This window comes from Dankookia sp. P2, from assembly GCF_050632255.1.
Taxonomy (GTDB): domain Bacteria; phylum Pseudomonadota; class Alphaproteobacteria; order Acetobacterales; family Acetobacteraceae; genus Paracraurococcus.
Genome location: NZ_CP192581.1, coordinates 1,517,597 through 1,625,587, shown reverse-complemented (window position 1 = coordinate 1,625,587; position 107,991 = coordinate 1,517,597). Strand labels below are relative to the sequence as shown.

Annotated in this window: 103 protein-coding genes, 1 other RNA gene and 35 pseudogenes (2 of these 139 only partly in view); 86 read left to right on the top strand and 53 right to left on the bottom strand. The window is 71.6% G+C overall.

Annotated elements, in window-relative coordinates:
• From ACQ86J_RS09755 to ACQ86J_RS09730, 6 genes and pseudogenes are all read left to right on the top strand, one after another.
• A pseudogene (locus tag ACQ86J_RS09755) lies at window positions 1-166 on the top strand (hypothetical protein) (its annotated part extends 476 nt beyond the left edge of the window); the annotation flags it as partial.
• 95 nt (window positions 167-261) lie between these two features.
• Entirely contained in the window at window positions 262-948 is a 687-nt protein-coding gene (locus ACQ86J_RS09750; RefSeq protein ID WP_431270951.1) for a carbohydrate porin, read from the top strand.
• A 51-nt stretch (window positions 949-999) separates the two neighbouring features.
• Window positions 1,000-1,485 (top strand): aldo/keto reductase, encoded by a 486-nt coding sequence (locus ACQ86J_RS09745; protein ID WP_431270950.1) that lies wholly within the window; start codon window positions 1,000-1,002, stop codon window positions 1,483-1,485.
• Window positions 1,377-1,981, top strand: a pseudogene (locus ACQ86J_RS09740) (aldo/keto reductase); the annotation flags it as partial. The gene ACQ86J_RS09745 and the pseudogene ACQ86J_RS09740, both read left to right, overlap by 109 nt.
• Before the next feature lie 71 nt (window positions 1,982-2,052).
• Window positions 2,053-3,628 (top strand): annotated as a pseudogene (gene purH, locus ACQ86J_RS09735) (bifunctional phosphoribosylaminoimidazolecarboxamide formyltransferase/IMP cyclohydrolase).
• 166 nt (window positions 3,629-3,794) lie between these two features.
• Entirely contained in the window at window positions 3,795-4,403 is a 609-nt protein-coding gene (locus tag ACQ86J_RS09730; RefSeq protein ID WP_431270949.1) for a carbonic anhydrase, read from the top strand.
• Window positions 4,404-4,652: 249 nt separating this feature from the next.
• On the opposite strand, the pseudogene ACQ86J_RS09725 reads toward ACQ86J_RS09730, so the two are convergent.
• Window positions 4,653-4,943 (bottom strand): annotated as a pseudogene (locus ACQ86J_RS09725) (RidA family protein); the annotation flags it as partial.
• Between the two features lie 87 nt (window positions 4,944-5,030).
• Between ACQ86J_RS09725 and ACQ86J_RS09720 the strand changes: the two are divergent.
• The 5 genes from ACQ86J_RS09720 to ACQ86J_RS09700 all read left to right on the top strand — a co-directional run bounded on the left by ACQ86J_RS09720 (window position 5,031) and on the right by ACQ86J_RS09700 (window position 8,901).
• Window positions 5,031-5,459 carry a hypothetical protein gene (locus ACQ86J_RS09720; RefSeq protein ID WP_431270948.1) on the top strand — a complete coding sequence of 143 codons (429 nt, stop codon included), beginning with the start codon at window positions 5,031-5,033 and terminating at the stop codon, window positions 5,457-5,459.
• Window positions 5,446-7,335 (top strand): DNA recombination protein RmuC, encoded by a 1,890-nt coding sequence (rmuC, locus tag ACQ86J_RS09715; protein WP_431270947.1) that lies wholly within the window; start codon window positions 5,446-5,448, stop codon window positions 7,333-7,335. The genes ACQ86J_RS09720 and rmuC overlap by 14 nt, the downstream gene beginning before the upstream one ends.
• 112 nt (window positions 7,336-7,447) lie before the next feature.
• Window positions 7,448-7,738, top strand: a complete 291-nt coding sequence (locus ACQ86J_RS09710) for a DUF4336 domain-containing protein (protein WP_431270946.1) — start codon at window positions 7,448-7,450, stop codon at window positions 7,736-7,738.
• Window positions 7,695-8,315: a hypothetical protein gene (locus ACQ86J_RS09705; RefSeq protein ID WP_431270945.1), complete on the top strand. Its 621-nt coding sequence runs from the start codon at window positions 7,695-7,697 to the stop codon at window positions 8,313-8,315. Before ACQ86J_RS09710 ends, ACQ86J_RS09705 begins: the two co-directional genes overlap by 44 nt.
• Complete coding sequence (locus ACQ86J_RS09700) at window positions 8,206-8,901, top strand: glutathione S-transferase family protein (protein ID WP_431270944.1); 696 nt, start codon at window positions 8,206-8,208, stop codon at window positions 8,899-8,901. Before ACQ86J_RS09705 ends, ACQ86J_RS09700 begins: the two co-directional genes overlap by 110 nt.
• Here the strand turns inward: ACQ86J_RS09700 and ACQ86J_RS09695 are convergent.
• Window positions 8,888-9,286, bottom strand: a complete 399-nt coding sequence (locus ACQ86J_RS09695) for a cupin domain-containing protein (RefSeq protein WP_431270943.1) — start codon at window positions 9,284-9,286, stop codon at window positions 8,888-8,890. The two genes, ACQ86J_RS09700 and ACQ86J_RS09695, sit on opposite strands and share 14 nt — an antisense overlap.
• A gap of 114 nt (window positions 9,287-9,400) precedes the next feature.
• Here ACQ86J_RS09695 and ACQ86J_RS09690 point away from each other — a divergent pair, with 114 nt between their 5' ends.
• The 7 genes and pseudogenes from ACQ86J_RS09690 to ACQ86J_RS09660 all read left to right on the top strand — a co-directional run bounded on the left by ACQ86J_RS09690 (window position 9,401) and on the right by ACQ86J_RS09660 (window position 14,621).
• Window positions 9,401-9,919: a MurR/RpiR family transcriptional regulator gene (locus ACQ86J_RS09690; RefSeq protein WP_431270942.1), complete on the top strand. Its 519-nt coding sequence runs from the start codon at window positions 9,401-9,403 to the stop codon at window positions 9,917-9,919.
• A gap of 63 nt (window positions 9,920-9,982) precedes the next feature.
• Window positions 9,983-10,228 carry a hypothetical protein gene (locus tag ACQ86J_RS09685; protein ID WP_431270941.1) on the top strand — a complete coding sequence of 82 codons (246 nt, stop codon included), beginning with the start codon at window positions 9,983-9,985 and terminating at the stop codon, window positions 10,226-10,228.
• Between the two features lie 30 nt (window positions 10,229-10,258).
• Window positions 10,259-11,556, top strand: a pseudogene (locus ACQ86J_RS09680) (aspartate aminotransferase family protein).
• 13 nt (window positions 11,557-11,569) lie between these two features.
• Window positions 11,570-11,944: a CsbD family protein gene (locus ACQ86J_RS09675; protein WP_431270940.1), complete on the top strand. Its 375-nt coding sequence runs from the start codon at window positions 11,570-11,572 to the stop codon at window positions 11,942-11,944.
• 69 nt (window positions 11,945-12,013) lie between these two features.
• Entirely contained in the window at window positions 12,014-12,181 is a 168-nt protein-coding gene (locus ACQ86J_RS09670) for a hypothetical protein (protein WP_431270939.1), read from the top strand.
• Between the two features lie 457 nt (window positions 12,182-12,638).
• A complete protein-coding gene (locus tag ACQ86J_RS09665; RefSeq protein WP_431270938.1) occupies window positions 12,639-12,896 on the top strand; it encodes a hypothetical protein in 258 nt (85 codons plus the stop codon).
• Between the two features lie 972 nt (window positions 12,897-13,868).
• Entirely contained in the window at window positions 13,869-14,621 is a 753-nt protein-coding gene (locus tag ACQ86J_RS09660; RefSeq protein ID WP_431270937.1) for a polysaccharide pyruvyl transferase family protein, read from the top strand.
• A gap of 53 nt (window positions 14,622-14,674) precedes the next feature.
• Here the strand turns inward: ACQ86J_RS09660 and ACQ86J_RS09655 are convergent, their stop codons facing one another.
• The 4 genes and pseudogenes from ACQ86J_RS09655 to ACQ86J_RS09640 all read right to left on the bottom strand — a co-directional run bounded on the left by ACQ86J_RS09655 (window position 14,675) and on the right by ACQ86J_RS09640 (window position 18,515).
• Window positions 14,675-15,271, bottom strand: a complete 597-nt coding sequence (locus ACQ86J_RS09655; protein WP_431272816.1) for a hypothetical protein — start codon at window positions 15,269-15,271, stop codon at window positions 14,675-14,677.
• Window positions 15,272-15,335: 64 nt separating this feature from the next.
• Window positions 15,336-15,422: pseudogene (locus ACQ86J_RS09650) on the bottom strand (hypothetical protein); the annotation flags it as partial.
• 567 nt (window positions 15,423-15,989) lie between these two features.
• Window positions 15,990-17,852, bottom strand: a complete 1,863-nt coding sequence (locus tag ACQ86J_RS09645; protein WP_431270936.1) for a hypothetical protein — start codon at window positions 17,850-17,852, stop codon at window positions 15,990-15,992.
• Between the two features lie 342 nt (window positions 17,853-18,194).
• Complete coding sequence (locus ACQ86J_RS09640) at window positions 18,195-18,515, bottom strand: hypothetical protein (RefSeq protein WP_431272815.1); 321 nt, start codon at window positions 18,513-18,515, stop codon at window positions 18,195-18,197.
• On the opposite strand from ACQ86J_RS09640, the gene ACQ86J_RS09635 reads away from it, so the two are divergent.
• From ACQ86J_RS09635 to ACQ86J_RS09625, 3 genes are all read left to right on the top strand, one after another.
• A complete protein-coding gene (locus ACQ86J_RS09635) occupies window positions 18,498-19,193 on the top strand; it encodes a hypothetical protein (RefSeq protein ID WP_431272814.1) in 696 nt (231 codons plus the stop codon). The genes ACQ86J_RS09640 and ACQ86J_RS09635 overlap by 18 nt on opposite strands.
• Window positions 19,100-19,300: a DUF4214 domain-containing protein gene (locus ACQ86J_RS09630; protein ID WP_431272354.1), complete on the top strand. Its 201-nt coding sequence runs from the start codon at window positions 19,100-19,102 to the stop codon at window positions 19,298-19,300. The genes ACQ86J_RS09635 and ACQ86J_RS09630 overlap by 94 nt, the downstream gene beginning before the upstream one ends.
• Before the next feature lie 72 nt (window positions 19,301-19,372).
• Window positions 19,373-20,344, top strand: coding sequence for a class I SAM-dependent methyltransferase (locus ACQ86J_RS09625; protein ID WP_431270935.1), 972 nt, complete (start codon window positions 19,373-19,375; stop codon window positions 20,342-20,344).
• A gap of 104 nt (window positions 20,345-20,448) precedes the next feature.
• Here ACQ86J_RS09625 and ACQ86J_RS09620 read toward each other — a convergent pair whose 3' ends face one another.
• The 7 genes and pseudogenes from ACQ86J_RS09620 to ACQ86J_RS09590 all read right to left on the bottom strand — a co-directional run bounded on the left by ACQ86J_RS09620 (window position 20,449) and on the right by ACQ86J_RS09590 (window position 26,116).
• A complete protein-coding gene (locus ACQ86J_RS09620) occupies window positions 20,449-21,846 on the bottom strand; it encodes a hypothetical protein (protein WP_431270934.1) in 1,398 nt (465 codons plus the stop codon).
• 632 nt (window positions 21,847-22,478) lie between these two features.
• A pseudogene (gene recR, locus ACQ86J_RS09615) lies at window positions 22,479-23,082 on the bottom strand (recombination mediator RecR).
• 35 nt (window positions 23,083-23,117) lie between these two features.
• Window positions 23,118-23,447: a YbaB/EbfC family nucleoid-associated protein gene (locus ACQ86J_RS09610; protein ID WP_133289370.1), complete on the bottom strand. Its 330-nt coding sequence runs from the start codon at window positions 23,445-23,447 to the stop codon at window positions 23,118-23,120.
• Between the two features lie 9 nt (window positions 23,448-23,456).
• A pseudogene (locus ACQ86J_RS09605) lies at window positions 23,457-25,413 on the bottom strand (DNA polymerase III subunit gamma/tau).
• 70 nt (window positions 25,414-25,483) lie between these two features.
• An RNA gene (ffs, locus tag ACQ86J_RS09600) (signal recognition particle sRNA small type) lies at window positions 25,484-25,581 on the bottom strand.
• 67 nt (window positions 25,582-25,648) lie between these two features.
• Window positions 25,649-25,825 carry a hypothetical protein gene (locus ACQ86J_RS09595; RefSeq protein WP_431270933.1) on the bottom strand — a complete coding sequence of 59 codons (177 nt, stop codon included), beginning with the start codon at window positions 25,823-25,825 and terminating at the stop codon, window positions 25,649-25,651.
• Between the two features lie 96 nt (window positions 25,826-25,921).
• On the bottom strand, window positions 25,922-26,116 hold the full coding sequence (locus tag ACQ86J_RS09590; protein ID WP_431270932.1) for a DUF29 family protein: 195 nt from the start codon (window positions 26,114-26,116) through the stop codon (window positions 25,922-25,924).
• Window positions 26,117-26,213: 97 nt separating this feature from the next.
• On the opposite strand from ACQ86J_RS09590, the gene ACQ86J_RS09585 reads away from it, so the two are divergent.
• From ACQ86J_RS09585 to ACQ86J_RS09575, 3 genes are read left to right on the top strand one after another with little or no spacing between them, the layout of a single operon-like run.
• The gene (locus ACQ86J_RS09585) at window positions 26,214-26,363 is read left to right on the top strand and encodes a hypothetical protein (protein WP_431270931.1); all 150 of its coding nucleotides are present in this window, start codon (window positions 26,214-26,216) and stop codon (window positions 26,361-26,363) included.
• On the top strand, window positions 26,363-27,139 hold the full coding sequence (nudC, locus tag ACQ86J_RS09580; protein WP_431270930.1) for an NAD(+) diphosphatase: 777 nt from the start codon (window positions 26,363-26,365) through the stop codon (window positions 27,137-27,139). Before ACQ86J_RS09585 ends, nudC begins: the two co-directional genes overlap by 1 nt.
• Window positions 27,136-27,435, top strand: coding sequence for a phosphoribosylamine--glycine ligase (locus ACQ86J_RS09575; protein WP_431270929.1), 300 nt, complete (start codon window positions 27,136-27,138; stop codon window positions 27,433-27,435). Before nudC ends, ACQ86J_RS09575 begins: the two co-directional genes overlap by 4 nt.
• Window positions 27,436-27,453: 18 nt before the next feature.
• On the opposite strand, the pseudogene polA reads toward ACQ86J_RS09575, so the two are convergent.
• Window positions 27,454-30,317, bottom strand: a pseudogene (gene polA / locus ACQ86J_RS09570) (DNA polymerase I).
• Window positions 30,318-30,357: 40 nt separating this feature from the next.
• Window positions 30,358-30,594 carry a zinc-finger domain-containing protein gene (locus ACQ86J_RS09565; protein WP_431270928.1) on the bottom strand — a complete coding sequence of 79 codons (237 nt, stop codon included), beginning with the start codon at window positions 30,592-30,594 and terminating at the stop codon, window positions 30,358-30,360.
• Between the two features lie 125 nt (window positions 30,595-30,719).
• Between ACQ86J_RS09565 and ACQ86J_RS09560 the strand changes: the two genes are divergently transcribed.
• Window positions 30,720-30,890: a hypothetical protein gene (locus ACQ86J_RS09560; RefSeq protein WP_431272813.1), complete on the top strand. Its 171-nt coding sequence runs from the start codon at window positions 30,720-30,722 to the stop codon at window positions 30,888-30,890.
• Window positions 30,809-31,201 carry a TspO/MBR family protein gene (locus tag ACQ86J_RS09555; RefSeq protein WP_431270927.1) on the top strand — a complete coding sequence of 131 codons (393 nt, stop codon included), beginning with the start codon at window positions 30,809-30,811 and terminating at the stop codon, window positions 31,199-31,201. Before ACQ86J_RS09560 ends, ACQ86J_RS09555 begins: the two co-directional genes overlap by 82 nt.
• A gap of 40 nt (window positions 31,202-31,241) precedes the next feature.
• On the opposite strand, the pseudogene ACQ86J_RS09550 reads toward ACQ86J_RS09555, so the two are convergent.
• The 3 genes and pseudogenes from ACQ86J_RS09550 to fsa all read right to left on the bottom strand — a co-directional run bounded on the left by ACQ86J_RS09550 (window position 31,242) and on the right by fsa (window position 33,516).
• Window positions 31,242-32,172, bottom strand: a pseudogene (locus ACQ86J_RS09550) (tyrosine recombinase XerC).
• A gap of 13 nt (window positions 32,173-32,185) precedes the next feature.
• Window positions 32,186-32,863, bottom strand: a complete 678-nt coding sequence (locus tag ACQ86J_RS09545; RefSeq protein ID WP_431270926.1) for a DUF484 family protein — start codon at window positions 32,861-32,863, stop codon at window positions 32,186-32,188.
• Entirely contained in the window at window positions 32,860-33,516 is a 657-nt protein-coding gene (gene fsa / locus ACQ86J_RS09540) for a fructose-6-phosphate aldolase (protein ID WP_431270925.1), read from the bottom strand. The genes ACQ86J_RS09545 and fsa overlap by 4 nt, the downstream gene beginning before the upstream one ends.
• Window positions 33,517-33,599: 83 nt before the next feature.
• Between fsa and ACQ86J_RS09535 the strand changes: the two genes are divergently transcribed.
• From ACQ86J_RS09535 to ACQ86J_RS09520, 4 genes are read left to right on the top strand one after another with little or no spacing between them, the layout of a single operon-like run.
• The gene (locus ACQ86J_RS09535) at window positions 33,600-34,592 is read left to right on the top strand and encodes a DEAD/DEAH box helicase family protein (RefSeq protein ID WP_431270924.1); all 993 of its coding nucleotides are present in this window, start codon (window positions 33,600-33,602) and stop codon (window positions 34,590-34,592) included.
• Window positions 34,517-34,948 (top strand): hypothetical protein, encoded by a 432-nt coding sequence (locus ACQ86J_RS09530; RefSeq protein ID WP_431270923.1) that lies wholly within the window; start codon window positions 34,517-34,519, stop codon window positions 34,946-34,948. Before ACQ86J_RS09535 ends, ACQ86J_RS09530 begins: the two co-directional genes overlap by 76 nt.
• The gene (gene priA / locus ACQ86J_RS09525; RefSeq protein WP_431270922.1) at window positions 34,912-35,718 is read left to right on the top strand and encodes a replication restart helicase PriA; all 807 of its coding nucleotides are present in this window, start codon (window positions 34,912-34,914) and stop codon (window positions 35,716-35,718) included. Before ACQ86J_RS09530 ends, priA begins: the two co-directional genes overlap by 37 nt.
• Complete coding sequence (locus ACQ86J_RS09520) at window positions 35,646-35,831, top strand: hypothetical protein (RefSeq protein ID WP_431272353.1); 186 nt, start codon at window positions 35,646-35,648, stop codon at window positions 35,829-35,831. Before priA ends, ACQ86J_RS09520 begins: the two co-directional genes overlap by 73 nt.
• 182 nt (window positions 35,832-36,013) lie before the next feature.
• Here ACQ86J_RS09520 and ACQ86J_RS09515 read toward each other — a convergent pair.
• A pseudogene (locus ACQ86J_RS09515) lies at window positions 36,014-37,048 on the bottom strand (MFS transporter); the annotation flags it as partial.
• 212 nt (window positions 37,049-37,260) lie between these two features.
• Here ACQ86J_RS09515 and atpH point away from each other — a divergent pair.
• From atpH to ACQ86J_RS09480, 7 genes and pseudogenes are all read left to right on the top strand, one after another.
• The gene (gene atpH, locus ACQ86J_RS09510) at window positions 37,261-38,007 is read left to right on the top strand and encodes an ATP synthase F1 subunit delta (RefSeq protein ID WP_431270921.1); all 747 of its coding nucleotides are present in this window, start codon (window positions 37,261-37,263) and stop codon (window positions 38,005-38,007) included.
• Window positions 37,889-39,392 (top strand): annotated as a pseudogene (gene atpA, locus ACQ86J_RS09505) (F0F1 ATP synthase subunit alpha). Before atpH ends, atpA begins: the two are co-directional and overlap by 119 nt.
• A gap of 26 nt (window positions 39,393-39,418) precedes the next feature.
• A pseudogene (locus tag ACQ86J_RS09500) lies at window positions 39,419-40,302 on the top strand (F0F1 ATP synthase subunit gamma).
• 13 nt (window positions 40,303-40,315) lie between these two features.
• A pseudogene (atpD, locus tag ACQ86J_RS09495) lies at window positions 40,316-41,744 on the top strand (F0F1 ATP synthase subunit beta).
• A gap of 62 nt (window positions 41,745-41,806) precedes the next feature.
• A complete protein-coding gene (atpC, locus tag ACQ86J_RS09490; RefSeq protein WP_431270920.1) occupies window positions 41,807-42,220 on the top strand; it encodes an ATP synthase F1 subunit epsilon in 414 nt (137 codons plus the stop codon).
• 250 nt (window positions 42,221-42,470) lie between these two features.
• Window positions 42,471-43,274, top strand: a pseudogene (locus ACQ86J_RS09485) (ferritin family protein); the annotation flags it as partial.
• A gap of 90 nt (window positions 43,275-43,364) precedes the next feature.
• Window positions 43,365-44,444 carry an endo-1,4-beta-xylanase gene (locus ACQ86J_RS09480; RefSeq protein ID WP_431272352.1) on the top strand — a complete coding sequence of 360 codons (1,080 nt, stop codon included), beginning with the start codon at window positions 43,365-43,367 and terminating at the stop codon, window positions 44,442-44,444.
• Here ACQ86J_RS09480 and ACQ86J_RS09475 read toward each other — a convergent pair.
• From ACQ86J_RS09475 to ACQ86J_RS09450, 6 genes and pseudogenes are all read right to left on the bottom strand, one after another.
• Window positions 44,425-45,505: pseudogene (locus tag ACQ86J_RS09475) on the bottom strand (TRAP transporter substrate-binding protein). The gene ACQ86J_RS09480 and the pseudogene ACQ86J_RS09475 sit on opposite strands and share 20 nt — an antisense overlap.
• Window positions 45,506-45,579: 74 nt before the next feature.
• Window positions 45,580-47,025: an MDR family MFS transporter gene (locus ACQ86J_RS09470; RefSeq protein WP_431270919.1), complete on the bottom strand. Its 1,446-nt coding sequence runs from the start codon at window positions 47,023-47,025 to the stop codon at window positions 45,580-45,582.
• A gap of 161 nt (window positions 47,026-47,186) precedes the next feature.
• Window positions 47,187-47,534 (bottom strand): annotated as a pseudogene (locus ACQ86J_RS09465) (ABC transporter substrate-binding protein); the annotation flags it as partial.
• The gene (locus tag ACQ86J_RS09460) at window positions 47,429-47,704 is read right to left on the bottom strand and encodes a hypothetical protein (protein WP_431272351.1); all 276 of its coding nucleotides are present in this window, start codon (window positions 47,702-47,704) and stop codon (window positions 47,429-47,431) included. The gene ACQ86J_RS09460 and the pseudogene ACQ86J_RS09465, both read right to left, overlap by 106 nt.
• Window positions 47,650-47,808: a hypothetical protein gene (locus tag ACQ86J_RS09455; RefSeq protein ID WP_431272812.1), complete on the bottom strand. Its 159-nt coding sequence runs from the start codon at window positions 47,806-47,808 to the stop codon at window positions 47,650-47,652. The genes ACQ86J_RS09460 and ACQ86J_RS09455 overlap by 55 nt, the downstream gene beginning before the upstream one ends.
• The gene (locus tag ACQ86J_RS09450; RefSeq protein WP_431270918.1) at window positions 47,781-48,263 is read right to left on the bottom strand and encodes a hypothetical protein; all 483 of its coding nucleotides are present in this window, start codon (window positions 48,261-48,263) and stop codon (window positions 47,781-47,783) included. The genes ACQ86J_RS09455 and ACQ86J_RS09450 overlap by 28 nt, the downstream gene beginning before the upstream one ends.
• Window positions 48,264-48,410: 147 nt before the next feature.
• Here ACQ86J_RS09450 and ACQ86J_RS09445 point away from each other — a divergent pair, with 147 nt between their 5' ends.
• From ACQ86J_RS09445 to ACQ86J_RS09435, 3 genes and pseudogenes are all read left to right on the top strand, one after another.
• Entirely contained in the window at window positions 48,411-49,430 is a 1,020-nt protein-coding gene (locus tag ACQ86J_RS09445) for an NAD-dependent epimerase/dehydratase family protein (protein WP_431270917.1), read from the top strand.
• Window positions 49,370-50,134, top strand: a complete 765-nt coding sequence (locus ACQ86J_RS09440) for an aldose epimerase (protein WP_431270916.1) — start codon at window positions 49,370-49,372, stop codon at window positions 50,132-50,134. The genes ACQ86J_RS09445 and ACQ86J_RS09440 overlap by 61 nt, the downstream gene beginning before the upstream one ends.
• 90 nt (window positions 50,135-50,224) lie before the next feature.
• Window positions 50,225-50,872, top strand: a pseudogene (locus ACQ86J_RS09435) (DUF3140 domain-containing protein); the annotation flags it as partial.
• 107 nt (window positions 50,873-50,979) lie between these two features.
• Here the strand turns inward: ACQ86J_RS09435 and ACQ86J_RS09430 are convergent.
• Complete coding sequence (locus tag ACQ86J_RS09430) at window positions 50,980-51,288, bottom strand: hypothetical protein (RefSeq protein ID WP_431272811.1); 309 nt, start codon at window positions 51,286-51,288, stop codon at window positions 50,980-50,982.
• 970 nt (window positions 51,289-52,258) lie between these two features.
• Window positions 52,259-52,486, bottom strand: coding sequence for a hypothetical protein (locus ACQ86J_RS09425; protein WP_431270915.1), 228 nt, complete (start codon window positions 52,484-52,486; stop codon window positions 52,259-52,261).
• A 154-nt stretch (window positions 52,487-52,640) separates the two neighbouring features.
• Here ACQ86J_RS09425 and ACQ86J_RS09420 point away from each other — a divergent pair, with 154 nt between their 5' ends.
• From ACQ86J_RS09420 to ACQ86J_RS09345, 16 genes and pseudogenes are all read left to right on the top strand, one after another.
• On the top strand, window positions 52,641-53,150 hold the full coding sequence (locus ACQ86J_RS09420) for an acyl-CoA dehydrogenase family protein (RefSeq protein WP_431270914.1): 510 nt from the start codon (window positions 52,641-52,643) through the stop codon (window positions 53,148-53,150).
• Window positions 53,126-53,953: an acyl-CoA dehydrogenase family protein gene (locus tag ACQ86J_RS09415; RefSeq protein WP_431270913.1), complete on the top strand. Its 828-nt coding sequence runs from the start codon at window positions 53,126-53,128 to the stop codon at window positions 53,951-53,953. The genes ACQ86J_RS09420 and ACQ86J_RS09415 overlap by 25 nt, the downstream gene beginning before the upstream one ends.
• A gap of 147 nt (window positions 53,954-54,100) precedes the next feature.
• A complete protein-coding gene (locus ACQ86J_RS09410) occupies window positions 54,101-55,573 on the top strand; it encodes a phytoene desaturase family protein (RefSeq protein WP_431270912.1) in 1,473 nt (490 codons plus the stop codon).
• 212 nt (window positions 55,574-55,785) lie between these two features.
• A pseudogene (locus tag ACQ86J_RS09405) lies at window positions 55,786-55,962 on the top strand (FAD-dependent oxidoreductase); the annotation flags it as partial.
• A 400-nt stretch (window positions 55,963-56,362) separates the two neighbouring features.
• The gene (locus tag ACQ86J_RS09400) at window positions 56,363-57,037 is read left to right on the top strand and encodes a phytoene desaturase family protein (protein ID WP_431270911.1); all 675 of its coding nucleotides are present in this window, start codon (window positions 56,363-56,365) and stop codon (window positions 57,035-57,037) included.
• Window positions 57,038-57,124: 87 nt separating this feature from the next.
• Window positions 57,125-57,388 carry a hypothetical protein gene (locus tag ACQ86J_RS09395; RefSeq protein WP_431270910.1) on the top strand — a complete coding sequence of 88 codons (264 nt, stop codon included), beginning with the start codon at window positions 57,125-57,127 and terminating at the stop codon, window positions 57,386-57,388.
• 79 nt (window positions 57,389-57,467) lie between these two features.
• Window positions 57,468-58,211: a lysophospholipid acyltransferase family protein gene (locus ACQ86J_RS09390; protein WP_431270909.1), complete on the top strand. Its 744-nt coding sequence runs from the start codon at window positions 57,468-57,470 to the stop codon at window positions 58,209-58,211.
• Between the two features lie 97 nt (window positions 58,212-58,308).
• Window positions 58,309-58,479: a hypothetical protein gene (locus ACQ86J_RS09385; protein WP_431270908.1), complete on the top strand. Its 171-nt coding sequence runs from the start codon at window positions 58,309-58,311 to the stop codon at window positions 58,477-58,479.
• Entirely contained in the window at window positions 58,479-58,772 is a 294-nt protein-coding gene (locus ACQ86J_RS09380) for a glycosyltransferase family A protein (RefSeq protein WP_431270907.1), read from the top strand. Before ACQ86J_RS09385 ends, ACQ86J_RS09380 begins: the two co-directional genes overlap by 1 nt.
• 99 nt (window positions 58,773-58,871) lie before the next feature.
• A complete protein-coding gene (locus ACQ86J_RS09375) occupies window positions 58,872-59,366 on the top strand; it encodes a hypothetical protein (protein WP_431270906.1) in 495 nt (164 codons plus the stop codon).
• Between the two features lie 118 nt (window positions 59,367-59,484).
• Window positions 59,485-61,024: pseudogene (locus ACQ86J_RS09370) on the top strand (squalene/phytoene synthase family protein).
• Window positions 61,021-61,719, top strand: a complete 699-nt coding sequence (locus tag ACQ86J_RS09365) for an FAD-dependent oxidoreductase (RefSeq protein WP_431270905.1) — start codon at window positions 61,021-61,023, stop codon at window positions 61,717-61,719. The pseudogene ACQ86J_RS09370 and the gene ACQ86J_RS09365 overlap by 4 nt, the downstream one beginning before the upstream one ends.
• Window positions 61,668-62,234: an FAD-dependent oxidoreductase gene (locus ACQ86J_RS09360; RefSeq protein ID WP_431270904.1), complete on the top strand. Its 567-nt coding sequence runs from the start codon at window positions 61,668-61,670 to the stop codon at window positions 62,232-62,234. The genes ACQ86J_RS09365 and ACQ86J_RS09360 overlap by 52 nt, the downstream gene beginning before the upstream one ends.
• A 92-nt stretch (window positions 62,235-62,326) precedes the next feature.
• A complete protein-coding gene (locus ACQ86J_RS09355) occupies window positions 62,327-62,977 on the top strand; it encodes a class I SAM-dependent methyltransferase (RefSeq protein ID WP_431270903.1) in 651 nt (216 codons plus the stop codon).
• Between the two features lie 405 nt (window positions 62,978-63,382).
• Window positions 63,383-64,417: an aldehyde dehydrogenase family protein gene (locus ACQ86J_RS09350; RefSeq protein ID WP_431270902.1), complete on the top strand. Its 1,035-nt coding sequence runs from the start codon at window positions 63,383-63,385 to the stop codon at window positions 64,415-64,417.
• Between the two features lie 222 nt (window positions 64,418-64,639).
• Window positions 64,640-65,442, top strand: a pseudogene (locus ACQ86J_RS09345) (alpha/beta hydrolase); the annotation flags it as partial.
• A 204-nt stretch (window positions 65,443-65,646) separates the two neighbouring features.
• On the opposite strand, the gene ACQ86J_RS09340 reads toward ACQ86J_RS09345, so the two are convergent.
• Window positions 65,647-65,892, bottom strand: coding sequence for a DUF1272 domain-containing protein (locus tag ACQ86J_RS09340; RefSeq protein WP_431272350.1), 246 nt, complete (start codon window positions 65,890-65,892; stop codon window positions 65,647-65,649).
• Window positions 65,893-65,990: 98 nt separating this feature from the next.
• On the opposite strand from ACQ86J_RS09340, the gene ACQ86J_RS09335 reads away from it, so the two are divergent.
• Window positions 65,991-66,260, top strand: coding sequence for a hypothetical protein (locus ACQ86J_RS09335; RefSeq protein ID WP_431270901.1), 270 nt, complete (start codon window positions 65,991-65,993; stop codon window positions 66,258-66,260).
• Between the two features lie 2 nt (window positions 66,261-66,262).
• On the opposite strand, the gene ACQ86J_RS09330 is transcribed toward ACQ86J_RS09335, so the two are convergent.
• Entirely contained in the window at window positions 66,263-67,234 is a 972-nt protein-coding gene (locus tag ACQ86J_RS09330) for a ketopantoate reductase family protein (protein ID WP_431270900.1), read from the bottom strand.
• A gap of 39 nt (window positions 67,235-67,273) precedes the next feature.
• Window positions 67,274-67,495, bottom strand: coding sequence for a biotin/lipoyl-binding carrier protein (locus tag ACQ86J_RS09325; protein WP_431270899.1), 222 nt, complete (start codon window positions 67,493-67,495; stop codon window positions 67,274-67,276).
• Window positions 67,496-67,588: 93 nt separating this feature from the next.
• On the opposite strand from ACQ86J_RS09325, the pseudogene ACQ86J_RS09320 reads away from it, so the two are divergent.
• A pseudogene (locus ACQ86J_RS09320) lies at window positions 67,589-68,152 on the top strand (aldolase/citrate lyase family protein); the annotation flags it as partial.
• A 430-nt stretch (window positions 68,153-68,582) separates the two neighbouring features.
• Here ACQ86J_RS09320 and ACQ86J_RS09315 read toward each other — a convergent pair.
• Window positions 68,583-68,762, bottom strand: a complete 180-nt coding sequence (locus ACQ86J_RS09315; protein WP_431270898.1) for an SH3 domain-containing protein — start codon at window positions 68,760-68,762, stop codon at window positions 68,583-68,585.
• Between the two features lie 670 nt (window positions 68,763-69,432).
• Between ACQ86J_RS09315 and ACQ86J_RS09310 the strand changes: the two genes are divergently transcribed.
• Window positions 69,433-69,789: a hypothetical protein gene (locus tag ACQ86J_RS09310; RefSeq protein WP_431270897.1), complete on the top strand. Its 357-nt coding sequence runs from the start codon at window positions 69,433-69,435 to the stop codon at window positions 69,787-69,789.
• Window positions 69,790-69,963: 174 nt separating this feature from the next.
• Here the strand turns inward: ACQ86J_RS09310 and ACQ86J_RS09305 are convergent, their stop codons facing one another.
• Window positions 69,964-70,644: a class I SAM-dependent methyltransferase gene (locus ACQ86J_RS09305; protein WP_431272349.1), complete on the bottom strand. Its 681-nt coding sequence runs from the start codon at window positions 70,642-70,644 to the stop codon at window positions 69,964-69,966.
• A gap of 189 nt (window positions 70,645-70,833) precedes the next feature.
• Between ACQ86J_RS09305 and mutM the strand changes: the two genes are divergently transcribed.
• The 6 genes and pseudogenes from mutM to dnaN all read left to right on the top strand — a co-directional run bounded on the left by mutM (window position 70,834) and on the right by dnaN (window position 76,002).
• Window positions 70,834-71,649, top strand: a complete 816-nt coding sequence (gene mutM / locus ACQ86J_RS09300; protein ID WP_431270896.1) for a bifunctional DNA-formamidopyrimidine glycosylase/DNA-(apurinic or apyrimidinic site) lyase — start codon at window positions 70,834-70,836, stop codon at window positions 71,647-71,649.
• 31 nt (window positions 71,650-71,680) lie between these two features.
• Window positions 71,681-72,355 (top strand): enoyl-CoA hydratase-related protein, encoded by a 675-nt coding sequence (locus ACQ86J_RS09295; RefSeq protein WP_431270895.1) that lies wholly within the window; start codon window positions 71,681-71,683, stop codon window positions 72,353-72,355.
• Between the two features lie 226 nt (window positions 72,356-72,581).
• A pseudogene (rpsT, locus tag ACQ86J_RS09290) lies at window positions 72,582-72,848 on the top strand (30S ribosomal protein S20); the annotation flags it as partial.
• A gap of 385 nt (window positions 72,849-73,233) precedes the next feature.
• The gene (gene dnaA / locus ACQ86J_RS09285) at window positions 73,234-74,520 is read left to right on the top strand and encodes a chromosomal replication initiator protein DnaA (protein WP_431270894.1); all 1,287 of its coding nucleotides are present in this window, start codon (window positions 73,234-73,236) and stop codon (window positions 74,518-74,520) included.
• The gene (locus ACQ86J_RS09280) at window positions 74,499-74,723 is read left to right on the top strand and encodes a helix-turn-helix domain-containing protein (protein WP_431270893.1); all 225 of its coding nucleotides are present in this window, start codon (window positions 74,499-74,501) and stop codon (window positions 74,721-74,723) included. The genes dnaA and ACQ86J_RS09280 overlap by 22 nt, the downstream gene beginning before the upstream one ends.
• Window positions 74,724-74,871: 148 nt before the next feature.
• Window positions 74,872-76,002, top strand: a pseudogene (gene dnaN, locus ACQ86J_RS09275) (DNA polymerase III subunit beta).
• Window positions 76,003-76,182: 180 nt separating this feature from the next.
• Here dnaN and ACQ86J_RS09270 read toward each other — a convergent pair.
• The 3 genes and pseudogenes from ACQ86J_RS09270 to ACQ86J_RS09260 form a co-directional block, all read right to left on the bottom strand.
• Window positions 76,183-77,192, bottom strand: a pseudogene (locus ACQ86J_RS09270) (CaiB/BaiF CoA transferase family protein); the annotation flags it as partial.
• 1 nt (window position 77,193) lies between these two features.
• Window positions 77,194-77,559, bottom strand: coding sequence for an acyl-CoA dehydrogenase family protein (locus ACQ86J_RS09265; RefSeq protein ID WP_431270892.1), 366 nt, complete (start codon window positions 77,557-77,559; stop codon window positions 77,194-77,196).
• An 80-nt stretch (window positions 77,560-77,639) separates the two neighbouring features.
• Window positions 77,640-78,230, bottom strand: coding sequence for an acyl-CoA dehydrogenase family protein (locus tag ACQ86J_RS09260; RefSeq protein ID WP_431270891.1), 591 nt, complete (start codon window positions 78,228-78,230; stop codon window positions 77,640-77,642).
• A 252-nt stretch (window positions 78,231-78,482) separates the two neighbouring features.
• On the opposite strand from ACQ86J_RS09260, the gene ACQ86J_RS09255 reads away from it, so the two are divergent.
• Together ACQ86J_RS09255 and ACQ86J_RS09250 are read left to right on the top strand one after the other, a co-directional pair.
• Window positions 78,483-78,887 (top strand): MaoC family dehydratase, encoded by a 405-nt coding sequence (locus ACQ86J_RS09255; RefSeq protein ID WP_431270890.1) that lies wholly within the window; start codon window positions 78,483-78,485, stop codon window positions 78,885-78,887.
• A gap of 16 nt (window positions 78,888-78,903) precedes the next feature.
• A pseudogene (locus ACQ86J_RS09250) lies at window positions 78,904-79,701 on the top strand (HpcH/HpaI aldolase/citrate lyase family protein); the annotation flags it as partial.
• Window positions 79,702-79,917: 216 nt separating this feature from the next.
• Here the strand turns inward: ACQ86J_RS09250 and ACQ86J_RS09245 are convergent.
• Together ACQ86J_RS09245 and ACQ86J_RS09240 are read right to left on the bottom strand one after the other, a co-directional pair.
• Window positions 79,918-80,385: a TauD/TfdA dioxygenase family protein gene (locus ACQ86J_RS09245; protein WP_431272348.1), complete on the bottom strand. Its 468-nt coding sequence runs from the start codon at window positions 80,383-80,385 to the stop codon at window positions 79,918-79,920.
• Between the two features lie 32 nt (window positions 80,386-80,417).
• Window positions 80,418-80,789, bottom strand: a pseudogene (locus ACQ86J_RS09240) (TauD/TfdA dioxygenase family protein); the annotation flags it as partial.
• 191 nt (window positions 80,790-80,980) lie between these two features.
• On the opposite strand from ACQ86J_RS09240, the gene ACQ86J_RS09235 reads away from it, so the two are divergent.
• The 4 genes from ACQ86J_RS09235 to ACQ86J_RS09220 all read left to right on the top strand — a co-directional run bounded on the left by ACQ86J_RS09235 (window position 80,981) and on the right by ACQ86J_RS09220 (window position 85,564).
• Window positions 80,981-81,745, top strand: a complete 765-nt coding sequence (locus ACQ86J_RS09235; protein ID WP_431270889.1) for an enoyl-CoA hydratase/isomerase family protein — start codon at window positions 80,981-80,983, stop codon at window positions 81,743-81,745.
• Between the two features lie 12 nt (window positions 81,746-81,757).
• Window positions 81,758-82,168, top strand: coding sequence for a carboxymuconolactone decarboxylase family protein (locus ACQ86J_RS09230; protein ID WP_431270888.1), 411 nt, complete (start codon window positions 81,758-81,760; stop codon window positions 82,166-82,168).
• Window positions 82,169-82,174: 6 nt separating this feature from the next.
• Complete coding sequence (locus tag ACQ86J_RS09225; RefSeq protein ID WP_431270887.1) at window positions 82,175-84,466, top strand: molybdopterin guanine dinucleotide-containing S/N-oxide reductase; 2,292 nt, start codon at window positions 82,175-82,177, stop codon at window positions 84,464-84,466.
• 111 nt (window positions 84,467-84,577) lie between these two features.
• Window positions 84,578-85,564, top strand: coding sequence for a serine hydrolase (locus tag ACQ86J_RS09220; protein WP_431270886.1), 987 nt, complete (start codon window positions 84,578-84,580; stop codon window positions 85,562-85,564).
• A 7-nt stretch (window positions 85,565-85,571) separates the two neighbouring features.
• On the opposite strand, the gene ACQ86J_RS09215 is transcribed toward ACQ86J_RS09220, so the two are convergent.
• The 4 genes from ACQ86J_RS09215 to ACQ86J_RS09200 form a co-directional block, all read right to left on the bottom strand.
• The gene (locus ACQ86J_RS09215; protein ID WP_431270885.1) at window positions 85,572-85,724 is read right to left on the bottom strand and encodes a hypothetical protein; all 153 of its coding nucleotides are present in this window, start codon (window positions 85,722-85,724) and stop codon (window positions 85,572-85,574) included.
• A complete protein-coding gene (locus ACQ86J_RS09210) occupies window positions 85,715-86,446 on the bottom strand; it encodes a polysaccharide deacetylase family protein (RefSeq protein WP_431270884.1) in 732 nt (243 codons plus the stop codon). The genes ACQ86J_RS09215 and ACQ86J_RS09210 overlap by 10 nt, the downstream gene beginning before the upstream one ends.
• A 114-nt stretch (window positions 86,447-86,560) precedes the next feature.
• A complete protein-coding gene (locus ACQ86J_RS09205) occupies window positions 86,561-86,815 on the bottom strand; it encodes a DUF2171 domain-containing protein (protein ID WP_431270883.1) in 255 nt (84 codons plus the stop codon).
• A 69-nt stretch (window positions 86,816-86,884) separates the two neighbouring features.
• Window positions 86,885-88,006 carry an Hsp70 family protein gene (locus tag ACQ86J_RS09200; RefSeq protein WP_431270882.1) on the bottom strand — a complete coding sequence of 374 codons (1,122 nt, stop codon included), beginning with the start codon at window positions 88,004-88,006 and terminating at the stop codon, window positions 86,885-86,887.
• A 212-nt stretch (window positions 88,007-88,218) separates the two neighbouring features.
• Here ACQ86J_RS09200 and ACQ86J_RS09195 point away from each other — a divergent pair, with 212 nt between their 5' ends.
• Entirely contained in the window at window positions 88,219-88,755 is a 537-nt protein-coding gene (locus ACQ86J_RS09195; RefSeq protein WP_431270881.1) for a flavodoxin family protein, read from the top strand.
• A gap of 202 nt (window positions 88,756-88,957) precedes the next feature.
• On the opposite strand, the gene ACQ86J_RS09190 is transcribed toward ACQ86J_RS09195, so the two are convergent.
• The gene (locus ACQ86J_RS09190) at window positions 88,958-89,359 is read right to left on the bottom strand and encodes a cupin domain-containing protein (RefSeq protein WP_431270880.1); all 402 of its coding nucleotides are present in this window, start codon (window positions 89,357-89,359) and stop codon (window positions 88,958-88,960) included.
• Between the two features lie 86 nt (window positions 89,360-89,445).
• On the opposite strand from ACQ86J_RS09190, the pseudogene ACQ86J_RS09185 reads away from it, so the two are divergent.
• Window positions 89,446-90,219 (top strand): annotated as a pseudogene (locus tag ACQ86J_RS09185) (glucose 1-dehydrogenase).
• Window positions 90,220-90,231: 12 nt separating this feature from the next.
• On the opposite strand, the gene ACQ86J_RS09180 reads toward ACQ86J_RS09185, so the two are convergent.
• Window positions 90,232-91,926, bottom strand: coding sequence for an HWE histidine kinase domain-containing protein (locus ACQ86J_RS09180; RefSeq protein WP_431270879.1), 1,695 nt, complete (start codon window positions 91,924-91,926; stop codon window positions 90,232-90,234).
• A 600-nt stretch (window positions 91,927-92,526) separates the two neighbouring features.
• On the opposite strand from ACQ86J_RS09180, the gene ACQ86J_RS09175 reads away from it, so the two are divergent.
• The gene (locus ACQ86J_RS09175) at window positions 92,527-93,654 is read left to right on the top strand and encodes an S-(hydroxymethyl)glutathione dehydrogenase/class III alcohol dehydrogenase (RefSeq protein WP_431270878.1); all 1,128 of its coding nucleotides are present in this window, start codon (window positions 92,527-92,529) and stop codon (window positions 93,652-93,654) included.
• Window positions 93,651-94,501, top strand: a pseudogene (gene fghA, locus ACQ86J_RS09170) (S-formylglutathione hydrolase). Before ACQ86J_RS09175 ends, fghA begins: the two are co-directional and overlap by 4 nt.
• Here the strand turns inward: fghA and ACQ86J_RS09165 are convergent.
• Entirely contained in the window at window positions 94,498-94,830 is a 333-nt protein-coding gene (locus ACQ86J_RS09165) for a hypothetical protein (protein ID WP_431270877.1), read from the bottom strand. The pseudogene fghA and the gene ACQ86J_RS09165 overlap by 4 nt on opposite strands.
• A 94-nt stretch (window positions 94,831-94,924) precedes the next feature.
• Here ACQ86J_RS09165 and ACQ86J_RS09160 point away from each other — a divergent pair, with 94 nt between their 5' ends.
• Both ACQ86J_RS09160 and metH read left to right on the top strand, forming a co-directional pair.
• A complete protein-coding gene (locus tag ACQ86J_RS09160) occupies window positions 94,925-95,875 on the top strand; it encodes an ArsR/SmtB family transcription factor (protein ID WP_431270876.1) in 951 nt (316 codons plus the stop codon).
• Between the two features lie 21 nt (window positions 95,876-95,896).
• Window positions 95,897-99,406: pseudogene (gene metH, locus ACQ86J_RS09155) on the top strand (methionine synthase).
• Between the two features lie 60 nt (window positions 99,407-99,466).
• On the opposite strand, the gene ACQ86J_RS09150 reads toward metH, so the two are convergent.
• From ACQ86J_RS09150 to ACQ86J_RS09115, 8 genes and pseudogenes are all read right to left on the bottom strand, one after another.
• The gene (locus ACQ86J_RS09150; RefSeq protein WP_431270875.1) at window positions 99,467-99,598 is read right to left on the bottom strand and encodes a hypothetical protein; all 132 of its coding nucleotides are present in this window, start codon (window positions 99,596-99,598) and stop codon (window positions 99,467-99,469) included.
• A gap of 101 nt (window positions 99,599-99,699) precedes the next feature.
• Complete coding sequence (locus ACQ86J_RS09145; RefSeq protein ID WP_431270874.1) at window positions 99,700-100,002, bottom strand: PrpF domain-containing protein; 303 nt, start codon at window positions 100,000-100,002, stop codon at window positions 99,700-99,702.
• Window positions 99,980-100,678, bottom strand: coding sequence for a PrpF domain-containing protein (locus ACQ86J_RS09140; RefSeq protein WP_431270873.1), 699 nt, complete (start codon window positions 100,676-100,678; stop codon window positions 99,980-99,982). The genes ACQ86J_RS09145 and ACQ86J_RS09140 overlap by 23 nt, the downstream gene beginning before the upstream one ends.
• Before the next feature lie 80 nt (window positions 100,679-100,758).
• A pseudogene (locus tag ACQ86J_RS09135) lies at window positions 100,759-100,839 on the bottom strand (hypothetical protein); the annotation flags it as partial.
• Complete coding sequence (locus tag ACQ86J_RS09130) at window positions 100,836-101,114, bottom strand: hypothetical protein (protein WP_431270872.1); 279 nt, start codon at window positions 101,112-101,114, stop codon at window positions 100,836-100,838. The pseudogene ACQ86J_RS09135 and the gene ACQ86J_RS09130, both read right to left, overlap by 4 nt.
• Window positions 101,115-101,151: 37 nt before the next feature.
• Window positions 101,152-101,895 (bottom strand): annotated as a pseudogene (locus tag ACQ86J_RS09125) (molybdopterin cofactor-binding domain-containing protein); the annotation flags it as partial.
• A 100-nt stretch (window positions 101,896-101,995) separates the two neighbouring features.
• A pseudogene (locus ACQ86J_RS09120) lies at window positions 101,996-102,181 on the bottom strand (molybdopterin cofactor-binding domain-containing protein); the annotation flags it as partial.
• 94 nt (window positions 102,182-102,275) lie between these two features.
• Window positions 102,276-103,151: pseudogene (locus ACQ86J_RS09115) on the bottom strand (xanthine dehydrogenase family protein molybdopterin-binding subunit); the annotation flags it as partial.
• A 118-nt stretch (window positions 103,152-103,269) separates the two neighbouring features.
• Here ACQ86J_RS09115 and ACQ86J_RS09110 point away from each other — a divergent pair.
• From ACQ86J_RS09110 to ACQ86J_RS09075, 8 genes and pseudogenes are all read left to right on the top strand, one after another.
• Window positions 103,270-103,566 (top strand): acyl-CoA dehydrogenase family protein, encoded by a 297-nt coding sequence (locus ACQ86J_RS09110; protein WP_431270871.1) that lies wholly within the window; start codon window positions 103,270-103,272, stop codon window positions 103,564-103,566.
• A complete protein-coding gene (locus tag ACQ86J_RS09105; RefSeq protein WP_431270870.1) occupies window positions 103,541-104,410 on the top strand; it encodes an acyl-CoA dehydrogenase family protein in 870 nt (289 codons plus the stop codon). The genes ACQ86J_RS09110 and ACQ86J_RS09105 overlap by 26 nt, the downstream gene beginning before the upstream one ends.
• A gap of 226 nt (window positions 104,411-104,636) precedes the next feature.
• Complete coding sequence (locus ACQ86J_RS09100) at window positions 104,637-104,843, top strand: hypothetical protein (RefSeq protein WP_431270869.1); 207 nt, start codon at window positions 104,637-104,639, stop codon at window positions 104,841-104,843.
• Window positions 104,844-105,055: 212 nt separating this feature from the next.
• Window positions 105,056-105,400, top strand: coding sequence for a hypothetical protein (locus ACQ86J_RS09095; protein ID WP_431270868.1), 345 nt, complete (start codon window positions 105,056-105,058; stop codon window positions 105,398-105,400).
• A gap of 18 nt (window positions 105,401-105,418) precedes the next feature.
• Entirely contained in the window at window positions 105,419-105,718 is a 300-nt protein-coding gene (locus ACQ86J_RS09090) for an enoyl-CoA hydratase-related protein (protein WP_431270867.1), read from the top strand.
• Window positions 105,699-105,920: an enoyl-CoA hydratase-related protein gene (locus tag ACQ86J_RS09085; protein WP_431270866.1), complete on the top strand. Its 222-nt coding sequence runs from the start codon at window positions 105,699-105,701 to the stop codon at window positions 105,918-105,920. Before ACQ86J_RS09090 ends, ACQ86J_RS09085 begins: the two co-directional genes overlap by 20 nt.
• Window positions 105,890-106,156, top strand: a pseudogene (locus tag ACQ86J_RS09080) (enoyl-CoA hydratase); the annotation flags it as partial. The gene ACQ86J_RS09085 and the pseudogene ACQ86J_RS09080, both read left to right, overlap by 31 nt.
• 130 nt (window positions 106,157-106,286) lie before the next feature.
• A complete protein-coding gene (locus ACQ86J_RS09075) occupies window positions 106,287-107,360 on the top strand; it encodes a pyridoxal phosphate-dependent aminotransferase (protein WP_431270865.1) in 1,074 nt (357 codons plus the stop codon).
• A 19-nt stretch (window positions 107,361-107,379) separates the two neighbouring features.
• Here the strand turns inward: ACQ86J_RS09075 and ACQ86J_RS09070 are convergent, their stop codons facing one another.
• The gene (locus ACQ86J_RS09070) at window positions 107,380-107,688 is read right to left on the bottom strand and encodes a phasin family protein (protein ID WP_431270864.1); all 309 of its coding nucleotides are present in this window, start codon (window positions 107,686-107,688) and stop codon (window positions 107,380-107,382) included.
• Between the two features lie 216 nt (window positions 107,689-107,904).
• Here ACQ86J_RS09070 and ACQ86J_RS09065 point away from each other — a divergent pair, with 216 nt between their 5' ends.
• A protein-coding gene (locus ACQ86J_RS09065; RefSeq protein ID WP_431270863.1) for a four-helix bundle copper-binding protein crosses the window boundary here: on the top strand, window positions 107,905-107,991 show its start. Its footprint extends 318 nt past the window's final position; 87 of the gene's 405 nt are visible here — the first part of the coding sequence; its start codon is at window positions 107,905-107,907; the stop codon falls past the right edge of the window.

Here is a 107,991-nt window from a genome sequence, read left to right as displayed (position 1 = left end):
CGCGCGCGCCTTCCTGCGGCAGACCATCGCGCTGTCCGGCGAGCGGGAAGCCCCGGAGCACGACCCGCTGCGCTTCGCCGGGCTGCAGCCGCGGGAGCGGATCACCATCACCGCCGGCAAATTCCCGGTCTTCGACGTCTTCGACGACAACCGCTACGCGCACGACCCTCGCACGCAATTCCTCAACTGGGCCTTCGCCTCGGCCGGCGCCTTCGACTTCGCCAACGACGCGAAGGGCTTCACCAACGGCGTGGCGGTCGAGTGGGACGACGGAGGCTGGGGCTGCGCGGCGGCGCCTTCCAGGTGGCCAAGCGGATCAACTCGCTCTCCCTCGACCCGCAGCCGCTGCGCGGCTTTCAGCTGCTGGCCCAGGCCGACCGCTTCTACGCGCTCGGCGGCCGGCCCGGCGCGCTGCGCCTGCTGCTCGGCCTGTCGCGCACCCGGGCGCAGCGCTGGGACGCGCTGGTCGAAGGCGACATCATCGCGACCGAGGTCAGCCCGACCGGCGCCTCGACCCTCAAGCACATGGTGGTCCTGAACTGGGAGCAGGAGCTGCGCGACGACCTCGGCGCCTTCGCCCGGGCGTCATGGAACGACGGTCGCACGCAGAACTGGATGTATACCGAGATGGACTGGGCGCTCTCCGCCGGCCTGTCCTGGACCGGCCAGCGCTGGGGCCGGGCGGGGGACACGGTGGGGCTCGCCGGCAATATCGGCGGCTTGTCGCCGAGCCACCGGCGCTTCCTCGAGGCCGGCGGCATCGGCTTCATCACCGGCGACGGCCGGCTGGCCTACCGGACCGAATTGGCGGCCGAGGCCTATTACCGCTGGCGCGCCGCGCCGGGCACCGACCTCACCGCCGACCTGCAGGTCTTCGGCAACCCGGCCTACAATGCCGATCGCGGCCCGGTGGCGGTGCTCGGCCTCCGGCTGCGGACCGCCTTCTGAACCGCGGGCGGCCACCCGGCGTTGCGCTGCGGACCCTCAAGGCTTCTCGCGATGCCCGACACCGTCCATTTCGCCCCGCCGGGCCCGCTCGGCTTCGGCGGCGCGCCGCTCGGCAACATGTTCACCGCGATCGACGAGGCGACCGCCGAGGCCGCCATGCAGGCCGCCTGGGACAGCGGCATCCGCTACTACGACACCGCGCCGCATTACGGCGCCGGCCTGTCCGAGCACCGCTTCGGCCATGTGCTGCGGCAGCGGCCGCGGGACGAGTTCGTGCTCTCGACCAAGGTCGGCCGGCTGCAGGTGCCCGACCGGGAGGCCCGCGCAGCGTGCAGGTCTTCGTCGACGCGCTGCCCTTCCGCCCGGTCTACGACTACTCGGCCGACGGTACCCGGCGCTCGATCGAGGACAGCCTGCAGCGGCTTGGCCTCTCGCACATCGACATCGCCTATATCCACGACATCGCCGAGGACACCCATGGCCCGGCCTGGGAGGGCCTGTTCGACCAGGCGATGGATGGCGCGGCACGGGCGCTGACCCGGCTGCGGGAGGAGGGGTGATCAAAGCCTGGGGCCTCGGCGTCAACCTCACCGAGCCCTGCCTCAGGGCGCTCGACCGGGCCGACCCGGATGTCTTCCTGCTGGCCGGCCGCTACAGCCTGATCGACCATGCGGCGCTGGAGGCGCTGTTCCCGGCCTGCGCCGCGCGGGGCGTGCATGTGGTGGTGGGAGGGCCCTTCAATTCCGGCCTGCTCGCCGGTGGCAAGACCTTCAACTACGCCGTGGCGGCGCCGGCCGAGGTCATGGCGCGCGACCGGGTGGCAGCGGTCTGCGGCCGGCACGCGGTCGATATCCGCGCCGCGGCGCTGCGATCCTGCGCCGCGCATCCGGTGGTGGCCTCCGTCATCCCCGGTGCCAAGGGCGCGGCGCGGGTGCGGCAGAATGCCGCGCTGATGCGGACGCCGATCCCAGCCGACTTCTGGCAGGCGCTGAAGGCGGAGAGCCTGCTGCCGGAGGACGCCCCCACCCCCTGACGCAGCCATGCGGAGGTTGCCCCCAGGGCCGGACGGGGGGTATGCCGCGCCCCAATCCGGAGTTTCCGCCCATGACCGATCCCGTTCCCGTCCGCCGCGCCCTGCTCTCCGTTTCCGACAAGACCGGCCTGGTGGATTCGCCCGCTTCCTGGCGGGACGGGGGGCGGAGATCCCTCGACCGGTGGCACCGCCAAGGCGCTGCGCGACGCCGGCATCGCGGTGAAGGATGTCTCCGAGCACACCGGCTTCCCGGAAATCCTCGACGGGCGGGTGAAGACCCTGGTGCCGCAGGTGCATGGCGGGCTGCTCGGCCGGCGCGACCTGGCCGACCACCAGGCGCAGATGGCCGCGCACGGCATCGCCCCGATCGACCTGGTGGCGGTGAATCTCTACCCCTTCGAGGCGACCGTGGCGAAGGGCGCCGAATTCGACGACTGCATCGAGAACATCGATATCGGCGGCCCGGCGATGATCCGCAGCGCGGCCAAGAACCACGCGCATGTCGTGGTGCTGACGGAACCCGCGCAGCTCGCCCAGGTGCAGGCCGAGATCGAGGCGCAGGGCGGCACGACGCTGGCGACGCGGAAGGCGCTGGCTGCCGCCGCCTATGCACGCACCGCGGCCTACGACGCCGCCATCAGCGGCTGGTTCGCGCAGCAGCTCGGCGAGGAGTTCCCGCCCCGCCTGGCCTTCGCCGGCATCCTGAAGCAGACGCTGCGCTACGGCGAGAACCCGCACCAGCAGGCCGGCTTCTACCTGGACGGCACCCGGCGCGCCGGCATTGCCACGGCGACCCAGGTGCAGGGCAAGGAGCTGTCCTATAACAACCTGAACGACACCGACGCGGCCTATGAATGCGTCGCGGAATTCGACCGCCCGGCCATCGTCATCGTCAAGCACGCCAATCCCTGCGGCGTCGCGGTGGACGACAGCCTGGCCGCGGCCTGGGACCGCGCGCTGCTCTGCGACCCGGTCTCGGCCTTCGGCGGCATCGTCGCCGCCAACCGCACGCTCGACGCTGCCGCGGCCGAGAAGATCGCCGCGATCTTCACCGAAGTCGTGGTGGCGCCCGATGCGGACGAGGGCGCGAAGGCGGTCTTCGCCCGCAAGAAGAACCTTCGCCTGCTGCTGACCGGCGGGATGCCCGACCCGGCGGCACCGGGCCTGACCTTCAAGAGCGTGGCCGGCGGCTTCCTGGCGCAGTCGCGCGATGCCGGCCGGGTCAGCGCCGAGGGGCTGAAGGTGGTGACCCGGCGCGCGCCCACGGCGCAGGAGCTTGAGGACCTGATCTTCGCCTTCCGCGTCTGCAAGCACGTCAAGTCCAACGCCATCATCTACGCCAAGGGGCTCGCCACCGTCGGCATCGGCGCCGGGCAGATGAACCGGGTGGAGAGCAGCCGCATCGCCGCCTGGAAGTCGGAGGCCGCGGCCAAGGCTGCCGGGCTGCCTGAGCCGCTGGCCAAGGGCAGCGTCGTCGCCTCCGATGCCTTCTTTCCCTTTGCCGATGGGCTGGAAACGGCCGCGGCGGCGGGCGTCACGGCGGTGATCCAGCCGGGCGGGTCGATCCGCGATGCCGAGGTGATCGCCGCCGCCGATGCGGCCGGGCTGGCGATGGTCTTCACCGGCATGCGGCACTTCCGCCACTAGCCCGGGATCGCCCCGGCACGGCCGGGGCGGCCTCGGTCAGGACGGAGCGCAAGCGGGCATGCGCCCGGATGCGTCGATCTGCTCCGCCGAGAACGAACCGCGGCGGTGCCGCGTTCACCTTCGCATGCAAGCCGCTGCCGATGCAGCCGGGATCCGGGGCCGCACCATGGAACGACTGATCGACGGCTATCGCCGCTTCCGCGCCGAGACCTGGCCACGCGAGCGGGCCCGGTTCGAGGAACTGGCGGCGCAGGGCCAGCGGCCGCGGACCATGGTGATCGCCTGTTCCGACAGCCGGGTCGATCCGCAGATGATCTTCTCTGCCGGGCCTGGCGAGCTCTTCGTGGTCCGCAACGTCGCCAACCTGGTGCCGCCCTACATGCCGGATGCCGCCTTCCACGGCACCAGCGCGGCGGTGGAATTCGCCGTGCGGGTCCTGGGAGTCGAGGAGCTGGTGGTGATGGGCCATGCGCTCTGCGGCGGCGTCACCGCCCTGCTGCAAGGCACGCCGCCGGAGGCCCGGGATTTCGTCGCCGGCTGGATCAGCATCGCCGCCCGCGCCCGCGACGTGGCGCTGCGCTGCGACGCGCCGGAAGCGCGGCAGGAGGCGGGTGAGCATGAGGCGGTGCGCATCTCGCTGGCCAACCTGATGACCTTCCCCTTCGTGGCCGAGGCGGTCGCGGCGGGGAGGCTGGTGCTGCGCGGCGCGCATTTCGGCGTGGCGACCGGGCGGCTGGTGCTGCTGCAGCCGGATGGGAGCTTCGCGCCGCCCTGAGGTGAAGATTGGGAAGGGAAAAAGGTATTCCCTCCCCAAACCCCACCCTTCCCTTTTGTGGGTCGGCTGCCGACACGCGGCGACTGCCAGACTCACAGAAATAGATGAGGGGTCCGGCGAGAACACCTTCTCCCCGGCCTTCGGGCCGTCAGGCCAGCGCGATGCACTCGATCTCGATGTCGAATTCAACGGCCAGGACCCGACCGCGACGAAGGTCCGCGCCGGCGGCGCCTTCCCGCCGAAGTACCGCGCATAGATCGCATTGATCTTCGCAAACCAGGCGCTGTTGCTGGCATAGATCGTCACCTTCACCACCTTCTCGAGCGAGGATCCCGCCGCCTCCAGCGCGTGCCTCACCGCGGCGAGCGAGGCCTCGGTCTGCGCCTCGATCCCGCCCTGGACGATCCGGCCCGTCGTCAGGTCGATCCCCGGCAGGCCGGAGACGAAGACGAAGCCGTTCGCCCGCACCACCGGCGAGGGCGGCACGCCGGTCTTCCGGATTGTCTCCGAGATGACCGGAACCTCGATGATCTCCTTCATGGCGCGCTCCCTCGCTGGCCGGGGAAGCCTCCCATGCCCGCTTCGGCGCGGTCCAGCGTCACGGGACTGGCCCCTGGCCTTCGCGCAATGCGAGAGTCTGGCCCGCGACTCGGGGGACCGCCTTGCCTGACTGGCTCTTGCCGCTGCTGGTGCCGCTGGCCGCCGCCCTCGCCGGCGCGCTGCTGGTGGGCGCCATCCTGCTCGCCCTCCGCCCGCGCGGCGGGGGCGGCGAGGGCATGCTGCTGCTCGCCGACCGGATGGAGGCGCTGTCCGACCTGGCTGGACGCCGCCGTCGCGGCGCAGAACGAGCGCCTCGGCCGGGCGCTGGCCGACAGCGCCGACCGCACCCAGGACAGCGCCCGGCGCATCCACGAACGCCTGGCGGTGATCGACGCGGCGCGGGCGAATATCGAGGCGCTGGGGGGACAGGTGACCAACCTCGCCTCCATCCTCGGCAATAAGCAGGCGCGCGGCGCCTTCGGCGAGGTGCAGCTTGCGCGACATGCTGGCCGATAGGCTGCCGGCGGATGGCTGGGCCTGGCAGTTCAGCCTGGCGAACGGCACCCGCTGCGACGCGCTGATCCGGCTGCCCTTCCCGCCGGGCCCGATCGCCATCGACAGCCAATCCCGCTCGAGGCCTGGCAGGCGCTGCGCCGCGCGCCGGACGCGGCGGCCCGCGCCGCGGCCGAGCGCCGCATGGCCGCCGATATCCGCAAGCATGTCGAGGATGTCGCCCCGCAAGTATATCTGCCCCGGGGAGACCGCGGAGGGCGCGCTGATCTTCCTGCCCTCGGAAGCCTTGCATGCCGACCTGCACGCGCTGTTCGGCACGCTGGTGGCCGAGGCGGGGCGGCGCGGGGTCTATCTCGTCTCCCCCGGCACGCTCTGGGCGGTGCTCGGCGCCATGCGGGCGCTGATGCGTGACGTGCGGCTGCGGGCGGAGGCCCAGCAATTGCGCCGGGAGGTAGCGAAGCTGGCCGAGGAGACCGAGCGGCTCGACCGCCGGGTTGCCAGCCTCAAGCGGCATTTCGCGGAGATGCAGGTGGATTTGCAGCAGATCGAGACCACGGCGCAGAAGATCACCGCCGCAGGCGCCCGGATCGAGGCGGTGGAGATGGACCCGCCCGCCGCCGCCCGCGCCGCAGAGATGAGCGGACTGCAGCTCCAGGCGGCGCTCGGCCTGCCCTTGCTCTGCCTGCTGGCCTGGGTCTGCGGCGGCTGCCGCCGCGGCGTGCGGCCGCGGGTGGTGGCGGCGGGGCTGCTGAGCCAGCTGGTCATCGCCGGCGCCCTGCTGCACATCCCGCCGCTGCGCGCCGGCTTCGCCGCGCTGGGCGATGCGGTGGACGCGCTGGCGCGGGCGACGCGGGCCGGCACCACGCTGGTCTTCGGCTATCTCGGCGGCGGGCCGCTGCCCTTCGCCGAGCTGGCGCCAGGCGGCAGCTTCATCCTGTTCTTCCAGGCGCTGCCGCTGGTGCTGCTGGTCGGCGCGCTCTCCGCCGTGCTGTACCACTGGCGCATCCTGCCGCTGGTGGTGGATGCGCTGGCCGCCGGCCTCAAGCGGCTGTTCGGCCTATCCGGCGCCTGCAACCTCTCGGTCGCCGCCAATGTCTTCGTCGGCATGGTCGAGGCGCCGCTGCTGATCCGGCCCTGGCTCGCCACGCTGACCCGGGCGGAGCTCTTCGTCTCGATGGTCGCGGGCCTCGCCACCATCAGCGGCAACATGCTGGTGGTCTATGCGACCATGATCGCGCCGGTGGTGCCGGATGCCGCCGGGCAGCTGCTGACCGCCAGCCTGATCGCCGCGCCCGCTTCCATCCTTGCCGGGCTGCTGATGCTGCCGGAGAGCGAGCCCGCCGCGGTCGGCGCGGAGGGGCCGATGCCGCGGCTCTACGATGGCACCATGGATGCGCTGGTGCGCGGCACCGCGGACGGGCTGACCCTGCTGCTCGGCATCATGGCCTCGCTGATCGTCTTCGTGGCGCTGGTGGCACTGCTGAACATGGCGCTGGAGCCGCTGACCGGCCTGACCCTGCAACGGCTCGCCGGCTTCGCCTTCTGGCCGCTGGCCTGGGCCATGGGCATCCCGGCGGCGGAATGCGCGACGGTTGCCGAAAGCCTCGGCGTCAAGGTCGTGGTGAACGAGTTCGTCAGCTACCTGCAACTGGCTGCCAGCGGCGGGGCAGGGCTGGCGGAACGCTCCCGCGTCATCCTCACCTATGCGCTCTGCGGCTTCACCAACTTCGCCTCGGTCGGGATCATGGTGACGGGGATGTCGGCGCTCTGCCCGGAGCGGCGGGCGGAAATCACCGGGCTGGGGCTGAAGAGCCTGGTCGCGGCCAGCATCGCCTGCTGCATGGCGGGCGCCACGGTCGGGGTGCTGACGGCGCCCTGATGCGGGGCGCTGGGAACGCCGGCCGCCGCCCCCATGTTCCATCCGCCATGCCGCAGGACGTCACCTATCCCCCGCTCGATACCCCCGAAGCCCGTCACCGAGGGGCGTCTGGGTGGTGGATAGCGGCCCGCAGCGGGTGCTCGGCCTGCCCATCCCGGTGCGGATGGCGGTGCTGCGGCTGGAGGATGGCGGGCTCTGGCTGCATTCGCCGACCCGCTTCTCCCCGGCCCTGGCGGCGGCGCTGACCGCGCTCGGTCCGATCCGCCACCTGGTCTCCCCGGGCACCGCGCATTGGATGCACCTGCAGGCCTGGCAGGCGGCTTTCCCGGAGGGCGCGGCTCTGGGCGCCGCATGGGGTGGTGGAGCGGGCGCGGGACCAGGGCACCGCGCTGCGCGCGCATGACGCGCTGGGGCCGGAGCCGCCGGCCGACTGGGCCGGCCAGATCGCGCAGGAGACGCTGGTCGGCGCCGGCTTCGTCGAGATCGCCTTCCACCATGCCGCCAGCCGCACGCTGGTGCTGTGCGACACGGTCCAGGCGTTGGAGCCGGCCCGGCTGCCGCTGCCCATGGGGCTGCTGGTGCGGGCGCTGGGCGCAGCCGGCCCCGCGGGTGGCACGCCGCGGCATGTCCGCCTGGTCCTGGCGCGCCACCGCGACCACAACCGCGAGGCGGTGCGCCATCTGCTGGCACGGGACCCGATGCGGGTGATCTTCGCCCATGGCGCCTGGTTCGAGTCCGATGGCGCCGCCCGGCTGCGCCGCGCCTTCGCCTGGCTGCTCGGGATAGCGCGGGCGCTGCCGGATCACGCCTGCGGCAGCCGCGCCGCGGGATCAGTTCGCGATGGCCCGCGGGCGCGCCGCATCCTGCGCCATGCTCACGCTGTTCTCCTGGCCGGAGATGTTCGGCCTCGCCGACAACAACCCCTATGGGCTGAAGGTCTTCGCCTTCCTGAAGCTCTGCCGGGTGCCCTTCCGGCATGAGCATGTGATGGATGCCAGCCGGGCGCCGCATGGCCAGTTGCCCTATATCGACGACGACGGCCGCATCATCGGCGACAGCGACGCCATCATCGCCCACCTGATCGCCCGGCACGGCCTGCCCATCGACGCTGCGCTGACCCCGGCGCAGCGCGACACCGACCACCTGCTGCGGCGGATGCTGGATGACCTCTACTGGGTCATGTCCTATTCGCGCTGGCGGGACGACCGCTTCTGGCCCGCCTTCCGCGACGCCTTCCTGCGCTTCCATCCGCCCGTCGCGCCGCAGGCGCTGGAGACGGCGCGGGCCTATAACTTCACCCGCTACCACGCCCAGGGCATCGGCCGCCTGGCGCCGGACGAAGCCTTCGCGCGCGGCATCGCCGACCTTGAGGTCCTGTCGCATCTGGTGCCGGAGAAGGGCTTCCTGTTCGGCCCGCAGCCCTGCAGCACCGATGCGGGGCTCTACGGCTTTCTCGCCAACATCCTGCTCTTCGAGATCGACACGCCGCTGAAGCGCCACCTGATGTCCCGGCCGAACCTCGTCGCCCATTGCCGGGCGATGCACGGCCTGGTCACGGGTGGATAGGGTCGAGGAAGGGCGTGCCCGGCTCTGACACATAGACGATGACGACCCGCAGCGGCCCTTCGGTGCGGTTGAAGCCGGTCATCCGGACGCCGGGCGGCTCCACCAGCGCCTCCCCGGCGCGGACCACCGCGGGCGCGCGCCCCTCCATTTCCAGCGTGAAGGCGCCTTCCAGGACGTAGACCGTCACCGGGTGGCGATGGGTGTGGAAGACCGTGCGGTCGCCCGGGCGGAAGCTGGCGGTCAGCACCTGCACCTCCTGCCGCTCGCCGCGCGGCGTGCCGGTGACGACCTCCCGCAGCAGCAGGTTTGGCCGGGCGAGGGAAGCGTCCTGCGCCGCCAGCGGCGTGGCGGCGAGCGATAGGAGCACGGCGAGCAGCGGGCGCATGGCGGAGGCTCCGGACAGGCAGGGAATGAATGCCCCGGCGCTGCCGGCGGGTCCCTCGCCACTCGGGAAGAAACATCCGTTGCATCGGGGCGGGCTGCATGAAACGCTCGTTCCATGCTCGCCGACCGGCTCCGCACCGCGCTGCCCCATCTGCCGCCGCAGCTCGCGGCCGCCGGTCGGCACATCGCCGAGCGACCCTTCGAGGCCGCGACGCGATCCATGCGCACGCTCGCGGCCGAGGCCGGCGCCTCCCCCGCCACCTTCACCCGATTGGCGCAGGCGCTGGGCTTCCCGGGCTGGGACGCGCTGCGCGCCGCGGCGATCGAGGAGCAGCGCCGCCCCGCGCCCTATTCCAGCCGGGCGCCCGCCGCCGGCGGCCTCGCCGCGATCCGCGCCGCCGAGGCGCTGAATGTCGAGGCGCTGGCCGCCATCCCCGATGGCGCGCTGGAGGCCGCGGCCGCCGCGCTGCACGCCGCGCCGCGCATCCATGTCGCCGGCTTCCGGTCCTGCCGCGCGGTGGCGCTGCTGCTGCACTACCAGCTCCGGCTGTTCCGCCCGGAGACTGCGCTGGTCGAGGGCGCGCCGCTCGACCTCGAGCTCGGCGCCATGCAGGCGGGGAGGCCTTGGTGCTGACCGGCTTCGCGCCCTATTCGCGCGACAGCCTGGCCGCCATGGCGGCGGCGCGGGGAGGCGGGCTTGTCCACCGTGGTGCTGGCCGACAGCGCCGCCGCGCCTATCGCCGCCGGCGCCGGCCACCTGTTGCGCTTCGCCACCGCGACGCCGGCCTTCTTCCCGAGCCTCGCCGCCGCGGCCGCACTGGCCCAGGCGCTGGCCACCGCCGTCTTCGCCCTGGGCGGCGCCGCGGCGCGCGCCCGGCTGGAGGCGAGCGAGGCCCGCCTCGCATCCCTTGCCGCCTACCTGCCCGACCCGGAGGAAGCATGAGCCACCTCGTCCACCGCAGCCTGCGCCAGGATCCGCCCATCGCCGTGCGGGGAGGGGATCTACCTGTATGACCGCGACGGCCACCAGGTCATCGACGGCTCGGGCGGCGCCGCGGTCGCCTGCCTCGGCCATGGCGAGCCGCGGGTGATCGCGGCGATCAAGGCGCAGCTCGACCGGCTGACCTACGCGCATACCGCGCTCTTCTCCTGCGAGAGCGCGGAGCGTCTGGCCGAGATCATGGTCGGCCATGCGCCGGGCGGGCTGACGCATGCCTGGTTCTGCTCCTCCGGCTCGGAAGCGAACGAGGCCGCGATCAAGCTGGCGCGGCAGTATTTCCTGGAAGTCGGCCAACCGCAGCGCAGCCGCTTCATCGCCCGGCGGCAGAGCTACCACGGCAATACGCTCGGGGCGCTCTCGGCCAGCGGCAACGCGATGCGCCGGGCGCCTTATGCGCCGCTGCTCTCACCCGCCTTCAGCCATGTCTCGCCCTGCTATGCCTACCGCGACCGCGGCGCGGAGGGGAGCGACGCGCAATACGTCGCGCGGCTGGTGGCCGAGCTGGAGGCGGAGTTCCAGCGCCTCGGCCCCGATACCGTCATCGGCTTCATCGCCGAGCCGGTGGTCGGCGCGACGCTCGGCTGCGCCACGGCGCTGCCCGGCTATTTCGAAGGGGTGCGGGAGTCTCGCGACCGGCACGGCGCGCTGCTGATCCTGGATGAGGTGATGAGCGGCATGGGCCGCACCGGCACCCTGCATGCCTGGGAGCAGGAGGGCGTCACGCCCGACATCCAGATCGTCGCCAAGGGCTCGGCGCCGGCTACCAGCCGATCGGCGGCATCCTGGTGCATGGCCGGGTGATCGAGGGACTCGCCGCCGGCAGCGGCGCCTTCATGCATGGCCATACCTACCAGGCGCATCCGGTCGCCTGCGCCGCCGCGGTCGCGGTGCAGCAGGTGATCGCCGAGGACAAGCTGCTGGACAATGTCCGCGCCATGGGTGCGCTGCTGGAACAGCGCCTGGTCGAGCGCTTCGGCAACCACCGCCATGTCGGCGACATCCGCGGCCGCGGCCTGTTCTGGGCGATCGAGCTGGTCACCGACCGCGCGACGAAGCAGGCCTTCGACCCCGCGCTCAAGCTGAACGAGCGGGTGAAGCGGGAAGCCTTCGACCGCGGCCTTGCCTGCTACCCGATGGGCGGGACGATAGACGGCACGCGCGGCGACCATGCCATCCTGGCGCCGCCCTACATCGTCGCGCCGGAGCAGGTGGAGATGATCGTCGACCGCTTCGGCGCGGCCGTGGACGCTGCGCTGGCAAGTTGCGGCTGAAGGAGAGGAACAAGTGCTGGAGCCGAGCGCGAGCGTGCGGCGGCCGGCCGGCGGTGCCGGAGGCGGCGCTGGACCCCGGGCGGGCTTTGTACGCTATCGTTCGCTTTCGGCGCTGGCCGCGCAACCTTCCGCTGCGATCCCGCGTTTCGGCCCCGGAAGCCGTCGCAGTTACGCGATGGCCAATGGAGAGCCAGTCATGGACAAGGATCGCATCGAAGGCGCCGCGAAGCAGGTCAAGGGTGCCGTGAAGGATATGGCCGGCAAGGTCACCGGCGACACCAAGCTCCAGGCCGAAGGCAAGGCCGACAAGGCCGCCGGCAAGGTGCAGAACGCCGCCGGTGGTGCGAAGGATGCGGCACGGGACGCCGTGGACCCGGACCGGACCTGATTTCGGCAGGACGCGTGATCGGCCCGTCCCCCTAGGGGACGGGCTTCCTGATGTTCTGACGCCCGAGCGGTGGCGGAGGTGGATCGGTCGCCCGCGCCGCGCATTTTCCGCGAAGCGCCTGTCTGGGCGATGCGCCTTTTCATCGGGCGCGAGCCGCGCGCTGCGGCCGGGCTGGAATTCGACCACCGGCATCCGGATCTCGAACCGCTGTGCCGCGGCTTTGCCGCCACTGGGTAGATCCGCAGCTTCTTCGGCAAGGACGTCGAGCCGACTTCCTTCGCGCAACTTAGATTGCCGCTCTGCGCCGGGCACGGCGCTTCGGCCGACCGGCATTTCAGGCTTAGGAATTCGGCCTGGATCGCCGGGGTGATCCCCGGTGCGGGCTGCTGCGGCCCGGGCCGCGGGGCTTGGTGTTCGGCGTGCGGCAGGAGCCCATCCGAGCCTTCCGCACGGCGTATGGCTTTGAGAGGCTGGCGACCGATGCACCACCCGAGGTGATGGCGGGGCTGGCTGGGACACCACTGCGCAGCACGCGGTCGGGCTCGATCCGCTGCGCCGCCCGGGCATCGTGCCGGATGCCGAGTTCGATTGCCTGGTACGCATCGTCCGCTTCGCATCCTAGCGTCATGGACGACATCCCGGCCGAGCATACCGGCTTCGATGTCTACTGGCCGTCCTGCGCCTTCGGGCATCTGTGTTCGATCGGGCACGGACTTCGCTTGGTGAGGAGAGCCTGCGCACGCTGCGCCCCGGCAGCCTGGCGATCCATGCGACGGAGCTCAACCATTCCTCCGACGCCGGGACCTTCGAGCAGGCCAATCCCTGCCTGTTCCGCCGCCGCGATGCCGAGGCGCTGCTGGAGCGTGTGGCACTTCCCGGCCAGCGGCCATGGCCGCTCAACCTCCATCCCGGCGACGCGCCGATGGACAGGCATGTCGCTCCGCCGCCCTAAGCGCTGCCGCATCATCCGACGCTGGAGGTGGCGCGGCATGTCACCACCTCGATCGGCATCATGGTGCAGAAGGATGGCTGAGCGGCGCCACACGGGCCCCGCTTTACCGTTCCGCAACCTCGCCCGGGCGAGCATCCGCCCGACACGCACCCCGGGCCGCCAGGACGGCGGCGCGCGGTGGCCGTGGGCCGGCCGGCGTGCCCTTGCCGCCATGCCGCCAAGCTTGGGTGGTGCGCGCTGGATGACCCTGCGGGTGAGATATCTTGGGCTGGAGCTCGTCGCTGCGGCCGTGGCGCCGTGCGACCGCTGCATCGCGGTGCCGGACTACCTCTTCTCCGCGGCCATACGGCTTTGGCCGGACCGCCGCGTGCTGCCCCATCACGGGCTGCTCCCCGGAGATCCGCCGCCCGACCTGACAATCCTGCACAAGGCGTTGCTGAACCGGCTGAGCCTGGTCGTGCTGCGCGACATCCTCGATGCGGGCCGGCCGGTCTTTGCTTCGGAGGACTTCCTGCTGGTCCGCCCCGCCCTGCGCGTGGCCGCCGATGCGGTGCGGCTCGACTCACTCGAGGACGCGGCCCGGCTGCGCGCCTGGGCGGTGCGGCCCGCCCCCGCCGCGCCGCCCGATCCCTGCGGCACGGCGCTCATCGCCTCGGCCTATGGGCTCGGCAATATCGGCGATGACGCGGTGACCCTGGTCGCCGGGCGGATTGCCGCCCGGGCCGGCTTCCGCCGCGTCATCCTGGCCGGCGCCGTCGCCAGCTTCGACCTGGTGCGGGACGCCGACGTTGTCATGCTGGGCGGCGGCGGGCTGCTCTACGACACCGCCGATGGCGGTGCGCCGCGGGCGCAGAACGTCGCCTACTACGCCGGGCTGTTGCGGCATGCGCAGGAGCTCGGCCGAGCCACTGCGGTGCTCGGCATCGGCGTGCAGGAATCCACACGCCGCTCGGCCGCGCCGCCTATGCCGGCGTGCTGCGCCAGGCCGCGCATGTCTCGGTGCGCGACCCAGGCGACCTGCAGGTGCTGCGGGACGATCTGGGCGTCGACCGTGCGGTGCTGGCTGCCGATCTCGGCTTCGGCCTGGCGCCCTGGGTCTGGCCGGCCGCTGCCGGCCAGGCGCGGCAGCTGGCGCTGGTCATCCCCGGGGTGCTCAGCGCCCGCATCGGGGCGGAGGCCGATGCCGCCTGGGCCGGGCTCATCCGTACCCTGGGCCAGGGGCAGGAGGTGGTGATCGTCCAGCACACAGAGGATGACCGCGCGCTCTGCGCCCGGCTTGCGGCGCTGACCGGGGCGCCGCTGGAGGTGCTGACCGGCCGCGGCGTGGTCCGCAGCGCCGAGCTCTACCGCCAGGCCGGGACCGTGGTCACCGCGCGCTACCACGGCCTGGTGTTCGGCCTGCTCAGCGGCTGCCGGATGCTGCCGGTGACGACTCCGGGCGGCAAGCAGGGCCGGCTGATCCGCTGGGCGCTGCCCTCTCTCTCCGGCGCGCTGACGCCGCTCGACCGCTTCCTCGACGCGGGGGCGGCCGAGCTGCTGGCCCAGGCGGCCCGGCCGCATCCCTCCGAGGTCGCGGCGCTGCAGGGGCGGGTGATGGAGCTGCCTGGCCAGCTGGCCGCTGCGCTCGGTGGCCGGCCGCAGCTGGAGACGACCATGCAGGCGATCCGCGCCAGCCTCGTGGCCGAAGGCGAAGGCGAGGCGGGGGTCGAGGCGATTGCCGCCTGAGGCAGGCAATCCGGCTGTCCCGGCGGCAGGCGCCGCCGGGACAGCCGGGCGGCTCACAGCACCAGGATCTCGACCCCGGCGATGGTCGCCTGGAAGCCTTCCTCGCAGAACAGCCGGACCTCCAGCGTCTCCATGTCCCGCTCGGCGCCGAAGGGCAGGTCGAGATGCAGCCCGACCACGCCGACCATCCCGCCATCGACCTGCCGTTCCGCCAGCAGGTGCCGCCCCGTGCTGCAGGCGACATCCATCCGGGCGCGACCGCCGACCGGCGCCCCGGGCCGGAAGCGCAGCCGCGCGAGATAGGTGCCGGCGGGCAGGGTGATGTAGGGACCGAACAGGCCGGTGCCGGCGGCGCCCTCGAGCAGGATTGCATCACCCTCCCGCCGCCCGGCCTGGGTGTTCAGCCGCGGGTCGGCGGCGGTGGCGCGGAAGACCGGCTGGTCGCGCCGCCGTGCCTCCCAGAGGGTCAGCCAGCCGGGATCGGCGCAGGCCTGGCGCAGCCCGTACCAGCCGCACTCGGCCAGGGCCCGGGCGAAATAGTCGTCGCGGAAGCCGAGCTCGAGCCAGCCGTTCTTGCGGATCGCCCAGAGCAGAATTGCCGTCGAGCCGCAATCCCCACGGCATCGGGAAGTCGCGGGTGATGGGTTCACCCGCGAAGAATACGCGGCCTTCCGGCACGACGGCCTGCTGCAAGGCGCGCAGCAGGCGGAGATGATCGGCGCAGTGGTGGAAGCATTCGTAGAACAGCGCTGCGTCGAAGCGCTGGCCGCAGCGCTCGGCCCAGAGGAAGTCCTCGTTCACCACCTCGATCTCCAGGCCATCCTGGGCGGCGCGGCGGCGCAGCGAGCTCGCAGAAACGGGGCTCGATATCGACCACCGTGACCTGGTGGCCGAGCCGCGCCAGGGCCAGGGTGGTGTTGCCCCAGCCGGGGCCGAGGTCGACGATGCGCGAGCCGGGCGGCAGCGCCATGGCACGGATCAGCCAGCCGACCGCGATCAGCTGTTCGCCGGTGGTCGCGGCGCTGCCCGTGGAGAAGGGAAAGGGCCGGCGGAGCGCGGCGTCGATGTCGAAGGCGGTGACCTCGTTCGCCGTGTCGTAGGCACGGCCGGCGACGTCGCGGTAGAGCGTGAGCTGCGCCTGGCGATAGGACTCCGAGAAGGGGTCGGGCGGCAGGCCGCCGGGCGGATCCATCCGAAAGCTGCCGAAGACGGCGCGCATGGCGTCGTCCGACTGCGCCTCGGCGCGGTTGCATTCCTCGATCTTGGCATCGAGTTCCTCGATGCTGCGGATCACCTGCATGCGGCCTGTCTCCCTTTTGGTGCGGCGGGCGGCATGGTTGCGGACGGAGGGTTAAGAAACCCGGTGCATCAATCCCAGGGATGCCCGAGCAGCCCGAGCAGGACCCAGGGCTGCGTCTCGGAATTCGTCTCGCTCGACAGCCAGGAGCTGCGGATCTCCACGCCATCGGCATGCTCGCGCGTACCCAGCACGACCTGACGCAGCAGCAGCGGCTCGAGCACGGCGAGGCGGTCGGCGTGCTTCGCGTGCAGCGCCTGCAGCCCGGCATCTGGGCTTTCGCGCAGCGCGCGGAACAGCCGCAAGGTCAGCCCTGCATGGAAATTCCAGAAAGCGTGGCTGACGCGCGAGGCGCCGGCGTCGTCGCTCCAGCGGATACCGATGGTATCGACCTTCCGGATCTCGCCCAGCCATTCGATTGTGCCGGTCACCAGCGCATAAGCGCCGAGGCCACGGTCGATCGCCGCGGCGATGCCGGGATCCGGCAGGAAGGGGGCGGCATGGGTGAGCGCGAGGAGGGCGGCGCTGTGGCAATCCACATGGATGTCGCGGCTGCTGCGCATGCCCATCAGGAAGCCGCTCTCGCTTCCCTTGGTCCCCGGCAGCGGCTGCTCGAATTGCAACAGCACCTCCACCAGCGCGGCCAGGTCGCGGCGGTAGCGGTCCTCCCCGGTGGTCCGCAGCAGGGTGGCGGCGGCCATGATGACGAAGGCGATCTGGCGGGAGAAGACGGTGTTCTCGCCGCGCCAGAACCCGTCTACGAACCGCACCCGGTAGGCATCGAGGTAGCGGTCGGCCAATTCCTTCAGCTCAACGGCCAAGCCGGGCGGCGCCGTCGCCTCGCCGGCCGCCAGCACTGCGTAGCTCTTGGCGAAGGCGTTGATCTCGACGCCGTAGTCGTAGGAAATCGAAAGGTCGCGCGGCCAGCTTCCGGGCAGCGCGGCCGCGGCCTCCCGCATCAGGCGTTCGTAGGCGGCGGCTTCGGCATGGAAGCCGCCGGCGGTCAGCAGCTTGTCCTCGGCAACTGCCAGCCGCGCCCCGCCGCGATGCGGGCCGGGGAAGTCATAGGCGGCGACCACCCAGTGCAGCCGGCCGGGCCCATGCTGCACCAGCCGCAGCTCGCGCAGCCGGTCGGGATCGAGCGGCCGGGTATGGATGCCGAGCGCGAAGCCGTGCATCTCCTCCTGCCCCAGGCCGTAATAGGTCGCGCCCTCGGCCGGCAGCACGACGCTTTCCGCCGCAGCGGCGACATGCACATGCGCCGTGCCACCCGCATCGAGCAGGCCGACGCGGCCATAATGCACGTTGTTCTCGCCGTGGCTGAGGTTGTCGTGGCCGATGGTCAGGGTGACGTCGGCGACCTCGATCTCCGGGTCCAGCTCCAGCACCGCCTCCACCCGCACCAGCATCGAATGCGCCTGGATGCGATGGACATAGGTGATGCGGCCGAGCCGGAGCGTGCCGCCCTCGGCCAGGAAGCGCAGGTCGCCGGCATGGGTCGCCACCAGGCAGCCATCCTGCAGGCTGGTGCCGGACTCGCCGATCGCCTCCTCGACATCCAGCGTGTATTGCCGGCCACGGTGGCGGAAACTGACGTAGTTGCCGGTGAGGTAGAGGTTGCGGGCAGTCCGCCCGTCATGGAAGCGGATGCCGAGCATGACGCAGCCGGCGGGCAAGTCGGTGACGACATGCATCATGGCGTGCAGCCAGGTTCCGGCCCGGTCGTCGCCGGCGGCGCGTTCCAGCCTTGGCGCGCCGATGCGGCGGAAGATGAAAGGGCCGTCGCACATGCCGATGAGGAAACGGAGGATCGCCGCCGTCTCTTCTGGAAATCGTTGCCAGAGGGCGGGGTGGGAGAGCAGCTCGAGGACCTTGGCGTTGTCGTCGGCCCAGGCCCAAACGTCGCCGTCGGTCGGGTGTTCGGTTTCCACCACGGCCTGGATGGGGCCGGGCGAGTCCGCGCAGGGGCGGAAGAGGCGGCGGAGGAGAAAGGCGGCGTAGGGTTGTGGATTCAGGTCGGCCTGAACGGATAGCATTTTGCTTCGCCCATGGGTGCTGTGTGGGCGTAACAACCCCCGCCTTGATGGGCAGTTAAGACGAGTCCGGCGGTTCGCCGGCGGAGGTCGGCTGAAGCCGGCGAGGGCCCTTCGGCATTGTGGCGTGACTTTCGTGGCGGTAACGTTCGGTCCATAGATCCGTCGGCCATTTGTCCGCGGTTCATGGCTTTTCGGCAGGTACCCGTCTTGCGGACTCCAACTGACGCCCCGATCGCGGTTCTATCTTTCGACCGCCCGGAACTCCTTGCCGAAGTGCTCGCCAGCCTTGCCGCGCAGGATGGCGGCGTGGCCGGTGAGCGTATCCACCTTTTCCAAGACGGGCATTTCAGCCGGCACCGCAACCGGGCCGTAGCCGATCCGGCCAAGATCCAGGCGAGCATCGACGTCTTCCGGCGCATCTTCCCGGCTGGCCGGCTGCATCTCGCCCGGCGCAACCTTGGCATCGCCGGGAACATGGGGCGCGCCGAGCGGTACCTGCTGGGGCTGCTGCGGGCGCCGGTGGCCTACTTCTTTGAGGACGACATGCTCCTCGCCCCGCATTACCTCACCGCGCTCGGCGCCCTGGCGGGATTGGCCCTGGCTGATGAGCGGATTGGCTGCGTGGCGGCCTATGGCGACCATCGCGCCGGCGCCGGGTCCGATCCGGCCCGGCTGATTCCCATGGAGCACAATTGGGGGTTCGCCCTCACCCGGCGCCACTGGCTGGAGCGGCAACCCCTGCTGCTCGCCTATCGCCGACTGCTGGCCGGCGTCGATTACCGCGACCGGCCGCACCGCAGGATCCATGAGTTCTTCTGGTCGCATGGCTACGGGATCGAGGCGACCTCGCAGGATGGCGCGAAGCATCTCGCGGCCCTGGTGCTCGGCCGGCTCCGGCTGCGCTGCGTTCCTTGCTACGGACATTATGTCGGGCAGCAGGGATTGCACTGGTCTCCCGCCTTCTACGCCGCATCCGGCCATGCCGAGACGCGCCTCTGCCTGACGCCGCCACCCCGGTTCGAGATGCCGAGCGACCAACGCATGGGCGAGCTTCTGGAGGGGAACGAGACGCGCTGCGCCGACGGCTGGCGACCTTGCTGCTGGAAGACCAGACCCGGCGCCGCCCGCCTGCGCCGAAACTGCCGTTGGCCGCCGAAGACCTGGTCCGGCTGTTGTACCTGGGTCTCCTGGCGCGCGAGCCGGACGCCGAGGGCAACCGCCACCACGTCGATGCCCTGACAAGCGGACGAGTCGATCCGCTCTCGCTGTTACGGAGTTTTCTGGCCTCCGGGGAGTTCCTTGCGCTTCAGGGCAGGATCGATGCAGAGAACCCCAAGGCCGGATAAGCGGCACATGTCGCCGACGGTCTGGATTACCATCAATATCTCAATCGGTCGCGGGCCGCGGGATCCATCATTATGCCACTCTCCCGGAACGACGTCGTGCTCGCCTATCGCTATATCCTCGGGCGTGAGCCCGGGAACGAGCGGGTGATCGAGGAGCACCGGGCCGCACATCCGACCATCGAGGCGCTCAGGATGGTCTTCCTGGATTCGGAGGAGCTGCGGCGCCAGGTTGGCGCAGGACCCGCCGCGCCGCAGCTTGCCGCAACGCTGCCGCTGGACGCGCCGCCGCTCGAGATCGAGACCCAGACCGACCCCGCGACACTCGCCGCCGTGGTCGCCGAGACCTCCCGCTACTGGGAGTCGATCGGCGAGACCGCGCCGCACTGGTCGGTCATCACCGCCGAGGAATTCGGCCCCGACCAGATCGCCGCGAACGAGGCGCGCTTCTTCGCCTCGGCCGAGGTCGACCGGCGCCTGCTGGTCGGCCTGCTCGCCCGCATCGACCGGCGCCCGGACCAGTTCCGCAGGCTGGTGGAATTCGGCTGCGGGGTCGGCCGCATGACCGCGCAATTCGCGCCGCTGTTCAAGGAGGTGGTGGGGCTCGACATCTCGCGGCCGCATCTGCGGCTGGCGGAGCAGACCATGGCCCGCTTCGGGCACCGCAATGTGCGCTTCGTCCATGTCACCGCGGCCGACCTGCACCCGGTCGCGGGCTTCGATCTCTGGTTCAGCCGGATCGTGCTGCAGCACAACCCGCCGCCGGTGATCATGCACATCCTGGACCTGATGTTCCGCCGGCTGGAGCCGGGCGGCATCACGATCTTCCAGGTGCCGACCTACCAGGCCGGCTACCGCTTCGACATCGGCGCCTATCTGCGCGGCGACCTGGGCGCGCGCCTCGAGATGCATGTGGTGCCGCAGCGCGCAGTGCTCGAGCTCGGCTACCGGCACCGCTGCCGGCTGCTCGACCTGCGGGAGGATACCGGCGTGGTCTCCCAGACGCCCGACTGGCTCTCGAACACCTTCGTCTTCCAGAAGGACTAGGCTCGAGCGGATCGCGGGAGGACGCGAATCCCCGGACGCCTGACGCTGCTCGTCCAAGCATGTCGCAGGCCGGATTGCGCGTTCAAACAGACGCGCCATCCGCTCTAGTCGTCGCCGGCCTCGTCCGCCAGGCCCAGGCCGACCCAGGGCTGGGTTTCGGGATTGCCCTCGGCGGACAGGTGCGAGGTCAGGATCTCCAGGGCGCCGTCGCGGTCGCGGAGCGAGCGGGAGAGCTGCTGCTCCAGCATCCCCTGCAGGATGTCGAGCCTGACCCGCTGCTCCGCTGTCACCGCCTGCAGCGCCGGATGCGCCGATCGCCGCAGGGCATTGAAGCTGCGCAGGGTGAGCCCGGCGCAGAAATTCCAGAAGCCGTGGCAGGGAAAGCGCCCGCCATCCGGGTTCGGGAAGTCGACGACGACGACGTCGACCTTGCGGGCGCCGCCGAATTCGTAGGGGACCGTCGCCAGGCCGAAGGCGCCCAGGCCGCGGCCGATGCTGGCGGCGAGGCCAGCATCGTCGAGCACCGGCAGGGCGCGGATCAGCGCGAGCAGCGCCGCCGCATGGCAGTCCATGTAGGGCCAGGGATTGGTCCGCTGCCCCATGATGAAGCCCGATTCCCCGTCGCCACCGACGCCGGCGAACGGGCGTTCGAAATCCAGCAGGATCGTGATCGCCTCGCGCAGCGCCTGCGCATAGGCCGCCTCCCCGGTCGCCTTCCACATGTCGACCAGCCCGAGGGCGACGAAGGCGAGCGGCCGCGAGAAGATCGCCGAGCGGTCGAGGCGATGCGCCGCGAGGAGGTTCTCCGCATAGACCGCATGGAAGCGGTCGAACAAGGCGCGGCTTCGGCGCTTCAGCGGCAGCGCGGTGGCCAGCGCATCCGGCCCCGATACGGCCCGGTGGCAGCGCGCGAAGGCGGCGATCTCCGCCCCGTAGTCGTAGGAGATCGAGAGGTCGAGCGGCTGGCCGAAGCGCGACGGCTCCGCGGCATGCCGCCGCAGCATCTCGCTGCAATCGGCCACCCGTCCGTAGAAGCCGCCGGAGGTGACGATCTTCCGCTCGGCGGCCCGGACGTGGCCCCCGGTCCGCGCCTCCGGGAAGCGGTACTGGGAGACCACATAGTGAAGTCGCGCCGGCTCCCGCACCACGGCCTCGATGGTCGACAGGCATTCGGACCGTTCGGGGATGCTGTGCACGCCCAGCGCGAAGCCGCGCATCTCGTCCTGCTGCGCCATGGACCAGTAGACGCCGGAGGCGGCGTCGATCGAGGTATGGCCCGGCCCGGCGGCGTCGAACCGGCCCGGGCCGGCGGCCGGCACATCCGTGCAGATGCTGCCGTAATGCACGCCGTTCTCGTTATGGCTGAGGCTGTCATGGCCGATCGTCAGCACCAGCCCCGAGACCGTCACCGCCGGGTCGAGGTCGAGCTCGGCCGCCACGTCGAAGAACATCGACCGGGCATCCAGCGTGTAGGTGTAGGTCAGGCGGCCGAGCCGCAGCATGCGGCCCTGGTGCCGCGAAACGCAGCTCGCTCGCATGCGTCAGCGTGAGGACCGGCGCGGTGAAGTCGATCGCCCAGCCGGCAATCGCCTCCTCGACATCGAGGCTGTGGCGGACGCCCTCATGGTCGAACTGCACGTAGTTGCCGGTCAGGATGACGTTGCGGGCCGTCCTGCCGTCATGGAACCGCATGCCCACCTCGACGATGCCGCGCGGCAGGTCGCAGGAGACATGCAGGAAGGTGTGGACGAAGCGCGCCCGGCCGGCATCCTCGGCGACGCGCTCGAGCCGCGCGTGACCGGTGCGGCGGAAGATGAAGGGGCCGTCGCAGAGCGCATCGATGAAGCGGAAGATCGCATCGACCTGCGCGGGGAAGCGCTGCCACAGCGCCGGCAGCGCCATGAACTCCAGCACCTTGGCATTGTCGTCGGCCCAGAACCAGCGATCCCCGTCGACCGCGTGCTCGGTCTCGGCCACCGCGAAGCCGCTGCTGCCGTCCGGGGAGACGGGCTGCATCAGGTGACGGACGATGAACTCCGCATAGGGGGCCGGGTCGGTCGGGGGGAAGCATCATGTCGTCCCTGTCCTGCGGACCGCCGTATCCATCATTCGGGCGGCCGGCCCGGCGAGAGGCTCACACCGCCCGCCGCGCCTTCAATGCCGCCGCGAGCGTCCCTTCGTCCAGCACGTCGAGCGCGCCGCCGATCGGCACGCCCTGGGCCAGCCGCGTCACCGCCACCCCGGCCGGGCGCAGCCGGGTCGGTCAGGTAGTGCGCCGTGGTGGCGCCATCGACCGTCGCCGGCAGGGCCAGGATCACCTCCCGCACCGGCTCGGCCGCGCCCTCGATCCGCGCCAGCAGCGGCTGCACCGCCAGGTCCTCCGGCCCGATGCCGCCGAGCGCCGAGAGCGTGCCGCCCAGCACGTGATAGAGGCCGCGATGCGCATGCGCGCGTTCCAGCGCCCAGAGCTCGGAGACGCCTTCGACCACGCAGATCAGCCCCTGGTCGCGCTGCGGGTCGCGGCAAATGGCGCAGGGATTGGCGGCGTCGAGGTTGCCGCAGATGCGGCAGGGCTGCACCGCCGCGGCGGCGGCCTGCAGCGCCGCCGCCAGCGGCAGCATCGCCTGCTCGGGTTGCATCAGCATCTTCAGCACAGCCCGCCGGGCGCTGCGCCGGCCGAAGCCGGGCAGCCTGGCCAACAGGCCGATCAGGTGGTCGATGGGGTTCTGGTCCTGCATCGGCCGAAGGCCCGCGGCAGCGCGGCCGCGGCTGGCTAGAAGGGCAGCTTGAGGCCGCCGGGCAGGCCACCCGGCAGGTTCAGCCCGGCGGTCGCCTTCTGCATCTCGTCCGCCATCTGCGCCTCGACCTTCTGCTTGGCATCCGCATGGGCGGCGACCAGCAGGTCCTCCAGCACCTCGCGGTCGTCCATCAGGCTCGGGTCGATCGAGACGCGCTTGAGGTCGCCCTTGCCGGTCAGCGAAACCTTCACCATCCCGCCGCCGGCCTGGCCATCCACCACGGTGGCTTCCAGCTTGGCCTGCATCTCGGCCATGCGCGTCTGCATCTGCTGCGCCTGCTTCAGCATGTTGCCCAGGTTCTTCATGGCCTCGCCCTACCGTTCGTCATCAGGGGGTGGAACATCGTCGAAGTCGGCGGGTTCTTCCAGCTCGGTCGGGGGAATGTCGCCCGGCTCCGACTCGGGCTGGTCCTCGGCCTGGGCCGGCAGCACCATGGCGCCGCCGAGCCCGTAGGAATCCGCCCCGGCATCGCGCACCGCCTCGATGCTGGCGCCGGGAAGGCGGCCAGGACGGCCTGGACCAGCGGATGGCTCTGCGCCACGGCGCGGCGCCCGGCTTCGGCGGCCCGGCCCTGATCGGCAAGCGTCGGCTCGCCCTCGGCGTTGCTGAGCGCGATGGTCCAGCGGGTGCCGGTCGCCTCCGCCAGCAGCTCGCCCAGCTGCGCCGCCAGGTCGCGCGGCGCGGCGGGCAGCACGCGCAGCTCGACCCGTCCCGGCGCGACCCGCACCGGGTGGACGCTGTGCACCAGATGCGCGTGCAGCATCGGCTTCCGGCCGGAGGCGAGCGCCACCACCTCCCGCCAGGACTGCGGATTGCCATTGGCCGCAGTGGCAACGGCGTCGGCCAGGATGGCGCCACCGCCGCCCATGGCCCGCAGCCCGCCGCCGCCACCGTTGGGCGCGGGGCGGGGGCGCCGGCCGCGACGCCGCCGGCGCCATCGGTCAGCCGCCGAACCAGGTCGCCCGGCGTCGGCAGCTCGGCGACATGCGCCAGGCGGATCAGCACCATCTCGCAGGCGGCGCGGCGGTCGGGCGCCTCGTTCACCTCGCCGAGGCCCTTCAGCAGCATCTGCCAGGCGCGGCCAAGCACCGGGACCGAGAGCTTCTCGGCCAGCGCCGCGCCGCGGGTCCGCTCGCCCTCGGTCAGGCTCGGGTCATCCTTCAGCCCGGGCACGCTGCGGAGGCGGGTGAGGGTATGCGTCAGCTCCAGCAGGTCCTGCAGCACCACCGCCGGATCGGCGCCACGCTCATGCGCCCGGTCCATCAGGGCCAGCGCGGCCGGCGTGTCGCCGGTCATCACCGCCTCCATCAGGTCGAGCACCAGGGCGCGGTCCGCGAGGCCCAGCATGTCGCGCACGGCCTCCGCCGTGACGCTGCCCTCCGGCCCGCCGAGCGCGATCGCCTGGTCGAGCAGCGAGAGCCCGTCGCGCACCGAGCCGTCCGCGGCGCGGGCCAGCATGGCCAGCGCCTCGTCCTCCACGGTCACGCGTTCCAGCCCGGCGATGCGGGAGAAGTGGGCGCGCAGCTCCGCCTGCGGCACGCGCTTGAGGTGGAAGGTCTGGCAGCGCGAGAGGATGGTGGCCGGGACCTTCCGCAGCTCGGTGGTCGCCAGCATGGATTTCACCTGGGCGGGCGGTTCCTCCAGCGTCTTCAGCAGCGCGTTGAATGCCGCCGTGGACAGCATGTGGACCTCGTCCAGGATGATGACCTTGTAGCGACCCTGGGCCGGGCGGTAGCGCAGCCGCTCGCGCAGCTCCCGCACGTCGTCGATGCCGTTGTTGGAGGCGGCGTCGAGCTCCTGCACGTCGGGGTGGCGGTCGGCCAGGATCGCCTTGCATTCGGGGCAGACGCCGCAGGGCTCGGGCGTCGGGCCGCCGGTGCCGTCGGGCCCGATGCAATTCAGCGCGCGGGCGATGATGCGGGCGGTGGTGGTCTTGCCGACGCCGCGCACGCCGGTGAGCATGAAAGCATGCGCCACGCGGTTCTGCGCGAAGGCGTTGCGGAGGGTGCGGACCAGCGCGTCCTGGCCGATCAGCTCCTCGAAGGTGGAGGGGCGGTACTTGCGGGCGAGCACGCGGTAGGGCGTGCCGCCGTCGGCCGCAGCAGGCGCCGGAAGCGGGATGGGCGGGGGAGGCGGCGCTTCGACCTCGGCCGGCGGGACAAAGGCTTCACCGAACAGGCCGGGCCCTTCGGGCGCTGGCGGCTCGGGCAGCGCCTCCCCAGTCGGGGCGGCATCCGGGGTCTCGGCGGGACCGAACAGGGTGGAGGACATCCGTGCGGCGGGATCCTGTCAGGCGGTGGCCCGCCGGGCCGGGCATGTCCCTGCGGGAGCTACCCGAGAGGGTGGAAGGCCGACAAACGACCCGAGCGAGAACCCGTTACGGCTGCTTCCTTCCGGACCTGACCGGGTTGGCGAGGAGCCCGTCCGCGCCGACCTTCCGACGACACCATATCATGCCCCGGGGGCAGCACAATGGCAGGGGGCGGAATGATCGCCGGGCGGGGATTCAGCGAGGTGCAAGGCGGGCAATCAGCGCATCGGCGCCGAGCGACTCGTCGAGCAACTCGGCCAGGGTGAGGTCGGTGGTCTCGGATCGCGGCCGCGGCGGGCGGCGCATGTCGAGGTCGAGGAGCAGGCGGCGGGCCCGGCGGTGCATGGCCGCGGAATACGGCACCTGGGCCATGCTCGGGGCAAAGCGTGACTGGGCTTCCTGGCGGAAAAGTCCGGTCACGCTGCGCCAGTTCCGCGCGGCCGCGTGGTCTGGCCAGGCTACGGCGCTTCAGCGCGTGGACCAGCGCCCGGGCCAGGTCGATTCGACCGACAGCGCCTCGCTCCGCACCACCGACTCGACTTCCTCGAGGAGGTTGGCCCAGCCGGGGTCGTTCACCCGCTCCCCCGCGGCGACGCGGCGCAGCCGCTCCGCCTGGGCGATCGACCAGGCCAGGATGTCGCGGTGGTAGAGATCGTCCGGCATGGCGCCATCGGGCCGTAACAATGGCGGCGTGCCGCGGAGGTCTCCACGATCCCGGCCGGTTGCCCGCCCGCGCCCCACATGGCAGGGTCGCCACCCCATGCTCTCAATTCCCGCCAGCCGGCCCAACGCCTATACGGGCAGCCCCCTCGACCGCGCCGCCTTGCGCCGGGAGGATGCCGACTGGATCGCCGCCGCCCTGGCCGATCCGGACACCCTCTTCACCCCGTCTGGCGCAGCCGCAGCCTGATGAAGGGCGTGCAGGAAGGCACCCCGGAAGCGGTGCTGCTCACCGGCGCCGCCGCCGAGACGGTGCGCATGGCCGGCGGCCCCTGGGCCTTCCTCGGCCTGTGGGACGAGCGCCCGGTCTTCGCCGTCGACTGCTCGGAAGCCGACGACCCGCTGCCGCTGCTGCCCGAGGGCATGGGCGGCTTCACCGACCTGCGCGCCGTCGCCGGCCTGCTGCCGGCGGGGGAGGCGAGCGTGCTCGCGCATGCCCGCGGCCTCATGCACTGGCGCACCAAGCACCGCTTCTGCAGCGTCTGCGGCCATGCCTGCGCGCCGCGCTCGGCCGGCCACGTGATGGTCTGCTCCAACTGCAACGCGCAGCATTTCCCGCGCACCGACCCGGCGGTGATCATGCTGGTGGTGCGCGGCGACGAATGCCTGCTCGGCCATTCCACCCGCTTCCCCAACACCACCATGTACTCGACCCTGGCCGGCTTCGTGGAACCGGGCGAGAGCCTCGAGGAGGCGGTGCGGCGCGAGGTGCTGGAGGAGGCGGGGATCGAGGTCGGCGCGGTGCGCTACCACTCCTCCCAGCCCTGGCCCTTCCCCTCCTCGATCATGCTCGGCTTCCATGCCGAGGGGCTGTCCGAGGCGATCACCATCGACCCGGAGGAGATGCGCGACGCCCGCTGGTTCAGCCGGGCGCAGTGCCTGGACCCCGCCGCGCACGGCTTCGCCTTGCCGCGGGCGGATTCGATCGCCCGGCGGCTGATCGAGGACTGGCTGGCGCACGTATGAGCCGCCGGCTTTCCCTCGCCGCCCTGCTGCTGCTCGGCGGCTGCGGCCTGTTCGGCCCGCCCGGGCCGCCGCTGCCGCCGCAGGACGAGTCGCCGGATGCGAAGGCCTGCCGCGCCGAGGCGCGCAACAGCCCGGAGGTCCGGGCGCTGGCCCGGCTGATCTACGAGCCGAACCAAATGAATGTCGACCGCATGCAGGGCGAGGTCGGCCGGGCCCAGAGCCGCGCCTATCGCGACTGCATGCGGGCCCGCGGCCATGGCCCGCAGGGCGGGGTGGAGGCGCAGGTCCCGCGCTGAGCCAGCCTGGCCGGGGCGTCAGTGCGCCTCGGCCCAGCTCCGCCCGGTGCCCACCTCGACCGCCAGCGGCACGCGGAGCGTGACGACGCCCTCCATCACCGCGCGCACCAGCGCCGAGGTCTGTTCGGCCTCGGCCTCCGGCACCTCGAAGACCAGCTCGTCATGCACCTGCAGCAGCATCCGGGCCGCGAGGCCGGCCTCGCGTAGCGCGCCGGGGAGGCGGACCATGGCGCGCTTGATGACCTCCGCCGCGCCGCCCTGGAAGGGGGCGTTGATCGCGGCCCGCTCGGCGCCGGCGCGGCGCATCATGTCCTTGGCGCCGATATCGGGGATCCAGAGCTTGCGGCCGAAGGAGGTGGAGACGTAGCCCTGCAGCCGGGCCTCCTCCTTCAGCCGCTCCATGGCGTCGCGGATGCCGGGATACTGGGCGAAATAGGCGTCGATGATGCCCTTCGCCTCGCCCGGCCCGATGCCGAGCCGGCCCGCGAGGCCGAAGGCCGACATGCCGTAGATGATGCCGAAATTGATGGTCTTGGCGCGGCGCCGGGCTTCCTTGTCCACCGCATCGGGGGCCAGGTGGAAGATGTCGGCCGCGGTCCGGTTGTGGATGTCCTGGCCGGTGGCAAAGGCCTCGCGCAGCGCCGGGACATCGGCCAAGTGCGCCAGCAGCCGCAGCTCGATCTGGCTGTAGTCGGCCGACATCAGCAGATGGCCGGGTTCCGCCACGAAGGCCTGGCGGATGCGTTGGCCCTCGGCGCTGCGGACCGGGATGTTCTGCAGGTTCGGCTCGGTGCTGGCGAGCCGCCCGGTGGAAGTGTTCGCCATCGAGAAATCGGTGTGGACGCGGCCGTCGCGCGGGTCGATCGCCGCGGCGAGGCCATCGACATAGGTCGATTTCAACTTCGACAGCTGCCGCCAGTCGAGCACGGTGCGGGCCAGCACGGCACCGCTGTTGCTGCCCTGGCTGGCGACCTCCTCGAGCACGGCGGCATCGGTCCCCCAGGCGCCGGTCGCCTTGCTGCGTCGGCCGCCCGGCAGCTTCATCTCGTCGAACAGGATCTCGCCTAGCTGCTTCGGCGAGCCGATATTGAAGGGGCGGCCGGCGAGATCGTGGATCTGCTTCTCCAGCACCGCCATGCGCTGGACGAAATCCTCGCCGATGCGGGCCAGCTCGGCGCCGTCCACCTTGATGCCGGCGATCTCCATGTCGCGCAGCACCGGGACCATGCGCCGCTCGACCTGCTCGTACAGCGCGAGCGCGCCGTCCTCCCGCAGCCGCGGCCGCAGCAGGTGCCAGAGCCGCAGGGTGACGTCGGCATCCTCGGCGGCATAGTCGGTCGCCTTCTCGAGCGGAACTTGCGCGAAGCTGATCCGGGCGCGGCCGGTGCCGGTCACCTGGTCGAAGCTGATCGGCTTATGGCCCAGATGCAGGACGGAGAGCTCGTCCATCCCGTGCCCGTGCTTGCCGGCCTCCATGGCGTAGGAGATCAGCATGGTGTCGTCGATCGGGGCGACGGCGATGCCGCCATTCTCCGCCCGGCAGAGCACCTCGAGGTCGTATTTCGCGTTCTGCAGCACCTTCAGCACGCTGCGGTCGGTCAGCAGCGGGCGCAGCGCGGCGATGGCCTCGTCGAAGGGGATCTGCGGCGGCGCGGCCTCGGGCGTCGCCAGCATGTCGCCCTGGGTGCCGCTCGAGGCGACGTGCCGCAGCGGGATGTAGCAGGCGCGGCCCGGCGCGGTGGCGAGGCAGACGCCGACCAGGTTGGCCCGCAGCGCGTTCAGGCTGTCGGTCTCGGTGTCGAGCGCGACCACGCCGGCCTTGGTGGCCTCTGCGATCCAGCCCCGCAGCGCCTCGATCGTCGTGACGCAATCGTAGTTGCCGTAGGGCGTGGTGCCGGGATCGGCCGCCGGCGCCGCCTGGGCGGCGGCATGCGCGGCGACCGCGCTGTTGCGCGCCCGCGTCCCCGCATCGCCCGCTGCCTCGCCGAGGCCCATGCGGGCGACGACGCTGCGGAAGCCCTGCTCCTGCAGGGACTCGGTCAGCGCGGCCGGCTCGGGCGGGCGGACCTCGAGCGCCTCGATCGCCAGGGTCAGCGGGGCGTTCTCGTCGAGCGTCACCAGGCGCTTCGAGATGCGCGCCTTCTCGGCATTCTGCTCCAGCGCCTCGCGCCGTTTCGGCTGCTTGATCTTCGCGGTACTGGCCAGCAGGCCTTCGAGGTCGCCGTATTCGGTGATCAGCTGCGCCGCGGTCTTGATCCCGATCCCCGGCACGCCGGGGACGTTGTCGGTCGGGTCGCCGGCCAGGGCCTGGACGTCCACCACCTTATCCGGGGCGACGCCGGATTTCTCGAAGACCTCGAGCTCGCGGATCGGCTTCTGCTTGATCGGGTCGAGCATCTGCACGCCCGGCCGGACCAGCTGCATCAGGTCCTTGTCGGAGGAGACGATGGTGACCTCGCCGCCCTGCTCCGAAAAATGCTTGGCGTAGGCGGCGATCATGTCGTCCGCCTCGAAGCCCGGCAGCTCCACCTGGGCGACGCCGAGGCCTCGGTCGCCTCGCGGATCAGGCCGGATTGCGGCACCAGCTCGGGCGGCGGGTCGGGCCGGTGCGCCTTGTAGGCAGGATAGAACTCGTTGCGGAAGGTCACCCGGCTGGCGTCGAAGACCACCGCGATATGGCTGCCGCGATGGTCGGTCAGGAAGCGCGACAGCATCTGGGTGAAGCCGAAGACGGCATTCACCGGCGTGCCGTCCGGCCGGGTCATCGGCGGCAGGGCATGGAAGGCGCGGAAGATGTAGCCGGAGCCGTCGATGAGGACGAGGTGCTTCGCCCCCGGCGGGGTCACCGGCACGGCCTCGGCCGCGGCAGCCGCCCCGGCCATCGCGTTGCCGCGCGGCCGGCCGGCCTCCGGCGCCGCCTCCTCAGTGATGGCCGTCATCCCCCGCGCCCGGCTTCAGCACGTAGGTGATGGAGCAGTAGGGGCAGGTCACCTGGTTCTCCCCGGCCGCCATCGGCAGCCAGACCCGCGGATGGCCGAGCCCGCCTACCCCGACCTCGCCGTCGCAGGGCACGCTGCGCGAGGTGACCTCGATCCGCTGGTCGGGCGTGACGCCCTCGATGGGCTTCGGCGCATAGCCGGTCTGGTTGCCGTCGCGCATCGGGCTGTCCTTTTGTGGTCAAGGCGGGATCGGCGCCAACATAGTCGGCGGCACCGGGATCGGCCAGAGAGGGTGGTGGCGGCGATGCCCTCGACAGCGTCACGGCCGCGGGCCATGTGGGGTGGATGGACCTGACCACCACCCTCGGCCTGCTCGGCTTCCTCGGCGCCTGCTTCGTGGCGGCCTCCACCGGCGCCTTCTTCAAGCCGGGGCCGTGGTACGAGTCCTGGCCAAGCCCTCCTGGCGGCCGCCGAATTGGCTGTTCCCGCCGGCCTGGGCGGTGCTCTACATCCTGATGGCGATCGCCGCCTGGATGGTCTGGCGGGAAGCCGGCTTCGCCGGCGCGCCGCTGGCGCTCACGCTGTGGTTCGCGCAGCTGGTGCTGAACGCCGCCTGGTCCTGGATCTTCTTCGGGCTGAAGCGGATGGACCTGGCCTTCGCCGAGCTGTCAGCACTCTGGCTGGCGATCCTGGCGACGATCCTGGCCTTCGCCCTGCACAGCACGACGGCGGCCTGGCTGATGGCGCCCTATCTCGCCTGGGTCAGCTTCGCCGGCATCCTGAACCTGACCATGTGGCGGCTGAACCGGGGCCGGGTCGCGGCCTGACCCGGCCGGGCGCCGCGGCAGGCTCCCGGTCCGGGCGGCGTCAGTCCGCCCGCGGATGCGCCTTCTTCCAGGTCGCCAGCAGCCCCGCCGCATCCACCGCGGTGTAGCGCTGGGTGGTGGAGAGGCTGGCATGGCCCAGCAGCTCCTGGATCGCCCGCAGGTCCGCCCCGCCGCCCAGCAGATGGGTGGCGAAGGAGTGCCGCAGCGCATGCGGCGTGGCATGGTCCGGCAGGCCGGCCAGGCGGCGGTACTCGCGCAGCGACTTCTGCGCGACGGCCGGGTCCAGCCGGGCGCCGCGGGCGCCGAGGAAGAGCGGCTCGCCCGAGGCGGCGCCCGGGCGCAGGGCGAGGTAGCCGGCGATCGCCTGCCGCACCGCCGGCAGCACCGGCACCAGCCGCTGCTTGCCCCCTTGCCGGTGACCCGCAGGCCGGAGGTCGCGCCGGGCAGGGGCGCGTCGCGGATGTCGAGCGACAGCGCCTCGGCGATGCGGAGGCCGCAGCCATAGAGCAGGGTGAAGAGCGCGATGTCGCGGGCGGCCTGCTCGGCCGCGCGCTCCGCCCGTTCGGGGTCGTGCACCTCGCCCACCTTGGCTGCCGCTTCCAGCGCCTGGCCGGGGTCAGGGCGCGCGGCACCGGCGGCTTCAGCCGCGGGCCGCGGATCGTGGCCAGGGCGATCGGCTCGATCCCCGTGGTTCTCGACAGGAAGCGCAGGAAGCCGCGGATGGCGGCGAGCTGCCGGGCCCGGGTGGCGGCGCCGGCCCCCGCCGCGGCCCGGGAGGCCAGGAAGGCGCGCAGGTCGGCCGCGCGCAGGCCCGCCAGTGCCTCGAGCCCCGGCTCCTCGCCGAGATGGCCGGCGAGGAAGCCGAGGAGGTCGCCGAGGTCGCGGCCATAGGCCTCGACCGTGTTGGCCGCCGCGCGGCGCTCGCGCGCCAGCCAGTCGAGGTAGCGGGCGCGCGCCTCGGCGCCGGTCACGCGGCGCCCGGCGTCAGCGCGCCAGCGCCGCCGCCACCGCCCGGCCGAGGAAGGCGAGGGTGGCGGTCGCCTGACGGGCCGGCAGGGCATGCGGGTCGCGCGCCCCGAGCGCCAGGATGGTCGGCGTGCCGGTCCAGACCGGCACCCGCACCAGGGCATCGCGCGCGACGAGGGAGGCGGCTTCCTCGTGCAGCGTTTCGCATTCGGTCGGCGTGGCGCGCACCACCGCGTCGCGCCCCGGCCCCATCAGCCGGGCGACCATGCCCCGCGGCAGCGGCACGATGCCGCGGCGGTCGGGCTTCTCGCTCGCCAGGTTGCAGGTCTCGATGCCCAGCAGCGCCGGCAGCTCCTGCGTCACCGTCTCGATCACGTCGGTGCTGCGCATCAGCGCCAGCACCGCGAGCCGGACCCGGATGGTCAGGCCGTAGCCGGCACGGCCGGCGGTGACGGCGGCATCCACCTCCGCCTCCAGGCTGCGGACCCGCCGACGCTCGGCGCCGAGCATCGCCGCCATGTGGTCGGCGATGCGCTCGCCATGCACCCGGCGCGGCGGCGTCGGGATGCGGTACAGCTCCGGGCGTTCCGCCAGGAATTCGGGATGCGCCTGCAGGAAGGTGGCCACCGCCTCGGCCGAGGGCAGCTCGGTTTCGGCGACCGTCTCGGCGCTGGCGCCGGAGAGCGTCGCGTTCACAGGATGCTCTGGCCGGTCTTGCGCCAATCGGCGAGGAAGGCGGCGAGGCCACTATCGGTCAGCGGATGCTTGAGGAGCTGGCGGATGACGGCGGGCGGCAGCGTCGCCACCTCGGCCCCGAGCTTGGCGGCCTCGACCAGGTGAATGGGGTGGCGGATGGACGCCACAAGGACTTCTGTCTTAATATGCGGGTAGTTGCGGTATATTTTCAGGATGTCCGCGATCAGCTGCATCCCGTCGGTGGCGATGTCATCGAGCCGGCCAACGAAGGGCGAGATGAAGGTGGCGCCGGCCTTGGCGGCCAGCAGCGCCTGGGCAGGGGAGAAGCAGAGCGTGACGTTGACCAGGGTGCCCTCGGCCGACAGGGCCCGGCAGGTGCGCAGGCCGGCCTCGGTCAGCGGCACCTTGACCGCCACGTTGGGGGCGATCTCGCGCAGGTACCGGCCTTCGGCCAGCATGTCGTCGTATTCGGTCGCGGTGACCTCGGCCGAGACGGGGCCGGGGGTCAGTGCGCAGATCTCGGCGATCACCTCGGCCATCTTGCGGCCGGACTTGGCGATCAGGCTGGGATTGGTGGTGACGCCATCGACCAGCCCCGCTTCGGCCAGCGACCGGATTTCCGAGACCTCGGCGGTGTCCACGAAGAATCTCATGGCCGGGGTATCCTTATAATGTCGGGCGCAACACTCGATGCGAGGGCATATTGTTGCGTTTTTGTTCTGGGACAGGATAGCCGATGCTCACCCATTCGGGAAAGCACCGCGGTATGAAAGACACGCCTACCGTGTCGAGCCGGACACGGGTACCCGTTCTGCTGCCCCTGCCGCTGGCTGGGGCGTATGATTATGCAGTGCCTGCTTCCATGGTGCTCCGTCCAGGGGAATTCGTCTCCGTTCCACTCAACCAAAGAGAAGTAACGGGGGTGGTCTGGGACGCGGCCGAGGTTCCGGAGGCAAATCCCGTTCCCGATCGTCGGCTGAAGCCGGTTTCCGCCGTGTTGCCGGCGCCGCCGATGACCGCCAGCCTGCGCCGCTTCGTCGACTGGGTGGCGGCCTACACGCTGAGCCCGCCGGGCGCCGTGCTGCGGATGGCGATGAGCGTGCCGGCGGCGCTGGAGGCCCCGACGCCGCAGGCCGGCTGGACCCTGGCCCCGCCCGGCAACAGCCGGCCGCGGATCACCCCGGAACGCCAGCGGGTGCTCGACGTGCTGAGCCCGGGGGAAGTGCATGCCGGCGCCCTGCTGGCGCAGGCCGCCGGGGTCTCGCTCGGCGTGCTGCGCGGCATGGCGGAGAACGGGCTGCTGCGCCCGGCCCTGCTGCCGAGGGCCAGCCGCTTCGCCCGGCCCGATCCGCGCCATCCCGGCCCGGCGCTGGGTCCTGCCCAGGCTGCCGCCGGCGCGGCGTTGCGCGACAAGGTCGCGGCGCACCGCTTCGGCGTCACGCTGCTGACCGGCGTCACCGGCTCGGGCAAGACCGAGGTCTACCTGGATGCCGTCGCCGAATGCCTGGCCCGCGGCCGTCGGGCGCTGGTCCTGCTGCCGGAGATCGCGCTCTCCGCGCAATGGCTCGAACGCTTCCAGGCGCGCTTCGGCGTAGCCCCGCCCTGTGGCATTCCGAGATCACCGCCCGCACCCGGCGCGACACCTGGCGGGCGGTGGCGGAGGGCGAGGCGCCGGTCGTCGTCGGCGCCCGCAGCGCGCTGTTCCTGCCCTTCCCGGAACTCGGCCTGATCGTCGTGGACGAGGAGCACGAGACCGCCTTCAAGCAGGAGGAGGGCGTGGTCTACCACGCCCGCGACATGGCGGTGGTCCGTGCCCGGCTGTCGCAGGCCGCCTGCGTGCTGGTCTCCGCCACCCCGAGCCTCGAGAGCCTGACCAATGTGGAGGCCGGGCGCTACGCCGCGCTCGACCTGCCGGAACGCCATGGCGGCGCCAGCCTGCCGGCGGTCGAGGTGGTGGACCTGCGCCGCACCCCGCCGGAGCGCGGCCGCTTCCTGGCGCCGCCGCTGGTCGAGGCGGTGACGGCGACGCTGGAGCGGGGGAGCAGGCCATGCTCTTCCTCAACCGCCGCGGCTACGCCCCGCTGACGCTCTGCCGCCATTGCGGCCACCGGATGCGCTGCCCGAACTGCACCGCCCTGGCTGGTGGAGCATCGCGCCAAGCGCCTGCTGCAATGCCACCATTGCGGCCATGCCGAACCCCTCCCGCCGAGTGCCCGGAATGCGGCACCGCGAACAGCCTGACCGCAGTCGGTCCCGGGGTGGAGCGTGTCATGGAGGAGGCCAACGCGCTTTGGCCTGACGCAAGGCGGCTGGTCATGGCCTCCGATACCCTGCCCGGCCCGGCGGCGGCGGCCGAGGCGGCGCGGGCCATCCAGGAGCGCGAGGTGGACCTCATCATCGGCACGCAGATCGTCGCCAAGGGCTGGCATTTTCCGCACCTTACCCTGGTCGGCGTGGTCGATGCCGATCTCGGCCTGGGCGGTGGCGATTTGAGGGCAGCCGAGCGCACGGTGCAGTTACTGCACCAGGTCGCCGGCCGTGCCGGCCGGGCGGAGGCGCCGGGGCGGGTGCTGCTGCAGAGCTTCTCGCCTGAGCATCCGGTGATGCGGGCGCTGATCTCCGGCGATCTCGCCGCCTTCATGCAGGAGGAGGCGGCGATGCGCCGCCCCGGCCACTGGCCGCCCTTCGGCCGGCTGGCGGCGCTGATCGTCTCGGCCGAGGAGGAGCGGGAGGCCGACCGCACCGCGCGCGACCTGGGCCTGGCGGCGCCGGGCGGGGAGGGGTGCAGGTGCTCGGCCCGGCGCCGGCGCCGCTCGCCCTGCTGCGCGGCCGGCACCGCCGCCGGCTGCTGCTGAAGACGCGGCGCGACATCGCGGTGCAGCCGATTCTGCGCGAATGGCTGGCGCGGGTGCCGGTGCCCAACCATGTCCGGGTGCAGGTGGACGTGGACCCGGTGGGGTTCCTGTGAGCCGCCCTCAGCCGGCGCGCCGCCCCGCCGCCAGCACCCAGGCCGCCGCCAGCTGCAGCCCTGCCGCTAGGGCCGACGGCAGCCGCGGTGCCCCAGCCCTGCAGCGCGGCGCCGAAGATCGCCGGGCCAAAGGCGTAGAAGGCCTGGTTCACCGCGGTCAGCAGTGCGAGCACGCCGGCCACCTGCTCGGCCGGCCATTCCGCCTGGGCGATCAGCGGCGGCAGCGAGAGCAGGTTGCCGATCCCGAAGCCGAACAGCAGCACGCCCGCGACCAGCGCCGCCGCGCCGTCCCCCGCCAGCACCAGCAGCCCGCACCCTGTGGCCTGCAGCAGGAAGTCCGCGCTGCCCGCCAGTCGCCGGTCGAGCCCCGGCGGCAGGGCGACGCCCACCACGGTCCGGCCCACCACGGCGCAGGCGGTCGCCAGGCTCATCGCCAGCCCCGCCCCGGCCTCCCCCAGCGCCGGCGCCAGGATCGAGAACAGCGTGGTCAGCAGCCCCATCTGCGCGACGAGGCCGAGCGCGAAGGCCAGCGACAGGCTGCGGAACGGGCCCTGGCGCCAGAGCGGCCCGGCCGGGGCGGCGACCGGCCGCGCCGGCGCCGGCGCCGGCGCGCCGTCCGGGTGCAGCCCCAGCGACTCCGGCGTGGCGCCCAGCCAGCGGCCGGCCAGCACCCAGCCGGCGGCGGCCACCAGCAGCGCCACCCAGGCGGAGGCGCCGGCGAAGCCGAAGGCGGCGATCAGCGCCGCCCAGAGCGGGGTGAACAGCACCCCGCCGCAGCTGGCGCCGTTGAAGGCCATGGACAGCGCCGCGCCGCGGCGGCGGTCGAACCAGGGCGCCACCATGGCATTGATCGCCACCCCGCTGGTCAGCGCCCAGCCGAGCGCGGTCAGCAGCGCCGCCGGCAGCATCTGCCAGGGTGCCGTCGCATGGCCCCAGGCCAGGGCGCCCGCGGCGCAGGCCAGCAGCCCGCCGCGCGTCACCGCCACCAGGCCGAAACGCCGGTGCAGCGCCGGCAGCCGGGTGACGATGGCGCCGCTGGCCAGGAAATGCAGGGTGATCGCCGCCGAGATCAGGGAGAGCGGCCAGCCTTCCCGTGCATGCAGGGCATGCAGGTAGACCGAGGGCCCGTAGGAATTGATGCCCCAGCTGAACACCGCCACCACGAAGGCGGCCGCGACCACCTGCCAGCCGAAGAAGACCGCCGCCCGCCGCGCCATTTTCCCCTGGCCCTTCCATCGATTCCGGCCGCGGCCGGCGGGAAATCCTGCCGCCGTCGGGAGTTTCGCCGCTTCGTCGCCAGGCGAACCGATGCGGCCGCGCCAGATTGCGGGGGCGTGAACCCCATGGTAAAGGCCTCGCGCCGCGCCGGACGGAAGCCTGGTGGCGGACCCGCGCACGCGCACCTTCAGGAACAGGACCGGGAAAGCCCGTGGCCTCCGCCGAGACCATCTCCGACTCTGCGTCCAACCCCTCCGGCCTGGCCGGGCGCTATGCGCTCGCCCTGCTGGGCCTTGCGGATGACCGTCGCCAGACGGATCCGGGGACCGTGGACCGCATCGCTGCCGATCTCGACCGCCTCTTTGCGCTGTGGCGCGACGACGAGGGCTTCCGCGCCTTCGTCGCCGATCCCCGGCTCGACAGCGTGTCGCAGAAGAAGGGCGCCTTCGCCATCCTCGACCGTGCCGGCATCGGCGGCGAGGTCCGCAACCTGGTCGGCGTGCTGATCGCCAACCGCCGGCTCGGCCAGCTGCCGGAGGTCGCGCAGGCCTTCGGGACGCTGCTCGCGGGCCGGCGCGGCCAGCAGCTCGCCCAGGTCACCAGCGCGCATCCGCTGAACGACACGCAGCGCGCCCAGCTGAGCGCGCGGTTGACCGAGGCCGGGTTCTCCGGCGTCAAACTCTCCGAGCAGGTGGATCCCTCGATCCTCGGCGGGCTGATCCTGCGGATCGGCTCGCGGCTCTATGACAACAGCATCAAATCCAAGCTGCAGCGCCTGCAGTACGCTATGAAGGGGCCGCCTGACCATGGACATCCGTCCCGCAGAGATCTCGGAAATCCTGAAGCAGCAGATCGCCGGCTTCGACACCGAGGCGAACGTTGCCGAGGTTGGCACCGTGCTGACGGTCGGCGACGGCATCGCCCGCGTCTACGGCCTGCAGAACGTCATGGCCGGTGAAGCTGGTGCTGTTCCCCAGCGCCGGCATCAAGGGCATGGCGCTAAACCTCGAGCACGACAACGTCGGCATCGTGATCTTCGGCGACGACCGTGGCGTCAAGGAAGGCGATACCGTCCAGCGCACCGGCGACATCGTCGACGTGCCCGCCGGCCGCGGCCTGCTCGGCCGCGTGGTCGACGGCCTCGGCAACCCGATCGACGGCAAGGGCCCGCTCACCGACGTGACGCGCATGCGCGTCGAGGTGAAGGCGCCGGGCATCATCCCGCGCAAGTCGGTGCACGAGCCGATGCAGACCGGCATCAAGGCGATCGACGCCCTGATCCCGATCGGCCGCGGCCAGCGCGAGCTGGTGATCGGCGATCGCCAGACCGGCAAGACCGCCGTCATCATCGACACCATCATCAACCAGAAGCCGATCAACGCCGGGACCGACGAGAGCAAGAAGCTCTACACCATCTATGTCGCGGTCGGGCAGAAGCGCTCCACCGTCGCCCAGCTGGTTCGCACCCTCGAAGAGAACGGCGCGCTCGAGTACTCGATCATCGTCGCCGCCACCGCCTCCGACCCGGCGCCGATGCAGTTCCTGGCGCCGTACACCGGCTGCACCATGGGCGAGTTCTTCCGCGACAACGGCATGCACGCGGTCATCTTCTACGACGACCTGTCGAAGCAGGCCGTCGCCTATCGCCAGATGTCGCTGCTGCTGCGCCGTCCGCCGGGCCGTGAGGCCTATCCGGGCGACGTCTTCTACCTGCACAGCCGCCTGCTCGAGCGCGCGGCGAAGATGAACGACGATTTCGGCAATGGCTCGCTGACCGCGCTGCCGGTGATCGAGACCCAGGCCGGCGACGTCTCGGCCTATATCCCGACCAACGTCATCAGCATCACCGACGGCCAGATCTTCCTGGAGACGGAGCTCTTCTTCAAGGGCATCCGCCCGGCCGTGAATGTCGGCCTCTCGGTGTCGCGCGTCGGCTCCTCGGCGCAGATCAAGGCGATGAAGCAGGTCGCCGGCAAGATCAAGCTGGAGCTCGCGCAGTACCGCGAGATGGCGGCCTTCGCGCAGTTCTCCTCGGACCTCGACGCCTCGACCCAGGCGCTGCTGGCCCGTGGTGCCCGCCTGACCGAGCTGCTGAAGCAGCCGCAGTTCAAGCCGGTTCCGGTCGAGGAGCAGGTGGTGTCGATCTTCGCCGGCACCCGCGGCTACCTGGACCGCATCCCGGTGAACGCGGTGGGCCAGTTCGAATCGCGGATGCTGGGCGAGTTGAAGTCGGCAGCGCCCGGGATCCTCGAGGCGATCCGCACCGACCGCGAGATCAAGAAGCCGACCGAGGACAAGCTGGTCGCCTTCCTCGACGGCTTCGCCAAGTCCTTCGCGGCCTGAAGGCCGTCAGCGGAAGGGACTAGCCGATGGCGAGCCTCAAGGATCTGCGCATGCGGATCAACAGCGTGAAGAACACGCGGAAGATCACGCAGGCGATGAAGATGGTAGCGGCGGCGAAGCTTCGCCGCGCCCAGGCGCAGGCCGAGGCGGCACGCCCCTATGCCGAGCGGATGGAGGCGATCCTCGCCTCCCTCGGCGCGGCGGTGGCGTCCACCCCGGCGCGCCGCAGATGCTGGTCGGCACCGGGGCCGACCGGGTGCACCTGCTGGTGGTGGTGACGGCCGATCGCGGCCTGGCCGGCGGCTTCAACACCAATGTCGGGCGCCTTGCCCGCGCCCGCATCCGGGCGCTCGAGGCCGATGGCAAGGTGGTGAAGATCCTGACGGTGGGCCGCAAGGGCGCGTCCTACCTGAAGCGCGAATTCGCCAGCCGCTTCGCCGGCGAGATCAGCTTCATGGGCAAGAAGCGGATCGAGTTCACCGATGCCGAGAGCGTCGCGGTCCGGGTGACCGAGATGCTGGAGGCCGGCGAGTTCGACGTCTGCTCGCTGATCTACAACCGCTTCCAGAACGTGATCAGCCAGATCCCGACGGACCAGCGGCTGATCCCGGCGCCGCTGCCGGAAGGCCAGGCGGTCGCCGCCACCGGCCCGCAGGCGCTCTACGACTACGAGCCGGACGAGGAGGCCATCCTCGCCTCGCTGCTGCCGCGCAACCTGGCCATCCAGATCTACCGCGCCGTGCTGGAAAGCACCGCCGGCTTCTACGGAAGCCAGATGACCGCGATGGACAACGCGACGCGCAACGCCGGCGACATGATCAACCGACTGACGCTCAACTACAACCGCACGCGCCAGGCCAACATCACCCGCGAGCTGATCGAGATCATCTCCGGCGCCGAAGCGCTCTAAAGGGATTCGCACGATGAAGAACAACGTCGGGCAGATCGCCCAGGTCCTTGGCGCCGTGGTGGACGTGCAGTTCCCGGGCGAGCTGCCGGCCATCCTGAACGCGCTGACCACAAAGAACGGCGACAACACGCTGGTCCTCGAGGTCGCGCAGCATTTGGGCGAGCGCACCGTCCGCTGCATCGCCATGGACATGACCGACGGCCTGGTCCGCGGCCAGGAAGTGGTCGACACCGGCGCCGGCATCTCCGTGCCGGTCGGCAACGGCACCCTCGGCCGCATCATGAACGTCATCGGCCAGCCGATCGACGAGCGCGGCCCGGTCCCGGCCGAGAAGACCTACACCATCCACCGCGAGGCCCCGGCCTTCGAGGAGCAGGCCACCGCGGCCGAGATCCTCGTCACCGGCATCAAGGTCATCGACCTGCTCGCCCCCTACATCAAGGGCGGCAAGATCGGCCTGTTCGGCGGCGCCGGCGTGGGCAAGACCGTGACCATCCAGGAACTGATCAACAACATCGCCAAGGGCCATGGCGGCGTGTCGGTCTTCGCCGGCGTCGGCGAGCGCACCCGCGAGGGCAACGACCTCTACCACGAGATGGTCGATGCCGGCGTCATCAAGCTCGGCGAGGGCAACACCGAAGGCTCCAAGGTGGCGCTGGTCTATGGCCAGATGAACGAGCCGCCGGGCGCCCGCGCCCGCGTCGCGCTGTCCGGCCTCTCGGTCGCGGAATACTTCCGCGACGAGCAGGGCCAGGACGTGCTGTTCTTCATCGACAACATCTTCCGCTTCACCCAGGCGGGCGCGGAAGTGTCCGCGCTGCTCGGCCGCATCCCCTCGGCGGTGGGCTACCAGCCGACGCTGGCCACCGACATGGGCGCGCTGCAGGAGCGGATCACCTCGACGAAGAAGGGGTCGATCACCTCGGTGCAGGCCATCTACGTGCCGGCCGACGACCTGACCGACCCGGCGCCGGCCACCTCCTTCGCCCACCTCGACGCCACCACGACGCTGAACCGCTCGATCGCCGAGCTCGGCATCTTCCCGGCCGTCGATCCGCTGGACAGCACCTCCCGCGCCCTCGACCCGCGGATCGTGGGTGAGGAGCACTACCGCGTCGCCCGCGAGGTGCAGCGCATCCTGCAGACCTACAAGTCGCTGCAGGACATCATCGCCATCCTTGGCATGGACGAGCTCTCGGAAGAGGACAAGCTGGTCGTGGCGCGCGCCCGCAAGATCCAGCGCTTCCTCAGCCAGCCCTTCCACGTGGCCGAGGTCTTCACCGGCACCCCGAGGTGTCTTCGTGAAGCTGGAGGATACCATCCGCAGCTTCGCCGCGATCACCTCGGGCGAGTACGACCACCTGCCGGAAGCCGCCTTCTACATGGTCGGCACGATCGAGGAAGCGGTGAAGAAGGGCGAGACCCTGAAGGCCGCGGCCTGATCTAGCGGGACAGGTCCGGCCCGGCGCGAGCCGGCCGGGCCGACCCTGCCGAGGAGCACATCATGGCTACCTTCCTGCTTGAACTCGTCTCGCCGGAGAAGCTGCTGCTCTCCCGCCAGGTCGAGATGGCGACCATCCCCGCCGCCGAAGGCGAGATGGGCGTGCTGCCCGGCCACTCGCCGATGATCGTCACGCTTCGCGGCGGCGTGATCCGCGTGCGGGAGAACGGCGCGGAGACCGAGAAGCTCTTTGTTGGCGGCGGCTTCGCCGAGGTCTCGCCGGAGCGCGTCACCGTGCTGGCCGACGAGGCCACCCCGCTGGCGAGCCTGTCCCGTGCCGCGGCCGAGCGCCGCATCGCGGAGGCCGAGGCGGCGCTTAAGGAGGTCTCGCCCACCGATGCCGAGACCCGGCGCGACGCGGCGCTGGAGCGGCTGCTGGCGGCCCGCGCCATGCTGGACGCTGCCCAGGCGGCCTGAACGACGGCTCGGCACTCAGTCGAAAGGGCCGGGGCGGCAGCGCCCCGGCCCTTTTCGTATCGGCCGCATAGCCTTCGCGCCACAATGCGGCTTTTTGCTGGCAACGCTGTGTCTGGGGCGCCACGCCGCTTGAATCCCCGGCCGCCTTGGCGAACATGCGGGGGATGGCGACGTTGCCGTGGCCCTGCGCGATGGCCTGCCACCGCGCGACGAAGGGGATGACCGGCCCGCCGCGGGCCATGGGGACAGCATGAAGCACTGGCGTGTCGACCAGGTAGGGTGGGACCGCTTCGATCCGTCGAAGCTGGACCCGGAGATCGTGCCCCTGGTGAAGGCGGCGGCGATGGTCGAGCGCAACGGCGACGACTATGCGCTCTATCTGAAGCGGGTCTTCTGCGACGACCCGGATTTCCACCTCGCCGCCGAGAACTGGGCGGTGGAGGAGATCCAGCACGGCGACGCGCTGGGCCGCTGGGGTGAGCTTGCCGATCCGGGCTGGAACTATGCCGAGGCCTTCGCGCGTTATCGCGCCGGCTATAAGATCGACATCAACGCCGATGCCTCGATCCGCGGCTCCCGCACCGAGGAGCTGATTGCCCGCTGCATGGTCGAGACCGGGACCAGCAGCTACTACACCGCGCTGGCCGAGGCGACCGAGGAGCCGGTGCTGAAGGAGGTCTGCCGGCTGATCGCCGCCGACGAGTACCGCCACTTCAAGCTCTTCTACGACCACATGAAGCGCTACCTGGCGCGGGAGGACCTGTCCTTCCTGCAGCGGCTGAAGGTCGCCGCCGGGCGGATCGGCAGATCGGAGGACGACGAGCTCGCCTTCGCCTTCCATTGCTCGAACGAGGATCCCGCGATCCCCTACAGCCATGACCGCTGCATCGCCGGCTATATGGGCCGTGCCATGAATTTTTACCGGTTCCGACATATAGAGCGTGGCATGGGCATGGTTTTCAAATCGATCGGGCTCGAGCCGCGCGGCCGGCTCTCTGATCTCGCGGCGCGGGGCGCCTGGCGGCTGCTGTGCTGGCGGCGCGACCGGTTCCGCGCGGCGCTGCGGCAGGAGAGCGCCCCGCCCTGGCCCAGGCCGCCTGACCTGCGCCCGCGCCGCCGCGACCTCCTCGCTGGCGCGGGAGGCATGATGCTCGCGCCCGCAAGCCTGGCCCAGCCGGCCCGGGGCCTTGCCGCCCTGGCGCGGCCGCGCGGCATCCTGTTCGGCGCCGCCATCAATACCGGCCGGCTGGCGGATGCCGCCTATGCCCGGCAGATGGCGACCGAGCCGCAGCTGCTGGTTCCCGAATGGGAGGGCAAGTGGGCGGCGCTGCAGCCGGAGGAGGGGCGGTTCGACTTCGCTCCGCTCGGCGCCGTGCTGGAGTTCGCCGCGCGCAACGCCCAGCAGGTGCGCGGCCATGCCCTGATCTGGCACCAGGCGATGCCGGACTGGCTGGCCCCGGCCCTGGCGGCGGGGCCGGCCCGTGCCCGCGCCCTGCTCGCGGCGCATCTGGATGCCGTGCTGTCCCGCACCGCCCCGGCCATCCGCGACTGGGACGTGGTGAACGAGGCGGTGGCGAATGCCGGCGGCCCCTTCACCGAAAACACGCCGGCGGTCGGCGACCTCCGCGACACGCCCTGGCTGCGGGCGCTCGGCCCCGGATACGTCGATCTCGCCTTCCAGCTGGCGCGCGAGCGCGACCGCACCCTGCGGCTGACCTACAACGACTACGGGGTCGAGGGCGACACGCCCTTCGCCGAGGAGAAGCGCCAGCGCGTGCTGCGGCTGCTACGGCGGATGGTGGCGGCGCGGGTGCCGGTGGATGCGCTCGGCATCCAGGCGCACCTGATCATGGACGAGCCCTTCCGGCCCGAGCCCTTCGCCGCCTTCCTGCGCGAGGTGCGCGGGCTTGGCCTGGCGATCCTGCTGACCGAGCTCGACCTGCGGGAAGCCGCGGTGGTGCCGCCCGACCTGGCGGCGCGGGACGCGCTGGTGGCGGCGCGGGTGGAGGCGGTGGTCGGCACGGCGCTGGCGGAAGGCTGCCGCACCGTGCTGACCTGGGGCCTGTCCGACAGGGATAGCTGGCTGGCGACGGACAAGGACGTCGCCCGCAAGGATGGCGGCATCCATCGCGGCCTGCCGCTGGATGCCGAGGGACGGCGGAAGCCGATGTGGCAGGCGCTGGCCCGGGTGTTCGAGACGGGGGCTACCGCGCCGCCGCGCTGAAGGCGGAATTGTCGTAGGCGTTGTCGGCGATGCGCGCCCATTGGAATTGGTCGTCGCGGTAGGGCTTGTAGCTCTCCCAGATCCGCTTGAACCGCGCGTCCTTGGACGACATCTCCTCGAACATCTCGTGTGTCGTCTTCCAGGCCGCCTGCAGCACGTCGCGCGGCCAAGCGCGCAGCTGGGCGCCGGCCGCCACCAGCCGGCGCAGCGCGGGCGGGTTCTGGTGGTCGTAGCGCGCCATCATCTCCAGCTCGGTCTCGATGCAGGCGACCTGGATGGCCGACTTGTAGGCGTCCGGCAGCGGGTCCCAGGCCTTCTGGCCGATCACCAGGTGGCCGCGGGCGCAGGGCTCCCAGAAGCCGGGCCCGTAGTAGTATTTCGCCACGCGGTGGAAGCCGAGCTTCTCGTCATCATAGGGCCCGACGAATTCCGCCGCGTCGATCGTGCCGCGCTCGAGCGAGGGATAGATGTCCGAGGCCGGCACCAGGGTTGGCACCGCGCCGATCCGCTGGAAGACGCGCCCGCCCAGCCCGGCGATGCGGGATTTCAGCCCCTGCATGTCGGCCAGCGACTTCACCTCGGAGCGGAACCAGCCGCCCATCTGCGTGCCGGTGTCGCCGCAGAGGAAGCCGACGCAGTTGAACTCCTTCAGCATCTCGGCGCAGAAGCTCGTTGCCGCCGCCGCGCTTCATCCAGGCGCCCTGCTGGCGGTAATTCCCGCCGAAGGGCATCGAGGTGAAGAAGCTGAGCGCCGGGTCCTTGCCGATGTAGTAGTAGAGCGCGGTCTGGCCGCATTCGATGGTGCCGTTCTGCACCGCGTCCAGCACCTGCAGCGGCGGCGCGATCTCGCCGGCCGAGAAGGCGCGGATCTGGAAGCGGTTGTCGGTGAGTTCGGCCACGCGCTTGCTGATCGTCTCGGCGCCGAAGAACAGGATGTCGAGGTTCTTCGGAAAGCTCGACTGCAGCCGCCAGCGGATTTCGGGGTTCTGGGTCTGGGCGATGGCGGGCGCGGCAAGCACGGGCGCCGCGGCGGCGGCGCCGAGGATGGACCGGCGGTTCATGCGGACATGGCTCCCTCACGATTCTTGTGTAGGGAGTGTAATGTATAGTCCCCGCCGCGCAACGGCGGCGCTGGTCAGTCCCGCCCGCGCAGCTGGATCTCCCGCAGCCGCAGCGCCGCGACCAGGCACAGCGCGGCGAAGCCGGCCGCGGCCAGGAAGACCAGGGAGAAGGCTTCCGCCGCCGCCGCGGGATCGGCTGCCGCGCCGTGCTCCGGCAGCCGCCCGAGCAGCAGGGCCGAGAGGATCGCCACCCCGAAGGCGCCGCCCATCAGCCGGAAGAACATCATGCAGGCCACCGCGATGCCGCCGTCGCGCGGATCGACCGCATTCTGGATGGTGACGGTGATGGGGGAGAACTGGCAGCCGAAGGCGAGGCCGAGCAGCAGAGTCGCGCCAGTGTCGAGCAGCAGCGAATGTCCGAGCCCGGCCCAGGCGATGACGAGGCACATGATGGTGGCGGTCGACGACCCGATCAGCGTCAGGAAGCGGTAGCGCCCGGTCTTCGTTACCGCCTGGCCGGCGAGGAAGCTGCCGGTGACGCTGCCGAGCGTCATCGCGATCATCCTGAGGCCGGCATCCTTGGCCGAGAGCCCGCCGACCATCTGGTAGTGCAGCGGCACCAGCACGGTCAGCGACATCATCACCATCGACGCCAGGCCGGTCACCGCGATCGCCATGCGGAAGATGCCGTTCCTGAACAGGTGCAGCGGCAGCATCGGCTGGGGCGCCACCCTTTCCTGCGCGATCAGCCAGACGAGGAAGACGGCGCCGAGCGCGAAGCAGCCCCAGGCTTCCGGCGCCGCCCAGTGCCCGGCGCGCTCCACCAGGGTGATGCCGATCAGCACCGGGGTGCAGGACAGCAGGATCAGCAGCGCGCCGAGCCAGTCGATTCGCGGCCGCTTGTTCGGTCGCGGCAGGCGGCGAAGCTGGAAGTACGTCGCGGCAAAGGCGGCCGCGCCGAGCGGCAGGTTGATCCAGAAGATCCATTGCCAGGACAGGTATTCGACGAAGAGCCCGCCCAGCACCGGCCCGCCGATATTGGCCGTGGCGAAGGTGGCCGACAGGTATCCCTGCACCCGGCCGCGCTCCCGCGGCGGCAGGATGTCGCCGACCACCGCCAGCGAGATTGCCCGCAGCCCGCCGCCGCCGAGCCCCTGCAGCACCCGCGCCGCGACCAGCGCGCCCATGCTCGGCGCCAGCGCCGAGCAGATGGCCCCGAGCGCGAAGACCGAGATCGAGACCAGCAGCACCGGGCGCCGCCCATAGAGGTCGGACAGCCGGCCATAGATCGGCGTGGTGACGGTGGAGGCGATGAGATAGGCGCTGACCACCCAGGGCATCAGCGACCAGCCGCCGAGATCGTCGGCGATGGTCGAGAGCGCCGTCGCGACGATGGTCTGGTCGAGGCTGGACAGGAACAGCGCCAGCATCAACCCCATGACGATCAGCCGCACCTCGCCCGGGCTGAAGGTGACGGCCGGGGCCGGGGTCGGGATGGGCGGGGCAGGGGTGTCGCGCACGATGCCGGCAAGGCTAGTGCAGATCGGGGCGGGGCGCGAAGCCCCGCCGGCTCGAAACCGCTTCGGCGACGAGGCGCCGCGGTTGCGCGGCGTTCAGATGGGAACGCCGCGCCGCCGCCGCCCGCCGGATCCCCCGGTCAGGCCGCCCGGGGCAGGGCCCGTCAGGCTCGCGCGGCCTCGGCGAAGGCGAAGCTTTCGTAGGCATTCTCCGCCACGCGGAACCACTGGTACTGCTCGTTCCTGAAGGTCCGGTAATTCTCCCACACCTTCTTGAACTGCGGGTTCTTCGCCGCGGTCTCGTCGTAGAGGCCATGCGCCTCCCGCCACGCCGCCTGCAGGATCTCCCGCGACCAGCCGCGCAGCTGCGCGCCGCCCGCGACCAGGCGGCGCAGCGCCGGCGGGTTCAGCGCGTCGTACTTGGCGTTCTGGTCGGTGTCGATCTCGCCGAGCGTGACCTCGACCGCCGAGCGGTAGTGCTGCGGCAGCTTCTCCCAGGCCTGCTTGTTGGCGACGAAGCCGCCCATCGAGGAGGGCTCCCAGAAGCCCGGCGCGTAGTAGTACTTGGCGATCGGTTCAGCCCGAGCTTCTCGTCGTCATAGGGGCCGATGAACTCGGCGGCGTCGATCACGCCGCGCTCCAGGCTCGGGTAAATGTCGCCCGGGGCGATCTGCGTCGGCACCACGCCGAGCCGCTCCACCACCAGCCCGGCCAGGCCGGCGATGCGGGATCGAGGCCCTTCAGGTCGTCGAGCGTCTTCACCTCCCGCCGGAACCAGCCGCCCATCTGCACGCCGGTATCGCCGGGATCATGAAGACGCAATTGAACGCGCCGAACAGCTCGTTCGCCAGCGCCAGCCCGTCGCCGTAGCGCATCCAGGCCGCCATCTGCCGGCGGTTCATGCCGAAGGGCACGCAGGTGAAGAAGGCCAGCGCCGGCTCCTTGCCGTAGTAGAACAGCGCCGGGGTATGGCCGCATTCGACAGAGCCCTGCTGCACCAGATCCAGCACCTGCAGCGCCGGCACGATCTCCCCGGCCGGGGAGGGGGTGATGCGGAACTTGCCGTCGGTCAGCTCCGCCACCCGCCGGCTCAGCCGCTCGCAGCTGCCGTAGAGCACATCGAGGTTGCGCGGGAAGGAACTGGGCATGCGCCAGCGGACTTCGGGATTGGCCTGGGCGAGGGCGGGCGTGGCAAGCGCGGCGGCGCCGCCGGCGGCGCCGAGGAATACTCTACGGTCCATACGAAAACCTCCCTGGAGCCGTCGTTGCGGCTGCCGCTACCATGTCGGAAGCGACCGGGTTGGCGCCAGCATATTCGTACGGCCCGCCGCCCTTCACCCGGTCGCGGCCGCGGTGCGGTCTGCGCGTCCGCGAAGGAGCCAGATTCGATGCCAGCAGCCCCCGACAAACCCGTCCTCCTCACCGGAGCCTCCGGCAATCTCGGCCGCGTCCTGGCGCGGGAGCTCACGGCACTGGGCTGGACCCTGCGGCTTACCGACCTCGCCCCCTTCCCGGACCCGCTGCCGGAGCGCGCCAGCTTCACCCGCATGGACCTGGCGGACGGCGTCGGCCTGCTGCGGCTGGCGGAGGGCTGCGGCGCCATCCTGCACTTCGGCGGCATCAGCGTGGAACAGCCCTTCGGCACGGTGCTCGGCCCCAACATCCAGGGCCTTTACCATGTATACGAGGCGGCGCGGCGGGAGGGCGCCCGGGTGATCTTCGCCTCCTCCAACCACTCGATCGGCTTCCATGAACGCCCGCAGGGCAATGCGGCTAAACTCGACGTCGACTGCGCCTTCCGGCCGGACGGCTTCTACGGGCTGTCGAAGGCCTACGGCGAGCTGATGGGCCGCACCTACTGGGACAAGCACGGCGTCGAGAACGTCAATTTCCGCATCGGCTCCTGCTTCCCGGAGCCGACGGAGGCGCGGATGCTGGCGACCTGGCTGTCCTTCGCCGACCTGGTGAGGCTCTGCGAGGCCGCGGTCACCGCGCCGCGCAGCGGCCACTGCGTCATCTGGGCGTGTTCCAACAACCCGGCCAGCTTCTGGGGCCGCGACCACCGCGACCGCATCGGCTGGCAGCCGCGCGGACAGTGCGGAAGCGTACCGCGACAAGGTCGGCCACATCACCTCGGGCAACCCGGTGATCGAGCGCTACCAGGGCGGCGGCTACACCGCGATCGACTATTCCCGCGGCAGGCCCTCGGCGGCGGATGCCTTCGATCTCGACTGAGCCGGGCGCCGCGGCAGCGGGCGCGCTCGTGCTCGGCGCGGCCGGGTGGGAAGCGACGCTGCTGCCCGGGCAGGGCGCCGCCTTCGCCCGGCTGTCCTGCCGCGGCACCGAGGTGCTGGCGCCCCTGCCGCTCGGCGCCGACCCGAATGCGAGCTTCGCCGGCGCCTTCCTGATGGCGCCCTGGACCAATCGGCTGGACGAGGGCCGCCTGCCGGTCGGCGGCACCACCTGGCACCTGCCGGTCAACCGCCCATCCGACGAGACCGCGATCCACGGGCTGGTGCGCGATGCCGCCTGGATGGTGGCCGAAGCCGATGCGTCGCGCGCGGTGCTGCTGCAGCAGGGCGATGCGGAGCAGGTGGGCGTGCCCTGGCACTGGCAGGCGCGGCTGGAGGTGGCGCTCTCGGCGGCGGGCCTCAAGCTCGGCGTCAGCATGACCAATGCCGGCGCGCAGCCCTTCCCCTTCGGCTGCGGCTGGCATCCCTTCTTCGCCAGGCCCGCCGGCACCCGGCTGCGCTTCGCGGCGCGGACGCTGTTCGCGCGCGATGCCCGCTGCCTGCCGATCGCGGCGCAGCCGAGCTCCGGCGTCGATGGCGCGGAGCCGGCCTATGAAGGACTCGACACGCATTTCGCCGGCTGGGACGGCGTGGCCGAGATCGCCCGCCCCGACCTGGCGCTGCGCCTCGAGGCAAGCGGCGCCTGGGGCCGCAACCTGCAGGTCTTCGCGCCGGCCGGCAGCCACATCCTCTGCGTCGAACCCGTCAGCCATGTGCCGGATGCGCCGAACCGGCCGGACTTCGCGCGCTTCGGCCCGCTCGGCCTGCTGGCGCCCGGCGGGACGCTGCGGGCCGCGCTGCGCATCGCCGCCATCGGCTGAGCGCGGATTGCGCGCCGGCCGTGGCGGCGCATGGGAACGCTTGCCGTGTCGTGACGTTGCCAGCCGCAACCGCCACACACGGGATGCAGAATGGCCGGCGTCGCACGCAAATCCGATCCCGCACTCTGGGAGAGCGTGAAGTCCGAGATCACCGCGGGCGACAAGGGCGGCAATCCCGGCCAATGGTCGGCGCGCAAGGCGCAGCTCGCCACCGCCGAGTATAAGCGCCGCGGCGGCGGCTATCTCGGGAAGAAGGCGGCCGACAACCACCTGGCGGCATGGACGCGGGAGGCGTGGGACACGCGTTCGGGCGAGGAGTCGCTCGAGACCGGTGAGCGCTACCTGCCGAAGGCGGCGCGCGAGCGCCTCTCGCCGGAGGAATACGACCGCAGCACCGCCGCCAAGCGCCGCGACCTCAAGGCGGGCCGGCAATTCTCGGCGCAGCCCCGGGATGTCGCGGCCAAGGCCGCGGCGGCGCGGCACAGGCAGGCAGGGAAAGGACACGGCATGGCGGATTCCGGGGATGATGCGGCGCGAGCCTTCCGCGACCTGGTGAACATGGACGCCGCGGCGATGCGCCGCTGGCTGGACACCGAGGAGAGCCGCAGCGTCGGCATGACGCATGAAGGCGAGGACGAGGCGGTCGGCCACCAGTCGGGCCGGCAGATCCTCGGCATCCTCGAAGGCGACGAAGCGGACGAGGCCTTCCGGCACAAGGTGGTCGGCTACATCCGCCGCCACCTGGCCCAGCGGCCGGATGGCGACATCGAGCACACGCGCTGGCGGTATTCACTGATGAACTGGGGACATGATCCGATGCAGGACAGCGACACGCAGGCCGACGGTCACGCCATGCAGGATGAGGCGGAGAAGGACGGCGAGGACATGGCGACGCGGCAGGACGACGAGGCATCGGCGGAGGAGCCCGCCCCGCGCCGTCGCGCCACCCGCACCCGTCGCGCGGCGCCCGAGGCCGAGGCCGAGGCGGCGCCGCGCAAGACCCGCGCCCGCCGTACCGCCAAGAGCGAGGAGCCGGCGGCGCCGCGTGCTCGCCGCGGCACGGCCACCGCGAAGCGTGGCGCCGCCGGTGCCACCGCGGCCGCCGCGAAGGGTGGCCGGGCGAGCGCCGGCACCGCCAAGCGCGGCACCGCCAAGGCCGGGTCGGCCAGGACGGGGGGCGCAGCGCGGCCGGACGGGCGGCGCAGAGCGAGGGCGGCCGCAAAGGCGGCAGCGCCAGTACGCCACGTAAGGCCGCGGCGGCGCGCAGCAACGGCGCCAAGGGCGGCGCGGCGCGCAGCAGCACGGCGCGCGGGACGGGGGCCGCGGCGAAGCGCGCCACTGGCACGACGGCGAAGCGTGCTACGGGTACGGCAGCGAAGCGTGCTACGGGCACGACGGCGAAGCGTGCCACGGGCACGACGGCGAAGCGTACCACCGGTACGGCGACCAAGCGCGCCACTGGCACGACGGCAAAGCGTGCGACGGGCGCGACGAGCAAGCGCACGACCGGCACGACGGCAAAGCGTGCCACGGGCACGACGGCAAAGCGTGCGACGGGCACGACGGGCAAGCGCACCACCGGTACGGCGACCAAGCGCGCCACGGGCACGACGGCAAAGCGTGCGACGGGCGCGACGGGCAAGCGCACCACCGGTACGGCGACCAAGCGCACCACGGGCACGACAGCAAAGCGTGCGACGGGCGCGACGAGCAAGCGCACCACCGGTACGGCGACCAAGCGCACCACGGGCACGACGCCAAAGCGTGCGACGGGCGCGACGGGCAAGCGCACGACCGGCACCGCCGCGAAGCGTGGCGCCGCCGATGGCGCCAAGCGCGCCCCGGCCGCCAAGCGCGGCACGGGTGCTGCGGGCCGCACTGCAGCGGCGGCCAAGGGCGGCCGGTCCAGCGCCGGCAGCCGGCGCGGTAGCCCCGCCCGCGGCCGCGACTGACCACGGGGCGGTCCCCGGGGCATTTGCGGGCCAGGCGCCCGCGATGCTTCGGGCCTGGCCGCGTCCGTGTCGAATCCAGGGACAATTCAACCACGGCGCGGAACCCCGCCGGCGTCCAAGCGGCTTTACACTCCATTGGCTTGCCGCATCGCGTGGTCCATGGTGAACCCTGTCAAGGCTCGCCCAAACGCGCCGCTTCAGGGGTCAAGACACCGCCATGCCCGCCACCACCCCCGCCGAGGACCTGATTTTCGGCCTCACCCGCGTCATCGACCTGCCCGGCCTGACCGCTGCCGGCGGCGCGCCGCTCGGGGCCGAGGACATCGCCGCCATCATCGGCGAGGCCGATCGCTTCGCCCGTGGACTGCTCTGGCCGCATGCCATGGCCGCCGACCGGCACGGCGCGGTCTACGAGAACGGCGTGGTCCGCACGCCGCCGAGCTACAAGCCGGCCTACCAGGCCTGGATCGAGGGCGGCTGGCAGGGCCTCGCCGCCCCGGCCGAGGTGAACGGCATCGAAACCGGCGGGCGAGGAGCCGCCGCAGGCGCTATGGATGGCGGTGGCCGAGCTGGTGACCGCCGGCGACATGTCCTTCAGCCTCTGCCCGCTGCTCAGCATCGGCGCGATCGAGGCGATCGCCCGCTTCGCCTCGCCGGCCCAGCAGGAGGCCTGGCTGCCGAAGCTGGTCAGCGGCGAATGGACCGGCACCATGTGCCTCACCGAGCCGCAGGCCGGCTCCGACCTGTCCCAGGTCCGCACCAAGGCCGAGCCGGACGGCACGGGCGGCTACCGGATCACCGGGCAGAAGATCTACATCACCTGGGGCGAGCACGACCTCACGGATAATACGCTGCACCTGGTCCTGGCGCGGCTGCCGGATGCGCCGCCGGGGACCAAGGGGATCAGCCTCTTCGCCGCGCCGAAGCTGCTGCCGGACGGCACGCGCAATGCGCTGCGCTGCGGCGGGCTCGAGAAGAAGATGGGCATCCATGCCTCCCCCACCTGCGTCATGCTGTTCGAGGGGGCGGAGGCGCAGCGGTGGGCGAGGCCAATCGCGGCCTGAACGCCATGTTCGCCATGATGAACGCCGCCCGGCTCGGCGTCGGGGTCGAGGGCGTGGCGCAGGGCGCGCGGGCGCTCGCGCTGGCCGAGCCCTATGCCGCGCAGCGCATCCAGGGCGGCCAGCCGATCGACCGTCACCCCGACGTGGTGCGCATGCTGGCGGAGATCCGCGCCATCACGCTCGCCGGCCGGCTGCTGGCGCTCGAGGCCGGCGCCGCGCTCGACCGTCATCGCCTGCTGGGCGACGCCGAGGCGGAAGCCCGCGTCGCGCTGCTGACGCCGATCGTGAAGGCCTGGTGCACCGACCGTGGCGTCGACTGCGCCTCGCTCGGCATTCAGGTGCATGGCGGGATGGGCTTCGTCGAGGATACCGGCGCCGCCCAGGTGCTGCGCGACGCGCGCATCGCGCCGATCTACGAGGGCACCAACGGCATCCAGGCGCTGGACCTGGTCGGCCGCAAGCTGTTCCGCGACGGCGGCGCGCATATGCGCGGCCTGCTGGCGGAGGTGACGGCGAGCGACCCGCGGCTGGCGCCGGCGGTCGCGGCGCTGGGCCGCGCCACCGATTGGATGCTCGACCGCGGCCTCCGGGATGCGGATGCCGCGCAGGCCTCGGCCGCGGCCTACCTGGATGCGGCGGGCTGGACCCTTGGCGGCTGGATGCTGGCGCGGGCCGCGGCGGCCGATGGTCGCTACGCGCCGCTCGCCGGCTTCTACCTGGCGCGACTGCTGCCTCGGGCGGCGGCGCGGCTGGCGGAGATCGAGGCGGCGGACAGCCTCCTCGCGCTGATGCCCGCGGCCTGAGGCGGCAGGTGATGTGGCGGCGGGGCCGCGGCTGGCTGGCCTCGCGCCGCCCGATGCTGTTTTATTGCGCAGCAGGACACTTGCGGATGGGGCTCCCGGCCGCATCTGCCGAACACCCATGACAATGTGCAGGACACGCCGCCGCGCATGAACGCTCCGCTCGCCGCCCCCGCCCTGAAGGCCAGCCGTCCGCGCGTCGCCATCGTCGGTGCCGGCCCCGGCGGCCTCGCCGCCGCCATGCTGCTGGCGGCGCAGGGCGCGCAGGTCACGATCTTCGAGAAGGACAAGGTCGTCGGCGGCCGCACCCGGACGCTGGCGACGCCGGAGGGCTTCCGCTTCGACCTCGGCCCGACCTTCTTCCTCTATCCCCGCGTCATCGCCGAGATCTTCCAGAGCGTCGGCGCCCGGCTGGAGGACGAGGTGAAGCTGATGCGGGTCGACCCGCTCTACCGGCTGTTCTTCGAGGGCGCCGCCAGCATCGACGCCACCGCCGACCCGGTGCGGATGGAAGCCGAGATCGCCAAGCTCTGCCCGCAGGACGCCAAGGGCTTCCGCGGCTTCATCGCCGAGAACCGCGCCAAGCTCGACGTCTTCCGGCCGGTGCTGGAGAAGCCCTTCGCCTCGATCTTCCGCTTCCTGCATCCGGAGGTGCTGAAGAGCCTGCCGCTGCTGCGGCCGCACAGCACGGTGGACAAGGACCTGGCGCGGCATTTCAGCCATCCGCTGGTGCGGCTCGCCTTCTCCTTCCAGACCAAGTACCTCGGGATGTCGCCGTTCCGCTGCCCGAGCCTCTTCACCATCCTCAGCTTCCTCGAATACGAGCACGGCATCTGGCATATCGAGGGCGGCTGCGGCTCGATCTCGGACGCCATGGCGCGGGTCGCCGAGCGGCTCGGCGCCGAGATCCGCTTCGAGGCGCCGGTCGAGTGCATCGCCTTCGACGGCCGCCGGGCGACCGGGCTGACCGTGGGCGGGGTGCATCACGCCGCCGACGCGGTGATCGTGAATGCCGATTTCGCGCATTCCATGCCCTACCTGGTGCCGCAGCCGCTGCGGCCGCGCTGGAAGGACGCCAAGATCGAGACGGCGCGCTATTCCTGCTCGACCTTCATGCTCTATCTCGGGATCGAGGGATCATACCCGGATCTGGCGCATCACACGGTGATGCTGTCCGAGGGCTATGAGCGGAACATCCGCCGCTCGAGACCGGAATCCTGCCGGACCAGCCCAGCCTCTACCTGCACAACCCCAGCATCCTCGATCCCAGCATGGCGCCGCCCGGGCATTCGGCGCTGTACCTGCTGGTGCCGGTGCCGAACCTGCGCGATGCCAAGGCGCAGGGGCTCGACTGGCGGGAGGAGGCGCCGCGCTTCCGCCGGCTGGTGCTCGACCGGCTGGCCAAGCTCGGGCTCGGCGATCTCGAATCCCGCATCCGCTACGAGCGCGTGGTCACGCCGCTTGAATGGCGCGACGAATACGCGGTCGGGCACGGGGCGACCTTCAACCTCAGCCACGACCTGTCGCAGATGCTGTGCTTCCGGCCGCAGAACCGCTTCGTGGGGACCGAGGGCGTCTACCTCGTCGGCGGCGGCACGCATCCCGGCAGCGGGCTGCCGGTGATCTACGAAGGCGCGCGGATCACCACGCGGCTGCTGGCCGAGGATCTCGGCCTGCGGCCCGGGCCGGCGGTGCCGTCCGTGGGCGGCCTCGCGCCGGCGCTGGAGCCGGCGCGCTGAAGGCATTGGGAGCCGGCGTCCAAGCCGGCGCGGTGGATGAACCGGGCGCCGCCGTCACGGCCGGCGCCCTGACGAGACGACGAGGGAGGATTTGCCATGACCTCGCATGTGGTGGTGGTGGGCGCCGGGCTCGGCGGCCTGGCCGCGGCGGCGACGGCGGCGGCGCGCGGTCACCGGGTGACGGTGCTCGACAAGAACCCCTGGCTGGGCGGCAAGGCGGCGGTGCTGAACCTGCCGGACCCCGAGCGCCCGGGCAGCAACCAGGGCTTCCGCTTCGACATGGGGCCGACCATCCTGACAGTGCCGCGGGTGCTGCGCCGCATCTATGCGGAGGCCGGGCGCGACCAGGCGGCCGACCTGCCGCTGATCAGGCTCGACCCGCAATGGCGCTGCTTCTTCGACGACAACACGCGGATCGACCTGATCGAGAACGTGGACGCCATGGCGCGGTCGATGGACGCCTTCGCGCCGGGGACCGGGCAGGGGGACGGCTACCGCCGCTTCCAGCAGGTCGCCGAGAAGCTGCACGAGGTGTCGGAGAAATTCTTCTTCTGGAAGCCGGTCGAGGGGATCGGCGACACCATGGACATGCGGGCCAATTTCAACCCCGACACCATGCGCGACGTCATGGCGCTGCGCATGGGCCAGACGGTGGCGAAGGTGATCCGCGGCCATGTGCCGGATGCGCGGCTGGCGCAGATGCTGGACCATTTCTGCCGAGTATGTCGGCTCCTCTCCCTATCTCGCGCCGGCGGTGCTGTGCAGCATCGGCGACATGCAGGCGACCGAGGGCGTCTGGTACCCGAAGGGCGGCACCCGCGCCGTCGCGGTGGGCCTGGCCAAGCTCGCCGCCGATCTCGGCGCCGACCTCCGGCCGGGCGTCGAGGTCACCGGCTTCGACATCGAGAACGGCGCGGTGCGCGCAGTGAAGACAGCGTCGGGCGAGCGGATCGCCTGCGACGCCGTCATCTCCAACATGGACGCCATCCGCACCTACAAGGAAGCTGGTCGGCGGCGAGACCGGCCGGAAATACGCGAAGAAGGGGTTCGAGCCGGCCTGTTCCGGCGTCGTGCTCTATCTCGGCCTGCGCAAGCGCTACGAGCATCTGGCGCACCATTGCTTCGTCTTCTCCCGCGATGCGGAGGAGGAGTTCGACGCGATCTACAAGAAGGGCGTCCCGGCGCCCGACCCGACCGCCTATCTCGCGGCGCCCTCCTGTTCCGACGACACCGTGGCGCCGGAGGGCGGGGAGGCGCTGTACGTGCTGGTGCACACGCCGCATCTGCGGCCCGGGCACGACTGGGCGAAGATGTTCCCCCTACCGCCAGGCCATCCTCGACAAGCTGAAGCGTACCGCGGGGATGGAGGACATCGAGGAGCGGATCGTGGTCGAGCAGGCGTTGACGCCGGTCGACATCCACGGAGCGCTACAAGGTGCTGGACGGCGCCATCTACGGCCTCGCCAGCCATGGCCGCTGGACCGGCGCCTTCAAGCCCGGCAACCGCTCGAAGCAGGTCAAGGGCCTGTACCTGGCCGGCGGCGCGGCGCATCCGGGCCCGGGCATGCCGATGGTGATGATGTCCGGCTGGATCGCCGCCGATGCGCTGGACCAGGATCTCGGCGGGCGGGGGATGAGCGCCGAGGCCGAGGCGGCCGGGCAGCGCGACGCGCTGCGGGCCCGGCTGGCGGCCGAGTAGCCATGGAAGCGGGGCGCAAGGGGGAGGGGGCCTCGCCGGTCGCGCTGTTCTCCCCGGCGCGCTTCGCCTCTACCGCTTCATGTTCGCCGGCTTCGCCGCCAGGCACCTGCGCGCGGTGCGGGTGGCCACCTGGGGATTGCCGCCGCCGGACCAGCCCGGCCGGCCGCTGGTGGTCTATGCCAACCACCCCTCCTGGTGGGACGGCGTGGCCTTCATGCTCTATTCGACCGAGCTCTTCCCGGGGCGGCGGATGTTCATCCCGATGGAGGCCGAGGCGCTGAAGCGCTACGGCTTCATGACGCGGATCGGCGTCTTCGGGGTGGAGCAGCAATCGGCGCGCGGGGCGGTCGCCTTCCTGCGCACGGCGAAGGCGGTGCTGGCCGAGCCCGGCGCCATGCTGTGGATGAACGCCCCGGGCCGCTTCATGGATGTGCGCGAACGCCCGGTGCCGATGGCGCCTGGGCTGGTGCGGCTGGCCGAGCTTGCGCCCGAGGCCCGCTTCCTGCCGATGGCGATCGAGTATCCCTTCTGGTCCGAGCGCGCCGCCGAGATGCTCTGCGGCTATGGCCCGCCGATCGAGGGCGCGGCGCTCGCCGCGATGAGCCGGGAGGCGCGGAGCGATGCGCTGGCCCGGGCGTTGGAGGCCGGCATGGACCGCCTCGCCGAGGATGCGATCGCCCGCGACCCGACACGCTTCCGTCCCGTGCTGCGCGGCCGCGAAGGCATGGGCGGCATCTACGAGCGCTGGCGGCATGCCCTGGCGGTCGCACGCGGCAAGCCCTTCGACCCCCGCCACGACCCAAGCGCCGGAGAAAGCGCATGAAGATCCAAAAGAACAACCCGGGGGCACGGGGGGACGACTTTCCCCCTGTTGTTTTGTCCTGATGGATTGGACGTGGCTTTGCCTTGGCCTGACGGCCTTGCCTGCCTCGATCGGACTGCACAACCTGCGCCGCCTGCCGAGCCTGACCGGTGACCGTGCCGAGGGCCTCGTCTCCGTCCTGATTCCCGCCCGCGACGAGGCCGCCAATATCGAGGCCTGCGTGACGGCCGCCCTGGCCAGCCGCGGCGTCGCGGTCGAGGTCGGGTGATGGACGACGGCTCGACCGACGGCACCGCCTGGGATCGTCCGCCGCCTGGCCGCGGCCGACCCCGCGTCCGCCTGGCCGCGGCGCCGCCGCTGCCGCCGGACTGGACCGGCAAGGTGCATGCCTGCGCCCGCTTGGCCGAGGCAGCGCGCGGCGACTGGCTGCTCTTCATCGATGCCGATGTGCGGCTGGCTCCCGGCGCCGCGGCGGCGATGGCGGCGCATGCGGCGGAGAAGCGACTTGCCATGGTCAGCGGCGTGCCGCGGCAGTTGATCGGCAGCCTGGGGAGGCGCTGACGGTGCCGGGGATCAACTTCCTCCTGCTCGGCTACCTGCCGGGCGGCGGCCGGGCGGAGAGCCGGCGGCCCGACTCTGGCGGCGGCCTGCGGCCAACTCGTGCTTTGCGAGCGGCGGGCCTACGAGTCCATCGGCGGCCATGGCGCGGTGCGGCGGGTGCTGCACGAAGGCCTGGCCCTGGCCCGGCTGTTCCGCGCCGAGGGCCACCGGACCGAGGTGGTGGACGGCGCGCCGCTGGCGACCTGCCGGATGTATCGCGGCCTCGCCGAATGCTGGGGCGGCTTCCTGAAGAATGCGCGCGAGGGCATGGCCACCCCGCTCGGCCTGCCGATCTGGACCGTGCTGCTGGCCGGGGCGCATCTCTGGCCCTGGGCGCTGCTGCCGGAGATGCAGGCCATCCTGGCGATCGCGCTGATGCTGGCGCTGCGGGCGGCGGTGACGATCCGGGCGCGGGAGCCCTGGTGGACCATCCCGCTGCACCCCGCGACCATGCTGGTGGCGCTGGCGATCCAGTGGTGGGCCATGGCCCGGTGGCTGATGGGCCGGCCGGCGGGCTGGAAAGGCCGCGCATATCCGGCCACAAAGGCGGCATGAATGCTCCGGCGCCCGTAACAGCAAGCCTCGCCGTCTCCGCGACGCCGACCCGCGACCACGACGCGGAGAATTTCCGACCGCCTCCCTGCTGCTGGCCAAGCCGCTGCGGGCCAAGGTGATGGCCTTCTACCGCTTCGTCCGCGTCGCCGACGACATCGGCGACAGCCCCGACCTTGAAGCCGAGGAGAAGATCCGCCGGCTCGACGCCATGGAGCGGGCGCTGGACGACCCGGCGACGGGCCTGCCCGAGGCCGCAGCGATGCACCGCGAGGGCGTCGGCGTGACGGAGGCGCGGCTGATGCTCTCGGCCTTCCGCCAGGATGCGGTGAAGACCCGCTATGCCGACTGGGCGGAGCTCGAGGATTATTGCCGCCGCTCGGCCGACCCGGTCGGGCGGATGCTGCTGCGGCTGCACGGCGATGGCGGCAACGCCGCGGCCAATGCCGCGGCGGACGGGCTCTGCACCGCGCTGCAGGTGCTGAACCACCTGCAGGACCTGGTGCCCGACCGGGCCGCGCTCGACCGGATCTACCTGCCGGAGCCCTGGATGGCGATCGCCGGCGGCGAGCAGGCCTTCTTCGATCCTGGCAATGCGCAGCGGCGGCGCGAGGTGCTGGATGCGGCGCTCGACCGGGTCGAGGAGCAACTGGACCGCGCCAGCGCCCTGCCGCGGCTGCTGCGCTCCCGCCGGCTGGCGATCCAGTCCGCGATGACCATCGGCTGCGGCCGCCGCCTGCTGGCGCGGCTGCGGAAGGCCGACCCGGTGCTGGGGCGCGTCGCGCTGTCGAAGGCGGACTTCGCCAAGGCGCTCGCCGGGGCCCTCTCGCTGGGCCCGAAGGATGCGCCGATCGTGGCGTCCCGCGTCTCCCGCGCCGGGTCGTCCTTCGCCCGTGGCATGGCGGCGCTGAAGGGCGGGCGGCGGCGGGCGCTCTGGGGCGTCTATGCCTTCTGCCGCTCGGTCGACGACATCGCCGACGGTGCCATGCCGGAAGCCGAGAAGCGCCGGTTCCTCGCCGACTGGCGGCGCAAGCTGGTGGCGCCGGATTGCGTGCTGAGCCGCGAGCTGGCCTTCGCGCGGGAGGCCTATGGCGTGCCGCTGTCGGAATGCGAGGCGATGATCTCCGGCATGGAGACCGACAGCGCCGACCGGCTGCGGCTGCAGACCGAGGCCGATCTCGACCTCTATTGCCGGCAGGTCGCCGGCAGCGTCGGCGCGATGAGCGTCCGCATCTTCGGCGCGCCGGAGGCCGAGGAGCTTCGGCCTGGCGCTGGGCCACACCTTCCAGCTCACCAATATCCTGCGCGACGTCGACGAGGATGCGATGCGCGAGCGGGTCTACATCCCGCGCGACCTGCTGGATGCCGCCGGCATCCCGGATGGCCCCGCCACGGAGATCGTCGCCCACCCGGCCTTCGCCGGCATCTGCGCCCGGCTCGGCGCGCGGGCGGCCGAGGGCTTCGCCGCCGCCGAGCGCGACATCCGCGCCTATGACCCGCAGGCGCTGCTGCCGGCGGCCGTCATGATGTGGGGCTACCGGCGATTGATGGACCGGCTGGTGCAGCGCGGCTGGGCCGGGGCGCGGCCGCGGCCGAAGCTGACCAAGGGCGAGAAGCTGCGCATGGCCTGGATGGCGCTGGGCTTCGGCCGCACGCCATGACCGTGCACGTCATCGGTGCCGGGGTCGCGGGCCTCGCCGCCGCGCTGGCGCTTGCCGAGGCCGGTCGGCCCGTTCTCCTGCACGAATCCGCGCCGAATGCCGGCGGCCGCTGCCGTGCCCTGCCGGACGGCACTGACAACGGCACCCATGCGTTGCTCGGCGCCAACACCGCCGCGCTCGGCCTGCTGCGGCGGATCGGTGCGCTGGAGGGCTGGGTGGAGCCGGAGCCGGCCGGACTGCCGGTGCTCGACCTGCGGGATGGCCGCGCCTTCCGCGTCGCGCTCTCGCCGCTCGGCTGGGGCAATCCGACATTGCGCCCGCCGGGCTTCTCGGGCGGGGCGCTGCTGGCGCTGGCCGGGCTGGCACTGCCCCGGCGGGACCGCGCGGTCGGACCGGCCATGGCGGCGCACCCGGAATTCCTCCGCGGCTTCGTCGACCCGCTGGTTGTCGCCGCGCTGAACACGCCGGTCGGGGAGGCATCGGCGAACCGGCTCGGCGCGGTGCTGCGGCGCCTGGGCGGGCGCGGCGCGACGCGGCTGCTGGTGGCGCGCAGCGGCCTCGGCCCCGACCTGGTCGCGCCCGCCCTGGCCGCCATCGAGCGCGCCGGCGGGACGATCCGCTTCGGCGCCGGCTGCGCCGGCTGGTGGTGCAGGGTGGGCGTGCCGCCGGGCTCGACTTCGGCGAGGATGCGGTGACGCTCGGCACCGGCGACGCCGCGGTGCTGGCGACCCCGCCCTGGGAGAGCCAGCGCCTGCTGCCGCATCTCGAGACACCCGCCGGCTACGCGCCGATCGTCAATCTGCATTACGCGCGGCCCGGCCCACGGGCCGGTGCGCTTCATCGGCATGCTGGATGCGCTCTGCCAATGGGTGCTGGTGCGGCCGGCGGGGTAAGCGTGACGGTCAGCGCCGGCGACGACGCGGCGCGGGAGGACCAGGCGACCCTCGGCCCGCGCGCCTGGGCGGAGCTGCGCCAGGCGGCGCTGGCCTTCGGGCTCGATGGCGACTGGCCGGAGGCGCCGCCGCCCTGCCGCGTGGTCAAGGAACGCCGCGCCACGCCGCGCCACACGCCCGGGCCGCCGCTGCGGCCGCCGCGGCTGCCGCTGGCGAACCTCGCTTTGGCCGGCGACTGGACCGACCCGCTGCTGCCGGCGACGATCGAGGCCTCGGTCCGCAGCGGGGAGGCGGCGGCGAAGGCCCTGCTGCGCTGACGCCGATGGATTGCCCATGCGTGGCGTGGCGCGATTGGCCGACGGCCGCGCCGCTGGTAGCGTCGGAAGGTCCGGGGCGAAGGGAGGACGACATGGCGGGGTTCGTCGGCGCGCAGCATGGATCCCACGATGCGGCCTTCGTGCAGGGCTGGGCCGACCGCTTCGTCCCGTCGCCGCCACGGCTGGCGCTGTTCGACATGGTCCACGACCAGATCCGCCGGCATGCGGCGGGCGACCCCGACGTCCTCGAGCTCGGCCTCGGCCCCGGCTACATGGCCCGGCACATCCTCGAACGGGATGCGGGGCTACGCTACGAGGGCCTCGACTTCTCCACGGTCTTCTTCGACGTGGCGCGGCGGACGCTCGGCGGCCTGGCGCCGCGGGTCACCTTCACCCAGGCCGACCTGATGGACCAGTCCTGGCCGACCCGGCTGGCCCGCCGGCCCCGGGCCATCATCTCGACCTGGGCGCTGCATGACCTCGGCAGCCAGCAGGCGGTGGCCGATGTCTATGCACGCTGCTTCGAAACACTGCCGCCGGGCGGCGTGCTCGTGAACGGCGACTTCATCAAGCCCGACGGCACCGCCTGGACCTACGAGCCCGGCCGCTTCGAGGTCGCGCGCCACCTGGAGATGCTGCGCCGGGTGGGCTTCGCCGATCCGCAGTCCTTGCACCACTTCGAGGTCGAGACCGACACCCCGACGGCGGCGCAGAACTATGCGTGCCTCGTCGCGGTGAAGTAGCGCGGCCGCGACCTTCCCCGACCGGGCTGTGCGGATGCTGTCGCCCCGCCCCGAACAGGAGCAATCCTTGCCCGACGCCATCGCGCCCGCCGGGACGACCGCGGATCCCGCCGCCACCCTCGCGGTCTTGCGCGTCGTGGCCCGGCGCGACGGCGCCCTGCCGCTTGACCGCCGCCGCGCCCTGTTGCGCGCCATGGCCGCGCTGCTGCTGCGCCGGGCGGAGGATGTCGCCGCCGCGCTCGACGCCGATTACGGCGGCCGCAGCCCGGAGGAGACGCTGCTCGCCGAGGTGAAGCTGACCGTGGACGCCGCCCGCCACAGCGCCGCCCGCCTGCACGCCTGGGCGAAGCCGCGCCGCGCCGGGGTGCCCTTTCCTTCCGCCCCGCCCGCGCCGCGGTGGAGCCGGTGGCGAAGGGCGTGGTCGGCATCATGGCGCCCTGGAACTACCCGCTGCAGCTCGCCCTGCTGCCCGCCGTCGATGCCATCGCCGCCGGCAACCGCGTGGCGATCAAGCCGGCCGAGGCGACCCCGCGCACCGCCGCCCTGCTGGACGACCTCGTCGCCGAGGCCTGGGGGCCGGAGGTCGCCGGGGTGGTCCAGGGCGGCCCGGAGGTCGCCGCCGCCTTCGCCGCACAGCCCTGGGACCACCTCGTCTTCACCGGCGGCACCGAGACCGGGCGCCGCGTGATGCTGGCCGCCGCCGCCAACCTCGTCCCGCTGACGCTCGAGCTCGGCGGCAAGTGCCCGGCGCTGGTCCTGCCCGGCGCCGACCTGGCCCAGGCGGCGCAGGCGATCCTGGCGGGGAAGGTGGTGAATGCCGGGCAGACCTGCATCGCGCCGGACACCGTCCTGCTGGTCGGCCACGCGCCCGCGGATTTCGCGGCGGCCTGCCGGGCGACGGGGATCGGCCTGCCCGACACGGTGATGGTCAATGACCGTCAGGCGGCGCGGCTGGAGACGCTCTGCGAGGGCGCGACGCTGACGCCGCTGGCGCCGCACGGGACCGGCCGCCGGCGCGCGCTGGCGCTGGCCGAGGCACCGCCCGGCCATCCCCTGCACGCGACGGAGATCTTCGGCCCGGTGCTGGCGGTGCAGACGCTGCCCGACCTGGCCGCCGCGATCGCCTGGATCGCCGAACGCCCGCGCCCGCTGGCGGTCTACCTGTTCGGCGCGATGCGGGAGGAGGAAGCTGCGGTCGCGGCCGGCACGCGGAGCGGCGCCCTCGTCGCTGGCCGCTGCATCGAATACGCCGCCTTCCCCGACCTGCCCTTCGGCGGCACCGGCGCCTCCGGCTTTGGCCGGCGGAACGGGGAGGCGGGGTTCCTGGAGTTCAGCCTGCTGCGCGCCCGGGTGACGCATGGCCGCTGGAGCCTCTCGCGCCTGCTCGATCCGCCGCGCGGCGAGCGGGGCAGGGGGCTGATCCGACGCATCCTGCGGTAGCGCGAACCCGCAAGCCGCAGCGGCGTTCGTCCGCGGATCATTCCCCGGAGATGTCATGCCGCTGCATCCGACCACCCGACGAGGCGCGCTCCTCGGCACGCTGGCCCTGGCAGGCTGCCAGACAACCGCCATGGACCTCGCCGGTACCGGGACCGTCGCCGGCGCCAGCAGCGGCTCGGGGCGCCCGCGGCGCTGCTCAGCGCCAACAAGGCGGACCAGCCCATGGGCTCGGTGGTGCAGGCGCTGATCGACCTCGGCGCCAAGCCGGTCTCGACCCTGACCGTCGAGCAGGCGCGCCGGCAGCCCAGCATGGCCGATGCGGTGCGCCGGGTGCAGGTGCAGCAGGGCGTGCCCACCGTGCCGCGGCCCGTCGCCCGGGTGCAGGACCTCTCGATCCCCAGCCGCAACGGGCCCATCCCCGCCCGGGCCTATATCCCGGAGACCGGCCGCGGGCCTCTGCCGCTGATCGTCTACTGGCATGGCGGCGGCTGGGTCATCGCCGACCTCGACACCTACGACGCCTCCGCCCGGGCGCTGGCGGCCGAGACCGGGGCGGTGGTCCTGTCCTGCCACTACCGCCAGGCGCCCGAGCACAAATCCCGGCCGCGCATGACGATGCGCTGGTCGCCTATGCCTGGGCCCTTGGCGCGGCCCAGCGGCTCGGCGCCGACCGCCGCCGCGTCGCCCTGGCCGGCGAGAGCGCCGGCGGCAACCTGGCGATCGCCACCGCCATGGGCATCCGCGACCAGCGCCTGCCCATGCCCGCGCACATGCTGCTGGTCTATCCGGTGGCGGGCACCGATACCCGCACGCCCTCCTACCTCGAGAATACCGCCGCCGTGCCGCTCGGGCGCGACGACGTCCTGTGGTTCGTCGACAAGCTGACCCGCTCGCCGCTCGACCTGCAGGACCCGCGGCTGGACGTGGTGGGCAAGGCCGACCTGCGCGGCCTGCCGCCGGCCACCATCATCAATGCCGGGATCGACCCGCTGCGCTCGGACGGCGAGATGCTGGCGCGGAAACTCCAGGCCGCAGGCGTGCCGGCGGTGCAGCGGACCTGGCCGGGGGCGACGCACGAGTTCTTCGGCCTGGCGCCGGTGGTGCCGGACGCGACCGAGGCGCAGCGTTTCGCCGCGATGCGGCTGCGGGAGCGTTCGGCGGCACGCCGATGGCGAGCCGCTAGCCGCGCGGGGCGGGGGAGCCCCGTCCCAGGCCCTCCCGGGGCCGCTTCAGGCGGCGACGCAGCCGGTCGGCTTCACCTTCCGCACGGTGCTGGCGGGATGCTTCAGCAGCTTCTCGGCGGGGCGGATGGGGCGGCGGACGAGCTCGCCCGTGCAATTGGGACAGCGGCCGGCCAGCACCGCCTCGGCGCAGGCGGCGCAGAAGGTGCATTCATAGGAGCAGATCCGGGCCTCAAGGCTCGCCGGCGGCAGGTCGGTGCCGCAGCATTCGCAACAAGGGCGGAGTTCGAGCATCGCTGGGACCTTCCCGGTGTGGCATCGAACCCTCCGCGCCCGGCCCGCCCGGGTCAAGCGCGGCGAACTCCCGCCCGCCGGAGCGCGTTGACCGCGGCATGAGCGACAAGACAGCCCCCAAGCCCACCCGCTCCGGCGAGCCGCCGGATGACCCCGGCCGCATCGCCCCTGACCAGCGTCAGGGTCTCGAGCGCGCCAGCGGCACCATCGACCGCCCGATCGGCACCGACGACGCCCAGCCCGGCGACCGCGCCGAGCGCGCCGCCCAGCTGGGCGGCCCGATCGACATCTTCCCGACGCGGCGCGACCGCAGCGGCCTGGAAGAGCCGCTCGGCACCGAGGACCCGACGCCCGACCCGAAGACCTGACCTCAGCCGCCGCGGTTGCGGTCCAGCAGCCGCACCAGGCCATGGATGCCGGTCAGCAGCGGCGCCGGCACGCCGAGCCGCGGCGCGAGCTCGACCAGGCAGCCCAGCACCGGGCCGAGCTCCATCGGCCGTCCTGCCTCCAGGTCCTGCAGCATCGAGGTGCGGAAGGCGCCGAGCCGGCGGGTGGTCTCCAGCCGCTCGGGGATGCCTTGCTCGATCGGCAGGCCGATCCGGTCGCCGATCGCCGCCATCTCCCGCATCATGCCCTCGACCAGCCCGGCGACGCCGGGATCGTCCAGCATCGCCAGCATGTCGGCGCGCGACAGGGCGCTCAGCGGGTTCATGTTGGGATTGCCCCAGAGCTTGAGCCAGACCTCCATGCGGATGTCGGGCACCGCCCGGGCCGGGATGCCGCCTTGCTCCAGCGCCGCCACCAGTGCGGCCAGCACCTGGTCGTGCCGGCCGGAGGGGTCGCCGTAGAGCATCCGGTCCTGCTTCATCAGCCGCACCACGCCGGGCGCCTCCACCCTGCTGCCGACATGCGCGACGCCGCCGAGCACGTGCTCCACCGGGATCGCCCGCGCCAGCGCCCCGCCGGGATCGACGCTCTCGAGCACCAGCCCCTCGGCCGGCCCGCCGAAGCCCTGCAGGAACCACCAGGGCAGCCCGTTCTGCGCCGTGGCGACCAGCGTGTCCGGGCCCATCAGCCGCCGCACCAGCGGTAGCGCGGCGGGCAGGTCGTGGCTCTTCAGCCCGAGCAGCAGGATGTCGGCCGGCGGCAGCGCATCGGGGTCGTCGGAAGCGGTGACCGGGAAGGCCTCGCGCGACTCGCCCTGCAGCAGGGTCAGGCCGTGTTCGCGTAACGCCGCCAGCGTCGCCCCGCGGGCGAGCACCGCGACCGGCATCCCGGCGCGCGCCAGCCCCGCCGCGAGCCAGCCGCCGACCGCCCCGGCGCCGAGCACCGTCACCCGCATCGCCTGCTCCCGCCGAGGATCATCGGAGACCCGCTGCCGTCATGCCCGCAGCACCACCACGACATCGCCCTCGGCCACCGCCTCGCCCTCCGCCACGCGCCATTCCAGCACGGTGCCCGCCCTCGGTGCTACCACGGGGATCTCCATCTTCATCGATTCCAGCAGCATCAGGCTGTCCTCCGCCGCCACCGCCTCGCCCGGCTGCACCAGGATCCTCCAGACCGAGCCGGCGATCTCGGCCTTCACGCGGATCTCCGCCATGCACCTGCTTCCCCCTTGAACCTCGCCTGCCATTCGACGGGCGTCGGCGGGCAGGGTCAAGCCGGGTTGCCGGAGCGATGGCGGGGTGCTGCCATGCCGGCAAGACCGCAATGGAGGAACGCCGCCATGCCAGCACCCCGCCCGACCAACCCGGTGAAGGAGAAGCTGGCCGCCGGCGGCACCGTGCTCGGCCTCGGCGTGCGGATGTCCCGCTCGGCCGAGATCGCCCGCATCGCCCGCGCCACCGGGCACGAGTTCCTCTTCATCGATGTCCAGCACTCGCTGTTCAATCTGGAGACCATCGGCCACATCGCCCAGGCTGCGGTGGCGCTCGGCGTCGCGCCCTTCGCCCGGGTGCGCTCGGTGCGCGACCCCGACGTGCAGGCGCTGCTCGACACTGGCATCACCGGCATCGTCTATCCGGACGTCAACACGGCCGAGGATGCGCGCGCCGCCGTCGCCGCGGTGCGCTTCGGCCCGCTCGGCCGCCGCAGCGTCACCGGCGGCTACCCCTATTACGACTTCGCTGCCGTCCCGCCCGCCGAGGCGCTGCCGGCGGTCGATGCCATGACCTTCCTCGCCTGCATGATCGAGACGCGGGAGGGGGTGGAGAATGTCGAGGCGATCGCCGCCACGCCGGGGATCGACGTGGTCCATGTCGGCATGAACGACCTGCTGACCAACATGGGCAAGCCGGGCCAATACGCCGATCCGGAGGCTGCAGGCGGCGATCGACCGGGTGATCGCCGCCTGCCGCGCCAACGGCGTGCGGTTCGGCTGCGGCGGCCAGCGCGACCCGAAGGCCCAGGCGGCGATCATCAGGCGGGGGGCGCGGTTCCTGACGACGCAGACCGATATCGGCCTGCTCTCGGCCGGGGCGGGGGCCTGGACCAGGGGAATCCAGGCGGCGCTCGATGCGGGGTAGGGAAGGCCAGGGAGGAGGTATCCTCCGGTTGGACGCGCTGCGTCCGACCCTCCTCTGTTCCTGTGAGTCGGCGCGCGCTGCGCGGCGGCTGCCAAAGCCCACAAAGAGGAAGGGGTCGATTGGGGGAGGGAGACCTTTCCCTCCCCAATTGTGCCTCGGACCCTACGGCTTCACCGGCACCAGGTACTTGCCGAACATCCAGCCCTGCGGCTTGGTGTCGCCGACCTCCACCCAGTCGTCGTAGCTCCGGCTGAACTCGCGCAGCACCTCGCCCTGCGGCGCGGTGCGGATGATGGTCGCCTTGTTGTTCGGCTGGGTGCGGATGTTGGCGGCGGCCCGCACCGTCAGCCGCGGCGCCTGCTCCGGCGCGGCGGGGGCGGGACCGCGGCCGCGGTGGGCAGCGGGGGCATGGCGCGGGCTGGTGGCGCCGGAGGTGCGGGCGCCGGCTCGGCCGGCCGCGGCGGGGCGGCGGCCACGCGGTCCCGGGCTGGCGCGGACGGGGCCGCATCCGTCGGGCGGGCCGGCACCAGGCGCGGGGCCACGACCGGCGCCGCGCCGCCCGCCGCCGCCACGGCCGGCGCCGGGGCGGGCGCTCCGCTGCGCTCGGGGGTGCCACGGCAGTCTGCTGGGGGGCCGGGGCGGCCGGCGGGCTGGCCGGCTGCGATCCGCCCCAGGCCACCAACAGGGTTACCGCCAGCCCGGTCACGCCGGCCAGGCCGAGCGCGACCGGCAGCCCCGGCCAGCGCGCCCGCGGCGGCTCCGGCGGCGCCTCGGGCAGTGCCGGGGCCAGGCCGGCGCGCTGCGCCGCGACCTCGCGGTTCAGCATCTGCGGCATGGCGCGGTCGCGCGCCTGCTCCGCGGCCGCGTCGCGCAGCGGCCCGCGGGAGGCCAGCGCCCGGCGCACCACGCTCACCCAGCCATCGCCGCCGGGCAGGCGCAGCGGCGGCAGCGCGGCGAAGACCTGCGGCAGCAGGGTGCCGAGGCTGCCCAGCTCCTCCGGCTGCAGCTGCAGGTGCACCACCGGCAGCTGGCCGGGGAAGATCGCGGCGAAGCGGGCCGATTCGAGCCGGTCGCGGAAGGCCGCCTCGGCCCCCGCCGCCTCGCCCGGGGCGATGTCGATCAGCGCGACGCCGATCTCCGGATGCAGCAGGACGTGCGGCACCATCAGTGCCTGGCCCTGGAAGGGGCTGAGGTTGCACTGGTCGAGCCTGAGCCAGCCCGGTGGCGTATCCGGTCCCTGCGCCGCCGCCGCCCCGGCGGCGTCACGGGCGAGAATGGGCTTGTCCAGTTGGTAAAGCCTCTCGCGCTGCTGCATCATGGATTGAACAGTCCCCTCGACGCACGCCCTCAACGCGCCCCCGCGCGCTGAAGTCCCCCGATCGTCTAAATGTATACTCTCGCAGCGCCGAAGGCGCAGCAGCCGTTTGCAATGGTCGTGGTTCCGAATACTGCGGAAGCGGGCGAAACTACCGGCGCAGGCCGCGCCGGGCGGCCGGCGCTACAGGCGGCCGCCGGTCCCAGGCGGGCCCGGCAAAACCGCGGTCTAGAGCCGCCAGCCGGTATGGATCGCGACGATGCCGCCGGTCAGGTTGCGGTGCTGGACGCGTTCCAGCCCGGCCGCCCGCATCATGCCGGCCAAGGTCTCCTGGTCCGGGAACATGCGGATGCTCTCGGCCAGGTAGCGGTAGCTGTCGCCGTCCTGCGCCACCCGCTCGCCCAGCGCCGGGAGGACCCGGAAGGACCAGGCATCGTAGACCGGGGCCAGCGCCGCGACCTCGACCCGGCTGAATTCCAGGCAGTGGAAGCGGCCGCCGGGGCGGAGCACGCGGCGGACTTCGCGCAGCACCGCCGGCTTGTCGGTGCAGTTCCGCAGCCCGAAGGCCATCGAGACCTTCTCGACGCTGCGGTCCGGCAGCGGCAGGTGCTCGGCATCGGCGCAGAGGAAGGCGAGGTTCGCCGCCAGCCCGCGGTCGAGCGCGCGGCCCTGCGCCACCTGCAGCATGGACGGGTTGATGTCGGACAGGACGACCCGCCCCGCGCCGCGCTCGAGCGCCCGGAAGGCGATGTCGCCGGTGCCGCCCGCGAGGTCGAGCAGCGTCTCGCGCGGGGAGGCGGCGATGGCGGCGACGAAGGCGTGCTTCCAGGCGCGGTGCATGCCGAGCGACATCAGGTCGTTCATCAGGTCGTAGCGCGGCGCCACGCTGTCGAAGACCTGGCGGACCATGCCGGCCTTGGCCGCCTTGGGCACCTCGCGGTAGCCGAAGTCGATCGTGTCGTCGCCCGAAAGGGCCGGGCCGAGGGTGTCGCCCCGAAGGGACGGATCGGGGGTGTTGCGTTCGGTCATGCCCGGCCACCATAGCGCCGCGAGGGGGACGGGGACATATGCCGGACACTGCCGGAAGTCGAGACGGTGATGCGCGGCCTGCGCAAGGTGCTGGAGGGCCGGCTGATCCGCGCCGCCAGCATCGCCCGGCCCGATATGCGCTGGCCCTTCCCGGAGGGCCTCGCCGCCCGGCTGGCCGGCAGCCGGGTGGAGGGGTTCCGCCGCCGCGGCAAGTACATGCTGATGCGGCTCTCGGGCGGCGACAGCGTGCTGATCCATCTCGGCATGTCCGGCCGCATGGTGGCCCGCCCTGCCGCCGACCTGCCCAATGCGCCCATCGCGCATGAGCACCTGGCGCTCGAGACCGAGGAGGGCATCCGCGTCGGCTTCGTCGACCCGCGCCGCTTCGGCAGCGTCGATCTCGTCCCGACCGCCGCCGAGGACGCCCACCGCCTGCTCGCCGGCATCGGGCCGGAACCGCTGGAGGAGGCGTTCACGCCGCAGGTGCTGAGCGATGCCCTGGCGGGAAAGCACACCCCGATCAAGGCGGCGCTGCTGGACCAGAAGGTCGTCGCGGGGCTGGGCAGCATCTATGTCTCGGAGGCGCTGTTCCGCGCCGGCATCTCGCCGAAGCGGCTGGCGGCCAGCGTGGCAGGCGCCCGGACGCTGCGGCTGGTGCCGGCGATCAAGGCGGTGCTCGAGGAGAGCATCGAGGCCGGCGGGTCCAGCCTGCGGGACTATGTCCAGGCGGATGGCGGGATCGGCTTCTTCCAGGAACGCTTCAAGGTCTACGACCGCGAGGGCCAGCCCTGCGAGCATTGCCCCGGCTTGCCGGGCTGCCCCGGCATCCGCCGCTTCGTCCAGTCCGGCCGGGCCACCTTCCATTGCCCGCGCAGGCAGCGGTGATAGGTTGCGCCCCGACGCGAGGGAGGCAGCGATGGCCGAGTACGAGATGATCCTGACCGAGGTCGAGGGGCGGGTGGCGGTGATCCGCCTGAACCGGCCGAAGGCGCTGAACGCGCTCTGCGACCAGCTGATGGACGAGCTCGGCCAGGCGCTGCGCGGCTACGACGCCGATCCGGCGATCGCCGCCATCGTCGTCACCGGCAGCGAGAAGGCCTTCGCCGCCGGCGCCGACATCAAGGAGATGCAGTCCCGCACCTACCCCGCCATCTACACCGACGACTTCATCGGCAAGCGCTGGGAGGCGGTGACCTACGTGCAGAAGCCGGTGATCGCCGCGGTGGCCGGCTTCGCGCTCGGCGGCGGCTGCGAGCTGGCGATGATGTGCGACATCATCCTGGCCGGGGACAATGCGAAGTTCGGCCAGCCGGAGATCAATCTGGGCGTCATCCCCGGCGCCGGCGGCACGCAGCGCCTGACGCGGGCCATCGGCAAGTCGAAGGCGATGGAACTGATCCTGACCGGCCGCATGATGGACGCGACGGAGGCCGAGCGCGCCAACCTGGTCGCCCGGGTGGTCCCGGCCGCCGAGGTGGTGGCCGAGGCGGTCCGGCTTGGCGAGAAGATCGCCAGCCTCTCGGCTCCCTCGGTCGCCATCGCCAAGGAAGCGGTGAACCGCGCCTACGAGACGACCCTCGCCGAGGGGTGAAGTTCGAGCGGCGCGTGTTCCAATCGCTCTTCGCCACGGCCGACCAGAAGGAGGGCATGGCGGCCTTCGCCGAGAAGCGGAAGCCGCGCTTCGAGAACCGCTGAGGCGCCTTCGGTCCATCCCGGCCTCCGTTCCCTTGACGGCGCGCGGGGGGGGCCTGCAGAACGCCCTCCTTGCGCATCATCGGTGCGCCTTCCCATCACTCTGGTTTGAGTCAAATCCACCCATGGCGAACACGGCCTCTGCCCGCAAGCGCATCCGCCAGACGGAGAAGCGCACCATCCGCAATCGTGCGCGGAAGTCCCGGGTGCGCGGCTTCATCCGTAAGGTCGAGCAGGCGATCGCCGGCGGCGACAAGTCGCAGGCGCAGGATGCGCTGAAGGCGGCGCAGCCCGAGATGCAGCGCGCCGCGACCAAGGGCGTGTTCCACGCCAATACCGTCGCCCGGAAGCTGTCGCGCCTTTCCGCGCGCATCAAGTCCCTGGGCGCCGCTGCCCGAGGCCTGAGCCTGGGTTCGCTTTTCCAGAGCCGTGATTGGGTTGGATCGACAAGAATAGGCCGGGCCTGTTCTTGCCGGTCTTTTGCGGCTTGCCGCAGGCCATGCTTCTTCTTGAGTCGAATCTGAGAGTTGCATTAAAGCGGTACTATCTCGCAACTCAATTTCGGTGAGTTACCATTTGCGCCGGTTTGGACCCCGAGGTAGCATCCTCGGACCAGAGCGGCCGGCAGGTTTCTCCCCCGAAACATCACGCCTTCCCCGTCCTGGCATTCTGCCGCGGAACCCGGTTCCGGGCAGCACGGTTCGTCATTGTCCGTGCGCCGGCAGGCGTTGGGAGCAGAAGGAGACCGGCGGATTGCCCCCAGAGACGTCCGGACAGATGGTCGCCTGCTGGGCCCGCATCCGCGGGCGCCTGCGTGACGAGGTCGGCGAGGTCGAGTACCGCACCTGGCTGCGGCAGATGACCCTGCACGGGATCGACGGCGACGAGGCGGTGATCCTGCTGCCCACGCGCTTCCTGCGGGACTGGGTGAACAGCCATTACGGCGACCGCCTGCGCGCGCTGTGGCAGGCCGAGGACGGCGCCGTGCGCCGGGTGGAGATCCGCGTCGCCCAGGCCGCGGGCAGCGCGCCGCAGGGCAGCCAGCAGGCAAGGGGCAGTCAGGGCGCGGCCGCGGAGCCGGCCTATGCCGACGGCGCCGGCACGCTGCGCGGCGACCCGCCCGGCCTGGCCGAGAGCCTGGCCGCGCCGCCCCGCCCGCCCGAACTCCGCACGCCCGAGCCGCGCTCCGACTGGGTCGTGCCGCTCGAGGCGCGCTTCACCTTCGACACCTTCGTTGTCGGCAAGCCGAACGAGTTCGCCCATGCCTGCGCCCGCCGGGTGGCGGAACGCCCCGCCAGCCCCGGCTTCAACCCGCTGTTCCTCTATGGCGGCGTGGGCTTAGGCAAGACCCACCTGATGCACGCCATCGCCTGGGCGATCCGCGAGGGCGACACCCACCGCACGGTCGCCTACATGAGCGCCGAGAAGTTCATGTACCGCTTCATCGCCGCGCTGCGCAGCCAAAGCACGATGGAGTTCAAGGAGACGCTCCGCGCCGTCGACGTGCTGATGATCGACGACCTGCAATTCCTGATCGGCAAGGACAACACGCAGGAGGAGTTCTTCCACACCTTCAATGCGCTGGTGGACCAGGGCAAGCAGATCGTCGTCTCCTCGGACAAGCCGCCCTCCGACCTCGCGGGGATCGAGGACCGGCTGCGCACCCGGCTCGGCTGCGGCATGGTCGCCGACCTGCACGCCACGACCTACGAGCTGCGGCTGTCGATCCTGCAGGCCAAGGCGGCCGCGGCGCAGGTGCTGGTGCCGGCCAAGGTGATGGAGCTGCTGGCGACCAAGATCACCACCAATGTCCGGGAGCTGGAAGGCGCGCTCAATCGCCTGGTCGCCCATGCCAACCTGTTCGGCCGCCCGATCACCGTCGACAGCGCGCATGAGGTGCTGCACGACGTGCTGCGGGCGCATGAGAAGCGGGTCTCGATCGAGGAGATCCAGCGCAAGGTGGCCGAGCACTACAACCTGCGGCTGACCGACATGGTCTCCGCCCGCCGGGCCGGAACGTCGCCCGGCCGCGCCAGGTGGCGATGTACCTGGCCAAGCAGCTGACCCAGCGCAGCCTGCCCGAGATCGGCCGGCGCTTCGGCAATCGCGACCACACCACGGTCATGCACGCCGTCTCCCGCGTCTCCAGGCTCCATCGCCGCCGATGCCGGCTTCGCCGAGGACGTGGCGCTGCTGCGGAAGATGCTGGAGACCTGACCCGCCTGGCCCGGGCCGCCGGGCCGTCCCCGATTTCGCCGGCTGCGTAACGCCACCCTTGGTCTGGCGCGGTGAAAACCCTACCTTATCGGCGCAGAATCGAGGCTGCTAGAAGCAGGGCTGAGGACTGGCCGGCCCATCCGGACACGGGTGGCGCATGGCGGCGGCAGGACGGATCGTCGGGGGAGCCTGGGTGGCATGAAGTTCACGGTGGAACGGGCGATCCTGCTCAAGGCGCTGGCGCATGTGCAGAGCGTGGTCGAGCGGCGCAACACCATCCCCATCCTGGCCAATGTGCTGATCGCGGTGCAGGACGGGGCGCTGAAGCTGACCGCGACCGACATGGAGATCGCGGTGGTCGAGGAGGTGCCGGGGTCCAGGTCGCCCGCCCCGGCCGCACCACCGCCCCGGCCGCGACCCTCTATGAGATCGTCCGCAAGCTGCCCGAGGGCGCCAAGGTCGAGCTCGACCATGCTCGGCAGCGCGATGCCGCGCTGAAGCTGCGCGCCGGGCGCTTCAACACCGACCTCTCGGTGCTGCCGGTCGAGGACTTCCCCTCGATGACCGAGGGCAAGCTGCCGCACGGCTTCGGCCTGCCGGCCGGCGAGCTGCGCAAGCTGGTGGACCGCACCCGCTTCGCCATCTCCACCGAGGAGACGCGCTACTACCTCAACGGCATCTACCTGCATGCAACGGAAAGCGACGGGGTGAAGGTGCTGCGCGCGGTGGCGACCGACGGCCACCGGCTGGCGCGGGTCGAGGAGCCGCTGCCCGAGGGCGCTGGCGGCATGCCCGGCGTCATCATCCCGCGCAAGACGATCAACGAGCTGCGCAAGCTGGCCGAGGAGACCCAGGACGAGGTCCTGGTGAAGCTGTCCGACACCAAGATCCGCTTCGACATCGGCAGCGTGCAGCTGACCAGCAAGCTGATCGACGGCACCTTCCCGGAATACGACCGGGTGATCCCGCGCGGCAACGACAAGATCCTACGGGTGAGCAAGAAGGAATTCGCCGAGGCCGTCGGCCGCGTCGCCGCCATCAGCAGCGAGCGTTCGCGCCCGGTGAAGCTCTCGCTCGACCGCAACCACCTGCTGCTCTCGGCCTCCTCCGCCGAGCAGGGCCAGGCGCAGGAGGAGCTCGGAGGGGGACGTGGTGAGCTACGAGAACTCGCCGCTCGAGATCGGCTTCCAGGCCCGCTACCTCAACGACATCACCGACCAGATCAGCGACAAGGTCGAATTCCGCTTCGCCGATGGCAGCGCGCCGACGGTGGTGACGGATGCGGCGAAGCCGGAAGCGCTCTACGTGCTGATGCCGATGCGGGTCTAGGCCGGGCCGGCGATCGCGCGCGCTGCCCGCAGCGCCGCGATCTCCGCCGCCGAGAACCCGAAGGCTGCCAGCACCTCGGCCGAATGCTGGCCGAGCAGTGGTGGCGGCGACCGCACCGATCGTGCTCTCCCCGTTGAACTGGATCGGCTGCGCCATGGTCTTCAGCGCACCGAGCGTCGGGTGGTCGTAGTCCAGCACCACGCCTCGCGCCGCGGTCTGCGGATGCGCCAGCATGTCGGCCAGGGTGTTGATCGCGGCGCAGGGGATGCCGACGCGGCCGCAGAAGGCGACCCAGTGCGCGGCGCCCTCGGTCGCCACGATCTCCTGCACCAGCGCGACCGTCGCGGCGAAATTGGCGACCCGGTCGGCATTGGTGCGGAAGCGCGGGTCCTCGGCGAGGTCCGGCCGGCCGATGCCGGCGGCGAAGCGGCGCCAGAGGTTGTCGCTGGCGATGCCGATCAGCACCGGCCCATCCGCCGCCTCGAAAGCCTGGTAGGGGCAGAGGATTCATGGCCGCTGCCGCTCTTCTCCGGCAGCCTGCCCTTCTCCCAGTAGATCTGCAGCGAATAGCCGAGCAGCGCCGCCGCGGTCTCGAACAGCGAGACCTCGAGCCGGCAGCCGCGGCCGGTCCGTCCGCGCTCCAGCAGCGCCGCCAGGATGCCGCTGAAGGCGTTCATGCCGGTGGACTGGTCGATCGGCGAGAAGGGGCTGCGGATCGGACCGCCGCCGCGCTCCCCGGTCATCGCCATGATGCCGCTGAAGGCCTGCAGGATGACGTCGTAGCCGAGCCCCTGGGCCAGTGGCCCGCTGCGGCCGAAGCCGGAGATGCTGCAATGCACGAGCCGCGGGTTGGCCGCGCAGAGCGCCTCGGCGCCGATCCCGAGGCGCTCGGCGACGCCGGTCGCGTAGCTCTCGATCACCACATCGGCCTCGCGCGCCATGCGCTGCGCCGCGGCCTGGCCTTCCGGCGTCTTCAGGTCCAGCGCCAGGCTGCGCTTGTTGCGGTTGGCGCTGAGGAAGACCGCGCCGACGCCCGCGCGGAAGGGCGGCCAGCCCCGCGTGTCGTCGCCCGCTTCCGGCGGCTCGATCTTCACGACGTCGGCGCCGAGGTCGCCCAGCCATTGGCCGCAGAGCGGGCCGGCCAGGACCTTGGAGAAGTCGAGGACGCGGATGCCCGCCAGCGGCGTCATCTCAGTAGGATTTCGGCTGGCCGAGCACCCGCTCGGCGATGAAGGACAGCACCAGCTGTTCCGAGACCGGGGCGATGCGGGTGATCATCACCTCGCGCAGCAGGCGCTCGACCACGTATTCCTTGGCATAGCCCATGCCGCCATGGGTCATCACCGCGCGCAGGCAGGCCTCGTAGCCGGCGCGGCCGCCGAGCAGCTTCGCCGCATTCGCCTCCGCCCCGCAGGGCCGGCCATTGTCGTAGAGCCAGGCCGCCTTCATCGCCATCAGCAGGGCGCTCTCCAGCGCCGTCCAGCATTCCGCCAGCGGGTGCTGGATGCCCTGGCTCCTGCCCGATGGGACGGCCGAAGACCACGCGTTCCCGGGCATAGCGGGCGGCGCGGTCGAGCGCGTCCTGGCCGATGCCGATGCCCTCCACCGCGACCAGCACGCGTTCCGGGTTCAGGCTGTCAAGAAGGTAGGAGAAGCCGCGGCCCTCCTCGCCGATCCGGTCCTCCTCCGGGATGAAGAGGTCGTCGATGAAGACCATGTTCAGAATCGACCGCGGCGCGGCCCATCTTGGGGATGCGCTGCACCTCGACCTTGCTGCGGTCGAGCGCGGTGTAGAACAGCGTGATGCCGTCGGTCGGGCGCCGCGCCTCCTCCTTCCGCACGGTGCGGGCCAGCAGCAGGATGCGGTTCGCCACCTGGCCGGTGGAGGTCCAGAGCTTGCGCCCGTTGACGCGGTAGCCGCCCGGCACCTTCTGCGCGAAGGTGGTGATGCTGGTGGTGTCGAGCCCGGCATTGGGCTCCGTCACGCCGAAGCAGGCCTGGTCGCGGCCCTCGACCAGCGCGGGGATGAAGCGCGCCTTCTGCTCGGCGGTGCCATGGACGACGATCGGGTGCGGGCCGAACATGTTGATGTGCAGCGAGGAGGCCGCGGCCATGCCGCCGCCCGAGCGCGCCACGGTGTGCATCATGATCGCCGCTTCCGTCACGCCGAGCCCGGCGCCGCCATGCTCCACCGGCATGGTGATGCCGAGCCAGCCGCCCTCGGCCATCGCCCGGTGGAATTCGCGTGGGGAAGCGCGCCTCGGCCTCGCAGTCCCGCCAGTAGTCGTCGCCGAAGCGGCGGCAGACGGCGGCGACGCCTTCGCGGATCGCCTCCTGCTCGGGCGAGAAGCCGAAATCCATGACGTACTCCCTGGGGCGGCGTGGTTGCCGGAGGTTGGGACGGCGGCCTACCCTCGGCAAGACCATAAAAGCCAAGGGGAGGCGCCCGATGCCCGGTCTCTGGTTCGAGGAATCTCGAGGTGGGCCAGCAATTCCGCCACGTGATGCGGCGGACCATCACCGAAGCCGACAACGTCTTCTTCTCGGCGCTGACGCACAACCCCGCGGCGCTGCACCTGGACGAGGAATACTGCCGGACCGAGACGGAATTCGGCCAGCGCATCGTCAACAGCGCGTTCACCCTCGGCCTGATGGTCGGCATCACCGTCGGCGACACGACGCTCGGCACCACCGTCGCCAATCTCGGCTGGGACGAGGTACGCTTCCCAAGCCGCTGTTCCACGGCGACACCATCCGCGTCAGATCCGAGGTGCTGTCGAAGCGCGAGAGCAAGTCCCGCCCCGGCCAGGGCATCGTCGAGTTCATCCATCGCGCCTTCAACCAGAAGGGCGAGCTGGTCGCGCATTGCCGCCGCTCCGCCCTGATGAAGGGCCGGCCGGCATGAGCGCGCCGCCGCGCTCCTGGCTCTTCGTCCCCGGCGACAGCGAGCGGAAGCTGGCCAAGGGCGGCGAGAGCGGCGCCGATGCGCTGATCCTCGACCTCGAGGACTCGGTCGCCGCCGGCCGCCGCCCCGTCGCACGGGAGATGATCCGCGAATACCTCGGCGCACGGGTGGGTGGGCCGCAGCTCTGGGTCCGCATCAACCCGCTAGACGGCGAGGGGTTGGCCGATGCCGCCGCTGTGGTGCGCGCCGCGCCCGACGGGCTGGTGGTGCCGAAGGTGAGCGGCCCGGCCGGAGCTGCTGCGCGTCTCCCATTGGCTCGACGCGCTGGAGGCGCGGGAGGGGCTGCCCCGGGCAGCATCCGCCTGCTCTCCGTCGCCACCGAGACGGCGGCGGCGGTGCTCGGCCTGTCCGACTATGCGCGCATCGCGGTGCCCCGCCTGCACGGCCTGACCTGGGGGGCGGAGGACCTGGCCGCGGCGCTCGGCGCCAGCAGCAACCAGGATGCCGCCGGCGGGCTGTCGCTCACCTACCGCATCGCGCGCTCCGCCTGCCTGGTCGCCGCCGTCGCCGCGGGCGCCCAGCCGATCGATACGCTGGAGCCCGACTTCCGCGACGAGGCCGCGCTGCACGCCGCTTGCGCCGCGGCGCGGCGCGAGGGCTTCACCGGCAAGATCGCCATCCACCCGGCGCAGGTCGCGCCGATCAATGCCGGCTTCCAGCCAACCGCGGAGGAGTTGGCCTTCGCCCGCCGCGTGGTGGCGGCCTTCGCGTCGAATCCTGGGATCGGCACGGTGGGGATGGACGGGAAGATGCTCGACATGCCGCATCTGCGGCAGGCCGAGCAGGTGCTGGCCGCGCGCGCGGTGAAGCAAGGCCAGGGAGGAGGTATCCTCCCTGGACCCTCCTCTATTTCGCCGAGTCTCGGCATTCGCCGCGCGGCAAGCGCCGACTCACAAAAGGGAAGGGTGGGGTTTGGGGAGGGAACACCTGTTTCCCTCCCCAACCTCCCCTCAGAACGGCACGTCCCCACAGACCGTCACCCGGTGCATGATCCGCGTCTCCGCCGGATAGTCGTTGATGGCGAAGTGCATGGTGCAGCGATTGTCCCAGAAGGCGAGCGAGCTGCTGGCCCAGCGGAAGCGGCAGGTGATCCCGGCCGCGTCGCATGCTGCATCAGGAAGTCGATCAGCGGCCTGCTCTCGGCTCTCCGTCATCTCCTCGAACCGGTGCAGGTGGCCGCCGACGAAGAGCGCGCGTCGCCCGGTCTCCGGATGCGTGCGGATCAGCGGATGGGTCGAGACGGTCTGCGTGCTGCCGGGATCGATCACCTTCATGCCGATCTTGTCGGCATAGTATTCCTTGCGCGTCTTGCCGTCATGGCTGCTGAAGTGTCGCCGCGATAGACGCCCTTCAGCCCGTCCAGCATTCGCTGCATCCCCGGCGACAGCGCCTCGTAGGCCGCATAGAGGCTGGTCCAGAGGGTGTCGCCGCCGGCCGAGGGAATCTCCTTGCCATAGAGGATCGTCCCCATCGCCGGGCGCGGGGTGAAGGCCTGGTCGGAATGCCAGGACCCGCCGAAATTCTTCTTGTCGGCCGGCGTCTTCACGATCTCCAGCACCTCGGGCCAGGCGTCCATCCCGGCCATGTAGGGGTGCAGGTGGATCTCGCCCCAGCGGCGGGCGAAGGCGAGTTGCGTCTCCGGCGTCAGGTGCTGGTTGCGGAAGAAGATCACGCAATGCGCCAGGAGGGCCTGGCGGATCTCGCCGAGGACTTCCTCCGGCAACTCCTGGGACAGGTCGACCCCGGTCACCTCGGCGCCGAGCGAGCCGGCGATGCGGCTGACCTCGATATGGCGGTATTCGCTGTTGCGCAGCCCGTCCATTACCGGTTCCTCCTGTTGGTTCTTGCGGCAATCTCGTGCACCCTGCCGGGCCGCGGCGCAACGCCCATGCCAGTCCCGCCCTTCGCAGCCGGCGATCCAGGGTCCTAGCCTCCCCGGCTTGCGGGAGGGCAAGCCGGAATGGCCGATGATGGGCAGCGCGGACCCCACCCATCTCCAGAGAGCGAGTCCCCATGGCCTTCACCAGCATCGGCGTCACCACCTCCGGCCATGTCGCGGTCGTCGAGATCCAGCGGCCGCCGAACAATTTCTTCGACATCACCCTGATCGAGGAAATCGCCACCGCCTTCGAGGCCGCCGATGCCGATCCCGCCATGCGTGCCGTGGTGCTGGCGGCCCAGGGCAAGGCCTTCTGCGCCGGCGCCGATTTCAGCCGGCGTGATGTCGGCGAGGAGCGGCCCGGCCGGCATTTGTACAAGGAAGCGATCCGGCTGTTCCGCACGCGGAAGCCGATCGTCGCGGCGGTGCAGGGGCCGGCGATCGGCGGCGGGCTTGGCCTGGCCTGCATGGCGGATTTCCGCGTGACCTGCGCCGAGGGCCGGTTCAGCGCCAATTTCACGCGCCTTGGCTTCCATCCCGGCTTCGGCCTGACCGCGACGCTGCCGCGCCTGGTCGGCCAGCAGCAGGCGGCGCTGCTGTTCTACACCGGCCGGCGGATCGGCGGGGAGGAGGCGGTGCGGCTCGGCCTCGCCGACCAGTTCGTGCCGCTGGCGGAAGTGCGCGACGCGGCGATGGCGCTGGCGACCGAAATCGCGCAATCCTCGCCGCTCGGCGTCGCCGCCACCCGGCAGACGCTGCGGCGCGGCCTGGCCGATGCGGTGGAGCAGGCGACCGAGCGCGAGTTGGTCGAGCAGGACTGGCTGCGCAAGACCGCCGACTTCAAGGAAGGCATCAAGGCGACCGCCGAGCGCCGCCTGCCGGAATTCCAGGGCCGCTGAGGGAGCAGGACGATGACCACATTCCCCTTCGACGAGAACGAGTTCTTCAAGGCCGGCCGCGAGGTCTGGTTCGAGATGCGCGGACCCGCCGTCGCCGAGAAGGCGATGGCGGAGGCGGCGCAGCACGAGATGACCCGCGACCTGCGGCAGTATCTGTTCGAGCATTGCTTCGGCGCGGTGTGGAACCGCCCGGGCCTCGAGCGCGCGACGCGCAGCACCATCACCATCTCGGTGCTGACCGCGCTCGGCCGGACCGAGGAGCTGAAGTCGCATATCCGCATGGGCCTCAACAACGGCCTGACGCGGGAGGAGCTGAAGGAGATCTTCCTGCATGTCGGCATCTATGCCGGCGTGCCGACCGCCGTCGCCGCGGTGCGCGCGGCGATGGAGGTCTTCGCCGAACTCGACAAGCCGAAGGGCTGACCCGGCATGACGGATAGCGATTTCCGCCCGCATTCCTCTCACTGGGGCGCCTTCACCGCGGCCTGGCGCGACGGCAAGCTGGCGGTGCGGCCGCACCCGGAAGACCCCGACCCAAACCGCATCCTGCAGAACTTCCCGCGCGCCCTGCGGCACGAGGCGCGCATCGCCCGGCCCATGATCCGCCGCGGCTGGCTGGAGGATGGGCCGGGCGCCGATCCGCGCCGCGGCCGTGACGAGTATGTCGCGGTGTCCTGGGACCGCGCGCTCGACCTGCTGGCGCGGGAGCTTGGGCGCACCGCGCCGGAGCGGACCTTCGGCGGGTCCTATGGCTGGTCCTCGGCCGGGCGCTTCCACCATGCGCAGAGCCAGGTGCACCGCTTCCTCAACACCGTGCTCGGCGGCTATGTCCGCAGCGTCAACAGCTACAGCGCCGGCGCTGCGGGGGTGATCCTGCCGCATGTGCTGGGGCCGATGGAATCCGTCAGCCGCCGCAACGTCACCTGGGAGCAGGTGGCCGAGCACAGCGACGTCGTGCTGGCCTTCGGCGGCCTGGCGCTGAAGAACTCCATGGTCGCCGGCGGCGGCATCAGCAAGCATGTCGAGCGCGGGTCGATGCAGGCCGCCGCCGCGCGCGGCTGCGCCTTCATCGGCGTCGGCCCGCTGCGCGACGACATGCCCGCCGAAGCCCGCGCCGAATGGCTGACCATCACGCCCAACACCGACACCGCGCTGATGCTGGCGATCATGCACACGCTGGTGGCGGCGGGGCTGCACGACCGCGCCTTCCTCGACCGCTACACCGCGGGCTGGCCGGTGCTGGAAGCCTATCTGCTGGGCCGGGAGGACGGCCAGCCCAAGGACGCCGCCTGGGCCGCGCCGATCACCGGCATCACGGCCGATCGCATCACGGCACTCGCGCACAGTCTGGCGGGGAAGCGCGTGCTGGTCACCGTCTCCCACTCCCTGCAGCGGGCCGAGCATGGCGAGCAGCCGGTCTGGGCCGGCATCGCGCTCGCCTCGGTGCTCGGCCAGATCGGCCTGCCCGGCGGCGGCTTCAACTACGCGCTCGGCGCGCTCGGCCATACCGGGCGGCGCTACAACGCGGTCTCGACCGCGGCGCTGCCACAGGGGCGCAACCGGGTCGGCGCCTATATCCCGGTCGCGCGGATCAGCGACATGCTGCTGAACCCGGGCGCCAGCTTCGAGTACAACGGGCAGGTGCTGACCTATCCCGATATCGGCCTGGTCTACTGGGCCGGCGGCAATCCCTTCCATCACCACCAGGACCTCAACCGCCTGCGCGAGGCCTTCCGCCGCGTCGAGACGCTGGTGGTGCACGAGCTCGCCTGGACCGCGACGGCGCGCCACGCCGACATCGTCTTGCCGGTGACGATGACGCTGGAGCGCGAGGATATCGGCAGCAGCCAGACCGACCCGCTGATGGTCGCCATGTACAAGCTGGCAGAACCCTATGGCGAGGCGCGCGACGACTACGCGATCTTCGCCGACCTCGCGGCGCGGCTGGGCAAGGAGCAGGCCTTCACCGAGGGCCGCAGCGCCCGCGAGTGGCTGCGGCACCTGTACGACCGCACCGCCGACGACCTGCGCGCCAAGGGCCATGACGCGCCGGACTTCGACTCCTTCTGGCAGGCCGGCCACCTGATGCTGCCGCAAGGGCCGGACGACGGCGGCATCCTCGGCGCCTTCCGCCGCGACCCGGAGGCCGATCCGCTGCCGACGCCGAGTGGCAAGGTCGAGGTCGCCTCGGCGACCATCGCCGGCTTCGGCTACGAGGACTGCCCGGGCCACCCGGCCTGGATCGCGCCGCGCGACGTGCCGACCGGCGATGCGCCGCTGCGCCTCGTCGCGAACCAGCCGGCGACGCGGCTGCACAGCCAGTTCGACTTCGGCGGCCACAGCGCCGAGATGAAGCGGCGGGGGCGGGAGGTGATGCGCATCCATCCCGGCGATGCCGCGGCGCGCGGCATCGCCGATGGCGACATCGTCCGGCTGTTCAACGCGCGCGGCGCCTGCCTCGCCGCGGCGGAGGTGACGGAGGGCGTCATGCCGGGCGTGGTGCAGCTGCCGACCGGCGCCTGGTACGACCCGGAGGACCCGGCGGAGGACGGCTCGCCTTGCGTGCACGGCAACCCGAACGTGCTGACGCGGGATGCCGGGACCTCGCGGCTGGCGCAGGGCTGCACCGGGCAGCTCACGACCGTGGAGGTCGAGCGCTTCACCGGCAACCTGCCGCCGATCAAGGCCTTCACGCCGCCGGGGGCGGTGGCGGCGGAATAGCTGGACTTCCTGGAAGTTCCAGCGGCGGCGCCTTGCCGCCGCGCCAGGTCCTGGTTTGCTGCCGGGCATGCGGGGCGTTCGTCGCCCCGCCTTCCAGGCGGGACCTTCGGCATGCAGGCATTCTCTCGGCGCGGCGTCATCGGCGGCGGCGCGGTCGCGCCCTTCGCGGTGCAGGCGCGCGGCGGCGGCGGCGAAAGCCTGCGCCGGCGCGTGCTCGGCGCCTTCCGCGGCCTGCCCGGCACCAGGGCGCTGAAGCTATGGGCGCCGGCGACGGCCTCCGAGCCCGAAATCCTCATCACCGAGAATGCCGACCAGCAGCTCTTCATCGGCAGCGCCATCAAGTCCTTCATCCTCTGCGAGCGGCTGCGGCAGCTCGACGCGCCCGACGTGGCGACGAAGCTGACCGGCAATCCGCTCGCGCTCGATGCATCCGTCTGGTCGGTGGACAGCACCATCTTCAACCCGCCCAACCTGACGGGGACGGTCTCCGAACGCACGGCGATGGAGGCCATGATCCTCCACAGCGACAACACCGCGACCGACATGGTGATGCGCGCGGCGGGGCCGGCGAAGGTGCGGGATTTCCTCGCCGCTGCGGGTCTCGCGGCATCCGCGGTGCCGGAGAGCACGCGGTCCTTCTTCGGCTACCTGCTCGGCGCGCCGGACTACCTGACCTTCACCTGGGCGGAGCTGGTCGCCTCGGCCGACAAGCCCATCGTCAACTCGCCGCTGAACGAGGTGCAGACCCTGGCCTCCTCGGCCGACGACCTCGTATCCTTCTACGCGCGGTCGGTGCAGGGCGAGTTCTTCGGGCAGCCGGAGACGCTGACGCAATACCGCAACGTGCTCGCGCTCGGCGATGTCATCCGCCTCGCCTTCCCGCTCGGCGGCAGCGTCTTCGCCAAGGGCGGCAGCATCGACGTCGCGGGCTTCCACGCGCTCTGCGTGCCCGCCGCGGTCTTCCTCAATCGCCGCTGGTTCTACTTCGCGGCGATCATCAACTGGTACGCCAAGGCGGAAACCGACCCGCAGACCGTTGCCCGCTACCTCGCGGCGCTGCAGGCGGCCCTCGGCGCGATCTACGAGGAGATCCAGTAGCCGCCCGCTACTTCGGGCTCCGCCTGCGGAAGTCCGCCGCCATCTCCTCGAGCGTCACGAAGCGGACGCCGGGATGCTTCAGCATGTGGCCGATCAGCCGCTCCAGCATCATCAGCACCTGCGGCCGGCCGGACACGTCGGGGTGGATGGTCATCGGCACCACGGCGTAGTCGTATTCGCGCCAGATGAAGTCGAAGTGGTCGCGCCAGATCTGCTCCAGCGCATGCGGTGAGACATAGCCGTGGCTGTTCTGGACTTCTTGATGAACATCATCGGCGGCAGGTCGTCGAGGTACCAGCTCGCCGGGATCTCCACCAGGTCGGTCACCCTGCCCTTGGTGAAGGGCTTCATCCAGGCCTCGGCCGGCTGGGCGTAGTCGATCGGCGTCCAGGCATCGCCGGTGCGGACATAGTAGGGCGTGCAGTCGTGGTGCATCAGCGAATGGTCGTAGGCGATGCCGCGCTCGACCAGGATCTCGATGCTGGTGGCGCTCACCTCCCACCACGGCGCGACATAGCCGACCGGCTTGCGGCCCCAGTGCCGCTCGATCAGTCCGATGCACCTGTCGAAGATCGCCTCTTCCTGGGTGCGGCTCAGCGCCAACGGGTTCTCGTGACTGTAGCCGTGCAGGCCGATCTCATGACCGGCCTTCGCCACCATGTCTGTCTGCTCGGGGAAGCTCTCGATGGTGTGGCCCGGGATGAACCAGGACTGCGTCAGGCCGAAGCGCTCGAACAGCTTGAGGATGCGCGGCATCCCAACCTCGGCGGCGAAGACGCCGCGGCTGATGTCGCCCGGGCTGTCCTCCCCCATGTAGCTGCCGAGCCAGCCGGCCACCGCGTCGCAATGGATGCTGAAGGCGCAGAGGATCTCTTTCGGCATGGTCGCTCTTCCTTACCGGCGCACAGGGCAGGGAGGCGGGGAGGATACCGCCTCCCCGCCCGCGCATTCCGCCGGTCAGGATGCCGGGGATTCAGCCGCGCGCCAACGCCCGGCTCAGCGGCCCATGCCGGGGTTGGTGGCCTTCGCCTTCGCCTGGTCGGCCGGCATGGACAGCTTCACCTGGTTGCCCTCGACGCCGGCGATGCTGCTGGCCGGGATGAAGTGATGGTGCTGGCCGCTGCCGTCCGGGTCGTCCTTCTTCGTCAGCTTGATCCGGTCGCCATCCATGTGGTCGACGGTGCCGACATGCTTCCCGTCGCTGCCGACGACCTCCATGTGTTCCTTCACCTGCGCTGCGTGACCGCTCATCTCGCGTGTTCCTTCCTTGGGGGGATCCCGCGGCAGGAACGGTCCAGGCGCCGGAAAGATGCCGCCGCGTCAGGCTCCCATCAGCGCCAGCCCCTCGGCCACCGAGACGAACTCGCCGCCCCCCGCGATCCGCGCCGCGCCGAAGCGGTCGGCGAACAGCCCGCGCACGGCCGGCACCAGGGAGGTGCCGCCGGTCAGGAAGACCCGGTCCACCTCCGCCGCCGCCAGCCCGGCATCGGCGAGCGCCGCATCCACGGCGGCGCCCATGCGGGCGAGGTCGGGGGCGATCCAGGCCTCGAAATCGGCGCGGGCGATCGGCGCCTCCACCACGAAATCCTCGTGCCGGAAGGAGAGCACCGCACTCTCCGCCCGCGACAGCGCCGCCTTCACGCCGGAGACGGCGCGGTAGAGCGCGTAGCCCGCCTCCTCCTCCACCAGCATGACCAGGTGGCGCAGCCGCTCCGGGTGCTCGGCGGTGCGGGTCACCTCGGCGATGTCGGCCAGGACCTTCGGCGCGCGCATGAGCGACAATTGGTGCCAGCGGGCGAAGGACAGGTACCAGCCCGCCGGGATCGGCATCGGCTTGCCCCAGACCTTGTACTGGTCGCCCTTGCCCAATAGCGGCGAGACCACCCGGTCGATGATCCGGTAGTCCAGCGCGTCGCCGGCGATGCCGACGCCGGCATGGCCCAAGGGCGTCACCCGCCGCGGCGGCCCGGGCTCGAAGCGCAGGACCGAGAAGTCGCTGGTGCCGCCGCCGAGGTCGCCGACCAGCACCGTCGCCGGCCCGTCCAGCGTACTGGCGAAGCGATGGCCGGCCGCGGCCGGTTCCAGCGCCACCTGCACGTCGGGCAGCCCTGCCGCGGCGAAGGCGGCGCGCAGCCGTTCCTCGCCGAAGGCGTCGTCCGCGGTTTCCCCGGCGAAGCGCACCGGCCGGCCGACCACCACCCGCGCCCCGGCCAGCTCCGCCGCGAAGGGCGCCAGCAGCTCGCCGAGGAAGGCCGCCACCAGCGCCTCCAGCGTCCAGGCGCGGCCATGGATGCGGGTCTCGCGGAAGCTGCGCTGCGCCAGGTAGGACTTCATGGACATGATCAGGCGGGAGGCCAGCGGGTCCTCCAGATAGGCCTCGATCGCCGCCGGCCCGGCGGCCAGGCGCGTCCCCGCCCGCCCCGCCTGCCAGAGGCAGAGCACGGAGCGGAAGACCTCGCCCCCGCATGGTCGAGGGAGACGGTGCTCCCATCCGGGCGGAGGGCGGCGACCACGCTGTTGGTGGTGCCGAAGTCGATGCCGATGGTGGGGCGCATGCGGATCCGGGGCTGGGGAAGGCGCGGGCGTGAAGCAGGGCAGGCGCCGGCTGTCCAGCGCCCTCCCGTCCGCGCCGCCGCGGCCCCATCTATCCGCGCATGCCGCGCCTGCTGATCGTCTTCCACTCCCGCACCGGCGCCGCCCGGCAGATGGCCGAGGCGGCGGCGCGCGGCGCGGGCGCCGAGGCCGAGGTCCGCCTGTTGCCGGCCGAGGCGGCCGGGCCCGAGGACCTGCTGGACGCCCAGGGCTACCTGTTTGCCGCGCCCGAGAACCTGGCTTCCCTCTCCGGACCGATGAAGGACTTCTTCGACCGGTGCTACTATCCGGTGCTGGACCGCCTCAACGGCCGTCCCTATGCGCTGCTGATAGCCGCCGGCAGCGACGGCACCGGGGCGGCGCGCCAGGCGGCGCGGATCGCCACCGGCTGGCGGCTGCGGGCGGTGGCCGAGCCGCTGATCCTCTGCACCCAGGGCGCAGACCGCCGAGGCGATCCTGGCGGAGAAGGTGCTGGACGCGGAGGCGCTGCGCCGCTGCGAGGAACTGGGCGCGGCGCTGGCAGCCGGGCTGGCGCTCGGCATCTTCTGAGCGCGCGGCGGAGCGGTTTCCGTTGCCCGCCGCCGTATCGTGTGCGATAGGAATATCGTCAACGCCAGCGGCCTGCCCGGATCGGGCCGCGGGGCGGGTTTCAGTCTGCTCAATTCCTCAAATGCTGAGGCAGGTCCTGCGCAGGTGGGTGGAATTCCTGGCCCGCGACGGATCGGGGCCGCACCGGCCTCAACCGAACTGAGCCGGGTTGAGCCGAATTCCAGGGTTTTGCCGATTTATTCCCTGAAGCGCTCATGTCAGCTCCTGCCCCTCCAGCCCGCCTTCGAGGAAGATGTTGGGCTTGAGGAAGAAGCACAGCACCAGCGCCCCGGTGCGGCTGCGCGCCACATGCCGGTTGCCGCGCGGGCGCCAGACGAAGTCGCCCGCCAGCACCTCGCCCTCCGCGTCCTCGAGGCTGCCTTCCAGCAGGTAGCTCTGCTCGATCTCGACATGCTCGTGCAGCGCCAGCTCGGTCCCCGGGGCCCAGCGGAACAGCGCGGTGAGCAACCCGCTCTCCGGGTCCTGCAGCAGGATCTTCATGTCGATGCCCGGCGTCGGCGTCGGCTTCCAGGGGAGCGCATCGGTGCGGACATAGCGGGAGGCGAGGGGGTGGAGCTTCTCCTCGCCGGCCAGGAAGGGGGTGGTGGCGGTCATCGGTGATCCTCCGCATCCGGGCGGGGACTATTCCACCCGGGGCGATCCGGTGGAAGCTTCGTCCGAGGCAAGGGGAGGAAGACGGAATGGCCAATCAGGGCAGCCCGGTGACGCTGGTGACCGGCGGGGCGGACGGGATCGGCTGGGCCATCGCGCAGCGCTTCGCCGCCGCCGGCCACCGGCTGGTGATCGCCGACCTGCGGGCCGGGGCGGCCGAGGCCCGCGCCCGCGCAGTTGGGTGAGGGCACCTGGCGCTCGGCTGCGACATGGCGTCCGAGCCCATGGTGGTGGGCATGGTGGCGGAGGCGCCGGCGCGCTGCGGGCGGCTCGACGTGCTGGTGAACAATGCCGGCATCGCCGACACCTTCCTGCCGACGGTCGAGCAGGGCGCTGACCTCTTCGTGCGGCAGCTCGACATCCACCTGAAGGGGACCTTCGTGGCGAGCCGGGAGGCGGCGAAGGCGATGCTCGGCGCCGGCGGGGGCGCGATCGTCAACCTGGCCTCGATCGCGGGGCTCACCGGCCTGCCGCGGCGGAACGGCTATGCGGCGGCCAAGGCGGGGATCATCGCGCTGACCCGGACCATGGCGGCGGAATGGGGCGGCGGCGGGGTGCGGGTGAATGCGATCGCGCCCGGCTATGTGCGGACCGCGCTGGTCGAGGCGCTGGAGCGCGAGGGCAAGATCGACACCGCGGCGATCGCGCGGCGGGCGCCGCTCGGCCGGCTGGCGCGGCCGGAGGAGGTGGCGGAGGCGGCCTGGTTCCTGGCCTCTCCGGCGGCGAGCTACGTGACCGGGGTGACGCTGCCGGTGGATGGGGGGTGGATGGCCTTCGGCGCGGCGGGGGACTCGCCCGGCTGAGGCAGCCAGCGGTCAGGGCCCCAAAACGGCCTCCAGGCGCCCGACAGCGTGCCGGGCTGCAGCGCCTGTGGCGCCGCGGCCGGCGGCATCTCCGAAGCCCTCGCTCCCCTTGTTGGGCGGCAGGGTGAAGGTGACCCGCAGCCCGCCGGGTTGCCAGTCGAATGCGATCGTGCCGCCGAGCTGGCGCTCGGCGAGCTGCGGTGATGAGCCGGGAGCCGAAGCTGCGGCTCTCCCGCCAGGGGTGGCCCGCCGGACTCCGTCCACGCGAACAGCATCCCGCAATCCGGACCGGTGAAGCGCCAGCCGAGGCTTACCCGGCCTTCCGGGCAGGAGAGGGCGCCGTGCTTGGCGGCATTCGTGGCCGATCTCGTGCAGCAGCATCGCCATGGGCTGGACGGCTTCGGCGATGAGATTGATGACGGGACCCGACAGCGCCACCCGCCCGGCATAGGGCGCCAGCTCGCCTTCGGCGAGCGTCCTGACATCGCTGCCGCTCCAGGCCGCTTGCGACAGCAGGGAATGCGCCCGGGCCATCGCCGCGATGCGGCCGACGAGGACGGCGGCGAATTGGTCCGGCGGCACGTTGCGCGGGGCGAGCTGTGCGAGGGACAGCGCCACCGCGAGCGCGTTCTTCGCCCGGTGGTCGACCTCCCGCATCAGCAAGGCCTGGCGTTCATCCGCCTGCCGCTTCGCCCGGTCCCGGGCCCGAAGCGCATCGTCCGCGGCCAGGAGGCCGCGGCGCAGCGCCTCGAATTCGGTGACGCCGGACGCCGATGCGGGAAGCCTTTGCGCGGCGTCCCCGCCGCCGAGGACCTGCGCGGCGCCGACCAGCGCGGTCACCGGCCGGATCAGCCGGCGCGACAGGCAGATCGCCAGCACGGTGCCGAAGAGGACGATGAGCCCGCCGCCCCAGGCCAGGATCTCGAGAGGCTGGCGCCAGCTGGCCAGGTAATCCGACCGCATCTCGACCCGGCCGACGGTCCAGCCCGGCACGGAACTGAGCCGGGCGAAGCCGAGGACGATGTCCTGCCCGGACACCGATATCCCTTCCAGAAAACCGGAGGCCCGGTCTGCGGTGCCGGCGACGAACCAATCCGGTGCCATCCGGCCGACATACCGGTCATGCTCCCGTGACCGGGCGACGACCTGCTGCCTGGCATCGACGACGACGCTGAAACCGTGGCCACCGGACCTTTGCTCTTCCAGCAACCGGGCGACGCGCTCCGGCGGCAAGCGCGCCGCCAGCACGAAGGGGATGTGCCCATCGCGCTTCACCGGGACGGCCACGCCGATCACGGGGCGCTGCGCGACGGCGCCGATCACCAGGTTGGTGATTAGTGGCTCGCCGGTCTCCGCCACCGACCGGAAATCCCCTGCCGAGATCCGCCCGGACGGAATGCCCGGCGGCAGGGCGGTATTGACGATCTGCCGCATGGTGGTTGCATCGAGCAGGAGCACCGTTGTCGAGAGCGCGGCGGAGGCGCGGCGGGCTTCCACTTCGAAGGCGGCAAGGTCCGGCGCCGGCCCGTCGAGCGTCGACGACCCGGCCAGCGTGGCCATGGTGGCCCGGTAGGCGTCGATCTCCCGGTCGGTGGCAAGCGCCAGTGCCTGCGCCGTGCTGGACAGCCCGTCCTGGAACGCTTCCTGATAGGCGGATACGGCCCGCTTTGCCGCCGCCGTGCCCAGCCCGAACGCAGGGATGAGCATCGCCAAGGCCAATGCGAGAAGATAATACTCTAATCGAAACGAAACCTTGGAAGGCTTGGCGGACAACAAGGCCATTGATGTAACCGTCCAGGATGCTTTTCTCGTTGGGATTGCCAGCCCGGGGCAGTTGGCACGTTTTTGAACGAAAATCGATGCCTGATACCTCCCTGGAAGGACATGTCTCTATTTTGCATCGACGCATGTTGGCCCAGCGCCAGCCCTTGGCACACCCGGACTTGACGTCGAAGGAAGAAAATCCTGATCATGGGGCGCCGGGTCGGAGGTCGAACCCAAGCTGCCGTCCCATCGCTTCGCGTGCCGGCCGGGACCGGCCCGCCCCGACGCGCCTCTCGCCGCGCCGCGCCCCGCACTGGGCCAAGCTTCCGTTCCCGGCCTCGTACTGCCGGTCCGGGAAGGGCACCGGCGGAGGTCTGTCCGAACACGACGCATCCGCGCGAACCCGGCCCGGCTAGCCGTCGGCACGCCAGGCGCTGCCCCGTGCCTCATCCGGACTGCGCGCCCGTCTTCCGCCCGCCCCGTTGAACCCACCCCCACCCCGGCGCATTCTCCCCGCGACGCCGCCAAGGGAGGGACCACACCATGAAGACACGCGCTGCCGTGGCCTGGGAGGCCAAGAAGCCCCTGACCATCGAGACGGTCGAGCTCGACGGCCCGAAGGCCGGCGAGGTGCTGGTGGAGGTCATGGCGACCGGCGTCTGCCACACCGATGCCTACACGCTGGACGGGCTCGATTCCGAGGGCCTCTTCCCCGCCATCCTGGGGCATGAGGGCGCCGGGATCGTGCGCGAGATCGGCGCCGGCGTGACCAGCGTGAAGGTGGGTGACCACGTCATCCCGCTCTACACGCCGGAATGCCGGCAGTGCAAAGCCTGCCTCAGCCAGCGCAGCAACCTCTGCACCTCGATCCGCGCGACCCAGGGCAAGGGGGTGATGCCGGACGGCACCAGCCGCTTCCATTGCGAGCCGGCGCGGCCGCAGGGCAACCAGCTCTTCCACTACATGGGCTGCAGCACCTTCTCGAACTTCACCGTGCTGCCCGAGATCGCGGTGGCGAAGGTGCGGGAGGACGCCCCCTTCGACAAGATCTGCTACATCGGCTGCGGCGTGACGACGGGCATCGGCGCGGTGATCTACACGGCGAAGGTCTGGCCGAGCGCCAACGTCGTCGTCTTCGGCCTCGGCGGCATCGGGCTGAACGTGATCCAGGGCGCCCGCATGGTCGGCGCCGACAAGATCATCGGCGTCGACATCAACCCGGCGAAGCAGGAGATGGCGCGCAAGTTCGGCATGACCCACTTCGTCAACCCGACCGAGGTCGGCACCGACAAGGTGGTGCAGGCGATCGTCGACCTGACCGGCGGCGGCGCCGACTTCTCCTTCGACTGCACCGGCAACGTCAGCGTCATGCGGCAGGCGCTGGAATGCTGCCATCGCGGCTGGGGCGAGAGCATCATCATCGGCGTGGCCGAGGCGGGCAAGGAGATCGCCACGCGGCCCTTCCAGCTCGTCACCGGGCGGGTCTGGCGCGGCTCGGCCTTCGGCGGCGCGCGCGGCCGGACCGACGTGCCGAAGATCGTCGACTGGTACATGGAGGGGAAGATCAACATCGACGACCTGATCACCCACACCATGCCGCTCGAGAAGATCAACGACGCCTTCGACCTGATGCATGCGGGCAAGTCGATCCGCTCGGTCGTGGTGTTCTGAGCGTGGCGGAGGTCGTCTCCCGCGCCCGCTGCTTCGGCGGGGAGCAGCGCGTGCTGCGCCACGCCTCGGCGGAGACGGGGACGGAGATGCGCTTCGCCGCCTTCGTCCCGCCGCAGGCCCTGGCTGGGGCGCGCGTGCCGGTGGTGTGGTTCCTCGCCGGGCTGACCTGCACGGAGGAGAATTTCACCGTGAAGGCCGGGGCGCAGCGGGTCGCGGCCGAGCTCGGCCTGCTGCTGGTGGCGCCCGACACCTCGCCGCGCGGGGAGGGGGTGCCGGACGACCCGGAGAAGGCCTACGATTTCGGCCTCGGCGCCGGCTTCTACGTGGATGCCACGCAGCAGCCCTGGGCGACGCACTACCGCATGCGCTCCTACATCGAGCGTGAGCTGCCGGCGCTGGTCGCCGCCGAGCTGCCGGCCGAGATGTCCCGTCAGGGCATCATGGGCCATTCGATGGGCGGCCATGGCGCGCTGACCATCGCGCTGCGCAACCCGGGGCGCTTCAAGGCGGTCTCAGCCTTCGCGCCGATTGCCTCTCCCATGCGCTGCCCCTGGGGGAGAAGGCGCTGGGCGGCTATCTCGGCCCCGATCCTGCGGCTTGGCGCCGGTATGACGCGACCGCACTGATCGAGGACGGCGCCCGGCTGCCCGACATCCTGGTCGACCAGGGCACAGCGGACGGCTTCCTCGAAACCCAGCTGAAGCCCGAATTGCTCGAAGCCGCCTGCGCCGGCGCCGGCATCCCGCTGACCTTGCGGCGGCAGGAAGGCTACGACCACTCCTACTTCTTCATCGCCAGCTTCCTGGAGGACCACCTCCGCTGGCACGCGGCGCGGCTGAAGGGCTAGGCGGCGCGGAAGCGGGCCGCCGTCACCGCATCCTCCGCCAGCGCCGCGGCGATCGCTGCGCGCGCCTCGGCGGTTTCGGCCAGCGCCACCACCCGGTCGAACCAGGGGCACTGGCCGCGTACCCGGGCCTGGAACAGCCGGTCCAGCGCCGCGGCGGCCGGTGACCGGCCGGCACAACAGGAACATGCCACGGCATGGGATTGCCCGGCATCGAAGCAGCCAAGGGTCACCGCCGCCTCTGGCCGCGCCGGGGCCGGCGCCGCAGCCAGCACGGCCGCCTTGGGCCCGGCCGCCAGCGCCGCCGCCAGCATTGCCGCATCCGCGGTCACCAGCAGGGAATTCGGGCATCCAGGGTCCAGGCCACGCGTTGAGTCTCCGAGAGGATACTGGACATAAGGATATCTTTATGTCATTTCCACCGCCATGGACAAATTCCTGGCCCAGTTGCGCGCCGCCGCCGAGCCGACCCGGCTCCGCCTGCTGGCGCTCTGTGCCCGCGGCGCCTTCTGCGTGACCGACCTCTGCGAGGTATTGGGCCAGTCCCAGCCGCGCCTGTCCCGCCACCTCAAGCTGCTGGTCGAGGCAGGGCTGCTGGAACGGGTGCCGGAGGGCGCCAACGCCTATTTCCAGGTCCCCGCCGATGCCGGCCTGGTGCACCAGCTTCTGGCCCGCCTGCCGGAGGATGACCAGATGCTGGCCGCCGACCGCCGCCAGGCGGCCCGGCTGGCCGCCGAGCGCGCCCGCGAGGCTTCCGACAGCTTCCGCCGGCACGGCGCCGACTGGGACGAGATGCGCGCCCTCGGCCTGCCGGCCGAGGCGATCGAGGCGGCCCTGCTGGCCGCCCTGCCGGAAAAGCCGGGCCGGGTGCTGGATATCGGCACCGGCACCGGCCGGCTGCTGGAATTGCTGGCCGGGCGGGCCGAGGCGGCGCTCGGCGTCGATGCCAGCCGCGACATGCTGGCGCTGGCCCGCGCCCGGCTGACGGAGCGCGGCCTCGGCGGCCATTGCGCGGTGCGCCAGGCCGACATGTACCGGCTGCCGCTGCCCGATGCCGGCTTCGACGTCGTCGCCCTGCAGATGGTGCTGCACTATGCCGAGGACCCGGCCGCGGCGCTGGCCGAGGCGGCCCGCGTGCTGCGCCCAGACGGGCTGCTGCTGGTGGTCGACCTCGCCGCGCATGAACGCGGCGAGCTGCTGGAACATCACGCGCATCGCTGGCCCGGCTTCGACGATGCCGGGATGGCCGGCTGGCTGGGTGCGGCCGGCTGCGCCGGGCTGCCGCCGGTCGAGATCGACGGGCCGCTCGCGGTTCGCCTCTGGCCGGCGCGGCGAATGCCGGGCGCCGTTGCCGTCACGCCTGCGCTTACCTTCTGATTTCGCGGAAAGCATTTTGCCATGGCCCGTCCCCCTCTGCTCGAAGCGCTCCGCAACCGCGTCCTCCTCTGCGACGGCGGGATGGGCAGCCGCGTGCAGGCGCTGACACTCGACATCGACCGCGACTACTGGGGCAAGGAGAACTGCACGGATGTGCTGAACCTCTCCCGCCCCGACCTGGTGCGGGAGATCCATCGCGGCTACTACGACGCCGGCGCCGACATGGTGCTGACCAACAGCTTCGGTGGGTCGCCGGTCACGCTGGCCGAGTTCGAGCTCGAGGACCGCGCCTTCGAGATCTGCAAGGCCTCCGGCGAGCTGGCACGGGAGGCCGCCGAGACCTTCGCCGATGGCCGCGACCGCTGGGTGGTCGGCGATATCGGCCCGGGCACCAAGCTGCCGAGCCTCGGGCATATCGGGTACGACGCGCTGCAGGCGGCGCTCGAGGTGCAGTGCCTCGGCCTGATCGCCGGCGGCGTCGATGCCCTGCTGACCGAGACGAACCAGGACACGCTCTTCATCAAGGCGGCGGTGAATGCCGCCAAGGCGGCGCTGAAGCAGACGGGCAAAGACATCCCGATCTTCGTGCAGGTGACGGTCGAGACCACCGGCACGCTGCTGGTCGGGCCGGACATCCATGCCGCCTCGACGGTCGTGCATTCGCTGGACGTGCCGCTGATCGGGCTGAACTGCGCCACTGGGCCGCAGGAGATGGCGGAACACGTTCGCTTCCTCAGCCAGAACTGGCCCGGGCTGATCAGCGTGCAGCCCAATGCCGGCCTGCCCGAGCTGGTCGACGGCAAGACCCACTACCCGCTGGGCGCGGCCGAGATGGCGAGCTGGATGGAGCGCTTCGTCCGCGAGGATGGCGTCAACCTGATCGGCGGCTGCTGCGGCACCTCGACGCCGCATATCCAGGCGCTGGACGCGATGCTGCGGAAGCATGGGGAGTGGCGGCCGGCGCCGGTGGCGCGGAAGTTCCACTGGGTGCCCTCCGTCGCCTCGCTGTACGGCGCCGTGTCGCTGCGGCAGGAGAATGCCTATTTCTCCATCGGCGAGCGCTGCAACGCCAATGGCTCCAAGGCCTGGCGCGAGCGGCAGGCGGCGCATGACTGGGACGGCTGCGTCGCCATCGGGCGCGAGCAGGTGGGGGAGGGGTCCAACAGCCTCGACCTCTGCACCGCCTTCGTCGGCCGCGACGAGATGGCGGAGATGAACGAGGTCGTCACCCGCTTCACCTCCTCGGTCAACGCACCGCTGGTGATCGACAGCACCGAGACGCCGGTGATCGAGGCGGCGCTGAAGCTGCATGGCGGCAAGCCGATCATCAATTCGATCAATTTCGAGGATGGCGAGCAGGCGGCCGCGGACCGGCTGCGGCTGGCGAAGAAATCTCGGCGCCGCGGTCATCGCGCTCACCATCGACGAGGTGGGCATGGCGAAGACCGCCGAGGACAAGCTGCGGATCGCCACGCGGCTAGTCGACTTCGCCTGCAACAAGCACGGGCTGGCGCAATCCGACCTGCTGATCGACCCGCTGACCTTCACCATCGCCACCGGCAACGAGGACGACCGCAAGCTCGGCCAGTGGACGCTGGAGGGCATCCGGATGATCCGCGACGCCTTCCCGGACATCCAGATCATCCTCGGCCTGTCCAACATCAGCTTCGGCCTGAACCCGGCGGCGCGGCACGTGCTGAACAGCGTCTTCCTCGATCACGCGGTGAAGGCGGGCATGACCGGCGCGATCGTGCATGTCAGCAAGATCAAGCCGCTGCACCTGATCCCGGCCGAGGAGGTCCAGGTGGTCGAGGACCTGATCTTCGACCGCCGGCGGGAGTGGCTACGACCCGTTGCAGAAGGTGCTGGAGATCTTCTCCGGCCGGAAGGCCGCCGACAGCATCAAGAAGGTCCGGGCCGAGACGGTCGAGGGCCGGCTCAAGGACCGCATCGTCGACGGCGACCGCAAGGGGCTGAACGAGGAGCTGCAGGACGCGCTCGACCGGGGCATCGCCCCGCTGGCGATCATCAACGACGTGCTGCTGGACGGCATGAAGGTGGTGGGCGAGCTGTTCGGCGCCGGCAAGATGCAGCTGCCCTTCGTGCTGCAATCCGCCGAGACCATGAAGGCCGCCGTCGCCTACCTCGAGCCCTTCATGGAGAAGGTCGAGGGGCAGGAGAAGGAGCACCATCGTCCTCGCCACGGTGAAGGGCGATGTCCACGACATCGGCAAGAACCTGGTCGACATCATCCTGACCAACAACGGCTACCGCGTGGTCAACCTCGGCATCAAGGTGCCGCTGGCGGACATGGTGGCGGCGGTCAAGGAACACCGGGCGCATGCCATCGGCATGAGCGGGCTGCTGGTGAAATCGACCGTGGTGATGCGCGAGAACCTCGAGGAGATGGCGCGGATCGGGCTCGAGGTGCCGGTGCTGCTGGGCGGCGCCGCGCTGACCCGCAACTATGTCGAGGATGACTGCGTCCGCGCCTATGCCAGCGGCGAGACCACCGGCCGCGTCGCCTATGCGCGGGATGCTTTCGACGGGCTTCACCTGATGGACAAGGTGACCGGCAACGGCTTCGACGACTACCTCGCCGCCATCCAGCAGAAGCGTAAGGGCAAGTCGCGCAACGAGAGCCGCACGCTCGGCACCGCCGACCCGCGCGGCTTCGCCCCGGTGGACATAAAGTATGCGCAGGAGCGGCGCCGCCGCGTCACCTCCGGCGAGCCGATCCCTGACCCGCCTTTCTGGGGCGCCCGGGTGATTGAATCGGCACCCAAGGCCGTGGTGCCCTTCATCAATGAGCGCAGCCTCTATCAATTCCAGTGGGGCTTCCGGAAGCAGGGGCGGAGCCTCGAGGATTTCCTCGGCTGGGCGAAGCAGGAGCTGCGGCCGGTGCTGAAGCGCATGCTGGCGCTGGCCGAGGCGGAGAACATCCTCCGCCCGCAGGCGATCTACGGCTACTGGAAATGCGCCGGGCAGGGCAACGACCTCGTGCTGTTCGAGCCGGACGGCGAGACCGAGGCCTGCCGCTTCACCCTGCCGCGGCAGCCGAAGCAGGACGGCGAGTGCATCGCCGACTTCGTCCGCGACATCGAGGACGGGCCGACCTCACGCGACGTGATCGGCCTGCAGGTTGTCACCGTCGGCCAGAAAGCGTCCGACATGGCGCGCGACTGGTTCGAGGACAACCGCTACCAGGACTACCTGTACCTGCACGGCCTGTCGGTGGAGATGGCCGAGGCGATGGCGGAATACGTCCACAAGCGCATCCGCTCCGAGCTCGGCTTCGCCGGCGAGGACGACCGCGACATGGACAGGATGCTGGCTCAGGGCTATCGCGGCGGCCGCTACAGCTTCGGCTATCCGGCCTGCCCGAAGCTGGAGGACCAGGTGCCGCTGCTGCGGCTGCTGGGGGCGGAGCGCATCGGCGTCTCGATCAGCGACGAGTGGCAGCTGCACCCGGAGCAGTCCACCAGCGCGATCGTGCTGCACCATCCGCGGGCAAAGTACTTCTCGGTGTAGCGGGCCGGATCGCTGAAGGGCGCTTGCGCCCGGAAGCGTGAATCCGCCCCGCCGACAAAGCTAGCGGTTCGCCGCCTTGTGCGAGCCGACATTCTCGTGCCACTCGACCGGCAGCCCGTCCCATGTGGCGAGTTGCTTGCCCGGCCATTTCCGCCGGACATAGACCTGGAAGCCATCCGCGGTGGCTTCCACATAGCCCGACTTGCCGTCATTGAGCCGGAGGTGCTGCGCCAGCGCCTCCGCCTGTTCCGCGCATGTAGCTGTCGCTCATCGGCCTGCTCCTTCCGTGCCAGTCATATAGGCAGCGCGACCGCGCCCTGCATCAGCCGCCGTTGCGTCCGGAACACCACCGCGCTGTCGGCGTGCCAGCCGGCATTGCCCTGCCGCACCTCGGCGCCGACGGTCAGCATGCCGGAAGGATGGGCGACGCGGATCTCCTCCGGCCGGGCGCCGCGGGTGGCCAGGGCATGCGGGATGCTGCCCTCGATGCGGCAGGCGACGGCGAGGCAAAGGGCGCCGGTCATCGGCACGGCCCGATGCGGCCGCTCCATCGACAGCATGCGGATGGTGACGTCATGGCCCGCCGGGTCCAGCACGCTGCCGTCGAGGATACGGGCCGCGGTCGGCCCGGCGACGAGGAGCGACGCGGGGGTTGGCCAGGCTGACGGCTCCCTCGGTCGCGGCGAGGCCCATGGCAACGCCGCCGATGCGGCGGATGCGGTCGAGCAGCGCCATCAGGTCGGCCCGCGCCTCGATCGCGTCCGGTCCCTCGGCGCCGGTCAGGCCGAGGTCGCGGGCATCGACGAAGACCGCCGGATTGGCGGCGTCCACCAGGCTGGCGCGCAGCGGGCCGAAGCCGGGGATGTCCAGCACGTCCACCGCATGTCCGGTCGGCAGCAGGCCGGCGCATTGCGAGCCGCCGGGCGAGAGGAAGTCGAGCCGGATGCGGGCGCCTGTGCCGGCGACGCCGGCGATGGCGAAGTCGCCGCGGATCTCGGCGCGGCCGTCGCGCACGGGGAAGCGGGCGTGGATGATCTTCTGCGTGTTGACCTGGTGGATGCGCACCAGCGCCTCCCCATCCGCCGCGCCCACCAGGCCTTCGTCCACGGCGAAGGGGCCGACGGCGGAGGAGAGATTGCCGCAATTGCCCTTCCAGTCGACCACCGGCTTGTCCACCGAGACCTGGGCGAAGGTGTAGTCCACGTCGGCCTCCGGGTGCGTCGGCGGACCGATGATGACGCCCTTCGACAGCGACGAGATCCCGCCACCCATGCCGTCGAGCGCTGCCGGCCATTGGGGTCAGGGCTGCCGAGCACGCCGAGCAGGATCGGGTCGATCGCGGCACGGTCGGCGGGCAGGTCCTTCGCGTGAAAGAAGACGCCCTTGGAGGAGCCGCCGCGGATGAAGGCGGCGGGGATGAAGCGTTGCGTCATGCCGCCTGCGCCTCCAGCACGCGCCAGACCTTCTCCGGCGTCACCGGCATGTCGATATGGCCGATCCCCAGCGCGTCGCAGATCGCCGAGACGATGGCCGGCGGCGCGCCGCAGGCACCGCCCTCTCCGGCACCCTTCACGCCGAGGTCGTTGTTCGGGCAGGGGACGATGTTGAAGCCGAGGTCGAAGCTCGGCGCGTCGGCGGCGCGCGGCATGCAGTAGTCCTGGAAGGTGGCGGTCAGGAACTGGCCGCTGTCCCTCGTCGTAGACGGCATGTTCCAGCAGCGCTTGGCCGATGCCGGACATGATGCCGCCATGGCTCTGGCCGTGCACCAGCATGGGGTTGATGACGTTGCCGACATCGTCAACGGCGGCGTAGCGGACGATCTCGACCCGGCCGGTATCGGGGTCGATCTCCACCTCGGCGACGTGGCAGCCATTGGGGAAATTGCATTCGGTGCTGCGGGTATAGAGCAGCTGCTCGTCGAGCCCGGGCGCCTCGCCATCCGGCGGGGATTGCGCCAGCTCGATCACCTGTTCCCAGCCGGTGCTGAGGTCGGTGCCGGCGACGCGGAAGCGGCCGGCCTCGAATTCCACGTCGTCCACCCCGGCTTCCAGCAGGTGCGCCGCCAGCCGCCTTCCCTTGGCGATGACGAGCTCTGAGGCGCGGGCGATGGCGACGCCGCCCATCTGCGAGGAGCGCGAGCCGCCGGTGCCGTTGCCCTTCTCGACCACCGCCGTGTCGCCCTGGATCAGGCGGACCGCCTCGAACGGCACGCCGAGCTTCTGGTGCAGGATCTGCGCATAGGCCGTCTCGTGTCCCTGGCCATGGCTGAAGGTGCCGACGGTGACGGCGACGCTGCCGTCCGTCTCGAAGCGCACCCGCGCCCATTCGCTGGGCTGGCCACCCGAGGCCTCGATGAAGTAGCCGAGGCCGATGCCGCGGCGCTTGCCGCGGGCCGCAGGAGGCCGCGCGCCGGGCCGGGAAGCCGGCCCAGTCGGCCAGCGCCTGCGCCTTGGCCTGGGTCTCGGCGAAGAGTCCGCTGTCGATCGCATTGCCGACGACGTTGGTATAGGGAATCTGCTCCGGCCGGATGTAGTTGCGCCGGCGGATCTCGTCGCGGCCGATGCCGAACTCGGCGGCGCCGAGGTCATACAGGCGTTCCAGCACATAGGCCTGCTCGGGCCGTCCGGCGCCGCGATAGGCGTCGGTCGGCGTGGTGTTGGTGAAGACGCAGCTGACCTGCGCGTTCAGCGCCTGGATGTCGTAGACCGTGCCCATGATGCGGCCGCCGGCCACCGTCGGGACGCGCGGGCCGAAATCCTGGAGGTAGGCGCCCATCGCCGCCATGGTGCGGATGCGGACGGCGAGGCGTCCTGCCGTTCGCGTCGAAGGCCATCTCGGCCCGCGTCACGTGGTCGCGGCCATGCGGGTCGCACTGGAAGGTCTCGGTCCGGCCGCTGGTCCACTTCACCGGGCGGCCGAGCCGCTTCGCCGCCCAGAGCACCATGCCCGATTCCGGGAAGATCTTGCCGCGCAGGCCGAAGCCGCCGCCGACATCGGGGGAGATGACCCGCAGCTTCTCCTTCGGCACCTGCAGAATCAGCCGCGCCAGCCCGTCCTGCACCCGGATCACGCCCTGGGTCGGGGAATGCAGCGTGTAGCTGTCCGTCGCAGCATCGTATTCGCCAAGTGCGACGCGTGGCTCCATCGGGTTGCCGACCAGGCGGTTGTTGACGAGCTCGAGCGAGACGGTCCGGGCGGCGCGGGCGAAGCCGGCCTCCGCCTCCGCCTCCCGCCCGCTGTCCCAAAGGACGCAGAGATTGCTGCCGTTCTTCTCCCAGATCACCGGCGCATTGGGCGCCAGCGCCGCGGCGGTGTCGGTGACGCTGGGGAGGATCTCGTATTCCACCTCGATCAGCTCGGCGGCGTCCTGCGCCAGGCTCCGCGTCTCGGCCACCACCAGCGCCACGGGATCCCCGACGAAGCGCACCTTCTCCGTCTGCAGGATTTGCCGCGGCGTCGGGAAGAGCTTCGTGCCGCCCTTGCCGGGGACGTCCACCATGACGGGGAACTGGCCGATCCCGTCGGCGGCGGCGTCATGCCCGGTCAGCACCGCAACGACGCCCGGCGCCGATTTCGCCGCCGTCACGTCGATCGACCGGATCCGGGCATGCGCGTGCGGCGAGCGCAGCACATAGGCCTGCGCCTGGCCCGGCCGGTTGACGTCGTCGGTATAGGTTCCGCGTCCCGTCAGCAGCCGGACATCCTCCTTGCGCCGCACCGGCTGGCCGATCCCGAACTTGTCCATGGTTCCGCCCCTGTTTTCCTCCGGAGGAAAAGCCGCCCCGGCCGGGCCTGTCGAGGGGGGTGGCGCGGCGGGCCGGAATGGGCGAGGAAAGGGGCCAAACGGGCAGGAGGAATGCGCCATGGCCGGCTTGCGGTTCGATCTGCGGGACACCCCGCCGGAAGCCGAGGCGCTGCGCGGCGAACTCCGCGCCTTCCTGGCGGAGCAGGGGCGCGACTGGGGCCCGATGGTCCGCGGCTATTCCTGGATGGGCTTCGACCGCGACTTCTCGCGCGAGGTCGGCAAGCGCGGCTGGATCGGCATGACCTGGCCGAAAGCCTATGGCGGCGGCGAACGGACAGCGCTCGAACGCTATGTGGTGCTGGAGGAGATGCTGGCGGTCGGCGCCCCCGGTGGGTGCCCACTGGATCGGCGATAGGCAATCCGGCCCGCTGATCCTCCGCCTCGGAACCGAGGAGCAGCGGCGCGAATTCCTGCCCCGCATCGTCTCGGGCGACCTCGCCTTCGCCATCGGCCTGTCGGAACCCGACAGCGGCTCCGACCTCGCCAGCCTGCGCACCAAGGCGGAGAAGGTGCCGGGTGGCTGGAAGATCAATGGCCGAAAGGTCTGGACCACCAACGCGCATCGCTGCGACTTCATGATCGCCCTGCTGCGCACCGCCCCGGCGCCCGACCCGAAGCTGAAGCACCAGGGCCTGAGCCAGTTCCTGGTCGACTGCCGCAGCAGCGGCATCACCATCCGGCCGATCCTCGACCTGGTGGGGGAGGAGGGATTCAACGAGATCACCTTCGACGACGTCTTCGTCCCCGACAGCCTGCTGGTGGGGACGGAAGGCGATGGCTGGGAACAGGCGACCGCCGAGCTGGCCTTCGAGCGGGCCGGGCCGGAACGCTACCTCTCCTCCCTGCCACTGCTGACCGCGGCGCTGGACGACGTGGCGGCGGAACCCGCGGCGCCCGAGACGGTCGGCCGCCTGCTGGCCCGCGCCGGCACGCTGCGGCAGATGTCGCTGGCCGTCGCCGGCATGCTGCAGGACGGCAAGACGCCGGCGCGCGAGGCGGCGCTCGTGAAGGATGTCGGCAACGACTACGAGCAGGCGCTGCCCGAGACGATCCGCAAGCTCTTCAATCCCGCCCGCACGCCGCCCGAGGTGCAGGAGATGCAACGCATCATGACCATGGTCGCCCGCAGCTATTCCCTGCGCGGCGGCACCCGCGAAATCCTGCGCGGCATCATCGCCCGCCAGCTGGGGCTGCGCTGATGTCGGACGATCTTCGCACGATCCTGCTGGAGCAGGTGGAGCGCCTGCTGGCCGACCGGGCCGGCCCCGACCTGCTGCGCGCCAACGAGCGCGGCGTGTGGCCCGAGGCGCTCTCGGGCGGAAGCCGAGGCGCTCGGCCTGCCGACCGCGCTGGCGCCCGAGGCGCTGGGTGGCGCCGGGCTCGGCTGGGGCGATGCCGTCGCGGTCTGGCAGGCGCTGGGCCGGCATGCCTCGCCGATGCCGCCGGGCGAGCATGGTCGCCGCCGCGCTGCTGGCCGCCGGCGGCATCGCGCCGCGGGCCGGGCTGCTCGGCCTTGCAGTCGGCGACGCGCCGATCGCCTGGGGCCGCCGCGCCGCGGCGGTGGTGATGGTCTCGGCCGGCACCGTGCTGCTGCAGCCGGGCCCCGCCGCGCAGGGGCACCGCGCCCTATGAGCCGGGAACCCGCCGACCTCGCGGCGCCCGGCGTGCCTCGCCCAGGAAGGCCGGCTGCCCGACGGCTTCGGCCCCGACGCCGCGCTGCTGGCCGGTGCCTTGCTGAACGCCGCGCGCATCGCCGGCGCGCTGGAGGCGGTGCTCGACATGACGGTCGACTACGCCACATACCACGCTCAGCATCCGGCCGTCCCATCGGCGGCTTCCAAGCGGTGCAGCAGCTATTGGCCCGCTGCGCCGGGGAGGTGGCCGCGGCCGGCGTCGCCGTCGCCAATGCCGGCCGCGCCGCCGACCGGCAGGGGCTTGCCGGCGCCGAGTCGAGATCGCCTCGGCCAAGGTGGTGGCCGGCGAGGCCGCCGGGACCGGCGCCGACATCGTCCACCAGGTCCATGCCGCCATCGGCTTCACCGACGACCACCCGCTGCACCTCTTCACCCGACGCATGTGGGACTGGCGCGACGGCTGCGGCCCGGAACGGGTCTGGGCGGCGCGCATCGGCCGCGCCGCGCTGGCGCGCGGCGGCGACGAAGCTCTGGGCCGACCTGACGGCCCGCTGAAACAAGGAAAGACCGGGAATGTCCGACTACGTCACCTGCGAGCAGGACGGGCATGTCGTCACGCTCACCCTGAATGCGCCAGACCGGCGCAATGCCATCTCCACCTTCGCCGATTGCGATGCGGTGGTCGCCGCCGTGCACCGGGTGAACCGCGACCGCTCGGTCCGCGCCGTCATCCTGACCGGCGCCGGCACCGCCTTCTGCGCCGGCGGCGACCTCAAGGCGATGCGCGACCGGAGGGGATCATCGAGGGCAGCCATGCCGACCTGCGGGAGACTACCGCCGCGGCGTCCAGGCCATGGCCAACGCGCTCTATGACTGCGACGCGCCGACCATCGCCGCGGTGAACGGCCCGGCGATCGGCCTCGGCCTCGACGTCGCCTGCATGTGCGACATGCGCATCGCCTCGGAGAAGGCGAGGCTTCGCCGAGAGGCTTCGTCGAGGTCGGCATCGTCCCCGGCGATGGCGGCGCCTGGCTGCTGCCGCGCGTGGTCGGCATGTCCGTCGCCTGCGAGATGAGCTTCACCGGCGACGTGCTCAATGCGCAGGAGGCCAAGGAGGTGCGCTGGTGTCGCGCCGTCGTCCCGCCGGAGGGGGCTGATGGACGCCGCCCGGGCGCTCGCCGGCCGCATCGCCGCCAACCCGCCGGAGATGGTGCGGATGACCAAGCGGCTGCTGCGGGAGGGCCAGCATGCACGAGGCTGTCCACCCTGCTGGAGATGTCGGCAGCCTTCCAGGCCCTGGCCCATAGCACCGAGGACCACAAGGAAGCGGTCGGTGCGATGTTGGAAAAGCGGAAGCCGACCTTTACAGGGGCGCTGATGAACCTCGCTCTGCCCCGCGCCGCCGTCGGCGCGCTCGAAAGCTCAAAGATCCGCGAAGTCTATGACGACGGCGCGGATATCCCCGACCTCATCCCGCTCTGGGTCGGGGAACCGGACATCCCGACGCCCGACTTCATCAAGCGGGCGGCGGCGGAGTCCGCTGGCGGCAGGGGAAACCTTCTACTCCTCCAACCTCGGCATAGAGCCGCTGCGCGACGCGATCGCCCACTACCAGCAGCGCAACGGTCGCCGGGTGACGATGGATCGCGTGTGCGCCACCAGCGCCGGGGTCAATGCCATCATGCTGGCCTGCCAGACCGTGCTGGACCCGGGCGACAAGGTGGTCACCCTGGCGCCGCACTGGCCCAATATCGGCGCCATCCCGCTGATCCTCTCGGCCCCGGTCGAGACCGTGCCGCTGCATTTGGCGCAGGGGCTGTGGCGGGTGGACCTCGACCAGCTGCTGGCGGCGATCACGCCGGAGACGCGGCTGGTGCTGCTGAACTCCCCGGGCAATCCCACGGGCTTCGCCCTGACGCGGGAGGAGCAGCAGGCGATCCTGGCGCATTGCCGCCGCACCGGCACCTGGATCCTGGCCGATGAGGTCTATGAGCGGCTCTACTACGAAGGCCCGCGCGCGCCCTCCTTCCTCGACATCGCCGAGCCCGAGGACCGGGTCATCGCGGTCAACAGCTTCTCCAAGTCCTGGGCAATGACGGGCTGGCGGCTGGGCTGGCTGGTGGTGCCGCCCACCGTGACGGCTTCGGTCGCCAAGCTGGTCGAGTATAACACCTCCTGCGCCCCCGTCTTCGTGCAGCGGGCCGGCGTCGCGGCGCTGGACCAGGGCGACGACTTCATCCTGGAGGTCGCGGCGCTGTACCGCCGCCTCCGCGACAAGACCGCCGCTGCCTTGAATGCCGTGCCGGGGGTGACCGCCCCGGTCGCCTCGGGCGGCATGTACAGCTTCTTCCGGGTGGAAGGGCTGACCGACAGCCTGGCCGAGGCCAAGCGGATGAGCCGCGGCGCCAAGGTCGGGCTCGCCCCGGGCTCGGCCTTCGGCCCGGGCGGGGAGGGCATTTCCGGCTCTGCTTCGCGCAGCAGGAAGCCACGCTGGACCAGGCGCTGGAGCGGGTGACGGGCTGGCTGCGCCGGGGCTAGTCCTCGGCCTTCCCGCCCCGCATCACCTGGCCCATCAGCTGGGCCGTGTCGCCCTGCATGCGCCGCATTAGGTCGGCGATCTCCTGCGCCGTCTGCAGGCCGAGCGACTGGGCGCGGTCCAGCATCGCCACCATGGCCTCGGCCGCTTCCGGAGGGGCACGGACCCCGGCCAGGCGCCGGGCGTTCTCGGTCATGTCCTCCAGCGTCCGCCGCGTCACCTGCACATGCTGGTCGGCCGCGGCCTGCATCCAGGTCATCGCCAGGCGGTTGGCCGCCGCGACCATCTCGAGCCCGCGCCGTTGCATGGCGAGCAGCTCCTCCGGCCGCGTTGCCGCGGGGCGGGGAACCAGGGGCCAGAAGCCCGATCCGCACGGTCGCTCACCATTCATCGCCATCACCCAAATCCCTCACGCGAACGCAAGCGCCGGTGTTCGCGCCAGAATGGCAAGCCGCGCGGCTGAAAGCCAGATGCAGCCGGCGGCTCCCCGATGCGTTGCCTCGCCATTCGAAGGAAGATCCCGATGGCGGAACACCTGAAGGCGATGCTGGACAGCCAGCCACACCACCCCTCGGCGCTGGAGGTGATCCGGCGCTGCATCGCCGCCTGC

Bases quoted from the DNA above. Each gene is read 5' to 3' on its own strand.
- ACQ86J_RS09480 (WP_431272352.1), top strand. From the start codon at position 43,365: ATGATGCTCGCGCCCGCAAGCCTGGCCCAGCCGGCCCGGGGCCTTGCC.
- mutM (WP_431270896.1), top strand. From the start codon at position 70,834: ATGCGCGGCCTGCGCAAGGTGCTGGAGGGCCGGCTGATCCGCGCCGCC.
- ACQ86J_RS09195 (WP_431270881.1), top strand. From the start codon at position 88,219: ATGCCGCGCCTGCTGATCGTCTTCCACTCCCGCACCGGCGCCGCCCGG.
- ACQ86J_RS09235 (WP_431270889.1), top strand. From the start codon at position 80,981: ATGGCCTTCACCAGCATCGGCGTCACCACCTCCGGCCATGTCGCGGTC.
- ACQ86J_RS09455 (WP_431272812.1), bottom strand. From the start codon at position 47,808: ATGGGCGGCTGGTTCCGGCGGGAGGTGAAGACGCTCGACGACCTGAAG.
- ACQ86J_RS09225 (WP_431270887.1), top strand. From the start codon at position 82,175: ATGACGGATAGCGATTTCCGCCCGCATTCCTCTCACTGGGGCGCCTTC.
- ACQ86J_RS09340 (WP_431272350.1), bottom strand. From the start codon at position 65,892: ATGCTCGAACTCCGCCCTTGTTGCGAATGCTGCGGCACCGACCTGCCG.
- ACQ86J_RS09565 (WP_431270928.1), bottom strand. From the start codon at position 30,594: ATGCGCGACGGCAACCAGACCGGCTATGCGCCGAAGCCCATCGAGGGC.
- ACQ86J_RS09595 (WP_431270933.1), bottom strand. From the start codon at position 25,825: ATGGCCCAGGTGCCGTATTCCGCGGCCATGCACCGCCGGGCCCGCCGC.
- ACQ86J_RS09560 (WP_431272813.1), top strand. From the start codon at position 30,720: ATGGACCTGACCACCACCCTCGGCCTGCTCGGCTTCCTCGGCGCCTGC.
- ACQ86J_RS09590 (WP_431270932.1), bottom strand. From the start codon at position 26,116: ATGCCGGACGATCTCTACCACCGCGACATCCTGGCCTGGTCGATCGCC.
- ACQ86J_RS09635 (WP_431272814.1), top strand. From the start codon at position 18,498: ATGCTCCTCGCCCCGCATTACCTCACCGCGCTCGGCGCCCTGGCGGGA.
- ACQ86J_RS09330 (WP_431270900.1), bottom strand. From the start codon at position 67,234: ATGCGGGTGACGGTGCTCGGCGCCGGGGCGGTCGGCGGCTGGCTCGCG.
- ACQ86J_RS09700 (WP_431270944.1), top strand. From the start codon at position 8,206: ATGCTCACGCTGTTCTCCTGGCCGGAGATGTTCGGCCTCGCCGACAAC.
- ACQ86J_RS09575 (WP_431270929.1), top strand. From the start codon at position 27,136: ATGAGCCGCCGGCTTTCCCTCGCCGCCCTGCTGCTGCTCGGCGGCTGC.
- ACQ86J_RS09230 (WP_431270888.1), top strand. From the start codon at position 81,758: ATGACCACATTCCCCTTCGACGAGAACGAGTTCTTCAAGGCCGGCCGC.
- ACQ86J_RS09160 (WP_431270876.1), top strand. From the start codon at position 94,925: ATGGACAAATTCCTGGCCCAGTTGCGCGCCGCCGCCGAGCCGACCCGG.
- ACQ86J_RS09585 (WP_431270931.1), top strand. From the start codon at position 26,214: ATGCTCTCAATTCCCGCCAGCCGGCCCAACGCCTATACGGGCAGCCCC.
- ACQ86J_RS09295 (WP_431270895.1), top strand. From the start codon at position 71,681: ATGGCCGAGTACGAGATGATCCTGACCGAGGTCGAGGGGCGGGTGGCG.
- ACQ86J_RS09260 (WP_431270891.1), bottom strand. From the start codon at position 78,230: ATGGCCGAGGGCGGCTGGCTCGGCATCACCATGCCGGTGGAGCATGGC.
- ACQ86J_RS09180 (WP_431270879.1), bottom strand. From the start codon at position 91,926: ATGCTCATCCCTGCGTTCGGGCTGGGCACGGCGGCGGCAAAGCGGGCC.
- ACQ86J_RS09090 (WP_431270867.1), top strand. From the start codon at position 105,419: ATGTCCGACTACGTCACCTGCGAGCAGGACGGGCATGTCGTCACGCTC.
- nudC (WP_431270930.1), top strand. From the start codon at position 26,363: ATGAAGGGCGTGCAGGAAGGCACCCCGGAAGCGGTGCTGCTCACCGGC.
- ACQ86J_RS09140 (WP_431270873.1), bottom strand. From the start codon at position 100,678: ATGGGTGGCGGGATCTCGTCGCTGTCGAAGGGCGTCATCATCGGTCCG.
- ACQ86J_RS09075 (WP_431270865.1), top strand. From the start codon at position 106,287: ATGACGACGGCGCGGATATCCCCGACCTCATCCCGCTCTGGGTCGGGG.
- ACQ86J_RS09325 (WP_431270899.1), bottom strand. From the start codon at position 67,495: ATGGCGGAGATCCGCGTGAAGGCCGAGATCGCCGGCTCGGTCTGGAGG.
- ACQ86J_RS09305 (WP_431272349.1), bottom strand. From the start codon at position 70,644: ATGGTCCGCCAGGTCTTCGACAGCGTGGCGCCGCGCTACGACCTGATG.
- ACQ86J_RS09210 (WP_431270884.1), bottom strand. From the start codon at position 86,446: ATGCCGAAAGAGATCCTCTGCGCCTTCAGCATCCATTGCGACGCGGTG.
- priA (WP_431270922.1), top strand. From the start codon at position 34,912: ATGCTCTTCCTCAACCGCCGCGGCTACGCCCCGCTGACGCTCTGCCGC.
- atpC (WP_431270920.1), top strand. From the start codon at position 41,807: ATGGCTACCTTCCTGCTTGAACTCGTCTCGCCGGAGAAGCTGCTGCTC.
- ACQ86J_RS09450 (WP_431270918.1), bottom strand. From the start codon at position 48,263: ATGGACCGTAGAGTATTCCTCGGCGCCGCCGGCGGCGCCGCCGCGCTT.
- ACQ86J_RS09620 (WP_431270934.1), bottom strand. From the start codon at position 21,846: ATGCTGCGGCTCGGCCGCCTGACCTACACCTACACGCTGGATGCCCGG.
- ACQ86J_RS09420 (WP_431270914.1), top strand. From the start codon at position 52,641: ATGGCGGTGGCCGAGCTGGTGACCGCCGGCGACATGTCCTTCAGCCTC.
- ACQ86J_RS09535 (WP_431270924.1), top strand. From the start codon at position 33,600: ATGCTCACCCATTCGGGAAAGCACCGCGGTATGAAAGACACGCCTACC.
- ACQ86J_RS09400 (WP_431270911.1), top strand. From the start codon at position 56,363: ATGTGCCGGATGCGCGGCTGGCGCAGATGCTGGACCATTTCTGCCGAG.
- ACQ86J_RS09410 (WP_431270912.1), top strand. From the start codon at position 54,101: ATGAACGCTCCGCTCGCCGCCCCCGCCCTGAAGGCCAGCCGTCCGCGC.
- ACQ86J_RS09690 (WP_431270942.1), top strand. From the start codon at position 9,401: ATGCTCGCCGACCGGCTCCGCACCGCGCTGCCCCATCTGCCGCCGCAG.
- ACQ86J_RS09265 (WP_431270892.1), bottom strand. From the start codon at position 77,559: ATGCCCGGGAACGCGTGGTCTTCGGCCGTCCCATCGGGCAGGAGCCAG.
- ACQ86J_RS09625 (WP_431270935.1), top strand. From the start codon at position 19,373: ATGCCACTCTCCCGGAACGACGTCGTGCTCGCCTATCGCTATATCCTC.
- ACQ86J_RS09085 (WP_431270866.1), top strand. From the start codon at position 105,699: ATGGCCAACGCGCTCTATGACTGCGACGCGCCGACCATCGCCGCGGTG.
- ACQ86J_RS09695 (WP_431270943.1), bottom strand. From the start codon at position 9,286: ATGCGCCCGCTGCTCGCCGTGCTCCTATCGCTCGCCGCCACGCCGCTG.
- ACQ86J_RS09355 (WP_431270903.1), top strand. From the start codon at position 62,327: ATGGCGGGGTTCGTCGGCGCGCAGCATGGATCCCACGATGCGGCCTTC.
- ACQ86J_RS09730 (WP_431270949.1), top strand. From the start codon at position 3,795: ATGGAACGACTGATCGACGGCTATCGCCGCTTCCGCGCCGAGACCTGG.
- ACQ86J_RS09445 (WP_431270917.1), top strand. From the start codon at position 48,411: ATGCCAGCAGCCCCCGACAAACCCGTCCTCCTCACCGGAGCCTCCGGC.
- ACQ86J_RS09280 (WP_431270893.1), top strand. From the start codon at position 74,499: ATGTACCTGGCCAAGCAGCTGACCCAGCGCAGCCTGCCCGAGATCGGC.
- fsa (WP_431270925.1), bottom strand. From the start codon at position 33,516: ATGAGATTCTTCGTGGACACCGCCGAGGTCTCGGAAATCCGGTCGCTG.
- dnaA (WP_431270894.1), top strand. From the start codon at position 73,234: ATGGTCGCCTGCTGGGCCCGCATCCGCGGGCGCCTGCGTGACGAGGTC.
- ACQ86J_RS09335 (WP_431270901.1), top strand. From the start codon at position 65,991: ATGAGCGACAAGACAGCCCCCAAGCCCACCCGCTCCGGCGAGCCGCCG.
- ACQ86J_RS09100 (WP_431270869.1), top strand. From the start codon at position 104,637: ATGCCTCGCCGATGCCGCCGGGCGAGCATGGTCGCCGCCGCGCTGCTG.
- ACQ86J_RS09640 (WP_431272815.1), bottom strand. From the start codon at position 18,515: ATGCGGGGCGAGGAGCATGTCGTCCTCAAAGAAGTAGGCCACCGGCGC.
- ACQ86J_RS09720 (WP_431270948.1), top strand. From the start codon at position 5,031: ATGCGAGAGTCTGGCCCGCGACTCGGGGGACCGCCTTGCCTGACTGGC.
- ACQ86J_RS09390 (WP_431270909.1), top strand. From the start codon at position 57,468: ATGTTCGCCGGCTTCGCCGCCAGGCACCTGCGCGCGGTGCGGGTGGCC.
- ACQ86J_RS09365 (WP_431270905.1), top strand. From the start codon at position 61,021: ATGACCGTGCACGTCATCGGTGCCGGGGTCGCGGGCCTCGCCGCCGCG.
- ACQ86J_RS09745 (WP_431270950.1), top strand. From the start codon at position 1,000: ATGCCCGACACCGTCCATTTCGCCCCGCCGGGCCCGCTCGGCTTCGGC.
- ACQ86J_RS09380 (WP_431270907.1), top strand. From the start codon at position 58,479: ATGGACGACGGCTCGACCGACGGCACCGCCTGGGATCGTCCGCCGCCT.
- ACQ86J_RS09220 (WP_431270886.1), top strand. From the start codon at position 84,578: ATGCAGGCATTCTCTCGGCGCGGCGTCATCGGCGGCGGCGCGGTCGCG.
- ACQ86J_RS09130 (WP_431270872.1), bottom strand. From the start codon at position 101,114: ATGCCGTCTACGACGAGGGACAGCGGCCAGTTCCTGACCGCCACCTTC.
- ACQ86J_RS09610 (WP_133289370.1), bottom strand. From the start codon at position 23,447: ATGAAGAACCTGGGCAACATGCTGAAGCAGGCGCAGCAGATGCAGACG.
- ACQ86J_RS09110 (WP_431270871.1), top strand. From the start codon at position 103,270: ATGGCCGGCTTGCGGTTCGATCTGCGGGACACCCCGCCGGAAGCCGAG.
- ACQ86J_RS09190 (WP_431270880.1), bottom strand. From the start codon at position 89,359: ATGACCGCCACCACCCCCTTCCTGGCCGGCGAGGAGAAGCTCCACCCC.
- ACQ86J_RS09205 (WP_431270883.1), bottom strand. From the start codon at position 86,815: ATGAGCGGTCACGCAGCGCAGGTGAAGGAACACATGGAGGTCGTCGGC.
- ACQ86J_RS09175 (WP_431270878.1), top strand. From the start codon at position 92,527: ATGAAGACACGCGCTGCCGTGGCCTGGGAGGCCAAGAAGCCCCTGACC.
- ACQ86J_RS09070 (WP_431270864.1), bottom strand. From the start codon at position 107,688: ATGCAACGGCGCGGGCTCGAGATGGTCGCGGCGGCCAACCGCCTGGCG.
- rmuC (WP_431270947.1), top strand. From the start codon at position 5,446: ATGCTGGCCGATAGGCTGCCGGCGGATGGCTGGGCCTGGCAGTTCAGC.